The organism is Micromonospora sp. A3M-1-15 (assembly GCF_024213425.1).
GTDB lineage: Bacteria > Actinomycetota > Actinomycetes > Mycobacteriales > Micromonosporaceae > Micromonospora > Micromonospora chersina.
Genome location: NZ_JANAVK010000002.1, coordinates 794,893 through 904,945 on the forward strand (window position 1 = coordinate 794,893; position 110,053 = coordinate 904,945).

Here is a 110,053-nt window from a genome sequence, read left to right on the forward strand (position 1 = left end):
GGGGTGGAGCAGCTCGGTAGCTCGCTGGGCTCATAACCCAGAGGTCGCAGGTTCAAATCCTGTCCCCGCTACTCGTCGCGAAGGGCCCCGGAGTTCACTCCGGGGCCCTTCGTCATGCCGGGGCGCCGCGCACGGCGACGGTGACCCTCGCCACCCGGCCGGATCGGGGAACCCGGCTGATCTCCACGGCGGACATGAGATAGGCTGTAGAAGCCGACGCGGGGTGGAGCAGCTCGGTAGCTCGCTGGGCTCATAACCCAGAGGTCGCAGGTTCAAATCCTGTCCCCGCTACTCGTCACGAAAGGCCCCGGAGTTCGCTCCGGGGCCTTTCGCCGTTTTCCGGCTGCCGTGATCCGGCCCGTCCGTCCTGCCCCGGTTGCGCTCCTCGGCGAGGATGGGGGCATGTCTGGATGGAACAGATGGTGGGGCCGCCTCAGCGCGGTCCTCGGTGCGGTCGTGCTCTCGGTGTTCGTGCCGGTCGCGGCCTGGGCCTCCACGGGCACGGGGGAACTGGTGGTGGAGGCCGCCCGGCGGCGGTCCCGGGGAGGCGGTTTCGGCTTCCTCGGGCTGCTCTGCTGCCTGGCGGTGGTCGTGGTGATCGTGCTGCTGGTGCTGCGCCTCATGCGGGGCCGGCGCGGCGGTCCGCCGCGCTGACGGGAACCGGTCCGCCCGCCGCGCCCCCGGGGGCGCGGCGGGCGGCGGTCACTCGGCCAGGGCCGCGGTCGCCTGGGCCATGAACCGCGAGGTCGCCGTCCGGGCGCCCGAGCGCTTGGCGCGGATGCTCTCGGCCGCGTCGATGAGCAGGGTACGCACCTTGGCGTGCCCCTTCGGCGGCGGCGCGGGCGCCGGCCCGGTCAGCTCGTCCAGTTCGGTGCCGAGGGCCACCACCTGCTTCTCGGCCCGGTCCGTGACGCCGTCGACGACGAACCTGCGGACCGGGACGGCGGCGTTCAGGCCGCGCTCGATGCCGAGGATCCGGCCGGCCGCCACGTTGGTGGTCAGGAAGTTGATCACGTCGACCACCACGCTCGGGTGGCGGCTGCCGCGGAAGGCGGCCCAGTACATGGAGGCCCGGGGCCACTGCGCCGCGGGCGCGCCCGGGAAGGCGGTCAGGTCCAGCTCGTCGTCGGTGAGCCGTTGCAGCTCCGGCAACTGGTGCGACCAGGCGAACGACGCGGCCGCGTGGCCGGTGACCACGAGCTGGCGGGCCAGCTCGCCGCTGTCGGCCTGCTCCACCAGAGCGGCGCTCGGGGTGGCCTGGTCGTAGCGGGCGACCTCCCAGAACTCGAACCAGTCGAGCAGCTCGCCGGAGCTGAAGCCGAGCTGCCGCCCCTGGTACAGCTCGCTGCCCAGGCCGCGCAGCCAGAGCCAGAGCGCCCGGTAGTCGCCGGACGGGTCCATGGTGCCGGCCACCCGGTTGCCGGAGGCGCGGGTGACCCGGGAGGCCCAGTGCGCGTACTCCCGCCAGGACATCCCGGTGCGCGGCTCGGGCTGCCCGAGGCGGCGCAGCAGGTCCCGGTTGTAGACCAGCGCCGCGCTGGTCTGCGCCGCGGGCACCGCCACGGTCCGCTCGTCCACCCGGCCGTAGCGGGCCAGATGTTCGGGCAGGCCGCGCAGGTCGAGCCGGTTGTCGGCGACGTAGGCGCTGAGATCGAGGACGATCTCCCGGCGGGCGTACTCGGTGAGTAGGGTGTCGTCGATCTGGAACAGGTCGGGCACGTTGCCGCCGGTGGCCTGGGTGGCCAGCCGGTCGTAGTAGCCGGTGAGCCCCTGCCAGGTCACCCGGAAGCTGACCCGGGGATTCTGCTGGGAGTAGAGGCGCAGCGCCTTCTCGGTCGCCTCGGCCCGGCGGGCCCCACCCCACCAGAACACCGACAGCTCGATGGGCCCGTCGTCGACCGGGGCCTCCTCCTCCGGGCCGCAGCCGGACAGCCCGGCGGCGAGCAGCGGCAGCCCGGTCAGCGCGCCGAGCAGCCGCCGCCGGTCGACGCCGGGGCGAGGGACGGACTGCGGTGGGCGCACGAATTTCTCCCGTGTTGCGGGCCGCTGCTGCGGATGGACCATTTACACAGGCGTCGGGCGGGGGTGTCAACGCCGGTGCGGACGGGACGGCCGGTGGCCGCACCGGGCGGCGGCCCCACCCATGGTGTACTAGCGCCGTGGAACTTCTGCACTCGGGCAAGGTTCGGGACGTCTACGCCGACGGCGAGGACCTGATCCTGGTCGCCTCCGACCGCATCTCCATCTACGACGTGGCGCTGCCGACCCCGATTCCGGACAAGGGCCGCCTGCTCACCGCCCTGTCGCTGTGGTGGTTCGAGCAGCTGGCCGACCTGGTGCCGAATCACGTCATCTCCGCCACCGACGTGCCGGCCGAGTTCGCCGGGCGGGCGATCCGCTGCCAGCGGCTGGACATGGTCCAGGTCGAGTGCGTCGCCCGCGGCTACCTCACCGGCGGTGGCTTCGCCGAGTACCAGCGCACCGGCGCGGTCTCCGGTGTCGAGCTGCCCCGCGGCCTGGTGGAGGCGTCGATCCTGCCCGAGCCGATCTTCACCCCGTCGACCAAGGCGCCCAAGGGCGAGCACGACGAGCCGATCACGTACGCCGAGGTGGTCGACAAGGTGGGCGCGGAGACCGCCGAGCGGCTGCGGCAGATCACCATCGACGTCTACCGGCGGGGCGCGGAGATCGCCGCCGACCGGGGCATCCTGATCGCCGACACCAAGATCGAGCTGGGCTGGGCGCCGGACGGCACCCTGGTCCTCGCCGACGAGCTGCTCACCTCCGACTCGTCCCGGTTCTGGCCGGCCGAGTCCTACCAGCCGGGCCGCGCCCAGTTCTCCTTCGACAAGCAGTACGTGCGCGACTGGGCCACCGGCAGCGGCTGGGACCGGCAGCCGCCGGCCCCCGAGGTGCCGGCCGAGGTGGTCGAGGCGACCCGGGCCCGCTACGTCGAGGTCTACGAGAAGCTCACCGGCAACCGCTGGGACTGAGTCACTCCACCCAGTCGAGGGTGCGCTGCACGGCCTTGCGCCAGTTGCGCAGCTCCCGCTCGCGGTGCGCCGGGTCCATCTCCGGCGTCCACTGCGCGTCCGACCGCCACTGGGCGCGCAGCGTGCCCAGGTCCGGCCAGAAGCCGACCGCCAGGCCGGCCGCGTACGCGGCGCCGAGGCAGGTGGTCTCGGTGATCCGGGAGCGGACCACCGGCACGTCGAGGACGTCGGCGAGGAACTGCATGAGCAGGGTGTTGCCGGTCATCCCGCCGTCCACCCGGAGCCGGCGCAGCGCCACGTCGGAATCGGCGTTCATGGCGTCGACCACCTCACGGGTCTGCCAGGCCGAGGCCTCCAGCACCGCACGGGCCAGGTGCCCCTTGGTGATGTAGCCGGTCAGCCCGGCGATGACCCCGCGGGCGTCGCTGCGCCAGTGCGGGGCGAAGAGCCCGGAGAAGGCCGGCACCACGTAGCAGCCGCCGTTGTCGTCGACCGTGCGGGCCAGCTCCTCGACCTCGGGGGCGGTGGAGATCAGGCCGAGGTTGTCGCGCAGCCACTGCACCAGCGAGCCGGTGACCGCGATGGCGCCCTCCAGGGCGTACACGGCGGGGTGGCCGTCGATCCGGTAGGCCACCGTGGTGAGCAGGCCGTGCCGGGAGGGGACCGGGCTGGCCCCGGTGTTGAGCAGCAGGAAGCTGCCGGTGCCGTACGTGCACTTGGCCTCGCCGGGCTGGAAGCAGGTCTGCCCGAACAGGGCGGCCTGCTGGTCGCCGAGGGCGCTGGCCACCGGCACCCCGGCGAGCACCCCGTCGGCGGTGCCGTAGACCTCGGCGGAGCAGCGGATCTCGGGCAGCATCGCGGCGGGGATGCGCAGCGCGTCGAGCAGTTCGGGATCCCAGTCCAGGGTCTCCAGGTCCATGAGCATGGTGCGGCTGGCGTTGGTCACGTCGGTGACGTGCCGCCCGGTGAGCTTCCAGATCAGCCAGCTGTCCATGGTGCCGAAGAGCACCTCGCCCCGCTCGGCCCGGTCGCGCAGCCCGTCGACGTGGTCGAGCAGCCAGCGCAGCTTCGGGCCGGCGAAGTAGGTGGCCAGGGTCAGGCCGGTGCGGGCGCGCAGCCGCTCCTCGTCGTACGCCTCGGCCAGCTCGCGCAGGAGCGGCCCGGTGCGGGTGTCCTGCCAGACGATGGCGTTGGCCACCGGGCGGCCGGTGGCCCGGTCCCACACCACGGTGGTCTCGCGCTGGTTGGTGATGCCCACGGCGGCCAGCCCGTCCGGCCCGGTGCCGGCGGCGGCGAGCGCCTCCAGCACCACCTGCTGGACGTTGGCCCAGATCTCCTCGGCGTCGTGCTCCACCCAGCCCGGCCGCGGGAAGATCTGCCGGTGTTCGCGCTGTGCTGCGGAGACGATGTCCCCGGCCCGGTCGAAGACGATGCACCGCGAGGAGGTGGTGCCCTGATCGATGGCGACGACGAACTCTCCGGTCACGGCAGCACCGTACCCGCCGGGAGCGTCCACCGTCTCTCCCCGATCCACCCGTACGATCAACAGACGTGCGTGACATTGCCGTGTTCAGCGGGACCGCCCACCCGGAACTCGCCGCCGAGATCTGTGCCCACCTCGACGTCCCGCTGCACCCGGTGCGGGTGTCCCGGTTCGCCAACGACTGCCTCGAGGTGCAGTTGCAGGCGAACTGCCGGGAGCGGGACGTCTTCCTCATCCAGCCGCTGGTGCCGCCGGTGCAGGAGCACCTGGTCGAGCTGCTGCTCATGATCGACGCGGCCCGTGGCGCGTCCGCCGGCCGGATCACCGTGGTGCTGCCGCACTACGCGTACGCGCGGTCGGACAAGAAGGACGCCCCGCGCATCTCGATCGGCGGCCGGCTGGTCGCCGACCTGCTCACCTCGGCCGGCGCGCACCGGGTGCTCGCCATGACCCTGCACTCGCCGCAGGTGCACGGCTTCTTCAGCGTCCCGGTGGACCACCTGCACGCGCTGCGCGAGCTGGCCGCCCACTTCAAGGGCCGGGACCTGACCAACACCGTGGTGGTCTCGCCGGACCTGGGCAACGCCAAGGAGGCGGCGGCGTTCGCCCGGATGCTCGGCACCCCGGTCGCGGCCGGCGCCAAGCAGCGGTTCAGCGACGACCGGGTGCAGATCAGCGCGATCATCGGCGACGTGGCGGACCGGGACGTCATCGTGCTGGACGACGAGATCGCCAAGGGCAGCACGGTGATCGAGCTGATGAGCCACCTGCGGGAGCGGAAGGTCCGCTCGATCCGGCTGGCCTGCACCCACGGCCTCTTCTCCAGCGGCGCGCTGAAGCGGCTGAGCGAGCAGGACGGGGTGCTGGAGGTGGTCTGCACCAACACGGTGCCGATCCCGGAGGAGAAGCGGGTGCCGAAGCTGGAGGTGCTCTCGGTGGCGCCGGCCCTGGCCGAGGCGATGCGGCGGATCCACAACGGCGAGTCGGTGAGCGCCCTCTTCGGTTGAGGCCGCCCGTCGCGACCGGGTCAGCCGTCGGACGGGTGGGTGACGCGCCGGGCGGCCAGCGCCGTGGTGATCCGGACGACCGTGCCGGCCTCGCCGGTCTCCACCGCCATGGTGTCGCTGAGCTCCCGGGCCAGCCAGAGGCCCCAGCCGCCGGCGGTGTCCGGTGCGGGCCGCGCACGCTCGCTGAGCCGCCGCGCGCTGATCCCGTGACCGTGGTCGGCGACCTCGCAGACCAGCTCGCCGGCGCGGCGCCACAGCTGCAGCCGGCCCTGCCCGCCGCCGTGCCGGACCGCGTTGGTGATCAGCTCGTTGACGGCCAGCACGAAGTCGTCGAGCCGTTGCCCGGCCAGTCCCGCCGCGTGCGCGCACGAGGTGACCGAGTGTCGGAGCTCGGTCACCTGGGCCTGGGTGAAGGCCTCGGCGATGAGGAGGGAAGGTTCGATGGGCACAACCGTACGCGGTGCGGGGGATTCTGCGTTTGTCATGGCCCCGTCCCGGCGATGGATCTCGGTCATTTTCGCGGCATTTCCACCGTACGTCAGGGTTTCTCGCACCGCACCTTCCGGCCCGGCGGTGCGCGGCTGTGGCAGGGTGTCGCGCATGCCGTCGTCCCCGGAGGGCCTGGAGGTCCCGCTCTGGCGGTCCATCGCGGTGTTCCGCTTCGCCTCGCTGGCGTACGTGGGGGCGCTGGTCCTCCGCGACGCCCACCGCTACGCGCACCCGGTCGCCGCGGGCGGCGTACTCCTGGGGATGCTGGCCTGGACCGGGGTGACCACGGCGGGCTACGGGCGCCCGGCGGGACGGCGCTGGCCCCTGCTCCTGGCCGACCTCGGCGTGGTGCTGGCGATCATGCTGGCCACGCCGTGGGTGATCGGCCGCGCGGCGCTCTCCTCCGGCGTGCCCACCCTGACCGTCGCGTGGCTGGCCGGGCCGGTGCTGGCCTGGGCGGTCTCCGGCGGCCGCCGGCGCGGCGCGGTGGCCGCGCTGGTGCTCGGCGGGGCCGACCTGGCCACCCGGGAGCGGATCGGCCAGTCCTCGCTCACCGGGGTGATCCTCCTGCTGCTGGCCGGCGTGGTGGTGGGTCACGTGGCCCGGCTGGCCGTGGAGGCCGAGGCGCGGCTGCAACGCGCGGTGGAGCTGGAGGCGGCCACCCGGGAACGGGAGCGGCTGGCCCGGGACATCCACGACTCGGTGCTGCAGGTGCTGGCGCTGGTCCGGCGGCGCGGCGCCGACCTGGACGGCGAGGCCGCCGAACTGGCCCGGCTGGCCGGCGAGCAGGAGGCCGCGCTGCGCGCGCTGATCGGCCGGGCGCGCGCCGCGCCGGACGGGGCGGGCGACGCCCGGGACCTGCGCGACCTGCTCGACCGGTACGCCTCGACGAGCGTGCAGGTGGCCGCGCCGGCCACCCCGGTGCCGCTGCCCGGGCGGGTGGCCGGCGAACTGGCCGCGGCGGTCGGTGCGGCGCTGGACAATGTGACCCGGCACGCCGGCGGGCGGGCCTGGGTCCTGATCGAGGACGAGGGGGAGACGGTGACCGTCTCGGTACGCGACGAGGGCCCGGGGATCCCGGACGGGCGGCTGGCCGAGGCCGCCGCGCAGGGCCGGCTCGGGGTGGCCCAGTCCATCCGGGGCCGGGTGGCCGACCTGGGCGGCGAGGTGCGCATCCTCTCCGCCCCGGGCACCGGCACCGAGATCGAGCTGACCGTGCCGCGGAGCGGCCGGTGAGCATCCGGGTGATGGTGGTCGACGACCACCCGATGTGGCGGGAGGGCGTGGCCCGCGACCTCACCGAGGCCGGGCACGTGGTGGTGGCGACCAGCGGGGAGGGGCGCCAGGCGGTCCGGGTGGCCGCGGCGGCCCGCCCGGACGTGGTCGTGCTCGACCTGCAACTGCCGGACGTCTCCGGCGTCGAGGTGGTCCAGGGGCTGCGCGCGGCCCTCCCCGAGGTGCGGGTGCTGATGTTGTCGGCCAGCGGCGAGCCGCAGAGCGTGCTGGACGCGGTCAAGGCCGGCGCCACCGGCTACCTGCTGAAGTCGGCCGCGCCGGCCGAGTTCCTGGACGCGGTCCGCCGCACGGCGGCCGGCGAGCCGGTCTTCACCCCGGGCCTGGCCGGGCTGGTGCTGGGGGAGTACCGCCGGCTGGCCGCGACGCCGCCCGCCCCGCACGACGACGCACCCCGGCTCACCGAGCGGGAGACCGAGGTGCTGCGTCTGGTGGCGAAGGGGCTGTCGTACAAGCAGATCGCCGAGCGCCTCGGGCTCTCGCACCGGACGGTGCAGAACCACGTGCAGAACACGCTCGGCAAGCTCCAGCTGCACAACCGGGTCGAGCTGACCCGGTACGCGATCGAGCGGGGCCTGGACGGCTGAGGCTCAGCTCGCCTCGGGCGGCCGGGTCTCGTGGACGGCCAGCTCCTCCGCGGTCGCCCCGCCCCCGGCCGAGCCGGCGTCGTAGGCGACGTTGTCGGTCTCCTGGTCGGTGTGCGCCCCCTCGTCCGGCTCGACCAGCCGCCCCACCTGGTGGTCGGCGACCGTGCCGAGCTGGCCGTGGTCGTAGATGGAGACCGGGGAGTGCGGGTCGGAGGTCGGGCCCGGGTCGATCACGTCGGCGTCGAGCTGGGCCTGCGCGGCGGCCTCCTCGCTGTCCGCCTCGGCCGCGATGTCCGGGTCGACGGAACCGGCCAGCGGGTCGTCCGCCGGTCGCTCGTACTGCTCGCGCTGGAGCTTGTAGTCCAGCGACTCGCCGTCGAGCTGCTCCTCGGCGGTGGTGCCGAAGCGGTCCACGGCCACCGGGGTGCGGTCGCCGGGCAGCTGGGCCGGCTCCGGCCCGTCCGCCTCGCGTCCGGTCAGCACGTCGTCCTTGGCGGTCGAGTCGTCGTCGGCGGTGTCCGGCAGGCCCTCCGCCTCGGGGTCGGACACGGGGGTGGGGTACTCGTCGTCGCGCATGACCGGGAACTACCCACTGCGCTCGCCGGATTAACCGCAACCGGCGGGGTGGATCGGGAGGAACGGGGCTAAAAGGGGCCTCAGCCGCGGAGCGGGGCCTCGTCCTCCGCGTGCAGCACGCACCAGACGACCTTGCCGTCCGGAAGCGGCGTGCTGCCCCAGCGCCGGGCCACCGTGTCGATGAGCAGCAGCCCCCGGCCTCCGGTGGAGGTGAGCGGGGCCAGCCCGGCGTACGCCGGCCGCCGGTGGGAGTGGTCCCGGACGGCCAGGTGCAGGGCGCTGTCCCGGGGCGCCACCCGGACGGTCATCGGCGTCCCGGTGTGCGCCACCACGTTGTTGACCATCTCGGTGACCGCGATAGTGGCCGGCTCGGCCAACTCGGGCACGTTCCACCGGGCGCAGCCGTCGGTGACAAGTGCCCGCGCCTCCCGGGCCGCCGCCACGACCGGGGGCAGGTCGGCGCTGAGCACCGCGGCCAGCGGCGCGTCGCGCAGCGCGGCCTGCGCCGAGTCGAGGGACCGGTGGACCGGCGCGGCGCCGCCCGGCCGCCCGGCCGGGTCCAGCACCAGCAGGCCGGCGGCCGGCCAGTCGGCCGCCGCGAGATGCACCTCGTCGAGGACGCCCCGGGCCGCCGGATCGGCGATCCGCACACCGGACAGGTCGACGATCACCGCCCCCGGCCGCTGCCAGAGCCGGGCGAGCAGCGCGCCCCGGACGGCGTCGAGCCCGGCCAGGTCCAGCACGCCGGTCAGCCGGACGACGGCGGATGACTCGTCCGTCTCCACCAGGCAGCGCACGTCCGTCGGCATGATCGTCCCATTGTGCATGCCAGCCCCCCGACGCGCATCAGTCCGGTCGGCGGGACTCATGAGCGGTCCGTCCGGGAACGCCGGCTCATCGCCGCCACGGTGCCGACGGCCGTTCCGGCCGCCGCCAGGCCGAAGGCCGCCGTCAGCCGGATCAGCTGCGCCCGCCGGCCCTGCCACCCGTCGGTCCGCTCGGCCGTCGCGTCGGCGTGGAAGACGTTGCCGGTGGCGTCCAGGCGTACGCCGGGGCCGAACTGGGTGCGTGCGGTGTACCAGCCGAGCACCCGCTCGGCCAGCGCCGGGGCGAGCCGCCACTGGAGGCCCATGAGCCGGGCCGCGCCCCCGGCGTACGCCTCCCGCCGTGGCCGGCGCAGCAGCCGCACGATCGTCTCGGCCACCATCTCCGGCGGGTAGACCGGTGGGGGCGGCGTCAGCTCCCGGCCGGTGTGGTTGGCGGCGTGCCGGAAGAACGGGGTGTCGATGCTGGCCGGCAGCACCGTGCAGAGCGAGATGTGGCCCCGGCCGGTGACCCGCAGCTCCTGCCGGACCGTGTCGGCCAGCCCCCGGATCGCGTGCTTCGTGGCGTTGTACGCCGACTGGTAGGGCATGGCCACCTCGGCCAGCACCGAGGCGTTGTTGACCAGCACCCCGCCGCCGGCCGCCTCGAGCCAGGGCAGCGCGGCCCTGGTCCCGTACACGGTGCCGAGCAGGTTCACCTCGACCACCCGGCGGAACTCGGTCACCGGGATCTCGTCGAAGAGCCCCACGGTGCCCACCGCCGCGTTGTTGACCCAGGCGTCGATCCGGCCGAACTCGGCCGCCGTCCGCGCCGCGAGCCGCACCACCGCCTCCGGGTCGGTCACGTCGGTCGGCACGACCAGGGCCCGCCCGCCCAGCTCCCGGCAGCGGTCGGCGACCCGGCGCAGCGCCTCCTCGCTCCGGGCGGCCAGCGCCACGTCGGCGCCCCGGCGGGCCACCGCGTACGCGGTGGCCGCACCGATCCCGCTGGAGGCGCCGGTGATCACGACAGTGGAGTCGTCGAGGCTGCGGGTGAGAGGCATTCCTCGCCCGTACCCCCCGTCCGGGCCCGTCATGCCGCCCGAGTCGCCCGGATCACGGTTGGCGCGCGGTCCGTACGGGCAACCTGTCCCCAAGGCGACCGTGCCGCCCGCTGTCCCATCCGCGCGACGGCCCGCCGGTCCGCTCCCGATCTGCCAGGTTTCGGCGCACCGGGGCCGGGTTAATGGGACCCTCTGACCGGAGGACCCCACCGCTCGCGAGAACGCATGGAGGTGCACCATGCGCGTCGGCCTTGTGTGCGCGCACGCCGGCCCGTCCGTCGACGGTCCCACCGTCGGGACGCACCAGCACATCGCGCGGGTGGCGGCCGAACTCGCCGCACGGGGCCACGACGTCCGGGTGTACGAGCGCCGCGACGCGCCGGGCCAGGAGTCCGTCGACGTGGACGGCTATCACCTGGAGCGCGTCCCCGTCGGCCCGCCCGCCCCGCTGCCCACCGCCGAGCTGGTGCCGTACGTGACCGAGTTCGGCCGCTGGCTGGCGCAACGGTGGTCCGGCGACTGGGCCCCCGAGGTGGTGCACGGGCACTACTGGGTCGGTGGCCTGGCCGCGGCCCACGCCGTCCGCGAGACCGACATCCCGGTGGTGCAGACCTTCCACTCCCTCGGCGTCGAGCAGTTGCGTCACCTCGGCGGGCAGTACGACGGGCCGGGGGAGCGGATCCCGCTGGAACGGGCGCTGACCCGGGCCGTCGACATCGCGGTCGCCCAGTGCAACGACGAGGTCGACGAGCTGACCCGGATGGGACTCCAGCGCACCGCGGTGGCGATGGTGCCGACCGGCGTGGACACCACGCAGTTCCACCCCGACGGCGAGGCGGCGCCCCGCGACCAGCGGGCCCGCATCCTCTCCGTCGGCGGGCTCGCGCCCGGGCACGGCCAGGAGGACCTGATCCGGGCCATGCGGCTGGTCGGCGACGCCGAGCTGGTCATCGCCGGCGGCCCGCCGGCCGAGCAGCTCGCCAACCACGCCGAGGCGCGCCGGCTGCGCGAGCTGGCCGAGCGGACCGGGGTGGCCGAGCAGGTGAAGCTGGTCGGCGCGGTCCCGCACGACCAGATGGCCACCTGGTACCGCTCCGCCGACGTGGTCGCCTGCACCCCGCACTACTCGTCCGCCGGGCGGGTCTCGCTGGAGGCGATGGCCTGCGGCGTCCCGGTGGTCGGCTACGCCATGGGCGGCATCGCCGACGCGGTGGTCGACGAGGTGACCGGCAAGCTGGTGCCACCCGGGGACGTGCGCACGCTCGGGGTCACCCTGCGCCGCATCCTCGCCGACAACGCCGGGCGGTTCGCGTACGGGCACGCCGCGGTGGACCGGGTCCGGTGCAGCTACACCTGGGAACGGACGGCCGGCGCGCTGGAGCGGCTCTACGAGCGGGTGATCGGGCGCCGGAAGCCGGCCGAGGCCCCGGCCCCCGTCGAGGTCGAGGTGGCCGCCGAGCAGCGCGGACCCGTCGAGGCGGCCTGACTCAGCGCCGGGCGCGCACGGCCGAGCCGGCGCCGATCATCGCGGGCTCCCGGTCCCGTGCCACCGCGTGGTGGTGCTGCGGCTCGGCGTAGCGGGTCAGGCCGACCACTGCGGCCAGCGTGACCAGGAAGCCGAGCCCGGCCAGCCACTCCCGGCCCGGCCAGATCCGGTCGTTGAGCAGCAGCAGGCCGACGACGGCCGCGGGCACCGCCCCGGCGGCGTCCATCGCGGCCACCGCGGCCGTGGTCGAGCCGCGTTGCATGGCCAGGCCGAGCAGGAGCTGGCCCACCACCGAGTGGGCGATCAGCAGGTAGAGCAGCGGATCCCGGACGAACGCCTCCGCCGAGTCGGCCGAGGCGAGCGGCCGGGCCGCCACGGCGGCGGCGGAGAACGCCATCCCGGCCAGCGAGCCCAGCACCACCGAGCCGGGCGCGCCGTGCAGCCGGACGGCGAAGAAGCCGAGCACCGCGATCACCCCCAGCGCCACCGCCAGGCCGACCAGCCCGGCGGTGCCGAGCTGCCGGGACGGCGCCGGCTGGGCGGCCAGCACCAGCGCGGTGATCCCGCCGAACAGGAGCACCAGCAGCCCCACCTCGGCGGCCGGCAGCCGCCACTTGAGCACCAGCACGCCGAGCACGGCGGTGACGCCCAGCCCGGCCGCCACGCTCGCCTGGACCAGGAACAGCGGCAGGTCGCGGCGGGCCAGGAAGGCCAGCACGAAGCCGACGACCTGGCAGGAGAGCCCGACCAGGTAGGTCCGGTGACTGGCCAGCCGGAGCAGCAGCCCGGGATCGAAGGTGTGGTGCACGGTGGTGCGCGCCGCGGCCACCGACTGGAGGAGGTTGGCGAAGCCGTACGCGACGATCATCGCCGCCAGGAAGCACCAACCGGAGGAGACCACCTGGCGAGGATAGAGGTTACCGACGGGTCAGCGCTCGGCCGGCCGGCCGAGCCGGGCCAGGATGTCGCCGTGCAGCGGGCCGTTGCTGGCGATGGCGCTGAGGTCGCCCGCGCCGTCCCCGGCCAGGGTCGGCCGCCCGGCCAGGTCGGTGAACGTGCCCCCGGCCTCGGTGACGATCGGAACCAGCGCGGCGACGTCCCAGAGCGACAGTTCCGGCTCCACCATCACGTCCAGCGCCCCCTCGGCCAGCAGCATGTAGCCGTAGAAGTCGCCGTACGCCCGGCTGCGCCAGGAGTCCCGCATGATCTGGAGCACCGGCTCCAGCCGGCCGGCCTCCTCCCACCCGGTGAGCGAGGAGTAGCAGAAGCTGGCGTCGGCCAGGGTGGTCACCCCGGAGACCCGGATGGGCGCGCCGGAGGCCAGGTCGGGGCCCGCGAAGGCGCCCGCGCCGGTCGCCGCCCACCAGCGCCGGCCGAGCGCCGGGGCGGACACCAGGCCGAGCACGGCCCGGTCCCCCTCCAGCAGCGCGACGAGGGTGGCCCAGACGGGTACGCCGCGGACGAAGTTCTTGGTGCCGTCGATCGGGTCGACGACCCAGCGGCGCCCGTCCGGGCCGGTGGCCGGCTGCTCGCCGTACTCCTCGCCGATCAGTCCGTCGCCGGGGCGGTGGGTGGCCAGCAGAGCGCGGATCTCCCGCTCCACGGCGGTGTCCGCGTCGGAGACCGGGGTCAGGTCGGGCTTCGACTCCACCCGCAGGTCGAGGGCGCGGAACCGGGCCGTGGAGAGGGCGTCCGCGGCGTCCGCGAGCCGGTGGGCGAGGGCGAGGTCGTCGGCGTACCCGGTCATGGTCGACACGCTAGCGACGCCCGCGCGGCCGCGAGCGGCGGGTGGCCGGGGTTCCGCCGGTCAGGAACCGGCGAGCGGGTCGCCGGGGTTCCGCTCCGGCTCGCGCGGATCGCCCTCGCCGCTGCGGGAGGCCAGCAGCCGGCGGTACGAGGCCAGCCGGCGCGGATCGGCCTTGCCGCCGGCCACCCAGGCGTCCAGCGCGCAGTCCGCCTCCTCGGCGGTGTGCTGGCAGTTGGCCGGGCAGTCGACCGTCGCCTCCACCAGGTCGGGGAAGCCGTGCAGCAGGCTCTCCGCGGAGACGTGCGCCAGCCCGAAGCTGCGTACGCCCGGGGTGTCGATGATCCAGCCCGGATCACCGTCGGCATTCGGCTGCGGGGGCAGCCGGAGCGCCACGGCGCTGGTCGAGGTGTGCCGGCCCCGGCCGATCGCGCTGACCGTGCCGACCGCCCGGCCGGCCTCCGGGACGAGGCGGTTGACAAGCGTCGACTTGCCCACCCCGGAGTGCCCCACCATGACCGAGACCCGGCCGGCGAGCAGCGCGCGCAGCGCAGCCAGGTCCGAGTCCGGCCGGATCAGCACGTACGGCAGCTCCAGCTCGGTGTAGTAGCCGAGCACCGCCTCCGGGCCGGCCAGGTCGGCCTTGGTCAGGCAGAGCAGCGGCTCGATGTCGGCGTCGTACGCGGCCACCAGGCAGCGGTCGATGAACCCGGTGCGCGGCGGCGGGTCGGCCAGCGCGCTGACGATCACGAGCTGGTCGGCGTTCGCCACGACCACCCTTTCCAGCCGCCCCTCGGCCGTGGTGGCGTCGTCCTCGGCGGTGCGCCGCAGCACCGAGCGGCGCTCGGCGATCCGGACGATCCGGGCCAGCGCGCCGGAGGCGCCGGAGGTGTCGCCGACCAGGCTCACCCGGTCGCCCACCACGACCGACTTGCGGCCCAGCTCGCGGGCCCGCATCGCGGTGACGGTCGGGTCGTCCGGACCGGCGTCGGGGAACACGCAGGTGTAGCGCCCCCGGTCGACGGCGATCACGAACCCGTCGACGGCGTCCTCGTGCCGGGGCCGGGTGCGCGTACGCGGGCGCGACGACTTGCCGGGTCGGACCCGGACGTCGTCCTCGTCGTACTCCCGCCGCTTCGTCGCCAGGACGTCCCCCCGTCGTCAGCTCTTGCCGGTCACCATCCCCGACCATAGTGCCGGGAACTCCGGCATGGTCTTCGAGGTGCACGAGACGTCGTCGACCTCGATGCCGGGGACGGCCAGCCCGGCCACCGCCGCGGCGTGCGCCATCCGGTGGTCGGCGTACGTCCGGAACGTCCCGCCACGCAGCGGGCGGGGGCGGATCTCCAGCCCGTCGGTGGTCTCGGTGAGGTCCGCGCCCAGCGCGGTGAACTCCTTCGCCAGCGCGGCGACCCGGTCGGTCTCGTGCCCCCGGATGTGGCCGACGCCGGTCAGCCGGGACGGGGAGTCGGCGAGCATGGCCAGCGCGGTCAGCACCGGGGTCAGCTCGCCGACGTCGGAGAGGTCGGCGTCCACCCCGCGGACCGTGCCGGTGCCCCGCACGGTCAGCCCGGCGGTGCCCAGCGTCACCTCGCCGCCCATCCGGTGCAGCAGCCCGCGCAGCTGCTCGACCGGCTGGAGGCTGCTGCGCGGCCAGCCCTGGAGGGTCACCTCACCGCCGGTGACCAGGGCGGCGGCGAAGAACGGCGCCGCGCCGGAGAGGTCCGGTTCGATCTCCCAGCCCCGCCCGGTCAGCGGGCCCGGCTCGACCGTCCAGACGTCGGGGGTGGTGTCGTCGACCGCGGCTCCGGCGGCGCGCAGCATCTGCACGGTCATCCGCAGGTGCGGTGCGGACGGCACGGGCAGACCCTCGTGCCGGACCACCACGCCCCGGTCGAAGCGGGGCCCGGCCAGCAGCAGGCCGGAGACGAGCTGGCTGGAGGCGGAGGCGTCGATGACCACCTCGCCGCCGGTGACCCGGCCGGCGCCGAGGACGACCAGCGGGAGGCTGCCGGCCGGCGGGGCGTCAATGCGGACGCCGAGGGAACGCAGTGCGCCGATCAGCGGGCCGAGCGGGCGGGTCCGGGCGTGCGGGTCGCCGTCGAAGGTGACCCGGCCCTCGGCCAGGCCGGCCACCGGCGGCAGGAACCGCATCACCGTGCCGGCCAGGCCCACGTCGACGTGGGCGGGGCCGACCAGCGGATGCGGCCGGACCAGCCAGCGGTCGTCGTCGGAGACCGACATGTACGCGCCCAGCGCGCGCAGGCCGCCGGCCATCAGCTCGGTGTCCCGGGCCCGCAGGGGCCGGTCGAGCGTCGACGGGCCGCTGGCCAGCGCGCCGAGCACCAGGGCACGGGCGGTCATCGACTTGGAGCCGGGCAGGCGCAGCGTCGCGGCGACCGGGTCGCTCGCGGTCGGCGCGGTCCACGGCTGCGGCGGCCGGGTCGCGGTCAGATTCCCCACGCTCACATTCTGCCAACTCCACGGGTCGGTGGAACCGCGCGTCGCGCCTGCTCCCGGTTGGCGGGACAGCCGGAACGCCGGCGGCGGGTTAGCGTTGGCGCCATGTGCGGGAGGTACGCGACGACCCGGAGCGCGGGGGACCTGAGCGCGCTGTTCGAGTCGTCCGACTCCACCGGCGGTGTCGGGCCCGACTTCAACGTGGCGCCGACCGATCCCGTGCCGCTCGTCCGGCTGGCACCTGAGGGGCACCGGCTGCTCTCCGTCGGCCGCTGGGGTCTCGTCCCGCACTGGTCGCGCACCGCCGCGGGCGCCGCCCGCATGATCAACGCGCGGGTGGAGACGGTCGCCACCAGCCGGGCGTACGCCCCGTCCTTCGCCCGCCGCCGCTGCCTCGTCCCGGCCGACGGCTGGTACGAGTGGGTCCGGCAGGCCGACGGCCGGCGGCAGCCCTACTTCATGACCCCGCGCGACGGCTCGGTGCTGGCCTTCGCCGGCATCTGGTCGGTCTGGGACCCGGACGGCGAGGCCCGGCTCACGTTCAGCGTGCTGACCACCGCGGCGGTCGGCGACCTGGCCGAGGTGCACGACCGGATGCCGCTGCTGCTGCCCCGGGAGCGCTGGGGGTCCTGGCTCGGCCCGACCGGGGAGCCCGCCACGCTGCTCGCGCCGCCCGCTCCGGAGTGGCTCGCCGGGCTGGAGATCCGCCCGGTCTCCCCGGCGGTCGGCGACGTCCGCAACGACGGCCCGGCGCTGACCGCCCGGGTCCCGCTGGCGCGTGCGGAGGCTGACACGGAAATGACGCTGTTCTGATCACACTCAGCACATTGTCGTGTGCTGATTTGCCGGGGTTGCGCCTGAAACGTCGCCCGGCCGTTTAGCCATGTTTACCGAAGACCCTTGTCCCCGCCTGCGCAAGTGCGATAGAACACAGCGCCGGTGGTGGGCGTCTGTTCGCACGGGGCGGATGGCACCCATCGATCTTTTATGATCTTTGCCGGTCCCACGGGGGAGGTGGGTGTATTGACACGGGCACGTATGCCCCGCCCGCACGAGGTGGCCGCCGCGCGGCGAGATCCGCGACTGCTGCGGGCCCTGCGCGAGCGGCGCGAGGACGAGGCGTGGCGGACCAGAGGAACCTGCCAGAGCGTGGACCCGGAGACGTTCTTTCCGGCACCCAACGAACCGGCCGACGCGGCCGTGGCGCTCTGCCGCAGTTGTGACGTCCAGGGGTCCTGCCTGGCCTGGGCGCTGGAGGTGGGCGACTGCCACGGCGTCTGGGGCGGCACCACGCCCCGCGAACGGCGGGCCATGCTGGTCGCCTGGCGCAGCGAGGTGCAACCGGACCCGGACGCGGTCGACGAGGCCGGCCCGCCGGTCCGTGACCGCCTCCTCACCCTGGTGCCATCGGGCTGATTTCCGTTCGACCGTCGCCCGCGTTCCCGCCATCGGGGGCGCGGGCGACCGCATTTCTCCACCTGAGGGCCGGCACGGCCGGCGCCGCCCGCAGAATGGGCCGGTGCGGTACAGCGACGAGATCGGGACACCCCGCGGACCGGCCCGCGTCCACACCGACCTGCCGGCGGCCGGCGGTGCCACCGTGCTGGTGCTCGGCCACGGGGCGGGCGGCGACGTGGACGCCCCGGACCTGGTGGCCGTCCGGGACGCGCTGGTCGGCGCCGGGGCGGGCGTGATCCGGGTGACCCAGCCGTACCGGGTGGCCGGCCGGCGCGCCCCCGCCCCGGCGGGCCACCTCGACGAGGCGTGGACGGCGGTGCTGGCCGTACTCCGCTCCCGCCACCCGGAGGCGGCCCGCTGGCTGGTCGGCGGCCGGTCCAGCGGCGCCCGGGTCGCCTGCCGCACCGCGCACACCGTGGGCGCGGCCGGGATCGTCGCGCTGGCGTTCCCGCTGCACCCGCCCGGACGCCCGGAACGGTCGCGCGACGGGGAACTGCGCACCGGCCTGCCGACGCTGGTGGTCAACGGCGACCGGGACCCGTTCGGGGTGCCCGAGCCGGGGCCCGGCGTCGAGGTGGTGACCCGTCCGGGGGAGCGGCACGACCTCCGCGGCGACCCGGCGGCCACGGCCGCCGTCGTCCGCGACTGGCTCCGTGGCCGGGGCTGGCTCCCCACCTGACCGGGTCTCCCGGGCCCGCGACCGCCGGGCGCCGGGCGGGCGACACGCGGCGGCGGCGCCGGGCCGGCGTGACCGTCGGTGGCGGCGGGTCGTTGCTACGGGTGGTGTCGGGCGTCCGGTTCGGGCGTCCGGGGCCACCCTCCCAGGCCCTTCCTGGTCCCAGCGTCGGTCGCGGCCGAGGCCGGGACCAGGAACGGGTGGGGCGGTGACGGAATGTCCCGCCCCACGGCGCGCGTTACTACCTCCGGATGACATTTCCAGCCGAGGGGGGTGACCGGTGCCGACCGAGACACGGAGCCGGGAGCGGGACGAACGGGACGCGCGGCAGCTCAGGCAGCTGCTCGACGCGCCGGAATGGCCCGCGGGGGCGACGACCGTGAGCACCGGCACACAGTCCGGAAGTGAATCTGCCGACAGGCGGGTACGCGTATCCTCGGCGGGAAGGTATCCGACGCGAGGGGACGTGCGGTTGACGACCGAGAAGACGGACGAGCGCAGGGCCCGCTTCGAGCGGGACGCGATGCCCTTCGTCGATCAGCTCTACGCTGCCGGGCTGCGGATGACCCGCAACCCGGCGGATGCCGAGGACCTGGTCCAGGAGACGTACCTGAAGGCGTACGCCGCCTTCCACCAGTTCGAGCAGGGCACCAACCTGAAGGCCTGGTTGTACCGGATCCTGACGAACACCTACATCAACTCCTACCGGAAGCGGCAGCGCCAGCCGGTGCAGGCCCCCACCGACGAGATCACCGACTGGCAGCTCGCCGAGGCCGAGTCGCACACGTCCAGCGGGCTGCGCTCGGCGGAGACCGAGGCGCTGGACCGGCTGCCGGACAGCGACGTCAAGGAGGCCCTCCAGCAGTTGCCGGAGGAGTTCCGCATGGCGGTCTACCTGACCGACGTCGAGGGCTTCTCCTACAAGGAGGTCGCCGACGTGATGGGCACGCCTATCGGCACCGTGATGTCGCGGCTGCACCGCGGCCGTCGTAATCTGCGCAAGCTGCTCGAGCAGTACGCGGCGGAGCGGGGCTTCACCGCCGCGCCGTCGAAGGGCTCGACCGCCGCCGCCGGCCGGGAGGTGTGACCGTGAGCTGTGGGAAGCCGCACGAGACGGATTGCCGCGAGGTGCTCGCGGAGGTCTACCTCTACCTGGATCTGGAGTGTGGCGAGGAGCGCCGCGTCCTCATCCGGGAGCACCTGGAGGAGTGCGGGCCCTGCCTGCACGAGTACGGCATCGAGCAGGAGGTGAAGGCGCTGGTCGCCCGCTGCTGCGGCAACGAGACCGCGCCGGAGCAGCTGCGCGAGCGGCTGCGGGTCCGCCTGAGCGAGCTGGTGGTCTTCGAGACCACCGAGTCCCGCGAGCTGGCCGACTGACGGCAGCGGGCACGAGCTGAAGACACCGGTGGCCCGGGTCCGCGTGGACCCGGGCCACCGGTGTGTCCGGCCCGGGGGCCGGCACCGCTCCGATCCGGGGATCAGGAGTTGGGGCGCTTGCCGTGGTTGGCGCCGCTCTTCTTCCGGGCCTTCTTCTTGCGGGCCTTCTTCGCCATGCTCTGCCTCCTTGTGCTGGTCACGGTCCGGCCGCGGGCGAGCGCGGCGGAGGTCGCGTACCGGTTCCCGGGCGCCGGGAACCGACGGCGCTGATGCTAGTGCCGACGGCGGTGCCCGGGGACCGGTGGGGGCGGATCCGGCGTGCCGGGCGCGCGGTGCCGGACGTGAGCGGAGTCATGATTGGATACCGTTCGCAGGAACACCGGTCGAGAGGGAGGGCCCGAAGATGGCCGAGGAGATCCGCGCCGAGATGGTGGCGAACGTCTGGAAGGTCGTCGCGTCGGCCGGGGACACCGTGTCCGAGGGCGACACGCTGGTCATCCTGGAGTCGATGAAGATGGAGATCCCGGTGATCGCCGAGTCCGACGGTGTCGTGCAGCAGATCGCGGTCAACGAGGGCGACGTCGTGCAGGACGGTGACCTCATCGCGGTGATCGGTTGAGCGGGCTGCTGGTCCGCCGCGCCGAGCCGGCGGACTTCCCGGCGGTGGCCCGCCTGACGGTCGCCGCGTACGAGGCCGACGGGCAGCTCAAGGGCGAGACCGGCTACGCCCCGGTGCTCGCCGACGTGGCCACCCGGGCGGAGACCGGCGAGGTGCTGGTCGCCGCCGACAAGGTCACCGGCGAGGTGCTGGGCGCCGTGACGTTCGTGCTGCCCGGTACCCCGTACGCCGAGCTCGCCGGCCCGGGTGAGGCCGAGTTCCGGATGCTCGCCGTCGACCCCGCGGCGCAGGGCCGGGGGGCCGGGGCGGCCCTGGTCGACGCCTGCGTGGCCCGCGCCACCGGGCTGGGCTGCTCGGCCGTGGTGATCTGCGTACGCAGCGGGCTGGCCCCCGTGGCGCGGCGGCTCTACGCGCGGCTGGGCTTCGTGCGGGCGCCGGAGAAGGACTGGACCCCGGTGCCCGGCGTGGAACTGCTGGGCCTGCGCCTGGACCTCACGCCGCCCGCCTGACCGCACCGCCCGCCTGCCGCGGGCCGGCCCGGGTCAGGACTCGTCGGCGATCTTCGCGAGCAGCTCGTCGGCCACCTCGAGGGCGATCTTCCGGCGCTCGTCGCCGGTGATGCCCGGAGTGCGGACCGCGAACCAGCTGCTGTGCACGGCGAACAGGGTCAGCACGGCGCGTAGCTGGGCGGCGGGGGAGTCGTCGCCCCGACTCAGCTCGTGCGCCAGCGACATCATCCGCTCGCGCATCTGCTGCCCGGCGGCGAGGCTCTTGAGCACCGTCTGGTTCTGCTCGAAGAACCGCATGACCGTGGGCAGCTCGCCGGCGAACATCGCGTCCGCGTACCGGTTGATCAGCTCGCGCCGGGTCGCCAGTGTGGCCGGCTGGGTGCCGGCCCACTCGATCAGCTCGTCCATCCGGCGCAGCCGGTCGTCGACGAAGCTGCTGACGATCTCGTCCTTGCTCTTGAAGTGGTAGTAGAGGGCGGCCTTGGTCACGCCGAGCCGCTCGGCGATCTCCCGGAGCGAGGTCTTCTCGTAGCCCTGCTCGGTGAAGAGCTCCAGCGCGACGGCCTGAATGCGCTCCCGCGTGCCGCCTGTGCTCTCCCTCACCCGTACCACCCAATTCGCTTGACGGTTCCTACTGCCCAACTTACCGTCCGGCTAGTAAGGTAGCTAGCCGGACGGCAAGTAAGTTGGTCACAGATCTTCGGGGGAGCTTACCCATGAGTCAACCAGCACAGGTGACGGCGAGACCCAACGTCCGGGTCGTGCTGTTCGGCCTGATGATCGCGATGATGCTCGCGATGCTCGACAACATGATCGTCAGCACCGCGCTGCCGCGGATCGTCTTCGAGTTCGGCGGGGCCGACCACTTCACCTGGGTGGTCACCGCGTACGTGCTGGGCACCACGGTCTCCACCCCGATCTGGGGCAAGCTCGGTGACCTCTACGGCCGCAAGACGGTGTTCCTGACCGCGGTGGTCGTCTTCCTGATCGGCTCCGCGCTCTGCGGCATGTCCGGCTCCAGCGTCTTCGGCGGCGTCGACACCGGAATGATCGAGCTGATCGCGTTCCGCGCGGTCCAGGGCCTCGGCGCCGGCGGCCTGATGGTCGGCGTCATGGCGATCATCGGCGACCTGGTGCCGCCCCGCGAGCGGGGCCGCTACCAGGGCATGATCGCCGGCATCATGGCCATCGCCATGGTGGCCGGCCCGCTGGTCGGCGGCTTCATCACCGACAACCTCTCCTGGCGCTGGGCGTTCTACGTCAACCTGCCGCTCGGCGGCGTGGCTCTGCTGGTCCTCGCCACCACCATGCACCTGCCGAAGTACCGCACCGAGCACAAGATCGACTGGCTGGGCGCCGCGCTGCTCTCCGTCGGCATCACCGCGATCGTGCTGGTCACCACGTGGGGCGGAAACCAGTACGACTGGGCCTCCCCGCAGATCTTCGGCCTCGCGGCGCTCGCCCTGGTCGCCCTGGTGGCGTTCGGTCTCGTCGAGCGGCGGGCCCCCGAGCCGATCCTGCCGCTGGGCCTGTTCGCCAACCGGAACTTCGCCCTCATCTCGGTGATCGGCTTCCTGCTCGGCTTCGCCATGTTCGGCGCCATGAACTTCCTGCCGCTCTACCAGCAGACCGTGCAGGGCGCCTCGGCCACCAACAGCGGCCTGCTGCTGCTCCCGCTGATGTTCGGCATGCTGGTGGTCTCGCTGGTCGTCGGCCGGGCCATCACGAAGACCGGGCGCTACCGGGCCTTCCCGATCGCCGGCGGCGTGGTCATGACCGCCGGCATGGGCCTGCTGACCCAGCTCGACCTGGGCACCAGCAAGACGGCCTCCTCGCTCTACATGGTGGTGCTCGGCGTCGGCATGGGCTTCCTCATGCAGACCTCGATGCTCATCGCGCAGAACAGCGTGGAACAGAAGGACCTCGGCGCGGCGAGCGGCGCGGCCACCTTCTTCCGGTCGATCGGCGGCTCGTTCGGCGTCTCGCTCTTCGGCGCGATCTTCGCCAACCGGCTCGCCGACTCCGCGGCCGGTCCGGCCTTCGCGAGCGGGGGCGGTGGCGAGGGCGGCGCCATGAACCTCGACAAGCTCAAGGAGCTCTCCGGCCCGGTGCGGGAGGTCGTGCTCGGCGGGCTCTCCGACGCCATCTCGCACGTCTTCTTCTGGGCCGTCTTCTTCACCGTGGCGGTCCCGGTGCTCGCCTGGTTCATCAAGGAGGTCCCGCTGCGGTCGTCGAACGACGCCCCGCCGGCGGACGCCACCCCGGAGGACCAGGCCGAGGCCGCCCTCGGCAGGGCCCCCGTCGCCTGACCCCACCCGTCGCGGCCACGCCGACCCGTCACCGGGTACGGCGTGGCCGCGCCGTTTTCCCGTCAGTTACGGCGGAAGAGGGCACTCAGGCGGTGCCGGAGGCGGCGCAGGAAACCGGCCGGGGCGACCGGCGCCGGGCCGGCGACCAGGGTGTCGGCCAGTTCCCGGGTGGCCGGGTCGAGCTCCGGGGTGGCCAGCGCCAGGTGGGCCAGCGAGACGGCGATCGGCACCCGGCGCTCGCGGGCCACGGCCGCCACGTCGGCGAGCCGCTCGGCCACCGCCCGCGCCACGTCCGGGCGTACGGCGGGGTCCACCCAGGCGGCGGTGACCAGGGCGAACAACGCCGCCTCGGTGATCCAGTCCTCCACGCCCCAGACCAGTTCGAGCAGCGTCCGGCGCCGGGTGGACTCCGCCCACGGCTCGTCGGTGCGGTGGTGCAGCAGGCCGAGGCACGCCCAGACCTGCACGCAGCGCACCCACAGCGACGGGTCCTGGCCGGCGAGCACCCGCCCCAGCGCGGTGGCCGGCGCGGCCGGGGGGTGCACCAGCAGGGCGAGCAGGTCGGACAGGTCCAGCGTGGCCAGTGCCACGGCGGCGTCGTACGCGGCCGGGGGGTGCGGCCAGGCCGGGTGGGCGAGCTGCCGGATCCGTTCCGCCGCCTCGGCCGAGGGGGTGGGCAGGGTGGGCGCGGCCACCGTGCCGTCGTACCGCCAGAGCTGGCAGGTGGTGGCGCGGCGGGGTTCGCGCGGGTCCGGGTCGGCCACCGCGGCCACCTCGACGGCCAGTCCCGGTGCGGCCGCCGCCGCGGTCCGCATGGCGCTCGGCGGTTCCAGCCCGTCGAGGCGCACGGCGACCGGGCCGCCGGTCTCGGCGGCGAGCGCCTGGCGCAGCGCGTCCAGCACCGGCCCGCCGGCCGGGGTGACCTGGCCGAGCCAGGGGCGGCCACGGCAGGACTCGGCCAGGTCGCCGTGCTCGTGGGTGTCGTCGGGGTGGTCCCGGACGAAGTCGGCGAGGGCGACCAGGTGGGCCACGTTCCCGTCGCGCTGGAACCGCAGCCGGTGCGCGGTGTGCACGGCGCAGTCGAAGGCAGGGTCCCTGGTGAGGGCCCGGTCGGTCCAGGCCAGCGCCTCGTCGAGCCGGCCGTTGTCGGCGAGGGTGCCGGCGATGTCGGCGTAGACCGCCAGGTCGTCGGGGTCGAGGGCGACGGCCCGTTCGAGGGCGGCGAGCGCGTCCCGGGTCCGGCCGGCGCTGCGGTACGCGTAACCGAGCCACACCTCGCCGAGTTTGGTGGGCTGTGCGCGTACCCCCCGGGAGGCCCAGGTGACGGCGAGGGCGACCTCGCCGAGGCGCCGGGCCAGCGCGGACGCCGCGCCCAGCAGCAGCGGGTGGGCGGGGTGCACGGTGACCGCGTTGCGGGCCAGGGTGAGGTACGGGCGCAGCGGGTCGCGCAGCCGGCGCGGGACGGGGTCGGGCGCGGCCGCGCAGATCTGCATGAGGATCCGGGCGGTGCGCTCGGGGTCGAGCCGTTCGGGCAGGTCGGGCGCGGTCACCCAGGGCACGGCCGCCCACTCGGCGGCGGGGGCGTAGCCGGTGGCCGCGGCCAGCAGGTCGAGCCCCTCGGCGGGGCGGCCGGCGGCGGCGAGCAGGTGGGCGCGGGCCACCACCGCGCCGACGAAGGCGTGGTGGCCGAGCGGGAAGAGGTCCAGGTCGCCGCCGCCGGCCGCGGCGAGCCGGGCGAGCGTCTCGTGCACCTCGGGCAGCGTGGGCGCCTGGACGAGCGCGGCGGCGACGTGGTCGGCGGCGTGCCGGAGGTCACCCTCGGCCAGCGCCAGCCGGGCCAGCGCGAGTTCCTCCTCCGCGGAGAGCGCGGGGTCGTCCTCGGGCACGTCGTCCTCTCGGGTGGTCGGTCCGCCAGCCGGGCAAGCCTAGGGGATCATGCGACCGGATGGTGATCCACTGCGCACTACTGTTCGTTCCGTTGCTCGCTACGCCTGAAAGGTGCAAGACTGAGCACCGAACGCGCGGCAATCGCGCAGGAAGGGGTCTTCCGTGACGCGTCCAGGGGCCGGGATGGCCGCCGACATCGACGAGCAGCCGGCCGGCTACGAGCGCCTGCTCTCCGCCGAGCACGCCGGGGCGATCGCCCGGGTCGCGGCGGTGATCGCCGAGCGCCGGCCCCGCCACGTGGTCTTCACGGCCCGGGGCACCTCCGACCACGCGGCGCTGTACGCGGCCTACCTCGCCGAGATCCGGCTCGGCCTGCCCGCCGGCCTCGCCTCGCCCAGCGCCATCACCGTCTTCGGCGCCCGGCCGGACCTCTCCGACGCCCTGGTGGTCGGGGTCAGCCAGAGCGGCGGCTCGCCCGACCTGGCCGAGGTGCTGCGGGTGGCCCGGGAATCCGGCGCGCTCACCCTGGCCGTCACCAACAACCCCGACTCGCGGCTGGTGGCCACCGCCGAGCTGAGCGTGGACATCGCCGCCGGCCACGAGCGCGCCGTCGCCGCCACCAAGACCTACACGGCCGAGCTGCTCGCGCTGCTCATGCTCGTCGAGGGGGTACGCGCCGGCGACGGCGTCCTGCCCGCCGAGGAGCGGGCCGCCCTGGCCCGCCTGCCCGAACTGGCCGAACGCACCCTGTCCGACGCCACCCCGGCCCAGCTCGCCCCGCGCTACCGGTTCGCCGCCCAGCTCGTCACCACCGGCCGGGGCTACGCGTACCCGACGGCCCGGGAGGCGGCGCTGAAGCTCATGGAGACCTCCTACCTGCCGGCGCTCGCCTTCTCCGGCGCCGACCTGCTGCACGGCCCGCTCGCCATGACCGACCCCGACGTGCCGGTGCTCGCCGTGGTCGGCTCCGGCCCCGGCGGCCAGTCGATGCGCGAGGTGCTGCCCCGGCTCGGCGAGCGCCGCGCCGACGTCGTGGTGGTCGGTTCCGCCGACGTCGAGGCGACCGCCCGGATGGCCGTGCCCGAGGTCGACGAGCGGTACGCCCCGCTGCTCGACATCCTGCCGTTGCAGCGGCTCGCCCTGGCCCTGGCCCTGGCCCGGGGCGAGGACCCGGACGCCCCGCGCGGGTTGAAGAAGGTCACGGCGACGATGTGAGGCCTGGCGTGGCACGCTGTTCAGCGTGTCCACCCTCCGTGACCTCGCCGAGGAGCACACCTCGCTCCGGCCGGCCGACATCGACCACCTGCACCGGATCGCCGGCGACTGGCAGCTCCTCTCCGACCTGTCCTTCGCCGACCTGCTGCTCTGGGTGCCGGTCGACGGCGACGGCACGTTCCTCTGCGTGGCCCAGGTCCGTCCGACGACCGCGCCGACCGCGTACCTCGACGACCAGGTCGGCCGGATCGTCGGCGGCCCGGAGGTGGCGCACCTGGAAATCGCCCTCCGGCAGGGCCGGATCTGGCGGGAGGGCGACCCCGTCTGGTACGGCGACGTGCCCGCCCGGCACGAGGCCATCCCGGTGCGGCTGCGCACCGCCGACGGTGAGTCCGGCGAGGTGGTGGCCGTGGTGGGCCGGGACACCAACCTCTCCACCGCGCGCACGCCCAGCCAGCTCGAACTGAACTACCTGACCACCGCCGACGACCTGGCGCAGATGATCGCCGACGGCACCTTCCCGCCGCACCGGCACCCCGGGGAGACCACCTCGGCGCCCCGGGTCGGCGACGGCCTGGTCCGGCTCGACGCCAACGGCAAGGTCACCTACGCCAGCCCCAACGCGCAGTCCGCGTACCGCCGGTTGGGTTACGCCTCCCACCTGGTGGGGGAGGACCTGGCCAAGCTGCACCGCCGGCTCGCCACCGACCCCCTGGAGGGCACCGACGCCGGAAACGCGGTGCTGGCCGCGCTGCGCGGCGAGGCCCCGCCCCGGCGGGAGATCGACGCCCGGGGCGCCACCATGCTGACCCGGGCCCTGCCACTCATGCCCGCGGGCGTGCCGATCGGCGCGCTGGTCCTGGTCCGCGACATCACCGAGGTACGCCGCCGCGACCGCGCCCTGATCACCAAGGACGCCACCATCCGGGAGATCCACCACCGGGTGAAGAACAACCTCCAGACCGTCGCCGCGCTGCTCCGCCTCCAGGCGCGCCGGGTGGCCATGCCCGAGGCCCGGGTCGCCCTGGAGGAGTCGGTACGCCGGGTCGCCTCCATCGCGCTGGTCCACGAGACGCTCTCCATGTCCAGCGACGAGGCGGTCGAGTTCGACGGCATCGTCGACCGGGTCGCCAGCGCGGCCACCGAGGTGGCGGCCACCGAGGTGTCCGTCGGCATGCGCCGCCAGGGCAGTTTCGGCGTGCTCCCCGCCGAGATCGCCACCTCGCTGGTGATGGTCCTCAACGAGCTGCTGCTCAACGCCGTCGAGCACGGCTTCCCGCCGGCCGGCGAGGAGGGCGCGCCGGGCCCCGAGGGCGCGCCGGAGCCGGCCGTGGTGGTCTCCGCGCACCGGTTCCGCAAGCAGCTGCACGTCTCCGTCGCCGACAACGGCCGGGGCCTGCCCGAGCAGTTCGACGCCGAGAAGGGCGGCAACCTCGGCCTCCAGATCGTCCGGGCCCTGGTCACCGGCGAGCTGCGCGGCACCATCGAGCTGCGCAACGGCGCCGAGGGCGGCACCGAGGCCGTGCTTGTCGTCCCCCTGGCCCGCGGCACCGCCGACCGCCTCGCCGGCTGACCGCTCCCGGGGTCGTGGCGCCTCCCGCTCCGGGGCGGGTCGTCGTCGCGGTCCTGGGGTGGGGGGGGCGGCTCACCGGGTGAGGAGGGCGACCGTGAGGCCGGGGCGGGGCCAGACCTGGCGGACCGTGAAGGCGTCGCGCAGGGCGTCGCCCTTGGCGCCGGGCACCGCCGCCAGCGGGTCGGCGCGCCGACCCGTGACCACCAGCCAGACCCGGTCCACACCGGCCAGGCACTCCGCCGGGCGGTCGCACTCGGCGGCCCAGAGGTCCGCGCGCTGCCGCTGGTCGCGCACCACCAGCACGTCGCGCGGTCGCCGCGCCCCCAGGTGGTACGCCAGGCCGAGGTCCAGGAAGAGCCAGCTGTCCCGGGGCGAGTAGACGACCCCGTCGCCCGGCTGCTCGTGGTCGGCGACGATCCGGGCCACGCCCGCGTAGTCCACCGGGGCGGTCCGCGGCCACTCGTGGGTGCGCCGCAGCGCCGCCTGGTCGGGCAGCCCGAGCAGGCCGGCCAGGGTCACCACGGCCAGCGCCGGCGCCAGGCGTACGCCGGCGAGCGCCGCCCCGGCCAGCAGGCAGGCGAACGGCACCGTGAACACCAGGTACCGCGTCACCCAGAGCGGCACCGCGGTGCCGGCGGCGAAGAGCAGCAGCACCGGCAGCAGCACGGTGGCCCCCGGCAGCAGCGCCCGCCGGCCGAGCCGTCCCGCGCCGAGTGCGGCGAGACCGACGAGGAGGCCGCCCACCACCCCGCTCTGCGCCAGCGCGCCGGGCAGCGCGGCCAGGTCGTCGACGCGGACCAGGCGTACCCAGTCGAGCTGGCGGCCGCGCTGCCCGCCGGCCGCCAGCACCAGCGGGGCGACCAGGACGGCCGCCGGCAGCAGCGCCACCAGCCACCGCCAGATGACGCCCGGGCCACGCGCGCCGGCCGGCGGGCCGGCAGCCGGGGCGGCTCCGCCGGTCCCGGCTCGCGCCTCGTCGGCCTCGGGTGTCGGGCCGGCCGGCGGGTCGAGTCCGGCCGCCGCCGGGCCGCGCGCGGCGACCAGCAGCACCACGAGGGCGTGCGCGGCGAGCAGGGTGAGGGCGATCAGGTGGAGCAGCCCGAGCGCGGCCACGGCGGCGGCGTACCCGGTGAAGCGTCGCCAGGTGGGCCGACGCAACGCCTCGGCCAGCAGCAGCGTGGCGAGCACGGCGAGCAGGGTGGCCAGGGCGTACGGGCGGGCCTCCTGGCCGTATCGGGAGGTAGCGGGGAGGACCGCCAGGAGCAGGCCGGCGAGCAGCCCGGCCCGGCTACCGGCCAGCCGGGCGCCCAGCCGGGCGGTGAGCGCGGCCGCCCCGGCCATGGCCAGCGCCGACGGCAGCCGCAGCGCGGCCGGCGAGGTGCCGAACAGCGCGGCCCAGCCGTGCATGAGCAGGTAGTACGGCCCGGTCGCGGCGTCGATGGTGCCGGCCAGCCGGACCAGGTCGGGGACCGGGCGGGTGGCGGCGCTCCAGGTCGCCAGCTCGTCCCGCCACGGCTGCGCGTGCCCGATCCCGGCCAGCGTGACCACCAGGGTGAGCAGGCCGGGAGCCGCCCAGACCAGCCAACCCCGACGGTCGCGGGACAGTTCGGCATCGGCGGGCGGGTTCACATTCCGCAGCGTCACACGGCGGCGGCGCCCGCCGTGCCGGTCCGTTGATTTGTCCCCTCCCCGGTCGGGCCGGCGCGGCGGATCCGATCAACGAGGTCGATGCCCCGCCGCTGCCCGTGATGTGGGATCACACACTCGGTCATTGGCCGGTCCTCGCCGGCTGTGGGAGCATGAGCGCTATGACCGCCGCTGTCATCCGCCGCTTCGTGGCCCGCCGCCACGTCGATTACGGCCGCGTCCGCAGCGCGATCTGTCCGGCCGACTGACGACGCCCGACCCATCCGTCTCGGGCGCGTTCCGCGCCGGCCGTCATCGACATCGCCGTCCTCGGCCCTCACCCAGGGCCGGCCGCCGCGTCCGCGCTTCCAGGCACAGCAGACAACGGAGGACGCCGCGATGGCGGTCAGCAGCACCACCACGACCCGGCCCGACACCCCGGCGCCCGTCGCCCGGGCCCCGCGCCGGCCCCGTGGCGAGGGGCAGTGGGCGCTCGGGCACCGCGAGCCGCTCAACGCCAACGAGCGCATCAAGAAGGACGACGACCCGCTGAACGTGCGGGCCCGGATCGAGAACATCTACGCCCACCGGGGCTTCGCCTCGATCGACCCGCAGGACCTGCGCGGCCGGTTCCGCTGGTGGGGCCTCTACACGCAGCGCAAGGCGGGCATCGACGGCGGGCGCACGGCCGTGCTGGAGCCGCACGAGCTGGAGGACGAGTTCTTCATGCTCCGGGTGCGGGTGGACGGCGGCGAGCTCTCCCTGGCCCAGCTGCGGGTCGTCGCGGACATCTCGCGGGAGTTCGCCCGCGACACCGCCGACATCACCGACCGGCAGAACATCCAGTACCACTGGATCCGGGTCGAGGACGTGCCGGAGATCTGGCGGCGGCTGGAGTCGGTGGGCCTGCAGACCACCGAGGCGTGCGGCGACTGCCCCCGGGTCGTGCTGGGCAGCCCGGTCGCCGGGGTGGCCCGGGACGAGGTGCTCGACCCCACGCCGGCGGTCGACGAGATCGTCCGCCGGTACGTCGGCGACAAGGCGTACTCCAACCTGCCCCGCAAGTTCAAGACCTCGATCTCCTGGCTGGTCGACACCCCGTACGAGGCGAACGACATCGCCTTCCTCGGCGTCGAGCACCCGGAGCTCGGTCCCGGCTTCGACGTCTGGGTGGGCGGCGGCCTCTCCACCAACCCGATGCTGGCCAAGCGCCTCGGCGTCTGGGTGCCGCTGGCCGAGGTGCCGGACGTCTGGGCCGGGGTGGTCGGCATCTTCCGCGACTACGGCTACCGCCGGCTGCGCAACCGGGCGCGGCTGAAGTTCCTGGTGGCCGACTGGGGCGTGGCGAAGTTCCGCGAGGTGCTGGAGAAGGAGTACCTGGGCCGGGCGCTGCTCGACGGCCCGGCCGCGACGCTGCCGGCGAAGCCGGTCGACCACATCGGCGTGCACCCGCAGCGCGACGGCAACAACTACGTCGGGGCCGCCCCGGTCGTGGGCCGGGTCTCCGGCACCCAGCTCGCCCGGCTCGCCGACGTGGCCGAGGCGCACGGCAGCGGCCGGGTGCGGCTCACCCCGTACCAGAAGCTGCTGGTGCTGGACGTGGCGCCGGAGCGGACCGACGCGCTGGTGGCGGAGCTGCGCGGGATCGGCCTGGAGGCCCGGCCCTCGGCGTGGCGGCGCGGCACCATGGCCTGCACGGGCATCGAGTTCTGCAAGCTCGCCATCGTCGAGACCAAGCGGCGCGGCGAGGAGCTGGTGGCCCGGCTGGAGGAGCGGCTGCGCGACTTCGACGCGGACATCTCCATCCACCTCAACGGCTGCCCGAACGCCTGCGCCCGCACCCAGGTCGCCGACATCGGGCTCAAGGGCCAGCTCGTGGTGGGCCCGGACGGCCGGCAGGTGGAGGGCTTCCAGGTGCACCTCGGCGGCGGCCTGGGCATGGCCGCGGGGCAGACCGCCGGTTTCGGCCGCAAGCTGCGCGGCCTGAAGACCACCGCCGAGGAGCTTCCGGAGTACGTGGAACGCCTGGCCCGCCGCTACCTGGCCGGCCGGACCGGGGGCGAGAGCTTCGCCAACTGGGTGATCAGGGTCGACGAGGAGGAATTGCGATGAGCGATGCCCGATCTGCGCCTCTCTACTGCCCGTACTGCGGGGAGGAGGACCTGCGGCCGCACGAGGCCGGGCACGGCGCCTGGGAGTGCCACGCCTGCGCCCGGGTCTTCACCGTGAAGTTCACCGGCCTGCTGAGCCGGGCGGTGACCCGATGAGCGCGCTGCCCTCCGCCGCCGGCCTGGGCCTGGTCGGGATCGGCGGGCCGGCTCCGGCCGACCCGGCCCGGCGTGACCCGGAGGAGCTTCGCGCGCTGGCCGAGCGGGCCGGCCGGGAGCTGGAGGGCGCGCCCGCGCTGGAGATCGCCCGCTGGGCCGCCGAGACCTTCGGGGACCGGTTCTGCGTGACCAGCTCGATGGCGGACGGGGTGCTGGCCCACCTGGTCTCCCGGGTCGCCCCCGGGGTCGACGTGGTCTTCCTGGACACCGGCCTGCACTTCCCGGAGACGCTCAAGGTCCGCGACGAGGTGGCCCGGCGGCTGCCCGTGAACGTGCGCTCGATCCGCCCCCGGATGACGGTCGGCCAGCAGGACGGCCAGTACGGCCCCCGGCTGTTCAGCAAGTCCCCGGACGACTGCTGCCAGCTGCGCAAGGTCGAGCCGCTGGAGCGGGCGCTGACCGGGTACGACGCCTGGGCCGCCGGGCTGCGCCGGGACGAGTCGCCGACCCGGGCCAACACCCCGGTGGTGGCCTTCGACGCCCGGCGCGGCAAGGTCAAGGTCAACCCGATCGCGGCCTGGAGCCAGCGGGACGTGGACGCCTACATCGCCCGCTACGACATCCCGGTGAACGAGCTGTTCGCCCGGGGCTACGGCTCGATCGGCTGCTGGCCCTGCACGCGCCGCACCCGGGCGGGGGAGGATCCGCGGGCGGGTCGCTGGGCCATGTTCGAGAAGACCGAGTGCGGTCTGCACACCTGACCGCCGAGCCGCCGGTGGTGCTGGTCGCGCACGGCAGTCGGGATCCGCGAGCGGCCGCGGCGACCCGGGCGCTGGCCCGCGCCGTGGCGGCCGCCCGTCCCGGCGTTCCGGTGCTGCCGAGCTGGCTGGACCACACCGACCCCGGTCCCGCCGCGGTGCTGCGGGACCTGGCCGCCGCCGGTCACCCCCGGGCGGTGCTGGTGCCGTTGCTGCTGACGGCCGCGTACCACCGGAAGGTCGACGTCCCGGCGGCGGTGGCGGCGGCCCGCCAGGGTGGCGCGGACATCGAGGTACGGGTTACCGACGTGCTGGGGCCTGCCGACGGGACGGTGGACACCCGGCTGCTGGCCGGGCTGCGCCGCCGCTTGGCCGAGGCGGAGCCGGGCGGCGTCGATGCCGTGGTGCTGGCCGCGGCGGGCACCCGCGATCCCCGGGCGCGCGGCTCGGTGGGGCGGGTGGCCGCGGCGCTCGGCGCCGAGCTGGGTGTGCCCTGCCGGGTGTCGTACGCCTCGGCGGCGCCACCGGGCGCCGGTGTCGCGGTGTCCCGGCTGCGCGCGGCGGGTGCCCGTCGGGTGGCGGTGGCCGCCTACTTCCTGGCCCCGGGCCTGTTCCACGACGCGGTCCGGTCGACGGCGGAGCGGGCCGGCGCCGTGGCGGTCGCCGAACCGCTGACCGACCTTCCCGAACTGGCCGATCTGGTGCTGCGGCGGGTCGACGCCGTGCCGGTCGGCAGTCCGGTGTGACGCGCATCGCCAACATGATCAACCAGGGTGGCGCCGGGGTAGCCGGGGTGTCATGTGCTCCGGACAGCAGAACGCCCCGGCCGGTGTCCGGCCGGGGCGTGCAGCGTGTGAGTCAGGCCGAGTGAGCGCGCAGCACCCGGAGACCGCCGCGGCGCTTGACCGCGCGGCGCTCCTCCTCGCTCATCCCGCCCCAGACGCCGGCGTCCTGACCGGACTCCAGCGCCCACTGCAGGCAGTGGTCGGTCACCGGGCAGCGCCGGCAGACAGCCTTGGCCTGCTCCACCTGCAGGAGGGCCGGACCGGACGTCCCGATCGGGAAGAACAGCTCCGGGTCCTCGTCGCGGCAGACGGCATCGTGGCGCCAGTCCATGGCGGCAACACTCCTCATTCTTAAGTGGGTGGCCAGATAACGCTTCGTTGCTATTCCTATATGCGTCCGCATTGCCGATCGGTGACGGTCAGCATCCATCAATTCGGCACTGCGTGAGCAGGCTTGCGGGCCCGTGGACCTGCTGGAACAGCTCAACCTGCCGAGCATATCCAGGCAATGTCCCGGTAACACGACTTCGCTTGTGAATACTTTCACGAACTGTCGTGATGTCAAGGGTGACGCTCGGAAAAACTCCGAACAGTGAGCGGGCTCACCACCCTTTTGTCCGGGTTTCAGAGCGCTCTGGTTACCCGGCGTGCCACAGTCGAGGATCAATATAGTACGGTCTGCGTGACGTTGCTGACATTTCCGGCACCTTCCCTCGGTGTGGCGGACACCGCCGGAGGCGGTGAGGGGTCCGCGTCAACCGACGGCAGTACCCGAGACCTAGCAGATTACTCTCAGTGCCGCGGGCACGGATGCAAATCTGACTTTTTCCCGCTCGCCGAGGTAGTCGCCGTCCAGTTGGAAGGCCAGCGGACGGGCCGAGAGCAGCGTGAACTCCGCCACGTCGTGCAGCCGGAGCACCTGCCGGCCGTGCGGGTCGGGCTGCCGCGAGAAGAACTGGGTCACCGTGCGTGCCGTGCTGGCGACCTTCAGCCGCCGCATGGCGAGCACGTCCAGGCCGAGGTCGAACGAGGCCTCCGGGTTCGGGTTGATCTCCCGGTCACCCAGGTACGTCCACGGCGCGGTGTTCTGGATGATGACCGTGCCCAGATCGGTCTCGGCGACCTCCCCGGGGCGCTCCAGCGTGATGGCCGGATGCCGGCGGTCCGAGGCGAGGAAGTACTGGCTCACCGTGGAACGGAAGTAGAGCGCCGGGGTGGACACCCGGCCCCGCTTGCGGGCCTGCTCGACCCGCTGGATGACGGCCGCGTCGATGCCGAAGCCCGCGCAGAAGGTGAAGTAGCGGTCGTCCGCCCGGCCCAGCCCGATGGTGCGGGACCGGCCCAGCCGCAGCCCCTCCAGGATCATGCTCGTGCCGTCCGGCCACTCCCGGGGCAGGCCGAGCGCGCGGGCGAAGACGTTCGTCGAGCCGCCCGGGACGGTGGCCAGCGCGGGCAGCCGCTCCGCCGGGGTCTGCCCGGTGCGGAAGGTCGGCGGCTCGGCCCCCATCAGGCCGTTCACGACCTCGTTGACCGTGCCGTCGCCGCCCAGCGTGACCACCAGGTCGACGCCCTCCTGGGCGGCCTCCCGCGCCAGGTCCATGGCGTGGCCCCGCCGGCGGGTGTAGCGCACCGACAGGTCGACTTCGCTGCGCAGCGCCCGGACCAGCACGTCCCGGCTGCGCTCGCTGGTGGTGGTGGCCTTCGGATTGACCACCAGGACGGCCCGCATGGGCGGCACTGTACCGCGCCTACCCACGGGTATCGTGTCGCGCGTGACGATCGACTCCGGCCCGGTCCCCGGCACGCTCCGCTGGGCGGTGCTCCTGCTGCGCGCCGAGGCGGTGGCGCTCGGCCTTGTCGCGGCGTGGCTGATCTGGTCCGACCTGACGGCGCGCACCACCGACCTCACCTCGGCGCTGCTCGTCACCGCGTTCGCGGTCGCCGGGGCGGTCGCGCTCTGGGCGCTCGGCGGAGCGCTGGGCCGCCGCCGGTCCGGCGCCCGGGCGCCGGCCATCGTGCTCCAGCTCATGCTGCTGCCCATCGGCTGGTACATGATCCAGGGCGGGCTGGGCTGGCTCGGGGTGCCGCTGATGGCGCTCGGCCTCGGCGTCACCGGCCTGCTCGTGAGCACCCCGACCAATCGCGCGCTCGGCTTCGAGTGAGGCCGCGCCGGCGCGCCGGAACGGTCAGTAGCCGGAGGCGCGGCGGGTGAGCAGGGAGATGGTGGCCCGGCCGTCGGCGGCCCGGGCGCTCGCCGAGGTGGTCAGCGCGGTGAGCACCTTCCAGGCGAAGGACGACTCCGAGGGGAGTGTGGCGCCCCGCACGGTCGGCACGGTCACCTCGACGGTGAGGGCGTCCTCCGTGACCGCGAAGCGGCACTCCAGCTCGGCGTCGCGGGTGGCGATGGCGAGCAGCATGGCGCACGCCTCGTCGACCGCGATGCGCAGGTCCTCGATCTCGTCGAGGGCGAACTGGAGCCGGGCCGCGAGACCGGCGGTGGCGGTGCGCAGCACGCCCAGGTAGCCGCCGTCGGCGGGCACCGTGAGGTGCACGACGTCGTCGTCCGTCGTGGGCTGGCCGGTCAGTTGAGTCACGCCTCATCCCCCCGGTGCGGGACTCTACCCGGTCAGGCGTCCGGCCGCGTGGGGGCGGCCGGCACCTGCGCGGCGAGCTCGTGCAGCGCCGGCCCGGCCAGCCGGTACGGCACCCACTCGTCCATCGGGGTCGCCCCGATGGCGGCGTAGAAGCGGGCGGCCGGATTCCAGTTGATCATCCACCAGTCGAGCCGCCGGTAGCCGCGTTCGACGCAGATCGCGGCGAGGGTGGCGAGCAGCAGCCGACCCGCGCCGGTGCCGCGGGCGGCCGGCCGGACGTACAGGTCCTCCAGGTAGATGCCGTGCACGCCCTCCCAGGTGGAGAAGTTGAGGAACCAGAGGGCGAAGCCGATCGGCTGGTCGGCGCCATCCACCGCGACATGCCCGAACAGGGCGGGAGCAGTCGCGAAGAGGGCCGCCGTGAGCTGTTCCTCGGTGAGGTGGCACTGCTCGGGGGCGCGCTCGTAGTCGGCGAGTTCGTGCACCATAGCGACGACGGCCGGCACGTCCTCGGGACGCGCCGGCCGGATCGTCGGTGCCTGTGCGGGCAGGCTCACGCCTGCTTGGTCTCCCAGAAGATCTTCGAGATCTCGTCGATCTTCGAGAGCAGCTCGTCGGCCTTGGCGGGGTCGGTGGCGCCCTTGGCGCCGGCCGCGCCGGCCAGCTTGGTGGTCTCGTTGAACAGCTGGTGCAGGTGCGGGTACTTCTCGAAGTGCTGCGGCTTGAAGTAGTCGGTCCAGAGCACCCACAGGTGGTGCTTGACCAGCTCGGCCCGCTGCTCCTTGATGATGATCGCCCGGGTGCGGAACTCCGGGTCGGTGTTCGACTGGTACTTCTCGCAGATCATTTTGACCGACTCGGCCTCGATCCGGGCCTGGGCCGGGTCGTAAACGCCGCAGGGCAGGTCGCAGTGGGCGCTAGCGGTCACCCGGGGCGTGAGGATGCGAGGAAGGCGCATCAGGGTCCTCCATGGGATGTTTGCGATGATCCAAGACGACATTACTCCTGGAGATGCTCCCCGGCGGGCGGGAGGTGAAACCCCGATGTGTGCCGCTGGCGACCCCGCCGCGCCCGCGCTGCGCGGCCCGCTGTCGCCCGTCCTGGTCACCGGTCCGTCCATGGCCCCGACCCTGCGGCACGGCGACGCCGTGCTGGTGCGGACCGGGGGCCGCCCGGTCCGCCCCGGTGACGTGGTGGTGGCGGTCTTCCGCAGCCGCCCCGACCTGCTCGTGGTCAAGCGCGCGGTCCGTCCGCAGGACGGTGGCTGGTGGCTGCGCGGCGACAACGACCTGGTCACCGACGACTCCCGGGCGTACGGGGTGGCGGACGTGCGGGGCCGGGTGGTGGCCCGGTACTGGCCGCGTCCCGGGCGGGTCACCGGACGGCCACGGTGGATATGACCCCGATCACATCCCGGTGCGGCGTGCCTGACTATGCTCGGAAAGTGCCCGGGTGACCCCCCGCACCGCCGCCCCGCTGGCCGCTGACCACGCGCGCCGAGCCGGCCGGTCCGTCTGCTCGACAGATCCTGGAGTCACCGATGTCTACGTCCACCCCGGACCCTGCTGATCCCGTCTTCCGGTTGCACCTCGGCGGCAAGATGGCCGTCGCCTCGACCGTGCCGCTCACCAGCCGGGAAGACCTCTCCCTCGCGTACACCCCCGGTGTGGCCCGGGTCTGCGAGGCGATCGCCGCCGACCCCGACCTCGCCGACGACTACACCTGGGTGTCGCACACCGTCGCCGTGGTCACCGACGGTTCCGCCGTACTCGGCCTCGGGAACATCGGCCCGCGCGCGGCGCTGCCGGTGATGGAGGGCAAGGCGGTGCTGTTCAAGCAGTTCGCGGGCGTGGACGCGGTACCGGTCTGCCTGGACACCCAGGACGTGGACGAGATCGTGGCGATCGTGCGGGCCCTCGCCCCCTCGTTCGGCGGGATCAACCTGGAGGACATCAGCGCCCCGCGCTGCTTCGAGGTGGAGCGCCGGCTGGACGAGGCGCTGTCCATCCCGGTCTTCCACGACGACCAGCACGGCACCGCCATCGTGGTGCTGGCCGCGCTGCGCAACGCCGCCACCCTGCTCAACCGCAAGCTGGGCGACCTGCGCGTGGCGGTCAGCGGGGCCGGCGCGGCCGGCGTGGCCGTGACGAAGATGCTGGTGGCCGGGGGCGTCAACCCGGACCAGGTGGTGGTCTGCGACTCCAAGGGCATCATCGGCCGGCACCGCGAGCTGACCGGGACCAAGGCCGAGCTGGCCGAGACCACCAACGCCGACGGCCGGCAGGGCGACATCACCGAGGCGCTGCGCGGCGCGGACGTCCTGGTCGGCGTCTCCGGCGGGCAGATCCCCGAGGCGGCGGTGGCCGGCATGGCCCCGGGCGGCATCGTCTTCGCGCTGGCCAACCCCACCCCGGAGGTGCACCCCGAGGTGGCCGCCCGGCACGTGGCCGTGGTCGCCACCGGGCGCAGCGACTACCCCAACCAGATCAACAACGTGCTCGCGTTCCCCGGCGTGTTCCGGGGCGCGCTGGACGCCCGGGCCACCCGGATCACCGACGGGATGAAGGTGGCCGCCGCCGACGCCATCGCCAACGTGGTCGCCGAGTCGCTGACCCCGGAGGCGATCGTGCCCTCCCCGCTGGACCCGCGGGTCGCCCCCGCGGTGGCGGAGGCCGTCGCGGAGGCGGCCCGCCGCGACGGGGTCGCCCGCCGCTGACCGTCGAGGGGGCCCTTCTTATCGCGTTTTGCACAGGAAGGGCCCCTTCTTAACGGGCGCTCAGCTTGTTACGGTGCCGCTCATGCGTGCCGCCTATGCCTCGGCCTTCGACGCCGACAACCCGCTCGCCGCGCTCACCGTCGGCGACCGTCCCGAGCCGACCCACCCGCAGGAGGACTGGGTCACCGTGCAGGTGCGGGCCAGCTCGCTCAACCACCACGACCTCTGGTCGCTGCGCGGGGTGGGCCTCAGCGCCAACCAGCTCCCGATGATCCTCGGCTGCGACGCGGTCGGCACCGACCCGGACGGCAACGAGGTGGTCATCTACCCCGTGGTGCCCACCCCGGGCGACCCGCGCGGGGTCTCCATCCTCTCCGAGCACTTCGCGGGCACCTTCGCCGAGCGGGTGGCCGTACCCCGGATGAACCTGCTGCCGCTGCCCGACGGCCTCTCCGTGACCGACGCGGCGTGCCTGCCCACGGCCTGGCTCACCGCGTGGCGGATGCTCACCACCAAGGGCCGGGTCGGCGACGGCGAGTCGGTGCTGGTCCAGGGGGCCGGCGGGGGCGTGGCCACCGCGGCCGTCGCGCTCGGCGTCGCCCTCGGCAAGCGGGTGTACGCGACCAGCCGCGACGCCGCCAAGCGGGAGCGGATCACCGCGCTGGGCGCGACCGCGCTGGAGCCCGGCGCCCGGCTGCCCGAGCGGGCCGACGTGGTGATCGAGACGGTCGGCGCGGCCACCTTCGACCACTCGCTGAAGTCGGCCGCCCCGATGGCCCGGATCGTGGTCTCCGGCGCCACCGCCGGCCACGAGCCGAAGGTGAACCTGCGCCGGGTCTTCGCCATGCAGCTGGAGATCCTCGGCACCTCGATGGGCACCCCCGAGGAGCTGACCGAGCTGCTGGCGTTCTGCGCCGAGCACGAGGTGCGTCCGGTGGTCGACAGCGTCGTGCCGTTCAGCCGGATCGAGGACGCCTTCGCCCGCCTGCACTCCGGCGACGTCTTCGGCAAGGTGGTCGTCGACCACACCGCCTGACCGGCGCCGCCGCCCTGGGCGACCGGTCAGAGGTGGTCGTCCAGGGTGGCCACGCCGCCGCGGGTGGCGTCGGCCGGGAGCCGCTTCTTCGCGGCGGCGTCGCCGTAGAGGGTCCAGCGGAGGAACTCGACGGTGGTGTCGGCGACCACACGCAGCGCCTTGCCGTCGCCGAGCAGGGCCCGCCCGTGGTCGCCCTTCGGCAGGCTGAGCATCGCCTTCGGCCAGGGCACCGCGTCGTAGACCGCCTTGCCTGCGGCGTAGCCCACCACCTCGTCGGCCTCGCCGTGCACGAAGAGCTGCGGCGCGGCGGCACCGGCGAACGCGGTGCCGACGCCGAGCGCCGTGCCGGCGAAGACGATGCCGGCGTCCAGGCGCTCGTCCCGGCCCGCCGTGAACAGCCCGATCGTGGTCACCCCGCCCGCGCTGTGCCCGGTCGCGGCCACCCGCTCCGGGTCCAGCCGGCCGCGCAGCGGGTCGCCCGCCCGGCTGTCGAGGGCGAGCACCTGGGTCAGCACGTACGACACGTCGGCCGGCTGGTTGAGCACGTCGAGCGGGTTGCCGTCGCCGCCGGCGCCGGTGTGCGGGAACTTCGGCGCGGCCACCACGAACCCGGCGGCCGCCCAGCGGGTCAGCAGCACCTGGTAGTCCTCCGGCCGGGCGCCGAGCCCGTGGCTGAACAGCACCACCGGGAACCGCCCGGCCGCCGCCGGCGCGGACCGCTCCGGGGCGCCACCGGCCGCGCCCTCCGCCGGGTACCAGAGGGTCACCGGCAGCGGGCGGTCGCCGTCGCGGTTCAGCTTCAGCTGGCGTACGCCGACCGCGAAGCTCTCCGTCGGGGCGTGCCCGGCGGGCACCCGCGGGCCGGGGGTGGTGGCCTTCGGCGGGGCGTCGGGCGCGGGTCGCCCGGCCGGGGCGGTCCCGCCCGAGCAGCCGGCCAGGCCGGCGCTGAGCAGGGCGGCGGTGACGAGGGCGGCAGGGCGACGGCGCATGGACACGATTGTGCCTCGCACTCGCCGGTGATCCGCCGGCATCGCACCGAGCGTGACGCGATCGCCTCAACCGGTCGGCGGCCGGCCCCGGCGCAGCCGGGCCAGGTCGGCGGCGTCCTTGGGCCGGCGGGGCCGCTCGGGCATCCAGACCGGGTACATCTCCTTGAACTCGATCTGGGCGGCGACGCTGATCACCGGGGCGGTGTGCGGGTCGATCCGGCCCGGCGGGGCGTCGAGCATCCCCTCCGGCAGCGGGGTGCCGGCCCACGGCCCGGCCCCGACCACCACCCGGCCCGCCGGGTCCCGGTCCAGGTACGCGAAGCTCAGCTCGACGTCGCCCCGCACCAGGTCGAGCTGAAGCTCGACCGGCATCCGGGGGTCGACCCGCCAGCCCCGCCCGCCGAGCCGGGCCGCCAGCGGGCCCGCGTCGCGCCCCCAGCAGTACCAGTCGACGTCCACGTGCGGCCGGCTCACCGCGCCCAGGTGGAAGTCCATCGCCCACCCGCCGCGCAGCCACACCGCGGTCCCGGCCGCCCCGGTGAGCTCGACCACCTCGCGGATCGCGTCGAGTTGCCGCCCCGCCAGCCCGTCCACCCGGGCGACGCTACCGCCCGACCGGGAGAGCGCGGGTGGTGAGGGTGGTGACGCCGGGAAGGACGGCGTCGGCGGGCAGGCGGTCCCGGGCGCGGCGGTCGTCGTAGAGGGTCCACCGGAGGAAGTCGGTGGTGGCGGCGAGGACCTGCGCGAACCCGGGGCGGCCCGGGGTCAGGTACTCGCCGTGGCCCTGGCCGGGGAGCCCCAGGAAGGCGGCCGGCCCGAGGCTGCGGTGGTACGCGGCCCGGCCGACCGACTCCGGCACGATCGGGTCCGCGCCGCCGTGCACGAACAGCAGGGGCGCCACCGGACCGGCGAAGCTGCCCGCCAGCCCGCCGCCGGCGATCACGATGCCGGCGCGCAGGCGGCGCGAGTGCCCCGAGGTGAACATGCCGGCCGTGGTGAAGCCGCCCGCCGAGTGTCCGGCCGCGGCGAACCGGTCCACCGCGAGGTGCCCGGCGAGCGGGTCCCCGGGCCGGGCGTCGAGGCGGACCAGGTGCCGGATCAGCCGCCAGCCGTCGGCCGGCTGGTTCCGCACGTCGGCCCGGGTGAAGTCGCGCGCCCCCAGGTTCGTCCGCGGGTAGGTCGGCGCGGCCACCACGAACCCGGCCGCCGCCCACCGGGCGGTCAGCGGGGCGTGCAGGTCGGGGAGGCTGTGCAGCCCGTGGCTGTAGACGACCACCGGAAACCGCCCGGCGGCCACCGGCGCGTCCGGCCACGGCACCGGCCCGGCCGTTTCCCGGACGGTGGCGTGCGGCGGGGCGGCGGGCTCCGCCGGGTACCAGACGGTGACCGGCAGCGGCCGGGACCCGTCGGGGTCGACGACGAAGTGGCGCACGCCCACGGCGTACGGCCGGGGCGGCGCAGGGCGGCGGAAGGACGGGACGTCGTCCGTGGCGGCGACGGCCGGACCGCAGCCGGCCACCAGCGCCACCAGCAGCGCGGCGACCAGCCGCTGCACCCTCACGCCCTCACGGTAGGCGGCCGGCCGGCCGGTCCGGCCCCGCCGACCGGCCCGTCGCGCCTCCACCGGCCGGACCGCGCTGCGCCGCCATCGGCCCGGCGGGATCGTCCGCGTCGGCCGGCTTCGCTATGGTCACGCGCATGGCTGAGAACTACACCGACCCGAGTGGCAACACCGCGCAGTTCCGCGCCTTCGTCGATTCGCCGGACAGCGCGGCGACCGCGGCGGAGGCCCCCTCCCGCCTGCCCCTGATGGTCGGCATCGGCGTCGCCGCCGTCGTGGTCGTCGCCGTCATCGCCTGGCTCGCCCTGAGCTGACCCGCCGCCCACCCGCCCGCCCTTCCGTCGATCATGAGGTTGGCGGCGCGATCTGTCCCGATTCGCCGCCGCCAACTTCGTGATCGCCGCGGTGGGTGCGGTGCCCGGTGGGTGCGGGCGCGGCGGGCCCCGGGGTCAGAGGTTCAGGACTTCGCGGGTCTGGCGGGCGATCTCGCGTTCCTCGTCGGTGCCGATGACGCAGACCGTGACCTCGGCGCCGTCGGGGGAGATGACCCGGTCGCCGCTGCCGGCGTTGCGCGCGGGGTCCACGGCGATGCCGAGGCGCTCCAGGCCGGCCAGCGCCGCCGCGCGGACCGGGGCGGCGTGCTCGCCGACCCCGGCCGTGAAGGTGATCGCGTCGACCCGGCCCAGCAGGGCGTAGTACGCGCCGACATACCCGGTGAGCCGGCGGCGGTAGACGTCGAAGGCGAGCGCGGCGGCCGGGTCGCCGGCGTCGCGGCGGGCCAGCACCTCCCGCATGTCGTTGACCCCGGTCAGCCCGAGCAGGCCGCTGCGGTGGTTGAGCAGGTCGTCGATGTCGTCGACGCCCATCCCGGCCTCGCGGCGCAGGTGGAAGATGATCGTCGGGTCGAGGTCGCCGCTGCGGGTGCCCATGACCAGGCCCTCCAGCGGGGACATGCCCATCGAGGTGGCCACGCTCCGCCCGCCCTGCACCGCGCAGGCGCTCGCCCCGTTGCCGAGGTGCAGGGTGATGATGTTCAGCTCGCCGTACGGCCGGTCGAGCAGTTCCGCCGTGCGGCGCGAGACGTACGCGTGCGAGGTGCCGTGGAAGCCGTACCGGCGCACGCCGTACCGCTCGGCCAGGTCGCGGTCGATGGCGTACGTGGCGGCGGCCTCGGGCAGCGTGTGGTGGAACGCGGTGTCGAAGACGGCGACCTGCGGGGTGTCCGGCAGCGCCTCTCGGGCCACCCGGATGCCGGCCAGGTTCGCCGGGTTGTGCAGCGGGGCGAGCGGGACGAGGTCCTCGATGGCGGCGAGCACCTTGTCGTCGATCCGCACCGGGGCGCTGAACTTCCGCCCGCCGTGCACCACCCGGTGCCCCACCCCGGCCAGCCCCGTCAGGTCGAGCCCGTCGATGATCTGCCGCACGGCGCTCTCGTGGTCGCCCGGCCCGCCGCCCGGCTCGCCGATCCGCTCGACGGTGCCCTTGGCACGGATCTCGTCGCCGTCGTACAGCCGGTACTTGACCGACGAGGAACCGCAGTTGAGGACCAGGATCCGGCTCATTCCGACTCCCCGGCGGCGGCCTGGATGGCGGTGATCGCCACCGTGTTGACGATGTCCGGCACGGTGGCGCCCCGGGACAGGTCGTTGACGGGCCGGCGCAGGCCCTGCATGACCGGGCCGACCGCCACCGCGCCGGCCGAGCGCTGCACCGCCTTGTAGGTGTTGTTGCCGGTGTTCAGGTCCGGGAAGATGAACACCGTGGCCCGCCCCGCCACCGGGCTCTCCGGCAGCTTGGTGGCCGCGACCTGCGGGTCGATCGCCGCGTCGTACTGGATCGGGCCCTCGACCAGCAGCTCCGGTCGGCGCTCCCGGACCAGCTTGGTGGCCGCCGCGACCTTCTCCACGTCGGCGCCGAACCCGGAGTCGCCGGTCGAGTAGGACAGCATGGCCACCCGCGGCTCGATGCCGAACCGGGCGGCCGTGTCGGCCGAGGAGATGGCGATGTCGGCGAGCTGGGCGGCGTCCGGGTCGGGGTTGACGGCGCAGTCGCCGTAGACGAGCACCCGGTCGGCGAGCAGCATGAAGAACACGCTGGAGGCGACGGAGACCCCCGGCACCGTGCGGATGATCTCGAAGGCCGGCCGGATGGTGGCCGCCGTGGTGTGGGTCGCCCCGGAGACCATGCCGTCGGCGCGGCCGGTGCGCACCATCATGGTGCCGAAGTAGTTGGGCTGGGCCACGATGTCGTGCGCCAGCTCGACCGTGACGCCGCGGTGGGCGCGCAGCTTCGCGTACTCGGCGGCGAGCTCGTCGCGCCACTCGCTGGTGACCGGGTCGACCACCTGCGCGTCGCCCACGTCGATGCCCAGCTCGCGGGTGCGCCGGGCCACCTCGTCGGGGCGACCGAGCAGGGTCAGGTCGGCGACGCCCCGGCGCAGCAGCACCTCCGCGGCGCGCAGGATGCGCTCCTCGGTGCCCTCGGGCAGCACCAGCCGCCGGCGCTGCGCCCGGGCGCGGTCGATGAGGTCGTTCTCGAACATCAGCGGGGTGACCCGCTCCGACCGGCTGACCCGCAGCCGGCGGGCCAGGTCGACGGTGTCCACGCAGCGCTCGAAGGCGCCCAGCGCGGCCTCCACCTTGCGCGGGTTCGCCACGCTGGGCCGGCCCTCGATCCGGCTGGACGCCGCCACCGTGTCGTAGCTGTCGCTGGTCACCGACAGCACGGCCAGCCCGGTGTTCAGCGCCTCGAACAGGCGCATGGCCCGCGGGTCGGGCTGCTCGCCGAGGGTGAGGACCAGGCCGGCCAGGGAGACCTGACCGGCGACGTGCGCGGCGCCGGCCGCCACGAGCAGGTCGTCCCGGTCGCCGGGGGTGATCACCAGCGCCCCGTCGGTGAAGTGCTCCAGCAGGGTGGGCACGTGCGCCGCGCCGACCACGTAGTCGAGCACGTCCCGCTCCAGCGCGGCCTGGTCGCCGGCGAGCAGGGTGGCGCCGAGCGCCGCCGCCACCTCCGCCACCGTCGGCGCTGACACGGTCGGCACCTCCGGGATGGCGTACGCGGGGACGGGCAGCTCGGGCAGTGTCATGGGCTCGGGCACCCGGTTGGCGACCACCGCCACCACCGTCGCGCCCAGGTCCTCCAGATCGTGGTACGCCCCGCGCAGCGCCCCCGCGATCGCCTCGGGCGCCTGCCCGAACCCGTCCACCACGGGCACCACCACGCTGCTGAACTCGGTGGCCAGCCGGGCGTTGAAGGCCAGCTCGCGCGGGCCGGCGCCGTCACCGTCGGCGAAGTCGCTGCCCACCACGACCACCGCCGGGCACTGCCGCTCGACCGCCCGGTAGCGGGCCACGATGCGGGAGATCAGCTCCTCCCGGCGGCCGTCCGCGACCAGGGCGGCGGCCTCGGCGTACGTCGCGCCGTGCAGCTCGTCGACCGGCAGCTCCACCCGGTAGCGCTCGGTGAGCAGGGCGAGGATCGGATCGGTGCCCTGACCGGCGACCAGCGGCCGGAACGCGCCGATCCGCTCGACCTGCCGGGACAGCAGCTCGGCCAGCCCGAGTGCCACCGTCGATTTGCCCCCGCCCGACCCCACGCTGGTCAGGTACACGCTGCGCGCCACGACCTCACGCTACAAGATCGCGGGGTGCCTCGCTCGGGTCCTTGTGCCCAGGGCGGAGGACCCGTATTCGCTCAGGAGGGAGCGGGGGAGACGGTCCCGCGGTCGCGGTCCGCGTCCGGTTCGTCGCTGGGCTGTGCGGCCCGGAACAGCGCGTCGCTCTTCGCCACCCAGGCGGCGCCGAACGCGAACACGGCCACCGTCTCGCACCAGAGCACGGGCTTCAGCGTGTGCCGTACCTCGGCGGACAGAAGCGTGCTGGCCAGGGCGAGCGCGATCGCCACCAGGATGAGCCCGCCGCAGAGGCGGTAGAACCGGACCGCCGACGGGGACGGCGGCACCCCGGCCCGGTCCGGGCGGGTGAAGAGGAAGAGGCAGAAGACGGCGAGGAGCAGGAAGAGCGCCCCGGCGGCGACCTGGTGCACGAGGCCGACGATCCGATCGCCGTGGCTGATGGTGCCGGCCCGCGCGCCCATCGTGGTGGGGAAGAGGGCCACCGCGACCGCGAGGACGCCGGCGACCGTGCCGAGCGCGTCGTCCGGCCGGCGGTACCGGTAGGCGATCAGGAACACCCCGACGGCGCAGAGGGCGCCGACGAAGACGTCGCGCAGCTCGGTGTGGTAGTACCCGCTGAGCGAGTCGAGCAGGGTGAACCGGCGGGCGACGATCAGGTGGCCGACCACCAGCACCACCGGCAGCGCGATGCCGACGGATCCGACGCCGAGACGCAGGTGGCGGACGGTCACGGCGTCCTGCGGGGGCCTACGGGGCTCGGGGTTCATCGCCGCCTTCCCGTCGTCGGTGGATGCTCTCTCCAGTGGACGTTGCGCGTGCCGTCCCCGTCAACGGTCGGCGTCAGGCGCCGGCCGCTGCCAGCTCCCGTTCGTACACCTGCCCGGTCAGGTCCGTGCCGAAACTGTGGTGTGGTTCCTCCTCGACGAGGCGGAAGCCGCGGGAGAGGTAGATGCCGCGGGCGGCGACCAGAGGGTGGTTGGTCCAGAGGCGGATGCGGGCGTATCCCGCCCGCCGCGCGAAGGCGAGGCACTCGTCGACCAACCGGGCCCCGAGACGCCGTCCCCGGGCGGCGGGATCGACCAGCAGGATCCGCAGCTGGGCCGTCTGCTCATCGGCCGCGACGCAGAAGACGCAACCGACCCGCTCCCCGTCGAGCTCGGCGATCCAGGCGGCCTCCCGCGCCGGGTCGTGGCCGGCGGCGTAGTCGGCGACGATCCGCGCCACGAGCGCCTCGAAGCTGGTGTCCCAACCGAACTCGGCCGCGTACGTCTCGCCGTGGGCCAGCACCACCCAGCCGAGGTCACCGGGACGGCCCAGCGGACGAATGAGGACCTGTGCGCTCATCGAAACCCCTCCACTACTGAAACAGTCGTTTCAGTGGCAGAGTAGCGCTGTGAGCCAGCACGAGCGACCCCCCAGCGCCCGCCGCGACGAACTCCTGGAACGGGCGTACCAGTACGTCCTGGCGCACGGGCTGGCCGAGCTGTCGCTGCGCCCGCTCGCCGCCGCCATCGGGTCCAGCCCCCGGGTCCTGCTCTTCCTCTTCGGCTCCAAGGACCAGTTGATCCGCGCCCTGCTCGGCCGGGCCAGGGCCGACGAGCTGGCCGCGCTCCGGCGTGCCCGGGACGCGGGCGGCTCCGACGACTTCGTCGCAGCGGTGCGGACGACCTGGGACTGGCTCGTTGATCCGGCGCACCGCCCGATGCTGGTCCTCTGGGTCCAGGCGTACGCCCGCTCGCTCAGCGAGCCGGACGGACCGTGGGCGGGATTCGCCCGGCAGACGGTGGAGGACTGGCTCGGGCTGCTCGCCGAGGTGGGCGGCCGGGCCGACAGCGCGGGCGCTGACCCGGTCCTCGCCCTGGCGCTGCTGCGCGGCGCCCTGCTCGACCTGCTGGCCACCGGCGACGCCGAACGGACCACCGCGGTCGTCGAGCGCTGCCTGGTCCTGCTCGGAGCGGCGGCCCGCTGAGCCGGGCCGGCGCCGGCCTGCTCGTCGTCGACGAAGGCGTTCCGCCTCTCGGTGGACGCGGTCGCGGTACCCAGCGCCCGAGGGTCGCCGGGTTGCCGCTTGACCCGGCTAACACCGTTAGCTAACGTCTGAGCTAACAGCGTTAGCCAAGAGAGGGCGTGCCGTGATGACCGCAGCGACGACCGTGGAGACCCGACCGGCGACGACCGACGGCGGGGGCGTCCGGGACCGGATCGGCCGAGTGCTGCTCTGGCTGGCGGCGATCGGCGCGGTGGCGGCGGCACTGGGGGCGTACGGCGCGGTCGCCGACGCGGAGCCGGCCGTCAAGGTGGTCGAGACGTGGCGGGCGTACGGCTTCGTGGTCTTCGCCGGGCTCTTCGCCCTGCTGGCCGTGCGTCCACGGGGTCACCGGGCGGTGTGGGCGCTGGTGATCTTCCACAAGGTGGCCATGACGGTGACCGCGCTGGCCTACAGCCGGGACGCCGCGATCGAGGGGACCGGCACCGTCCTGGTCTTCGACGGCGCCCTGTCGATGCTGCTCGTCCTGGCGCTCGTGCTCTGCCGCGGCTGGGTGGCGGAGCCGCGCGGGTGACCCGCCGCGAGGAGATCGTCGACGTGGCCGAACGCCTGCTGGAGCGCGCCGGGCCAGGGGCCGTCACGATGCGCCGGCTCGCCGACGAACTGGGCATCCAGGCCCCGTCGTTGTACAAGCACGTCGCGGGTAAGCCCGAGATCGAGGCCGCCCTGCAGCAGCGGGCACTGCAGCGGCTCGCCGCGGCCCTGGAGGCGGCGCCCGACCTGCCGTCCCTCGCCGCCGCGTACCGTGCCTGGGCGCTCCGGCATCCCCGGCTGTACGAGATCGCCACCCGGCTGCCGCTGGCGCGCGAACGCCTGGCACCCGGCGTGGAGGCGGCCGCCGCCGCGCCGTTGCTCCGGGTGACCGGGGGTGACCTGACCGCGGCACGCGCGCTCTGGGGCCTGGCACACGGGCTGGTCGACCTGGAACTGGCCGGCCGGTTCCCGCCCGGGGCGGACCTCGACGCGGTGTGGGCACACGCGATGGCCGAGCGGGTCGCCGCCAGGCCCGGGCCGGGCGCGACGGGCTGACCATCCGGCCGGGTGGCGGACGAGCGTGGTCATCGCCCACCGGCGGGAGGGAAGGTCAGACCGTCACTCGTCGTCCTCGTCGTCGAGCCGGGCCAGCCAGGTGGCGAACCGCTCGATCGGGGTCTCGAACTCGGGGTTCAGGTCCACGAAGTCGCGCAGCCGCTCGCCCAGCCACTCCAGGCTGACCTGCTCGTCGCCCCGGCGCTCGACCAGTTCCTCGATGCCACGGTCGGTGAAGTACATCTGCGTCCTCTCGGCGGAGAAGGACCGCCACGCGGGAGGGGCAGCGGCCGTCGTACGGTCGCTGCCCCTCGTGCCGGCGGTGCGGTCAGGTCACGGGCGGGGGAGGGCCGCCTCGATCAGGGCGTTCTGCTCGACCTCGTGCATCTTCGCCGAGCCGACCGCCGGGGCGGCGGCGGCGGGGCGGGAGATGCGGCGCAGCCGGACCTCGGGCAGGTGCTCCAGCAGGTTGAGCGCGACGAACGACCAGGCGCCCTGGTTGGCCGGCTCCTCCTGGACCCAGGCGAAGTCCTCGGCGTTCGGGTACTGCGACAGGGCGGCCCGGACCTCCTCGACGGGCAGCGGGTAGAGCTGCTCCATGCGGAGGATCACGGTGTCGGTGACGCCCCGCTCCTGCCGGGCCTGGAACAGGTCGTAGTAGACCTTGCCCGAGCAGAGCAGCACCCGCTTCACCTGCTCCGGCGCCGGTGCGGCGGTGTCGGCCAGCACCGGCTGGAAGGTGCCCGTGGTGAAGTCCTCCACCTGCGAGATGCAGAGCTTGTGCCGCAGCAGCGACTTCGGGGTGAACACCACGAGCGGCTTGCGCTTGGGCGACAGGGCCTGGCGGCGCAGCAGGTGGAAGTAGCTCGCCGGGGTGGTCGGGATGGCCACCCGCATGTTGTCCTCGGCGCAGAGCTGGAGGAACCGCTCCGGGCGGCCGGAGGTGTGGTCCGGGCCCTGGCCCTCGTGGCCGTGCGGCAGCAGCAGGGTGACGGCGGAGCGCTGGCCCCACTTCACCTCGCCGGAGGAGATGAACTCGTCGATGACCGACTGGGCGCCGTTGACGAAGTCACCGAACTGGGCCTCCCAGGCGACCAGCGCGTTGACGTTCTCCACGGAGTAGCCGTACTCGAAGCCCATGGCCGCGTATTCCGACAGCAGCGAGTCGTGCACGAAGAAGCGGGACCGCTCGCCGTCGGCGGTGAGCGACTTCAGCGGCAGGTAGTCGTCGCCGGTCTTCGCGTCGACCACCGACGCGTGCCGCTGGACGAAGGTGCCGCGGCGGGAGTCCTGCCCGGCGAGCCGGACGGTGACCCCGTCGTGCAGCAGCGCCCCGAACGCGATGATCTCGCCGAAGCCCCAGTCGATGCCGCCCTCGACGGACATCTTGCGCCGCCGCTCCAGCAGCTGCTGGATCCGCTTGTGCGGGGTGAAGCCCTCCGGCAGGTTGACGTGCGCCTCGCCGATCGCCTTGACCACGGCGGTGTCGGTGGCGGTGTCGACCTGCGGCTCCGGCTCGTCCTCGCGGCGCGGCCGGCTGAGCTGGCGCGGCGTGGTGGCGGCGTCCCGGGTGGCCTTGAAGACCCGCTCCAGCTGCGACTGGTAGTCGCGCAGCAGCTCCTCCGCGTCCTCCACGGTGATGTCACCCCGCCCGATCAGCTCCTCGGTGTAGAGCTTCCGGACCGACCGCTTCGAGTCGATGATCTTGTACATCTGAGGGTTGGACATCGACGGGTCGTCGCCCTCGTTGTGGCCGCGCCGGCGGTAGCAGACCATGTCGATCACGACGTCCTTGTTGAACGCCTGCCGGTACTCGAAGGCGAGCCGGGCCACGCGGACGACGGCCTCGGGGTCGTCGCCGTTGACGTGGAAGATCGGCGCCTGGATCATCCGGGCCACGTCGGTGCTGTAGAGGCTGGACCGGCTGTATTCCGGGGCGGTGGTGAAGCCGACCTGGTTGTTGACCACCACGTGCACGGTGCCGCCGGTGCGGTAGCCGCGCAGCTGGGACAGGTTGAGGGTCTCGGCGACCACGCCCTGGCCGGCGAAGGCGGCGTCACCGTGCACCGCCAGCGGCAGCACGGTGTAGCCCTCCAGCTTGAGGTCGATGCGGTCCTGCTTGGCCCGGACGATGCCCTCCAGCACCGGGTCCACGGCCTCCAGGTGCGACGGGTTCGCCACCACCGACACCTTGACGGCGTGCGCGCCGTCCGGGGTGGTGAACTTGCCGTTCTGGCCGAGGTGGTACTTCACGTCGCCCGAGCCCTGCGTGGAGCGCGGGTCGAGGTGCCCCTCGAACTCGGAGAAGATCTTCTCGTACGGCTTGCCGACGATGTTGGCCAGCACGTTGAGCCGGCCGCGGTGGGCCATGCCGATGACGACCTCGTCGAGCCCGCCCTCGGCCGAGCACTCCAGGACCTCGCCGAGCAGCGGGATCAGCGACTCGCCGCCCTCCAGCGAGAAGCGCTTCTGGCCGACGTACTTGGTCTGCAGGAAGGTCTCGAAGGCCTCGGCGGCGTTGAGCCGGTTGAGCACGTGCTTCTGCTCGTCGGCGCCGGGCTTCTCGTAACGGCGCTCGATCCGCTCCTGGATCCAGCGCCGCTCCTCCGGGTCCTGGATGTGCATGTACTCGATGCCGACGCGGCGGCAGTAGGAGTCGCGCAGCACGCCGAGGATCTCGCGCAGCTTCATCCGCTGCTTGCCGGCGAAGCCGTTGACCGGGAAGACCCGGTCCAGGTCCCACAGGGTCAGCCCGTGCTGGAGGACGTCCAGGTCGGGGTGCTTGCGGATTTTGAACTCGAGCGGGTCGGTGTCGGCCATGAGGTGGCCGCGCACCCGGTACGCGTGGATCAGCTCGTGCACCCGGGCGGTCTTGTTGATCTGGCCCTCGGAGTCGACCGCCACGTCGCGCACCCAGCGCACCGGCTCGTAGGGGATGCGCAGCGAGGTGAAGATCTGGTCGTAGAAGCCGCGCTCGCCGAGCAGCAGCTCGTGCATCACCTTGAGGAACTCGCCGGACTGGGCGCCCTGGATGATCCGGTGGTCGTACGTGCTGGTCAGCGTGATGATCTTGCTGACCGCCAGCTCGGCCAGGGTCGCCTCGCTCATGCCCTGGTACGGCGCCGGGTACTCCATGGCGCCCACGCCGACGATGGCGCTCTGGCCCTGCATGAGGCGCGGGATCGAGTGGACCGTGCCGATGCCGCCCGGGTTGGTCAGCGAGATCGTGGTGCCGGCATAGTCGTCCATGGTCAGTTCGTTGCGGCGGGCGCGCCGGACCACGTCCTCGTACGCCTGCCAGAACTGCCGGAAGTCCATCTGCTCGCAGCCCTTGATGGAGGGCACCACCAGGTTGCGGGAGCCGTCCGGCTTGGCCAGGTCGATGGCGATGCCCAGGTTGACGTGCTCCGGGCGGACCATCGCCGGCTTGCCGTCGACCTCGGCGAAGGAGTTGTTCATCTCCGGGTGCTCGACCAGCGCCCGGACCATCGCGTAGCCGATCAGGTGGGTGAAGCTCACCTTGCCGCCGCGACCGCGGGCCAGGTGGTTGTTGATCACGATGCGGTTGTCCACCAGCAGCTTCGCCGGCACGGCGCGGACGCTGGTGGCGGTCGGCACGGCGAGCGAGGCGTCCATGTTCTGGACGATCTTGGCGGCGACCCCGCGCAGCGGGGTGGTGCCGGCGGCGCTCGCGGCCGGCGCCTTGGCGGCCGGCTTGGCCGGGGCGGCCTTCTTCGCGGGAGCCGGCTCCGGGGCCTTCGCCGCCGGCTTGGCGGCGGGCTTCGCCGGGGCGGGCGCGGGCTTGGCGGCGGGCTGCTGGCTGACCGTGGCGACGGCCTCCTGCTGCTCGGCCGGCTCGGGGCGGGCGTCAGCCGGGGCGGGCTTGGCCTCGGGGCGCGGGGTGGCGGCCCCCGGCGCCGGCCGGTAGTCGGCGAAGAAGTCGTGCCATGCCGAGTCGACGCTCGAGGGGTCGGCGAGGTAGCGCTGGTACATCTCCTCGACGATCCACTCGTTCGGGCCGAAACCCGCCAGTGGGTTCTCCTGCGAAGTCTGCTGGGTCGACACGGCCGCTAATCGCCTCTTTCACGCGGTTGTGAATGTCACGCGGTGGCTCCCGTGCCCGTTTCGAGACGCGCGGGAGACGGGTCCCAGGCTACGCCGTGCGATCGGCGCAGGCATTCTCGCCTCCGGCTGGTGGTCCGTTTCACAGAAGATGCCAGAAGTTCGGCAAACGCTGCGTGGTCCGTCGACTCCTGGTAGGCGACGACGGCCCCGGCCGGTGACGCGCGGTCACCGGCCGGGGCCTGGTCGGAATCGAACTCAGGAGATGTCGCGACGCCGGATGGTCAGCACGCCGATCACTCCGGCCACCACGGCGTACCCGATCAGCACCGCCGCTCCCGCCCAGCGCGGCGGGTTGCCGGGGATGTCGGCGCCGCTGACCATCAGCGACGACGCCAGCGACGGCACGAGGAGCTGGAGCTGGTTGATCCAGTCGCCGAACTTCGCGGCCAGCAGGCCGATCGCGATGGCCGCGCCGATGGCGCCGCCCAGGTAGAGCAGGATGCCGGTCACCGTGGCGCCGATCTGGCTGCGGATCAGCACGCCGAGCCCGACGCCCAGCACCGACCAGAGCAGGTAGGCCAGCCCGTTGAGGGCCACGGCCCGCCAGACCGCCCCGCTGCCGAGCTGGGCGCCGACGTCCGTGGCGCTCAGGATCAGCGGCGCGAAGACCAGGTTCAGCAGCGTGGTGCCCACCCAGAAGAGCAGTGCCAGCGTGCCGGCGGCGACCAGCTTGGCCACCATCACGGCGGTGCGGTGCGGCGCCGTGAGGAACGTGGTGGTCACCGTCTGGTGGAAGAACTCGCTCGTCACCACCACGATGCCGAGCAGCATGACGATGAGGAGCCCGAAGAACTGGCCGTTGGTGTAGAGGTTGGCGGCCAGGCTGTCGGCGCTGGAGACGGCCTGCACCTGGTCCGCCTGGTCGGCCGGCACCTCGCCCATGTTCCCGCTGGTCAGGGCCTCCGTCTGCAACCAGTTGAAGAGCAGCGCGAGGCCCCACAGCGGCACGGTGATGAGCGCGAAGACCCACCAGGTGTTGGTGGTACGGATCTTGAGTAGCTCGGATCGGACCAGGTTCATCGGATCTCCGCCTTTCCGGCCGTCAGCTCCAGGAAGACACCTTCCAGGTCGGGGCGTTCGGTGGTCAGCTCGTGCAGCTCCACCTTGGCGGCGAGCGCCACCCGGCCGACCGTCGGCGCGTCCACCCCGGCCACCAGCAGCGCGCCGTGCCCGTCCGCGTCCACCGTGGCCGACTGCTCGCGCAGCGCCGCCACCAGCTCGTCGGCCTGCGGCGTGCGCACCCGGACCCGGGCGCCGTGCGTCATCGAGCCCATCACCTGCTCGACCGGCCCCTGCCGGACCAGCTTGCCGGCCGCGATGATCACCACGTCGTCGGCGAGCAACTGCATCTCGGAGAGCAGGTGGCTGGAGACCAGCACCGTGCGCCCCTCGGCGGCCAGCCCCTTGAGGAAGCCGCGCATCCAGCGGATCCCCTCCGGGTCCAGGCCGTTCGCCGGCTCGTCGAGGATCAGCACCCGCGGGTCGCCGAGCATCGCGGCGGCGATCCCGAGCCGCTGCTTCATGCCCAGCGAGTAGCCCTTGAACTTGCGCTTCGCGGCCGGGGTGAGCCCGACCAGGGCGAGCGCCTCGTCGGCCCGCTGGCGGGGCAGGCCCGCCGCCGCGCAGATCACCCGCAGGTGGTTGATCCCGGTGCGGCCCTTGTGCGCGCTGGACGCCTCCAGCACCGCGCCCACCGTGCGCAGCGGGTCGGCCAGGTCGGCGTACCGGTGGCCGCCGATGGTGGCCTCGCCCGCGGTCGGGGTGACCAGGTTGAGCAGCATGCGCAGGGTGGTCGTCTTACCAGCGCCGTTCGGGCCGAGGAAACCGGTGACCCGCCCCGGCTGGACGGTGAAGGACAGGTTGTCCACCGCCCGGACGTTCTTGTATTCCTTCGTCAGTCCGGACACCACGATCTGGCCGGTCCCGGCGTTGGGGCTTGTCTGCCCGTCGGACATCGTTCTCCTCTCCTGCCACGGCGGGCTTCGGGGCACGCCGGTGGGGACGCCGTTGCGGGGCGCCGAGCACAGCCTTCCAACCCGGTGCAAGGGGGTCAATCAGGCGGGATGCGTACGCCCTCCTCCCCCGGGGGCAGGAGCGGATCATCCCCAGGGAGGAGAGGTCAGGCCGGCGGCAGCGCGATCCAGGTGGCCCGGGCCTGCCCGAGCAGCGCCCCGTCCGGCCCGTAGAGGCTGGAGTGCACCTCGGCCTTGCGTCCCGAGCCGCCCACCATGGCCCCGGTCACCACGCACTCGTCGCCGGGGCGCGGCAGCGCCGTGACCTGCGCGGCGATCCGGCCCAGCACGTACGGGCGACCGGGCGCGATCACCGCCCAGCCGCCGGGGCAGTCCAGCGCCGCCCAGACCGTCGCCGGTACCACCTCGGCCGGGGCGCGGAACGGCGCGGCGGTCCGCCCGTCGGGCAGCCGGCCCGGGAAAATCCGCAGCCCGGCCGGGTTCGCCGGCCCGCAGACGTAGCAGCCCGGGAAGGGATGGTCCACCAGACCCGGGTACGCCTTCGCGGCGGCCTCGGCCGTCGGCCGGTCCACCGGCGGCACCACGGCGTCGACCGGCTCGACCCGACGTACCTGGGCGATCACCTGGCCGTCCGGGTCGCGGATCTCGCCGTCGACGGCGGTCAGCGGGGTCTCCAGCGGGGGCGGCTTGCGCAGGGTGACCTCCACCGGGCCCCGATCGTCCACCGCGGCGGCGAAGATCCCGGCGCTCCAGCCGCCGTTGCCCGAGCCGTCCGGGCCGTGGAAGCGGGACTCGATGATCATGTGGCACCTCCGGGGCTCCGACCACCGGCCTCGTCGCCGGCGTCCGCCCGGGCAGCCTCGCACGCGGGCTCCGGCCCGCCACAGGTGAGGGGGTGTGCCGGCGCGCCGGCCGCCGTTCACCGGATCGACACCCCTCATCCCCGGGGCCGGCAACCCGGACCCCTTACACAGATACCCATGGCCGTTCTGCACGCCGCTGGCGCACCCCTCACGACCAGCGGATACACCCTGCTGATCGCCGACGACCCGATCCTGGTCGCGGCCGCGCAACGCCTGCGTCACGAGGTGTTCGCCAGCGAACTCGGCGCCACCCTGCACCCGGGGGCCGCCGGGCTCGACACCGACGAGTTCGACGCCCACTGCGACCACCTGGTCGTGCTGCGGGAGGGCACCGACGAGGTGGTCGGCACCTACCGGCTGCTGCCGCCCGGACGCACCGCCCGCCGGTACGCCGACGGCGAGTTCGACCTGGCCCCGCTGGCCCCGCTCCGCGACGACCTGGTCGAGGCGGGCCGGTCCTGCGTGCACCCGGACCACCGCTCCGGCGCCGTGATCAACCTGATGTGGGCCGGGATCACCCGGTACCTGCACCTGCGCGGCTCCCGCTGGCTGGGCGGCTGCGCCTCGGTGCCGGTGGCCGACGGCGGGGCCGCCGCCGCCGAGGTCTGGTCCCAGGTCACCGCCCGTCACCTGGCCCCGCCGCCGCTGCGGGTGACCCCCCGCCGCCCCTGGTTCGCCGAGGCCCCGGCCCCCGCCGGCCCGGAGTTGTCGCCCGACGGCTCCAGGTCGGGGCGCGGCGACAGACGCGCCGAGCTGGAGTTGTCGCCCGCCGGGCGCCGCGCGCTGGTCCCGCCGCTGCTCCGCGGCTACCTGCGGCTCGGTGCCTGGGTCTGCGGGGAGCCGGCGTACGACCCGGACTTCGACTGCGCCGACTTCTACGTGCTGTTCTCGCTGGACCGGATGAACCCGCGCTACCTGCGGCACTTCCTGGGTGAGGCGGCGGCGTGACCGGCGACGGGTTGTGGCGCCCCGCGTCGGGCTGCGGGCCGGGCTGCCTGCCGGCGGCCACCGCGCCGGACGTGTCGCTGCCGCGCCGGGCGGGGCGGCTGCTCGGCGTACTCGGAATGCTGCTGGCCGGGGTCGGCCTGGCCGCGCTGCTGCCGCTGCTGCGGTCAGGGCGCCGGCGGGCCGCGCTGCGTGGCTGGGCCCGGTGGACGCTGCGCGCCCTCGGCGTGCGGCTGGTGGTGCGGGGCCGGCTGCCGCGCGGGCGGGCGCTGCTGGTCGCCAACCACGTCTCCTGGCTGGACATCCTCGCGGTGCTCGCGGTCGCCCCGGCCCGGATGCTGGCCAAGCGGGAGGTCCGCGACTGGCCGGTGGTGGGCGCGCTGGCCGCCGCGGCCGGCACGGTCTTCGTGGACCGGTCGCGGCCGCGCGACCTGCCGGCCACCGTCGGCCGGGTGGCCGGTGCGTTGCGCGCCGGGCACTCCGTGGCGGTGTTCCCGGAGGGCACGACCTGGTGCGGCGAGGCGGCCGGCTGCCGGCCCGGCCGGGGCTTCCGGCCGGCCGTCTTCCAGGCCGCGGTGGACGCCGGCGCGCCGGTCGTCCCGCTCGGGCTCGGCTACCGGTACGCGGGCCACCCCAGCACGCTGCCGGCGTTCCTCGGCGAGGAGACGCTCTGGGAGTCGGTCCGCCGGGTGCTGGCCGCCCGGGACCTGACGGCGGCCGTGACGGTGGCCGCCGCGCTGCACCCGGCCGGCGGGGCGGACCGGCGGGCGCTGGCCCGGGCGGCCGAGTCGTCGATCCAGCCGGCGCCGGTCGGCGCGCCGGTCCGGCGCCGGGCGACGACCGGCGTGCGGATCGTCCGGCCGGTGGCGCCGCTGCCGGTGGGGGCGGAGGTGGGACTGGACCTGGTGGCCTGACGCGAACGCGACACAGTCGCGACAGTCTTGTTCAGTCGCGATGTATCGCGTTATGCTCCTCCCATCACTCGACGCGCCGCCGACCGGCGTGTCACCGAGGGGAGGACGCCATGACCCACTGGAAGGTCGACAGTCCGCAACGGATCACCCTGGACGAGCCGGTCACCCGGCTGGACGTGCGGCTCATCAGCGGCCGGCTCAACGTGGTCGCCTCCGACGGGCCGGCCCGGGTGGACGTCACCCGGGTCAGCAGCCAGCCGGTCATCGTCGAGCTGCGCGACGGCCGGCTCAGCGTCGCCCACGAGCGGCCGCCCCGCTGGCCGGGGGTGCTCTGGTGGCTCGGCCAGCTCGGCCGCCGCTACCGGGCCGAGGTCTCCATCGCCGTGCCCGCCCACGTGCTCGCCGACCTGCGACTGGTGGACGGCTCGCTGGTCGCCTCCGGCCTGCGCCGGGACACCCGGGTCGACGTCACCTCCGGCCAGGTCACCCTCATGGGCCTGCGCGGTCGCACCTCGGCAAAGGTCACCTCGGGTCCGGTCGAGGCGCTCGGCGTCGGCGGCGACCTCAACCTGGAGACCGTCTCCGGCGAGCTGATCCTCGCGGACAGCGCGCCCGAGCGGGTGCGCGCCCACGCGGTCTCCGGGTCGATCACCTGCGACCTGGACAACCCGCGCGGCAGCGAGATCCGGCTCAGCGCCATCTCCGGCAGCATCACCGTCCGGGTCCGCGAGGACAGCGACCTCACCGTCCACCTGCACACCACCTCCGGCCGGATCACCAGCGGCTTCCCGCAGGTCTGCGGTGGCCAGCACGGGTTCGGCGCGGTGAAGGACAGCCACGGGGTGCTCGGCGGGGGCGCGGGTAAGCTCTGGGCGTCCGCGACCTCCGGCAGCATCGCGCTGCTCGCCCGTCCCGTCGAGGACGCCGACGACGTGGAGGACCTGCCGTGACCGCCGTGTTCAGTCACGGGCGGCTCCGGCTCTACCTGCTCAAGCTGCTCGACGACGGGCCGAAGCACGGCTACGAGCTGATCCGCCTGCTGGAGGACCGCTTCCTCGGCCTCTACGCGCCCAGCGCCGGCACCATCTATCCCCGGCTGCAACGGCTGGAGGTGGAGGGGCTGGTCAGCCACACCGCCGCCGGCGGCCGCAAGGTCTACGAGATCACCGACGCGGGCCGCGCCGAGCTGCGGCAGCGCGCCGACGAGCTGGCCACCCTGGAATCGGACATCACCGCCTCCGTCGAGGACCTCTCGGCGCTGGCCGGCGAGATCCGCACCGAGGTGCGCGGCTCGGTGCGCGACCTGAAGCGGGAGCTGCGCGAGGCGGCCCGGCAGACCCGCCAGGCCCGCTGGGCGCCCCCGCCCCCGCCGACCACCCGGCCGCCGCGCAACGGCGCTCCCGGCCCGACCGCGGAGTCGCCCCTGCTCGCCGAGTTCGACCAGCGGCTGGCCGCGTTCACCGTCGAGGTCGGCGCTTTGGTGCGGGCCGGGCGGCTCACCGACAGCCAGCTCCGTACGGCCATCCGCCTGCTCGACGGGGCGCTGGACGGGCTGCGCCGGCTGCTCCGCTAGGCGCCCCGCGGCTCACAGGTTGTTTCCAGGATCCACCCAGCGCGGCCGCAGCGAAAGCGCGGATGATGGGTGCCATGGTGGCTACCCAGACCGAGGCCCGACTGCTCGTCGTCGAGGACGATCCCAACATCCTCGAACTGCTCTCCGCGAGCCTGCGCTTCGCCGGATTCGACGTCGCCACCGCGACCAGCGGCAGCGCGGCGCTCAACGCCGCCAAGGACCACCGGCCCGACCTGGTCGTGCTCGACGTGATGCTGCCCGACCTCGACGGCTTCGAGGTCATCCGGATGCTCCGCGAGGGCGGCACGCGCACCCCGGTGGTCTTCCTGACCGCCCGGGACGCCACCGACGACAAGATCCGCGGGCTCACCCTGGGCGGGGACGACTACGTCACCAAGCCGTTCAGCCTGGAGGAGCTGACCGCCCGGATCCGGGCCGTGCTGCGGCGCACCGCCACCGGTGAGCACGCCCCCTCCCGGCTCACCTTCGCCGACCTGGAGCTGGACGAGGAGACCCACGAGGTGCACCGCGCCGGCCAGCGGGTGCAGCTCTCGCCTACCGAGTTCAAGCTGCTGCGCTACCTGATGCTCAACGCCAACCGGGTGCTGTCCAAGGCGCAGATCCTCGACCACGTCTGGAACTACGACTTCCGCGGCGACGACAACATCGTCGAGTCCTACATCTCCTACCTGCGGCGCAAGGTCGACAACACCCAGCCCCGGCTGATCCACACCCTGCGCGGGGTCGGGTACGTGCTGCGCAAGCCGGCGGCGTGAACGCCGTCCACGACGCGAAGGGCTGGCTGCGCAGCGTCCCGCTGCGCGTGAAGCTGGTCGCCTCGGTGCTCGCGCTGGTCGCCGTGGCGCTCGTGGTGATCAGCTCCCTCACCGCGTTCTTCCTGCACAGCTACCTGGTCGGCCGGGTCGACGACGAGCTGAACTCCTACCTGAGCCGGGTCGAGCAGACCTCGCCGACCGACACGAGCGCGGGCAACAGCCTGCCCAGCGACTACATGGCGGTCATCGCGACCCCCAGTGGCGGCAAGCTCTACTACGACAAGTCGCTGGCCGACGACGACCTGCCCGGCTCCCTGGACCAGCTCACCTGGTACCAGCAGCACGCCGACCGGGGGGCCTTCACCACCGACGCGGCCGACAAGCACCTGCGCTGGCGGGTGGTGATCAAGCAGGTCGGGGACGGCCAGTTCATCGCCGTCGGGCAGAACATGACCGACATCGACGTGGCCGTCCGGCAGCTGGTCTGGATAGACCTGCTGGTCGGTGGGGCGGTGCTGATCATCCTGGCCTCGGTCGGTGCGGGCATCGTGCGTACCAGTCTCAAGCCCCTCGTGGAGATCGAGCGGACCGCGGCGGCCATCGCCGGCGGTGACCTGACCCAGCGGGTGCCCGACCCCGAGGAGGGGCGGGCCTGCCCGACCTCCGAGCTGGGCCGGCTCTCCCGGGCCCTCAACGCCATGCTCGCCCAGATCGAGGCGGCGTTCACCGCGCGGGCCGCCTCCGAGGCGGCGGCGCGCAGCGCCGAGGTGAGCGCCCGGGACGCCGCCGCGTCGGCCCAGGCGTCCGAGGCGCGGGCCCGCCGCTCCGAGGAGCGGATGCGGCAGTTCATCGCCGACGCCTCGCACGAGCTGCGCACCCCGCTGACCACCATCCGGGGCTTCGCCGAGCTGTACCGGCAGGGCGCGGCCCGGGCGCCGGAGCAGACCGCCGGCCTGCTGCGCCGGATCGAGGACGAGGCGTCCCGGATGGGGCTGCTGGTCGAGGACCTGCTGCTGCTGGCGCGGATGGACCGGGAGCGGCCGATCGCGCTGGCCCCGGTCGAGCTGCCGGTGCTCGCCTCGGACGCGGTCCAGGCGGCCCGGGCCGTGGAGCCGGACCGGCCCATCACGCTGGAGATCGAGCCGGGCGCCGGTCCGCTGGTGGTGCTCGGCGACGACGCCCGGCTGCGCCAGGTGATCGGCAACCTGATGACCAACGCGCTCACCCACACCCCGCCAGACGCCGCGGTGACCCTGCGGCTGCGGGCGGAGCCGGGCAACCTGGCCGTGGCGGAGGTGGCGGACACCGGTCCCGGCCTCACCCCGGAGCAGGCCGAGCGGGTGTTCGAGCGGTTCTACCGGGTGGACGCGGCGCGTACCCGGCGGGCGGGCGGACCGACCAGCACCGGGCTGGGGCTGGCCATCGTCGCCGCGCTGGTGGCGGCGCACCACGGCACCGTCGAGGTGGTCGAGACGCCGGGCGGCGGGGCCACCTTCCGGGTGAAGCTGCCGCTGCTGCCGGAGGCGCCCGAGCCCGGCGAGTGACTTTCAGAAAACATTCAGGCCGGTTCCAGGCTGGTCGCAGTGCCAGGGGAGAAGGTGGAGTCATGACCGACCACGAGACCGATCCGCAGCGGTCGCCGGCCCCCGCCGACGCCGAGCCGTCGCACCCGACCGCCGAGCTGCCCCGCGCCGAGAGCGGGCAGTCGGACCCCACCGTCACCCCGGCCGTGGCGCCGGTTCCGGCCGACTCCCCGGCAGCCGGAACCTCCACCCCGGCTCCCACCGCCCCGGCGGAGGCGCCGGCCGCGCCCGCCGGCCCGTACGCGCCGCCGGCGGCAGCGCCGTACCCGGTCTCCGGGCAGCCGCAGCAGCCGCACCACTGGTACGGGGGACAGCAGCAGAACCCCTGGGCGCAGCAGCACGGCGGCTACCCGTCGCAGGCCGGCGGCCAGATGCCGCCGTACCAGGCGCAGCAGCCGTACCCGCAGCACCAGCCGCACCAGGTCCACCAGGCCGGGCAGCCGGTCCCGCCGTGGGGCACCCAGCAGCCGGCGCGGCCCAGCCGGGCCGGGAAGTTCATCGGCGCTGGCGCGCTGGCGCTGGCCCTGATGCTCGGCTCCGGCGTGGCCGGCGGCGCGCTCGCCCTCGCCCTCGACGGCGACCGGACCGTCACCCGCACCTACTCGGCCGCGCCCGTGCTGAACAGCGCCGACCTGCCGAAGATCGCGGCCGCCGTCCAGGACAGCATCGTCACGATCATGACGGACAGCGGTGAGGGCTCCGGGGTGATCCTCAGCGCCGACGGGTACGTGCTGACCAACAACCACGTGGTCGCCTCCGCCAGCGGCGACACCGTGAAGGTCGTCTTCGCCGACGGCAAGACCGCCCAGGCGAAGATCGTCGGCACCGACCCGAAGACCGACCTGGGCGTGGTCAAGGCCAGCGGGGTGAGCAACCTCAAGGCGGCCAAGTTCGGCGACAGCGACGCCATGCAGGTCGGCGACCAGGTGCTCGCCCTGGGCAGCCCGCTCGGCCTCCAGGGCTCGGTCACCGCCGGCATCCTCAGCGCCCGCGACCGCACCATCCAGGCCGGCGAGGGCGGTCAGCAGCAGAACCCGCAGCAGGGCGCCAGCTCGATCTCCGGCCTGCTCCAGACCGACGCCCCGATCAACCCGGGCAACTCCGGCGGCGCGCTGGTCAACACCCGGGGCGAGGTGATCGGCATCAACACGGCCATCGCCACCGCCGGGCAGGGCAGCAACGGCAACATCGGGGTCGGCTTCGCCATCCCGAGCAACAAGGCCAAGGACGTCGCCGAGAAGCTCCAGCGCGGCGAGAAGATCAGCCACCCGTCCCTCGGGGTCAGCGTGGCCGGCGCGGAGGACGGCGGCGCGCTGGTCTCCGACGTGGTCGCGGGCAGCGCCGCCGAGAAGGCCGGGCTCCAGCGGGGCGACGTCATCACCAAGTTCGGCGACAAGGTGATCAACGACTCCAACGACCTGGTCGGCGCCGTGCAGGCCGGCAAGGTCGGGGACCGCGTCGAGGTCCAGTTCAAGCGGAACGGTTCGACCCAGACGGCAACCGTGACGCTCGCCGAGACGTCATAACGCCAGACCTGCCTCCTCCACGGGCGGCGGGTGACGGAGCCAAGGGGGTTGGCTCCGTCACCCGCCGCCCTTTTTCGCGTCCTCACCCGCTCCGGGTGAGTCCGTCTCACCCCGTCCGGCGGCACCCTCGGTGCATGACGACCACCTCCGCCGTCCGTACCGACCAGGACATCCAGCGGGACGTGCTCGCCGAGCTGGACTGGGACGCGCAGACCCGGCCGACCGAGATCGGGGTGACCGTCGCCGACGGCGTGGTCTCGCTCACCGGCCAGGTGGACAGCTACGCCCGGCGCTGGGCCGCCGAGCGCTGCGCGCACCGGGTCCGCGGCGTCCGTGCCGTCGCCAGCGACCTGGAGGTCGAGCTGCCCGCCACCGAGGCGCGCACCGACGCCGACATCGCGATCGCGGCCAGCCGGGCGCTGGAGTGGGACAGCTTCGTCCCCGCGGAGCGCCTCGACGTCACCGTCGCCGACGGCTGGGTGATGCTCCGCGGCGAGGTGGAGTTCGGCTTCCAGCGCCGCACCGCCGAACGGGAGCTGCGCCGGCTGCGCGGCGTACGCGGGGTGACGAACCTTGTCGAGGTGCACCCGCCCACCCCGCCCAGCGACGAGCAGAACCGCCGCGACCTGCAACGCGTGCTGTTCCGGCGGACCGGCACCGAACGCATCGAGGTGCGGGTCAGCGGGGACACGGTGGTGCTCGACGGGGTGGTCCGCTCGTGGTGGCAGCGGGAGGAGGCGGAACGGGCGGCCTGGGCCACGCCCGGCGTACGGGAGGTGCACGACCGCATCGTGGTGGCCGGCTGAGCCGCCGTTTACCGCCGGACGCGTCGGGAAACCGCCGCCGACTGGGTACGCCGGGGACCATCGGGGAGGACTCGTGGCCGTGAACCAGCCGCCGTCGGACCGCTCACGGGCCGGGCCCCTGCGGATCGCGATGGTGGTTCCGCCCTGGCTGTCCGTCCCACCGCCCGGCTACGGCGGCCTGGAGCAGGTGGTGGCCGGGCTGGTGGACGGGCTGGTCGACCGCGGTGACGCGGTGACCCTGTTCGGCGCCGGCCGGGAGAACGGCACCGCCGCCGACTTCGTCTCCACCTGCGCCGACCTCCAGTACGAGCGGCTGGGCGAGTCCCTGCCGGAGCTGGCCCACCTGGCCCATGTCAACCGGCTGGTGGACCCGGCCGACTTCGACCTCGTGCACGACCACACCACCATCGGCCCGATGGTCGCCGGCCAGCGCCGGGTGCCCACCGTGGCCACCGTGCACGGCAACCCCGTGGGGGAGTACGGCACCGTGCTGAGCAACGCCGACCACGGGGTGGGCCTCGTGGCGATCTCGCACGCCCAGCGCGCCGCCAACCCGGACCTGCCCTGGGTGGGCACCGTGCACAACGCGATGCCGCTGCGCGACTTCCCGCACAAGCGGGCGCCGGGACCCGGGCCGGTGCTCTGGCTCGCCCGGTTCAGCCCCGACAAGGGACCGGACGTGGCGATCCGCGCCTGCCGGGCGGCCGGCCTGCCGCTCACCCTGGCCGGCAAGTGCAACGAGCCGGCCGAGCGCCGTTACTTCGAGCAGGTGGTCGAGCCGATGCTGGACGACGACGTCACCCTGGTGCTCAACGCCGACCGGGCGGCCACCCTGCGGCTGCTTGTCGACGCCCGCTGCCTCATCATGCCGATCCAGTGGGCCGAGCCGTTCGGCATGGTGATGGTGGAGGCCATGGCCACCGGCACTCCCGTGGTGGCGCTGCGCCGGGGCGCCGTGCCGGAGCTGGTCCGGGACGGGGTCACCGGGCTGGTCTGCGACCGCGCGGAGGAACTGCCGGCGGCGCTGCGGGCGGCGGCCCGCCTCGACCCGGCCGACAGCGTCGCCCACGTGGCGGAGCACTTCTCGGTCGAGCGGATGGCCGCCGGCTACGAGGCGGTCTACCGGAGCTTCCTGGCCGGCCGGGCCGGGTTCGCCGGGCGGCGCGAGGCCACGCCCGTCGTCGCCCGTTGACCCTCAGGTGCGCCCCGTCGCCAGTTCCGCGGCGGCGGCGTCGAGCTGGCGGGCGTACTCCGGGCTGATGCTGCCCTCGCGCCGACGGTCGGCGATCTTCCCGCGGAGCCGGTCCACGGCGGCGGTCAGCGCGCCGTCACCGGTCGCGGCGGTGGCGTTGCGCAGCAGGTTGCGCAGGTCCACGCCGACGTCGCCGCGGATCTGCCCGGCGGCCAGCCCGGCCTCGATCAGCCCCTCCACCCGGTGGGCCGCCTCGTCCAGGCTGCCGCCGGCCGGCGTCGGCGCGGCGCCGGTCGCGGCCGGCCGGCGGGTCGGGCCGGGCGGCGCGGTGGTGGTCGGGGTGTCCTGGCTGGGTGGCGCGGTGGACGGCACCACCGCCGGCCCGGCGGTCGGCGACACCCGCGGCGGCGCCTGCTCGTCCGGCACCAGGGCGGGCACCAGCAGGGCGGCGCCGGCGACCACCACCACGCCGACCGCCACCAGGGGCAGCGCCCGGCGGCGCCGGGACGCCCCGGCCGGGACGGGCGCGGGGGCCCCGGGCCCGGCCGGCGGTCGCTCCGGGCCGGGCAGCGCCGGCAGGGTCACGGTCGGGGCCAGCATGGTGGCGGCCTGCGGGTCGGCGGGCAGCAGCTGGTCGCGGAGCACGGCCGCCACCTGGTGCGCGGTGGGCCGCCGCCGCGGGTCGCGGGCCAGACAGCGCAGGCAGATCTCCGCGACCGGCGCGGGCAGCCCGGGTACGCCGTCCAGGGTGGGCGCGGCGTCCTCGGCCAGCGCCGCGCTGAGCTGCTCCCAGGTGTCCGCCGGGTACGGCGGCTGCCCGGTGAGCGTCTCGTAGAGCAGCACGCCCAGCGAGTAGACGTCGGTGGCCGGCTGGGCCTGCGCCCCGTCCAGCCGCTCCGGCGCCACGTACGCCGGGGTGCCGAAGGTGCCGCCGTCCTCGTCCTCGTCGGGCGCGCCGACGCGGGTGGCGATGCCGAAGTCGAGCACCTTGGCGCCGACCCGGGTCATCATCACGTTCGACGGGGTGATGTCGCGGTGCACGATGCCCAGCCGGTGCGCGGCGGCCACCGCCTCGGCCACCTGCGCGCCCGTCTCCACGGCGGCCGGCCAGGGCAGCGGCCCCTCGGTGAGCCGGTGTTCCAGCTCCTCGCCGCTGAGCAGCTCCATCACCACGAACGAGGTGATCGAGCCGTCCGGCGCCACCGTCTCGCCGTAGTCGTGCACGGCGGTGACGTGCGGGTGGACGAGCTGGGCGGCGGAGCGGGCCTCCTCGCGCACCATGTCGCGGAACCGGGCGTCGGCGGCGAGCGAGGGGGCGAGCACCTTCACGGCCACCACCCGGTCGAGCACCTCGTCGCGGGCCCGCCAGATCACCGACATGCCGCCGGCCCCGATCTGGTCGATGAGCCGGTACCTGCGGGCCAGCAGCCGGCCGGCGTGCAGCGTCGCCTTCACATCGCACCTGCCTGGGCTTGGGAGCGGTATCAGGTTGCGGGAATGTGTCCGGCCTGTCAACGGCTGTCCGTTCCCGGTCGCGGCCCGCGCCGCACCGGTCGCGCCCGGTGACGGCGGTGACCGGCCGGACCGGCGGCGGCGGGCCGGTTGCGCGGCGCGTGCCAGGATGAACGGCATGGCAGGCGGTCCGGTGGCGTTCGTGCTCGGCGGCGGGGGAGTGCTCGGCGCGGTCGAGGTGGGCATGCTCCGTGCCCTGTTCCGGGTGGGGATCCGACCCGACCTGGTGATCGGCACCTCGATCGGCGCGGTCAACGGCGCCCTGGTCGCCGCCGACCCGAGCGAGGCCGTCACCGACCGGCTGGTCCGGCTCTGGGCCTCGCCCGAGGCGAGCGAGGTGTACGGCGACTCGGTCGCCCGGCAGCTGCGCCGCTTCGCCGCGCGCACCCACCTGCACTCGCCCCGGCCGCTGCGCCGGCTGCTGGAGAGCGAACTCGGCGAGGACACCACCTTCGCCGACCTGGCCGTCCCGTTCCGCTGCTGTGCGGCGAACATCGAGCGCGCCGCCGAGCACTGGTTCCACAGCGGACCGGTGGTGCCGGCGGTGCTCGCCTCCGCCTCGGTGCCCGGGCTGCTGCCCCCGACCCAGATCGACGGCCAGCACTACATCGACGGCGGGGTGGTCAACTCGATCCCGGTCGGCGAGGCCGTCGCGGCCGGGGCCACCCAGATCTTCGTGCTCCAGGTGGGCCGGATCGAGCGCGAGCTGAGCCCGCCCCGGCGGCCCTGGGAGATCGCCCAGGTGGCGTTCGAGATCGCCCGCCGGCACCGGTTCGCCCGGGAGATGGCGGCGCTGCCGGAGGGGGTGGACGTGCACGTGCTGCCGACCGGCGGCCTGGAGCCGCGCGAGGACAGCCCGTGGGCGTACCGGGACATCGCGGCGGTGGGGCGGCGGATCAGCCGGGCGTACACCGCCTCCCGCCGCTACCTGGACACCGCCCTGGAGCGCTGATGCCGCTGCCGCCCCGGTGGTTACGCCGGATGCTGCTCGCGCCCGGCGTGGTGCTGCTCGCCGTCGCCGTGGTGACCACCCTGCCGGCCTGGGCGCTGCTGGCCCTGGCCGCGTCGCCACTGGTGCCGGGGCGGCTGCGCCCGCTGCGGCTGCTCTGGATCGGCACGGTCTACCTGGTCTGGGACGCGGCCGCGCTGCTCGCCCTCTTCGTGCTCTGGCTCGCCTCCGGCTTCGGCGCGCGCAAGCGGTCGCCGGCCTTCCAACGGGCGCACTACGTGCTCGCCGGCCACTTCCTGCGGGTGCTGTTCTGGCAGGCCCGCTGGACGCTGCGGCTGAGCATCGACGTGGTCGGCACCGACCCGGACACCGCCCTGCCCGGCCGCCCCGAGCTGGTGCTCTGCCGGCACGCCGGCCCGGGCGACTCGTTCATCCTGATCCACGCGCTGGTGAACTGGTTCCACCGGGAGCCCCGGATCGTGCTGAAGGAGACCCTCCAGTGGGATCCGGCCATCGACATCCTGCTCAACCGGCTGCCCAACCGGTTCATCGCGCCCGGGCCGGACGGCCGGGACTCGGCGATCCGGCAGATCGGCCACCTCGCCACCGGCCTGGACGACGACGACGCGTTCGTGATCTTCCCGGAGGGCGGCAACTTCACCCCGAAGCGCCGGCTGCGGGCCATCGCCCGGCTGCGCGCCCTCGGCCTGGAGCGGATGGCGCTGCGCGCCGAACGGATGCAGCACGTGCTCGCCCCGCAACCGGGTGGGCTGCTCGCCGCCCTCGACGCCGCCCCGGACGCCGGGGTGATCTTCGTGGCGCACACCGGGCTCGACCAGATGGTCACCGTCGCCGACGTGTGGCGCGAGCTGCCGATGGACAAGCGCATCGTCATGCGGTTCTGGTCGGTGCCGCCCGAGGAGGTGCCGGTCGGGAAGCAGGAGCGCATCGACTGGCTCTTCGACTGGTGGGCCCGGATCGACCGGTGGATCGCCGCCAACCGGGACGGGACGGCCGCCGACTAACGGCCGGTTCGGTGCGCGTGCAGCGGACCGGCCGGAACGCCACGTAGGGTGCGCTGGTGGAGCAGATCTGCGTGGTGACGACCGTGGTGGACGCCCGATCGGTCGCGGACGTGCTGGCGGCCGCGGCCGTCGCCGGCCGGCTGGCGGCGTGCGCCCAGGTCGGCGGGCAGGTGGACAGCACCTACTGGTGGCAGTCGGCGATCCAGACCACGGCCGAGTGGTCGGTCCAGTTCAAGACCGCGCCGGACCGGGTGGACGCGCTCGTCGACCAGCTCCGCGCCAACCACCCGTACGAGGTGCCGGAGATCCTGGTCACCCGGGTGGAGAGCGGCAACCCGGACTACGCGGCCTGGGTGCACGACCACACCCGCCCCTAGGTACGCCTACTCTGTCCGCCCGCCCCGCCGGTCACGATGCTGGCGGGGTGGAGAACACCGGCTACCCCTGCCCCGGCTGCGGCGCCCCCGCCGACCTCGCCTCCGGCTGTCCCGGCTGCGGCCGTCCGCCGTACCCGCCGGCCGCCGAGGTCGTCACGCTGGACCGGGAGATCGCCGGGCTGGCGCCGCGGGTCGAGGCGGCCCGGGTCGCGTACCAGGAACTGGCGGGCCGGCTGTCCACGGCCCGGGAGCGGCGGGCCGACCTGGCCGCCCGGATCCGCCTGGAGATCCCGGCGCCGCGCCCGGTCGCGCCCGCGCCGCCGGTGCCGGTGCGCCCGCGGCCGGCCCCCGTCCCGGTACGCCCCGGCGGGGCGGAGACCTCCACCCGCGCGGTGCAGAGCCTGCTCTTCGTCCTCGGTGGACTGCTGCTCGGCACCGCGGCGGTGGTCTTCACGGCGGTCGCCTGGGCCGCGTTCGGGGTCGCCGGGCGGGCGCTGATCCTGCTCGCCTTCACCGCCCTCGCCCTCGCCGCGCCGCTGGTGGCCCGGGCGCGCGGGCTGCGCGGCACCGCCGAGACGTTCGCCGCCGTGGGCCTGCTCCTGGTGCTCCTCGACGGGTACGCCGCCTGGTCGGTGGACCTGTTCGGGGTGGGCGGCTGGCCGGGCAGCCGGTACGCCGCGCTGGTCGGGGGGATCGGCGCGGCGGTCGCGGCAGGGTACGCGCGGCTGAGCCGGCTGACCGTTCCCTGGTTCGCGGCGCTGCTGACCGCCCAGCCGGTGCTGCCCCTGGCCGCGGTGGCCGCCGAGCCGTCCGCGGCCGGCTGGGCGCTGGTCCTGGCCGCGCTGGCGCTGGGCGACCTCGTGGTGGTGGTCGCCCTGCGGGGCCGGGTCACCCCGACCGGCGCGGGTGCGCCCGGGTCGGCCGGCCCGGTGGGGGCTGGCGCCGGTGGGGCCGGGTCGGCCGGCCCGGCCGGTGCTGCGGCCGGTGGGATCGGGTTGGCCGGCGGGGGGCCGGTCCAGCCCGACGCCGGGGTGCGGGCCGGGGGAGCGGCGGCCGGCGGGGGGCCGGCCGCCGCGCCGCCCCCCGGCCGGCCCGCCGCCACCGCGACGGCCCGGAACGCGCCGTCGGCGGTGTTCGCCGGCTGGGTGCTCGGCTGGGTCGGGCACGGCGTCGCGCTGGCCCTGGCGGCCGGCTTCGCGCTGGTGCCGCTGGTCCTCGGGCGGGCGGCCGGCACCCCGCTGCTGGCCGGCGGCCCGCTGCTGGTGGTGGCGCTCGCCCTGTTCGCCGGCGCGCTGGCGGCGGGCGGCCGGACCCACCGGCTGGTCAGCGCCGGGCTGCTGGTGCCGGTGCTGGCCACCGCGCTGATCCGGCCGGTCGCCGCGCTGCGCCCCGGGTTGCTGCTGCTGGCCGCGGGCATCGTGGTGCTCGCGATGGCCGGCGCGGTCCGGGCGCTTCCGGCGGGACCGCGGACCGGTCCGCGGCTCGGCGCCTTCCTGGTGGCCGCCGGCCTGGGCCAGGTCGCCACCGTCCTCACCGGGCTGGTCGCCACGGCCACCGCGGCCGCCGCCTTCCCGGCGTGGCAGGGCGGGCGGACCGCCGCGGTCCCGTCCTGGGGATGGCAGCTTCCGGTGGCCGTGCTGCTCACCGCCGGGGCCGTCGCCCTGCTGGCGCCCCGGGTCGCCCGGCCGCTGGTCGGGGTGGTCGGTGGCGCCCTGGCCGTGCTGGCCGCGCCGGCCGTGACGGCCACCCCGTGGCCGCTGGTGCTGGTCGCCGACCTGGCGGCGGCCACCGGGCTGCTGCTGGTGGTGGTCGCCCGGCCGCGCCGGCGCAATCCGACCGTGGTGGTCACCGCGCTCACCGCGGCCGTCCTGCTCGGACACGGCCTGCTGGTCGGCTGCGCCGCGCCGGCCGGCGCGGTCGCGGTGCTCGCCGTCCTGGCCGTGCTCGGCACGGTCGTGGCGGCGCGGGGCCGCCGGGGCCGGGGCGCGCAGCCGCTCATCGCCGGGGTGGCGCTGGCCGTGGCGCTGCTCGCCGTGCCGGCCGGGGTGGCCGTCGCGCTGCTCGGCGTCGGCGCGCCGGCCTGGTGGCAGCTCCGCGGCGGGACGGCCGCCGTCGCGGTGCCGGTGGTCGCCGTCCTCGCCGTCCGTCGCCACTGGCCCGACCTGCACGAGTACGCCTCGGTCGGCCTCGCCGTGGCGCTCGCGGCGGTCGGCCTCGGGCCGCTGGTCGTAGCGGGTGGGGAGCCCGTGGCGCTCTACGCCGCCGTCGGCGCGCTGCTGGCGCTGGCCGCCGGGGGCGGCGCCCGGCCCGGTCCCGCCCCGCAGGCGGTCGGCGCCGCGCTGGCCGGCCTGGCGTTGCTGGCCGCCGCCCCGACGGCCCTCGCGGTGCTGCTGGACCTGCCCGTCCGACCCTGGTCCGGGGTGCCCGCCGTCGAGCCCGTGCCGGCGGCGGCCCGCCCCGCGCTGGTGCTGGTGCTGCTCGGGGCGGTCGCGGCGGCATACGCCCGGATCGTGACGTCGGAGCGGCGTGCGGCGGCGGACGCGCCGAGCTGGTGGCTGCCCGCGCTGGCCGCGCTGCCGTTCGGCGCGGTGGCCCTGCCGGTGCTGCTGGCGGCGGCCGGCGCGCCCTGGCCGGTGGTGCCCGCCCTGGTCTTCGGGACCGGGGTGGCCGCGCTGCTGCTGGCCGCGCTGGCCGGCCCGCGCCCGGCGGCGCTTCCGGTCCTGCTGCCGCTGGGGCTCGCCCTCACCGCCCCCGGGCTCGGTGGCCTCCTCGCCACCCGGGCCGGGACCCTGGCCGGGCTGGGCGTGCTGGTCGTCGCGGCCGCCGTGGCGGGGGCGGCCGGCCGGCCGGCCGAGGTCCGGCTCGCCGGCTGGCTGGGCGCCGTGGCGGCGGCCACCGGCTTCGCGGTCACGGCGGCGCTGGCCGGCGGGCTGCCGCTGCGTACCGCCGGGTTCGCGGTGCTGGCCGTCGCGGCGGTGACCCTGCACGCCACGCCGACCCTGCGCGCCCGAACCGTCGGCGCGGGCGGCCCGGTCGGGGCGGTGGCGCTGGAGGCGGCGGCGCAGGCGGTGGCTCTGCTGGCGCTGCTGCTCACCGGTGGCGCGCTGCGGCACGCGGCGGCGGTCTGCGTGCTGTGGGGCGTGGCCGTGGCGGTCCGGGTGCTGCGCCGGGGCGAGACGCCGGCCCGGCGGTGGACCCTCGCCGCGGTCGCGGGCGGCAGCGAACTGCTCGGCGGGTGGCTGCTGCTGGCCGCCGGCGGGGTGACGGTGCTGGAGGCGTACACCCTTCCGGCGGCGGCGCTCGCCCTCGGCGCGGGCCTGCTGGCGCTGCGGTCCCGGCTCGGGCTGAACAGCTGGCTGGCGCTCGGCCCGGGGCTCGGCGCGGCGCTGCTGCCCAGCCTCGTCTCGGTGCTGGCCGCGCCGGACCCGCAGCCGGCCCGCCGGCTCGCGCTCGGCCTCGTGGCGCTCGGCGCGGTGCTCGGTGGCGCGGCCCGGCGCTGGCAGGCGCCGGTCCTGCTGGGCGCGGCGACCCTGGTCCCGCTGGCCCTGCACGAGCTGGCCCGGGGCTGGGACCTGCTGCCCCGCTGGATCTTCCTGGGCCTGGGTGGCCTGGCGCTGATCGCCCTCGCCGCCACCTACGAGCGGCGCCGGCGGGACGTGGCCCGGCTCCGGGCCGCCGTGGGCGGGATGAGGTAGGGCTAGCACCACCCCGAGCTGGGGGGTTGCCAGGATTACCCAGAGCGATCGATTCGCGCAGAATTGGTTACGCAGAGTCGCGCCGCCGGCGTGGCACACCGACCGAGGAGCGGGGATCGGATGACCTCATCGACGTTGACGGCGCCGGCGGCACGGCGGGGCAGCGACTACGCGCGGCTGTCCCGCCGGGTCGCCGCCGCGGGCCTGTTCGACCGGCGACCCGGCCGGTACGCGGCCCGGATCGGGATCACCCTGGGCGCCTTCCTGGCCGGCTGGGCCGTGGTGGTGGCGGTGGGCGACTCCTGGTGGCAGCTGCCGCTGGCGGCGCTCATGGCGGTGGCCACCACCCAGGTGGCGTTCCTCGGGCACGACGCCGGCCACCGGCAGATGTTCCGCCGGCGCGGCCCGAGCGAGGTGGCCGGCCTCGTCGCGGGGAACCTCGCGGTCGGGCTGAGCTACGGCTGGTGGGTGGACAAGCACAACCGGCACCACGCCAACCCCAACCACGCCGACGAGGATCCCGACGTGGGGGCGGGCGCGCTGGTCTGGACGTACGAGCAGGCGACGGCGACCCGGGGCGTGAGCCGGTGGATGGCCCGGCGGCAGGCGTGGCTGTTCTTCCCGCTGCTGCTGCTGGAGGGGCTGGCGCTGCACGTGGCCAGCGTTCGGGCGCTCGTCGGCCGGGAGCCGGACGGCCGGTGGCGCACCCCGGTCCGGCACCGCGCCGTGGAGGGGCTGCTGCTCGTGGCGCACGCGGTCGGCTACCTCGGTCTGCTGTTCGCCGTGATGTCGCCCGGCCGCGCGCTGCTCTTCGCGGCCGTTCACCAGGGGCTGTGGGGCCTCTACATGGGCTGCGCCTTCGCCCCGAACCACAAGGGGATGCCGATGCCCACCGCCGAGGACGACCTCGACTTCCTGCGCAAGCAGGTGCTCACCTCGCGCAACGTGCGCGGCGGGCGGTTCGTCGACGTGGCGCTGGGGGCGCTCAACTACCAGATCGAGCACCACCTCTTCCCGAACATGCCCCGGGCCAACCTGCGGCGGGCCCGGCCGATCGTCCGCGCCTACTGCGCCGAGCAGGGCATCCCGTACACGGAGACCGGCCTCTTCGCGTCGTACCGGCAGGCGTTGGCGCACCTGCACGAGGTGGGACGCCCGCTGCGGCGGGGCTGAACCGGCCGGCGGCGGCCCTCCCGGCGAGCGGCGAGGGTCGATGTCCGGCGTGCGTCGAGCTGCGCCGGTCGGCCCTGCCGGTAGGGTCGTCGCATGGCAGACCTGCTCACCGCGACGGCGGTGCGAGCCGAGGCGGGGCGGCCGGCCCCGACCCGGCGGACCGACGACACCGTCCGGAGCGCGGCATGAGATTCGAGATCAGCAAGGTGCTGGACGCCATCGAGGGTCGGGTGTGCACCGATCCCTCGCTGGCCCGGGCGGTGGTCGACCTGGCCGAGGTGATCCGCTGGCAGGACCTGGACGGCGGGCGGCCGGCCAGCCTGCTGCGGCTCGGCATGGTGATCGACGCGCTGTCCCGGCAGTTGGAGGAGGACAGCGTCCCGGTCTACGCGATCGTGCACCGGGCCCTGCTCTCCGACGCGGACCTGACCTCCAACGAGCGGATGGTGGTCCGGCGCTGGGCCGACGACGGGCTGGTCGAGGTGCTCGACCAGCCCGGGGACCGGATGCTGGAGGTGGCCGACCTGCTCGGCCTGCCGGTGCTCAGCCGGGTCCGGTTCGACGGGCTGGGCGGCCGCTGGCCGTGGCTCGGCCAGGCCGGCCGGGTGCTCGCCCCGGTGCCCGGCGCCGGCGGCCCGGTCTTCATCGCGCACGTCGGCGGCGGGCAGACCCCGGCCACCGGCAGCCGCTCGCCGGCCGGCGCGAAGCTGCTCGCCCGGCAGTGGCGCTGCCCCGAGCCGGGCTGCGCGCTGTTCGGCGGCGGTGGCGGCGGGGGCGCCTTCGCCGACCTGGCCCGGGTGGACCGCGCCCCGGCCGGGCAGCCGCCGCCCACGCTGCGCAACGGCGTGCCCACCTGCCCCCGGCACGGCGCCCGGCTCGGCGACGCCGGGCCGCGGCCGCGCACCGCGGTGCTGGCCGTGCGGATCGGCGGGCTGGTCCGGCGGCGGTTCGTGCTCACCGAGACCCAGCCGGTGCTGGTCGGGCGGGCGCCGGACGCCACCGGCGGCGTCGTGCTCGGCCAGTGGCTCAACGACGAGGCGCGGCGCTGGATCAGCCGCAACCACGTCCGGTTCGAGCTGCGTGTGGGCGAGGTGATCGTGACGGACACCAGCACCAACGGCTCGGGCGTGCGGCCGGGCGGCTCGATGGCCGAGCCGGACCGGGTCGCGCTGGCCCCGCAGCAGTCCCGGGTGCTGGGCGAGGGCGACCTCGTCGAGCTCTACCCGGGTGTGCAGATCGGCCGCGCCGACGAGGTGGCCAGCGACGCGAAGTTCAGCCCGACCTCGGTGATGGCCGAGGCGCCGACCATGGCCATGCGGCTGCCGCGCGTCTGAGGCGACGCGGAAAAGGGCGCCGGGACCGTCGTGGTCCCGGCGCCCTTTCCTCAGGTACGCGGATCAGCCGGCCAGCACGGCGGCGAGCTGCGCCACCGCGTGGTCGATCTCCTCCTCGGTGATCACCAGCGGCGGGGCGAGCCGGATGGTCGAGCCGTGGGTGTCCTTGGCCAGGACGCCCCGCTCCATCAGCCGCTCGCAGGCCTCCCGGCCGGTCATGAGCGCCGGGTCGATGTCCAGCCCGGCCCAGAGGCCCCGGCCCCGGACCGCGACCAGGCCCTTGCCGACCAGCCCGCGCAGGCCGGCGTGCAGCCGCTCGCCCAGCTCGGTCGAGCGGCGCTGGAACTCGCCGGTGGCCAGCAGCCGGACCACCTCGGTGGCGACCGCGCAGGCCAGCGGGTTGCCGCCGAAGGTCGAGCCGTGCTGGCCCGGCTTGAGCACCCCGAGCACGTCGGCGTTCGCGGCGACCGCCGAGACCGGCACGATGCCGCCGCCGAGCGCCTTGCCCAGCAGGTACATGTCCGGGACGACGCCCTCGTGCTCGCAGGCGAAGGTGGCGCCGGTGCGGCCCAGGCCCGACTGGATCTCGTCGGCGATGAAGAGCACGTTCCGGTCGGTGCAGACCTGGCGGACGCCCGGCAGGTAGCCCTCCGGCGGCACCACGACGCCCTGCTCGCCCTGGATCGGCTCCAGCAGCACGGCCACGGTGTTCTCGTCGATCGCCGCGGTCAGCGCGGCCAGGTCGCCGTAGGGGACCACGGTGAAGCCCGGCGTGTACGGCCCGAAGTCGGCGCGCGCGTCCTCGTCGGTGGAGAAGCTGACGATGGTGGTGGTCCGGCCGTGGAAGTTCCCCTCGGCGACCACGATGTTGGCCTGGCCCGGGGTGACGCCCTTGACCTGGTAGCCCCACTTGCGGGCGACCTTGATGCCGGTCTCCACCGCCTCGGCGCCGGTGTTCATCGGCAGCACCAGGTCCTTGCCGCAGAGCGCGGCAAGCTCGCGGCAGAAGTCGGCGAACTGGTCGTGGATGAACGCGCGGCTGGTCAGGGTGAGCCGGTCGAGCTGCGCGTGCGCGGCCTCGATCAGCTTCGGGTGCCGGTGGCCGAAGTTCAGCGCCGAGTAGCCGGCCAGGCAGTCCAGGTAGCGCCGGCCGTCCACGTCGGTCAGCCAGGAGCCCTCGGCCGACGAGATCACCACGGGCAGCGGGTGGTAGTTGTGCGCCGTGTGACGCTCCGCGTCCCGTACCGCGGAGGGCGTCCGCAGCATGTCGTCGATGATCACTTGATTGCCTTTCCCTGACGGAGTCGCAACGTGCAGCACTTCGGTCCGCCGCCGGCCTTGCGCAGCTCGGACAGGTCGACACCGATGGTCTCGTAGCCCCGGTCGCGCAGCTTCGCGGCCAGGTCGGTGGCCTGCGCGGGCAGCACCACGTGCCGCCCGTCGCTGACCGCGTTCAGCCCCAGCACCTCGGCGTCGGCCATGGTGGCGTGGACCGCGTCCGGGAAGAGCCGGCGCAGCACCGCCCGGCTGCCCGGGGAGAACGCCTCCGGCAGGTACGCCACGGTCCGCTCGTCGAGCACGGTGAGCGCGGTGTCCAGGTGGTAGAAGCGCGCGTCCACCAGCTGCATGGTGATCACCGGGTAGCCGAAGACCTCCTGGAGCTGCGCGTGCGAGGCGTGCGCGGTGCGGAACCCGGTGCCGGCGAGCAGGTGGTCGCCGACCAGCAGGACGTCGCCCTCACCCTCGTTGACGTGCTTCGGGTCGTACATCTCGAAGCCGGCGGCCTCGAACCAGGCCCGGTAGGCGGGCGCCTCGTCGGCGCGCTGCGGGTCGCGGAACTGCACCGCCATGGCCTTGCCGTCGATCACCGTGCCGCCGTTGGCCGCGAAGACCATGTCCGGCAGGCCGGCGACCGGGTCGATCAACTCGACCTCGTGGCCCAGGTCGAGGTAGGTCTGGCGCAGCTGCTCCCACTGCCGGATCGCCAGGTCGGCGTCGACCGGGGCGGTGGGGTCCATCCACGGGTTGATCGCGTAGTCGACGGCGAAGTACGTCGGCCGGCACATCAAGAAGCGCTGGCGGATGGCGTCCATCGTCATGTCGTGCTCCCAGGGGTCGGGCGCGCCCGGCCACCGTCGGCCCACGGGCTGGCGCCGTGGTCCAACGGTATGCGGCCCGGGCCGACGACATCCACCGCGAGAAGTTGCGTACGGCGACGGATCGTTGCGTCTGGCCTACTTCTCGCGGTGGATCGTTGCGTCCACGTGCTCAGCCGCGCTCCAGCCCCAGGTGGACCCGCCGGTGCCCCGGCCGCTCGATCTCGTCGAGCAGGGCCAGCGCCAGGTCGGCGTACGTGATCCGGCTCGCGGCCCGGGCCGGGGCGAACCGGTACCGGCCCGTGGGCGTCCCGCCGTGGTCGAAGTCGCCGGCCGGGCTGAGCACCAGCCAGTCGACGTCCGCGCCCGCCTCGCGCAGCACGTCGACGCCGGCCGCGTGCCCCAGGTAGAAGCCCCGGTACTCCTGCGGGTAGCCCGGCGTGTCCATCAGCGGCACGCCGTCGGCCGTCGGCAGCACCGAGGCGAGCCCGACCACCATGAGCCGGCTCACCCCGGCCCGGCGCGACCCGGCCAGCGTGGCCCGGGCCGCCGCCGGGAAGAAGACGTCCGGCGGCGCGGCCAGGTCGGCGGCGGCGTGTACCGCCGCGTCGTGCCCGGCCATCAGGTCGGCGACCCGGTCGGCGTCGGTGACGTCGCCGGCGGTCACCCGCACCCCGCTGTCGGCCGTCAGGTCCGGGTGGCGGGCCGGGTCGCGGACCACGGCGGTCACCTCGTGGCCCCGGTCGCGTGCCGCCTCCACCGTTGCCCGGCCGGCCCGGCCGCCGGCCCCGAGAACGATGATCCTGCCCATCGACGTACCTCTTCTCGTCGTCCGGGCCGGCGGGGTCGCCGGCCGTCCGCGCGGACGCTATCCGGCGGCCCGGTTTCCACCCGGATACCGACTACGGTGGGCGGATGGCCGCGCCGCTGGACCCGGAGATGTTCGACGAGCTCTGCCCCTCGGACCTGTCACCGATCCGGTTCGGGGACAAGTGGGCCGGGATGGTGGTGCGCTGCCTGGAGGACGGGCCCCGGCGGTTCTCCGAGCTGCGGGTGCCGCTGCGCGGCGTCACCGCCAAGGTGCTGACCCGGTCGCTGCGCCGGCTCGAAGCCGACGGGCTGGTCCGGCGGGCCGTGCTGGCCGGGCGGGTCGAGTACGCGCTCACCCCGCTGGGGCGCAGCCTGCTCGGCCCGATGGACGTCGCCTGCGCCTGGGCCCGGGAGCACTGGGAGGAACTGCTCGACGCCCGCGAGGGCGTGCCCGCGGCCGACTGACCCCGGACACACTTCGGGGGCGGCGAACCGCCGCCCCCGAAAGAGGTGTGCCCGGCTGGTGAACCACCAGAGCTGATCGGGCGTGCCGGCGCTGCGCCGGCGACCGGGAAACTGCCCGTCAGAAGAGCTCCGCAAACTGTGAGTCGAGCCACTCCCGGAACCGACCCACCCACTCGCCGTCGGTGGTGGGCCAGTCGAACTGGCCGGTCATGGCCACGACGCCGAGCACCACGGCGGCGAGGCCGACGATCACGCCGATCAGCGCGTCGGTCTTGCCGGCCACGTGCCGGCGGCGGGTGGCGATCAGGCCGAGGACGGCCAGCACCGCGCCGACCGCGCCGAGGCCGATGCCGTAGCCGGCGAGTGGGCCGGAGAGCACGAAGAGCGCGCCGACCACCGAGACGATCAGGCCGAGGGTGGCGAGCAGGCTGGCCCGGGGCCGCTTCGTGGTGACCGGCTCGACCCGCTCCACCGCCGGGTCCCGGTCGACGGGCCGGTCCGGCCGGCCGTCGTGGTCCAGGTCGACGGTGCGCTCCAGGTCCGGGTCGACCGTCGCCCGGGTGGGCCGGTCGTCCGGGCCGGTCGAGCGGGCGGTGGCGGCCCGCGCCGCCGCGGCCCGGTCCGCCGCGCGCCGCTCCGCGTCGGTGGAGCGCTCGTCATCGGTCGCCGTGGCGGCGCTCCGGTACGTGGTGCGCTCCTCGTCGCGGTCGGTGACCACCGGCCGGTCGTCCACCCGGTCGGCGGTGCGGTCGCGCGCGTCGACCACCCCGTCGCCGTTCACGTCTTCGGTTCGCGCCGGACCGTTCCGGCGGGACAGAATCTTCACTTCGACACCTCCTGAACTCCGGCGCGGAGACCGCGCATGACAGTCAGGAGGTACCCCGTCGCGGACAGGTCGACACCCGTCGACGCCCGCCCCTGCCTGATCGGCGTCGTACGGGCCGGCCGGCTACCGTTGCCGTCGTGCCAGAGGGACACACCATCCACCGCCTGGCGGCCCGGCACGCCGAGCTCTTCGCCGGCGACAAGGTGCACGCCGCCAGCCCGCAGGGCCGCTTCGCCGAGGGCGCGGCCCGGCTCACCGGCACCGTCCTGGACGGCACCGAGGCGTACGGCAAGCACCTCCTGCACCACTACGCCGGCGAGCTGACCCTGCACGTCCACCTCGGGCTCTACGGCAAGGTCACCGACGGCCCGGGCGAGCCGCCACCGCCGGTCGGGCAGATCCGGCTGCGGCTCAACAGCGACCGGCACTGGCTGGAGCTGCGCGGGCCGACCGCGTGCGAACTGCTCACCCCGCCCGAGGTGGCCGCGCTGCGCGACCGGCTCGGTCCCGACCCGCTGCGGGCCGACGCCGACCCCGACCGGGCGTACGCCCGGATCCGGCGCAGCGCCACCCCGCTGGCCGCGCTGCTGCTGGACCAGTCGGTGGTGGCCGGCACCGGCCTGATCTTCGTGGTGGAGGCGCTGTTCCGGGCCGGGCTGCCGCCGCTGCTGCCCGGGCGGGAGCTCACCCCGGCCGGCTGGGCGGAACTCTGGGCCGACCTGGTGGCGTTGATGACCGTCGCCGTCGAGCGGGGCCGGATCGACACCGTGCGCGACGACCACCTGCCGGAGGCCATGGGGCGGGCGCCGCGGGTCGACCGGCACGGCGGCGAGGTGTACGTCTACCGCCGCCCCGGCGCGCCCTGCCACGTCTGCGGCACCGAGATCAGCCGCGGCGGGCTGGCCGGCCGCAACCTCTACTGGTGCGCCACCTGCCAGGCCCCCTGACCGGCGCCGCCCTCGGCTGACCGGACCGGCGGCCGAGCGCGGCCCGGTCAGCCGACGGCGCGGAGGGCGCCGTGGCGGCGGTGCCGGAGCCGCTCGACGGCTTGGGCGGTGGCCTCGTCGGCGGGCAGCAGGACGACCAGTTCCTGGGCGTCGGTGCTCGGCAGTTCGAGCTTCTCCCGGTGCCAGCGCAGCCCGCCCGCGACCGGATGGTCGAGCCGCATCGGCACCTGGGGCGGCGGCAGGTGCCGTTGGAGCCGCCGGGTGAACTCCGGCCCGGCGACGGGGGCGAGCTGGACCCTGAACCACTCGGAGGCCTCCGCGGACGGCCCGAGCCACAGGTCGAAGGCCTGCTCGTCGGCCACCTGGTCCCAGTCGGGGAAGTGGGTCCGGGCACGCGGGTCGGTGAAGACGTAGCGGGTCAGGTTCGGCACGTCGGCGTCGAGCAGCCCGACCCCGCTCATGACCAGCTCGAACCCGCCCGTGTAAGCGAGCACGTCGCCGAGCCGGTTGGTGACGAACGCCACCCCGGGTTCGAGCAGCCGGAGGGTCTCCCGCACGGTGGGCCGTACCTCGCGGTTGGGCGGCGCCGGCGGCCGGTGCCCCGGGCAGCCCCCGCCGGTGATCTTGGCGAGGTAGCGCAGGTGGTGCCGCTCCCCGGCGTCGAGGCTCAGGCCGTCCGCGAGGGCGTGCAGCACCGAGTGCGACGGGTTGCGGTCCCGGCCCTGCTCGATGCGGGTCAGGTATTCCACGCTGATCCCCGAGCGGGTGGCCACCTCGGCGCGGGTCAGGCCGGGGGAGCGGCGCCGGCCCCGGTCGGGCAGGCCGAAGGACTCCGGCTGGAGGCTGTCGCGCTTGGCGCGGACGAAGTCACCCAGTGGCGTACCCATGGGTGGAAGTCTAGGGCGGGCTCCGGCCGCCCCGGCCGGCGTAGCGTGGCCCTGCGGGGGCCAGCCTGCGCCCGGTCTGGTTGCCGCCGTCCCGGCGGCGGACCGTGGAGCCCATGAACGAGAAGCACAGGTTGGTCATCGTCATCGGAAGCGTCCGCGAGGGCCGGTTCGGGCCGGTCGTCGCGTCCTGGGTCGCCGAGCGGGCGCGCGAGCACGGCGGGTTCGACGTCGACGTCGTCGACCTCGCCGAGGTGGAGATCCCGCTCGCGCTGCCGGCGGAGTCACCGAAGTTCGCGGGCGACGCGTACCCGCGCCCGGAGGCCATGGCGCCGCTGACCGCCGCGCTGGGCGACGCGGACGCCTTCATCCTGGTCACGCCGGAGTACAACCACAGCTATCCGGCCGCGCTGAAGGCCGCCATCGACTGGCACTTCACCCAGTGGACGGCCAAGCCGGTCGCCTTCGTGAGCTACGGCGGCGCGGCCGGCGGCCGGCACGCTGTGCTGCACCTGGAGAACGTCCTCACCGAACTGCACGCGGTGACCATCCGGGACGGGCTGGCGTTCCCGAACTACTACCTGGGCTGGCAGGACGGCCAGCCGCTCGACGCGGCGGCGTCCGGGTACGCCAAGACCCTGCTGGACCAGCTCGCCTGGTGGTCCGGAGCCCTGCGGACGGCACGCGAGGCCACCCCCTACCCGGCCTGACCGCCGCGTTCCGTGGCGTGACCGGTCCCCCGGACCGGTCACGCCAGGCCGGCCGGCCCACGGACCTGGCGTGGACCCGTCACGCCATGTCGAGCAGCCGGCGGACCGTCTCGACCTGGTGCGGGAAGACCTCGTCCTCGCCGATGCTCCACGCCAGCGTGTGCACGACCGCCCAGCCGCGCACCCGCTCCCGGTCCAGGCCCAGCTCGGCGCTGAGCCGGTCCAGCCGGAGCCGCAGCGCGGCGGGGGAGTCGCCCAGCTCGGGGCCGCGCACCAGCGGCACCACCCCGAACTCCCGCTCGCCGACCAGCGGCTTCGGGTCGATGACCAGCCACGGCTCGCGGCCGGCCGCCAGCACGTTGCCGGCGTGCAGGTCCTGGTTGACCAGCACCTGCTCGCCCTGGTTGGGCACCAGCTCGGCGAGCAGCCCGAGCGCGGCGTCCAGCAGCCGCCGCTCGAACGGCCGGTCCAGCCGCTCCCACTTGGCCGGCAGCCGCTCGGCCCAGCCGGCCGCCTCCTCGGCCAGCGGGGTGAACGGCGGGCCGGCCGGCACCCAGACCCGGGGCAGCAGCCCGACCGCCACGTCGAGCGCCGCCTCGGGCGGCAGCCCGTGCAGCGGGGTGCCGGGGACGCAACGCTCGACCAGCAGGGCCCGGCGCTCGGCGTCGTGGGCGAGCAGCCGGATCGCGCCCCGACCGGCCCAGTGCGCCAGCGCGGTCGCCTCGTGCACGCTGTCGTCGTCCGGATACTGGAGCTTCAGCACCGCCGGGGTGCCGTCCGGCAGCTCCGCGGGCATGGCCAGCGACGCGAAGGCGTACGCGAAGGGCGGGCCGACCCGCAGCTCCCAGCGCTCGACGCAGTCGGCCAGCCGGTCCGGCAGGGTGGCGAGCCATTCCCGGCCGTCCGGATACCGCTCGGTCCAGCGCAGCCCCTCGGGGATCTCCATCCGGCCATCCTGGGTTCCGGTGGCGGTCGCGTACAACCCTTTCCGGCGCGATGCCGTCTGGAACAGCGAACCCCACGGAGGTGGCCGGATGCCGGACGCGTCGGACCAGGAATACATCGAGTACGTCACCGCCCGCCTGCCGGCGCTGCGCCGGCTCGCGTACGGACTCTGCGGCGACCGCGACCAGGCCGACGACCTGGTGCAGGAGACCGCCACCCGGCTCTACCTGCGCTGGGCGCGGATCGCCGAGGTCGAGCAGCTCGACGCGTACGTCCGCACGGTGCTGGTCCGGCACTTCCTGGACACCCGGCGGCGCGGCGACGACGGCCGGGTCCTCGGCGGGAAGCTCGAGTCCGACGACCAGGTCCGGCCGGTGCGCTGGACCTGCCGGTGACCGGTCCGGGGGCGGTCCCGCACCGCCCCCGGACCGGAGTCGTTCAGCGCAGCCGGCGGACGTCGCCGTACGCCCGGTAGAAGCCGCCCCGGCCCGCCTCCCGGACCTCGGTGACCAGGTAGCGCGCGCCCGGCTCCCGGATGCCCTTGGGGAACTGCACCGACCAGTCCCGGCGGTAGCCGTCGGAGAGCACGTGGACGCGCAGCCGGCCGCCCTGGTCGACGCACTGCACGACCACGCCGGACCGGTCGTCCGTGGTCACCTCCACGCTGGTCCAGGCGGCCGGCTCGGGCAGCCGGGCCGGGGCCTTCACGTCGACCACCTCCGGCACGCTGCCCGCCTCGGCGGCCCGGATGGCCGGCTCGCTGGCGTCGATGCAGGCCAGGTAGCCGCCGGTGGTCACCACGTAGAGCCGCTCGTCGTGGTACTGCATCGAGTACGCCGAGCCGCAGCCGGTGCCGAGCTTCCACAGCCGGTTGCCGGCCTCGTCGAAGCAGTAGATGGAGGAGGCGCTGTCGCCGGCGAAGACGTACCGGCCGCCCTCGGCCGTGGCGCAGGAGAAGACCGGGGCGTCGCACCGGTAGGTCCGCTCGGCCCGGCCGTCCTTGCGCAGCCGCACCACCTCGCGGGTGCCCGTGCCGGCGAAGACGGCGTCGCGCTCCTGCCAGCCGAACAGCACCGCGCCGGTGCGGGTGTGCCACAGCTCCCGCCCGGTCCGCCAGTCGTAGCCGGTGACCCCCTGCGAGTGGCCGTGGTAGAGGGCGTCGGTGTCGCACCGCACCATCCAGGCGGAACGGCCCCGGCCCGGCCGGCGCCACAGGAACTCGTCCTCGTGGTCGACCGCGGCGATGCCGCCCTCGCGGTCGGAGACGCCCAGCACGCCGTCGTGGATGTCCAGCCAGTAGATGTCGATGTCGGGGGCGATCGTGTACGCCACCCGGGGCACCTTGCCGGACAGGTCGTAGACGTTGCCGTCGTCGCAGCCCGCGTAGATCCAGGCGTCGTCGGCGACGATGCACTTCACCCCGTCGGGGAGCCGGACCTGGTGGAGCACCCGGGCGTCGTGGTCGAGCGTGGTGATCACACCGTGTTCGTTGCCCACCATGCAGGTCCGCCCGTCGATGAAGATGCCGAACGCGGGCGCGCCGGAGGCGTAGCGCCAGAGGACCGGGGCGGTGCGGGCGGTGGAGCGGGTGCTGACGATCTGCCGGCGGGAGACCGCCCGCTTCTGGCGTACGCCGGGCACCGCGGGGGCGTACCCCTTGCGGACCTTCTCGCCGATCTTCTTGGCGGCGGCGGCCCGGGCGCGGGCGTTGTCCGGGAAGCTGCTGCACTTCACCTGGCCCTGGTCGCCGATCCGGCCGTAGCGCACGCTCATCGTGGTGCCGTCGACCACAACCTCGTAGAACTTGTGCGCTCCTCCGTCCACTTCGGACAGTTCGAGGTAGGTCGTCTCCTGCGACATGGGATGCCTCCGAGGGGAAGTGCCGGACCCGGCAACGCGACAGCGCGCACAAGGTAACCGCGCCCCCCGACAAGCTCGGGACGTTCGGTCAGCGGCCGGCGTGGGACAGGGCGTCGACGGCCTTGCGGGCGGCGATCAGCACCGGGTCCCAGACCGGGGCGTACGGCGGCGCGTAGCCCAGGTCGAGCGCCGTCATCTCGTCCACGGTCATGTTGTTCCACAGTGCCACGGCCAGCGTGTCGATCCGCTTGGCCGCCTCGGACCAGCCGACGATCTGCGCGCCCAGCAGCCGGCCGCTGGGCCGCTCGGCGATCAGCTTCACGGTCATCGGTCGGGCGCCCGGGTAGTAGCCGGCCCGGTTGGTCGACTCGGCCAGCACGGTGATGAACTCGAAGCCGGCCGCGGTGGCGTCCCGCTCGCGCAGGCCGGTCCGCCCCACCTCCAGGTCGCAGACCTTGGTCACCGCCGTGCCGATCACGCCGGGGAAGGTCGCGTACCCGCCGCCGATGTTGATGCCGGCGACCCGGCCCTGCTTGTTGGCGTACGTGCCGAGCGGGATGTGCACCGGCATGCCGCTGACCCGGTGCAGCGACTCCACGCAGTCGCCGGCCGCCCAGACACCGGACACCCCGGGGACCCGCATCCGCCGGTCGACGCGGATCGCCCCGGACGGGCCGACCGGCAGGCCGGCCGCCTCGCCGAGGGCGGTGTTCGGGCGTACGCCCAGGCCCAGCACCACGACGTCGGCCGGCATCGGCCCCTCGTTGGTGACCACGGCGGCGATCCGGCCGTCCCGCTCGTCGAGGCCGGTGACCGTGAGGCCGGTGCGGATGCCGATGCCGGTGCCGCGCATCGCCTCGGCCACCAGCTCGCCCATGTCCGGGTCCACCGTCGCCATCGGCTGGTCGGCCTGCTCGACCAGATCGACCGAGAGCCCGTGGTGCAGCAGCGCCTCGGCCATCTCCACGCCGATGTAGCCGCCGCCGACCACCACCGCGCGGCGGGGCTTCGGCTCGCGGTCCAGCCAGTCGAGCAGGGCGGTGCCGTCGTCGAGGGTCTGCATGCCGAACACCCCGGCCACCCCGCCGCGCGCCCAGTCGGGCTGGATCGGGCGCGCGCCGGTGGCGTACATCAGCGTGTCGAAGCCTTCGCGGACCTCGCCGCCACCCTCCAGGTCCCGGGCGACCACCTCGCGGCGGTCGAGGTCGATGGCGGTGACCTCGTGCCGCAGCCGGACCTCGATGTCGAACTGGTTCCGGAAGGTGGCGGGATCCCGGGCGATGAGCTGGTCGCGCTCCGGCACGAGCCCGCTGACCCAGAACGGGATGCCGCAGGCGGAGTAGGAGGTGAAGTGGCCGCGCTCGAAGGCGACGATCTGCAGGTCGCTCCGGTCGCGGAGGCGCCGGGCCTGGGACGCCGCCGACATTCCGGCGGCGTCCCCGCCGACGACGACCATCCGCTCCGTCACGACGCCATCCTGTCACGGCCGCCCGGCCGGCGGGGGCGCTCAGCCCCGGGTCTGCCGTGCCACGTCCGCGACCACGTCCACCAGCTTGCCGGTACGCGCGAACACCGCCCGCTGCCGGGCCGCGCCGCTGCCGTGCCGGCGCAGTCCGCCCAGCAGGTCGGTCACCTGGTCGAGGTCGCCGTGCCGCGCGAGTTCCGGGCGGACCCGCTCGACCAGCCGGTCCAGCAGTTCCCACACCGGGCGCAGCTCGCCGTCGGTGAAGTCGACGCCCTCGCCCTCCAGCCCGTCGTGGGCCGCCCGCCAGTGCGCGGCGACCAGCAGGTGGTGGTCGGTGTTGACGGCCGGCCGCCCCTCGGCGATCTCCGTCATGGCGGTCGCCACCAGGGCCCGGACCAGGGCGGCGACCAGCACCGCGTCGTCCACCGACGGGCAGACGTCACCGATCCGGATCTCCACGGTCGGGTACTTGGCGGAGAGCCGGGCGTACCAGTAGAGCATTCCCTCGTCGAGCATCACGCCGCTGGCGATGAGCTGCCGGATCAGCCGTTCGTAGTGCTCGTGGGACTCCAGCCAGGGGGTGGGCGCCACCGAGGGCCAGCGCTCCCACTCGACCGAGCGCCAGCTCGCGTAGCCGGTGTCCTCGCCCTTGGCGAACGGGGAGTTGGCGGTGACCGCCTGCAGGACGGGCAGCCAGGGCCGGACGTGGTTGAGCACCTGCACCCCGATCTCGGCGTCCGGGATGCCGACGTGCACGTGCATGCCGTTGTTGCCGGGCCCGGGCACCAGCAGCCGGAACCGCTCGATCATTTGGTCGAAGCGGGGCTTGTCCACCACGGGCGGCACGGGTCCGTCCACCGGCCCGGTGCCGATGGCCAGCAGCCGGACGCCGGCCCGCTCGGCGGCGGCGGCCAGTTCGCCGCGGAGCATCGCCAGCGAGTGCCGGATGGAGGTCAGCTCCAGCCCTGGCGGGCTGCCGATCTCGATCTGGCTGGTCTGGAACTCCCGTTCCACCTGGCCCCGCAGTTCGGCCGGCACCTGTTCCATGACGAGGTCGACGGCGGGCACGGCGGCCCCGGTGTGCGGGTCGACGAGCAGGAACTCCTCCTCCACGCCGACCGTCAGCAGGTCCGTCCCGCCGGGTGCGGCGTTCCGTTCCCGCTCCGCCACTGACCCGCTCATCGACACCACCGTCCGCTCCCGTACCGGCCGCGGCACCGTGCCGCCCGGTCGACGCCCTGTTACCCACCGTGTCGGCGTGGGGAAACGCTCCGGACGGCGTGTCGACGGGTACGCGCCGCGATCGGGTCCGGGGGCGTGACACCGGGTTCTAGGGTGGTCGTGTGGCAGGGATGCTGTTGACCGGGACGTGGGCGTACGCCCTCGCCCTGCTCGCGGACCGCCCGGCCGGTCTGCTGGCCGGCGCGGCGGTGGCCGCCGCGCTGCTGCTCGCCACGCTGCTCGCGCTGCGGGTGCGGGCGCTGCCCGCGCCGCGCGGCGGACCGCGTGCCGTCGCCCTGCGGGCCCGGGCCCGGCACCGCCGGGTGCCCCGGCAGGTCGACCCGGACGCCCCGGGGCGGCCGCGTCCCCGTGCACCCGGGCTGCGCCCCTCGGCCGCGTAGCAGCCCCGCGTCGGGTCCTCCCTCCGGCGCGCCGCCGCCGCGGCTGGTTCCGTCGTCATCCGTCCCGCCGGGACGCGTCGTCCCGTCAGGGCATCCGGAATCGGACCGAGGGGTTTCCCCATGCTCGCCTTCGCACCACTGCACGCCGCGGCCTCCGCCGCCGCCACCGTCGTCACCTGGCTCGCCGACACGCTCGCCCCGCTGACCGGCGGCGCCGCGACGGCCGCCGCGATCGTCCTGTTCACCGTCGGGGTCCGGCTGCTGATCTCGCCGCTCACCCTGGCCCAGGTCCGCGGGGAGCGGCGCCGCGCGGCGCTCGCCCCCGAGGTCCGCGACCTCCAGCGCCGGTACGCCGACGATCCCGGCCGCATGCAGAGCGAGTTGTTCGCGCTCTACCGTCGGGCCGGGGCCAGCCCGGTCGCGGGCTGCCTGCCGGCGCTGTTGCAGGCGCCGTTCTTCCTGGTCATGTACCGCCTCTTCGCCACCGGCGACGGCCACCCGCACCTGCTGGACGAGAAGCTCGCCGGCGTACCGCTGGGGTGGCATCTGGGCGACGGCCTCACCGGTCCGGTGGTGGCGGTCTTCGGGGTGCTGCTGGCGGCGCTGCTCGTGCTGGCCTGGTGGTCCGCGCGGCGGGCACGCCGGGCCGCCGCGGCCACGGGCACCATCGCCGGCGCGCCGACCGAGGGCCCGGGCGCCGCCGTGCTGGGTTGGCTGGTGCCGTTGCTCCCCTTCACCACGGTGCTGGTGGGGTTGGTGGTGCCGCTCGCGGCGGTGCTCTACCTGGTCACCACGACGGCGTGGACCGCGCTGGAGCAGGCCGTGCTGCGCCGACCCCAGCCGGAAGGCATCGACGCACGTTGACAAATGCGGGGGCGGGCGCGTAGAAAACGCCTCAGAGAGCGCTCTCTCCTGCCCGTCCCCGCAGAGAGGCACCCCGATGAACCCTGTCCCGGCGGCCACGGCCGCCCCCTCCGCCGTGCGCCGGTCACGCCGGCGGCTCTCCCTGGCGGCCGCCGTGCTCGCCACCACCACCGCCCTCGCCACCGTCACGATGACCGCCCACGCCGCCGTGCCGCCGCCGCCCAGCGGCTGGAGTCTGGTGTGGAGCGACGACTTCACGGGTGCGGCCGGCACCCTGCCCTCCTCGGCCAACTGGATCATCGACACCGGCACGAGCTACCCGGGCGGCCCGGCCAACTGGGGCACCGGCGAGATCCAGACCTACACCTCCAGCACCGCCAACCTGTCCCAGGACGGCGCCGGCAACCTGCGGATCACGCCGCTCAGGGACGGCGCCGGCCGGTGGACCTCGGCCCGGATCGAGACCGTCCGCGCCAACTTCAAGCCACCCGCGGGAGGCGTCCTGGCCCTGGAGGGGCGGATCCAGATGCCGAACGTGACCGGCGCCCAGGCCGCCGGCTACTGGCCGGCCTTCTGGGCGCTGGGCTCGCCGTACCGGGGCAACTACCAGAATTGGCCGGGCATCGGCGAGTTCGACGTGATGGAGAACGTCAACGGGATCAACTCGGTCTGGGGCGTGCTGCACTGCGGCGTCGCCCCGGGCGGGCCGTGCAACGAGTTCAACGGCATCGGCAACTCCCGGGCCTGCCCGGGCAGCACCTGCCAGTCGGCGTTCCACACCTACCGCTTCGAGTGGGACGCCTCGATCAGTCCCCAGCAGCTGCGCTGGTACGTCGACGGCCAGCTCTTCCACACCGTCAGCCAGAGTCAGGTGGGCGAGCCGTACTGGGGTCAGATGACCAACCACAACGGCTACTTCATGCTGCTCAACGTGGCGATGGGCGGCGGCTTCCCGGACGGGGTGGCCGGCTCCGCCACGCCCACCGCGTCGACCGTCTCCGGCCGGCCCATGCTCGTCGACTACGTGGCCGCGTACACCCGCGGTGGTGGTGGCACCCCGTCGCCCACCCCGACCACGCCGCCGCCGGGCGGGGTGGTGGACGCCTACGCGACAATCCAGGCCGAGGCGTTCAACGGCCAGAACGGGGTGCAGGTCGAGTCGTGCAGTGAGGGCGGCCAGGACATCGGCTGGCTGGCCAACGGCGACTGGGCCCGCTACGACAACGTGGAGTTCGGCGCCACCCCGCCGAAGGACTTCGTGGCCCGGGTCGCCTCCGGCGCGCCGGCCGGGGTGAGCGGCCTGGTCGAGGTCCGGGTGGACAGCCCGTCGAACCCGCCGATCGGCAGCTTCGCGGTCGCCAACACCGGCGGCTGGCAGAGCTGGCGCTCGGTGCCGGGCAACGTCGCCGCGGTCACCGGCCGGCACACCGTCTACCTGACCTTCACCAGTGGCCAGCCGGCCGACTTCGTCAACGTCAACTGGTTCACCTTCCGGCGCTGAGCCGGCCGCACCGGGGGTCCCCGCGGGGGACCCCCGGTTGCCTCTGGACAGAAACAGTTAACAGTCTTAATAATGGGCGCACGTCGACGGTCGTAAATGCCCACCCTCCACCACAACGGTCCCTGGAGGACGCCGTGAGACTCCGCTCCACCCGTATGGCGACGTTCGCCGCCGCGCTCGCCGCCGCCCTGGTCGCCGGCACCCTGCTGGCCGCGCCCCCCGCCTCCGCCGCCACCGCCGCCTTCGTCCGCACCACCACCTGGGACACCGGGTACGAGGGCAAGTTCACCGTCACCAACAACACCTCGGCCAGCATCTCCTCCTGGAACGTCCAGTTCGACCTGCCCGCCGGCAGCACCCTCGGCTCGTTCTGGGACGCCCGGCTGACCACCTCCGGCCAGCACGTCACCGCGGTGAACCAGTCCTGGAACGGCACCCTCGCCCCGGGCGCCAGCACCACCTTCGGATTCAACGTCAACGGCACCGGCAACCCGACCAACTGCACGGTCAACGGCGGCTCCTGCTCGGGCGGGGGCGGCAACCCCGGCGCGCCGGCCACCCCCGGCGGTCTCCGGGTCACCGGCACCACCAACACCTCGGTCTCGCTGGCCTGGAACGCCGTCTCCGGCACGGTCACCGGCTACCGGGTCTACGAGGGCGGCACCGTGAAGGCCACCGTCACCGGCACCTCGGCCACCGTCTCCGGGCTGAGCGCCTGCACCGGGCACAGCTACACGGTGGCCGCGTACAACGCGAGCGGCGAGTCCGCGAAGTCCGGGGCCGTCTCGGCCACCACGACCGGCTGCACGGGCGGGGGCGGCGGCGCGATGGCCGCGGCGCCCTACCTCTACCCGGGCTGGGGCGACCCGCCCGCCCCGTCGACGGTGATGGGCGTGACCGGGATCAAGTGGTTCACCATCGCGTTCGTGCTCTCCGGCGGCGGCTGCACCCCGGCCTGGGACGGCAGCGGCCCGCTCACCGGCGGCACGCACGCCAGCACCATCGCCGCGATCAAGGCGGCCGGCGGCGACATCATCCCGTCCTTCGGCGGCTGGAGCGGCAACAAGCTCGGCCCCAACTGCTCCTCGGCCAGCGCGCTGGCCGGCGCCTACCAGCAGGTCATCAACGCCTACGGTCTCAAGGCGATCGACATCGACATCGAGAACAGCGACGAGTTCGAGAACGAGGTGGTGCAGGACCGGATCCTGGACGCCCTGAAGATCGTCAAGCAGAACAACCCGGGGATCAGGACGATCGTCACCTTCGGCACCTCGACCACCGGGCCGAACTACTACGGCACCCGCCTGATCAACCAGGCCGCCGCGAAGGGCGCCAACATCGACGTCTTCACGATCATGCCGTTCGACTTCGGCGGCGGCACGAACATGTACCAGAGCACGGTCAACGCGGCCGAGGGGCTGAAGAACGCGCTGAAGACCGCGTTCGGCTGGTCCGACGCCACCGCCTACGCCCACATGGGCATCTCCGGCATGAACGGCCTCTCCGACCAGCAGGAGCTGACCTCCCCGGCCACCTGGACGCAGATCCGGGACTGGGCCAAGGCCCGCGGCCTCGCCCGGTTCACCTTCTGGTCGGTCAACCGGGACCGGCCCTGCCCGGGCGGCGGGGTGGTCTCCAACTGCTCCGGCATCTCCCAGAACACGTGGGAGTTCACCACCATCACCGCGGGATTCTGATCCCGCGCCGCGGTCAGCGCCCGGCGGTCACCGACTGCCGGGCGCGCCGCCGGCGCACCTTCTTGACCACCCAGCTGACGATCATCACGGCGAAGACCGCGAAGATCGCGTAGTTGAACCAGTCGCTGTACTGGTTGACCTGCTCCCAGCGCGAGCCGAGGGCGAAACCGGCCCCGACGATCAGGGCGTTCCACACCCCGCTGCCCAGCGTGGTGAGCAGGACGAACTCGCCCAGCGGCATGCGGTTCGCGCCGGCCGGCACGGAGACCAGGCTGCGCACCACCGGCACGACCCGGCCGATCAGCACCGCCCACCGGCCGTGCCGCTCGAACCAGCGGTCGGCCTTCTCCAGGTCGTCCCGGTCCACCAGCGGGATGTGGTCCAGCCAGCGCTTCAGCCGTTCCTCGCCGAGCGCCGCGCCGAGCCAGTAGAGCACCAGCGCGCCGAGCAGCGAACCGGCCGTCGCGGCAAGCACGATGAGCACCACGTTGAACCGGCCCTCGGCGGCCAGGTAACCCGCCATGGCCAGCACGACCTCGCTGGGGATCGGCGGGATGATGCTCTCCAGGGCGACCAGCAGGGCCACCCCGACCGCGCCGAACGAGTCGATGACGCTCGCCACCCAGCCGGTCAGCCCGGTGAACTGGTTCGGGTCGACGTTCTGGGCGAGTGCCATGGGCGTCCTTCCGCGTGGTCCCGGGGATCCGTAAGCGGTACCCCGGCCAGCGCCCGTCACACCTGCCGGTGACCAGGCCCACGGCCGCCGGGTCAGCCCTCCGGGTGCAGCGCGGCGTCCGCCGGCCCCCGCCGCCAGCCGGTGAAGCGGACCACCAGGCCGCCCCGGCTGGGTGAGCAGCAGTACGGCCCGGCCGCCGCCTCGGCCCCCGGGTCCAGCGGGGCCACCCGGACCAGCCGCCACGGCTCGGCGCCGGCCCGCGCGCGGACGGTCAGCGCGTCCCCGGCCCGGCTGACCCGGACCGTCACGTCCTGCCCCGACCACTCCGGGACCGGCGCCACCGACCAGTCGGACCGCTCGTCGGTGACGACCGCGCCGACCTGCGGCTGCCCGTCGCTGACCTCCACCCCCGCCTTCGTCCACCGCCGCTCGTCCACCCGCACCAGCACCCCGGCCTGGTCGAACTGGGCGCCGTAGTCGAGGCGGAAGCTCACCTCCACGGCACTGTCCACGGGGAACGGGGCGAGCAGCGCCGAGCCGTCGTCGTGCACGAAGCCGTAGCTGGTCCGCCGCCAGAAGTCGCTGCCCCCGCGCGGCTCGACCAGCAGCGCGTCGCCGGCGGAGTCGGCCCGCTCCGGCGGGTTGAGCCAGGTGCCGGCGGACCAGTCGAGGGCGTGGGTGTCGGCGCTCATCCCGGCACCGTACCGGCCGCATGGGCCGGCGGTGGGTTTGCCGCGGTCGGCAACCGGAGAAGTAGACCGGGCATGGGTGACAGGTGGTATCAGGAGGCGGTCGTCTACTGCCTCGACGTCGACACGTTCGCGGACTCCGACGGCGACGGGGTGGGTGACTTCCGGGGCCTGATCGGCCGGCTCGACTATCTCGCCCGGCTCGGGGTGACCTGCCTCTGGCTGCACCCGATCCACCCGTCGCCCAACCGGGACGACGGCTACGACGCCACGGACTTCTACAACGTCAGCCCGAAGCTGGGCACCCTCGGCGACTTCGCCGAACTGCTGCACCAGGCGCGGAACCGGGGCATCCGGGTGATCATCGACCTGGTGGTCAACCACACCTCGGACGAGCACCCCTGGTACCAGTCCGCGCGCTCCTCGCCCGACTCGCCGTACCGCAACTGGTACGTGTGGAGCGACGAGGCGCCGCCGGACCGGCACCAGGGCATGGTCTTCCCCGGCGAGCAGAACGAGACGTGGAGCTACGACCGCACCGCGAAGTCCTGGTACTACCACCGCTTCTACAAGTTCCAGCCGGACCTGAACGTCGCCAACCCCGAGGTCCGCGCCGAGATCAAGAAGATCATGTCGTTCTGGCTCCAGCTCGGCGTCTCCGGATTCCGGATGGACGCGGTGCCGTTCATCATCGAGCTGACCGAGCCGGGCAACCCGGACTCGCCGAAGGACCTGGAGTTCCTCACCGAGCTGCGCCAGCACGTGCAGTGGCGGCGGGGCGACGCGGTCCTGCTGGCCGAGGCGAACGTCGAGCCGGACCAGCTTCCGGTCTACTTCGGTGACAGCGGCGGCTCGGCCAACCGCATCCACATGCTCTTCGACTTCATGATGAACGGCCGGCTCATGCTGGCCCTGGCCCGGCAGGACCCGGAGCCGGTGATCGAGGCGCTGCGGGACACCCCGGCCCTGCCCGAGGGCGGGCAGTGGGCCACCTTCCTGCGCAACCACGACGAGATCGACCTGTCGCGGCTCACCGCCGAACAGCGCAACCAGGTGTACGAGCAGTTCGGCCCCGACGAGGACATGCGCCTCTACGGCCGGGGCATCCGCCGCCGGCTGGCCTCGATGCTCGGCAACGACCGCCGCCGCATCGAACTGGCGTACGCGCTCCAGTTCTCGCTGCGCGGCACGCCGGTGCTGCGCTACGGCGAGGAGATCGGGATGGGCGAGGACCTGTCGCTGCCCGGCCGGGAGGCGATCCGCACGCCGATGCAGTGGTCGTACAAGGAGAACGGCGGGTTCTCCACCGCCGACCCGGAGAAGCTGGTCCGCCCGGTGATCGACAAGGGCGAGTACGGCTACCAGAAGGTCAACGTGACCGCCCAGCGCAAGGACCCGAGGTCGCTGCTGGGCTGGTTCGAGCGGATGATCCGAACCCTGCGGGAGGCCCCGGAGATCGGCTCGGGAAACACGAGCCACATCGACGTGCCGATGCCCCCCGGTGTGCTGGCGCACCGGGCCGACGGTCCGACCGGGACGATGGTCTTCCTGCACAACCTCGGCACCGAGGACGTGGAGGTCGACCTGAGCATCCTCGCCCCCGAGGCCGACCTGCCGATCGACGTGCTCACCGACCGCAACTACGAGGAGGTCGGCAAGCTCGACCGGTTGAAGCTGGCCGGCTACGGCTACCGGTGGATCCGGATCTGCCGGGGCACCCGGCTCTGACGGCCGACCCGGCGTTAAGCTCCTTCGATCGAGCCCAAGTTACCGGGAGGTAATCATGTCGGAGGAGCCCCGCGTCGCCATCGTGACCGGAGCCGCGCGCGGCATCGGCGCGGCCACCGCCCGACGGCTGGCCGCCGACGGCATGGCCGTCGCCGTGGTCGACATCGAGGAGTCGGCGACCAAGGAGACCGTGGACGCCATCGCCGCCGTCGGCGGCCGGGCGCTCGGCGTCGGCGCCGACGTGTCCGACCGGGCCCAGGTGGAGGCCGCCGTGGAGCGGGTCGCCGCCGAGCTGGGCGCGCCGACCGTGCTTGTCAACAACGCCGGCGTGCTCCGCGACAACCTGCTGTTCAAGATGACCGACGCCGACTGGGACACGGTCATGGGGGTGCACCTGCGCGGCGCGTTCCTGTTCAGCCAGGCCACCCAGAAGCACATGGTCGAGCGGAAGTGGGGCCGGATCGTCAACCTCTCCAGCACCTCGGCGCTGGGCAACCGGGGCCAGGCGAACTACTCGGCCGCCAAGGCCGGGATGCAGGGCTTCACGAAGACCCTCGCCATCGAGCTGGGCCCGTTCGGGGTGACCGTCAACGCGGTCGCGCCGGGCTTCATCGTCACCGACATGACGGCCGCCACGGCGGCCCGCATGAAGGTCGACTTCTCCGCGCTCCAGCAGCACGCCGCCGCGGAGATCCCGGTGCGCCGCACCGGCCGGCCGGAGGACGTCGCGCACACCATCTCGTTCCTGGCCAGCGAGGGCGCGTCCTTCGTCTCCGGGCAGGTCATCTACGTCGCCGGGGGCCCCAAGGACTGACCCGGACGCGTGCGCCCGGCGCGGCCCCCCTCAGGCGGGGTCGTGTCGGGTGCGCCAGAGCCAGAACAGGCCGAGCACCGGCAGCACCAGCGGGATGTAGCCGTAGCCGCTGCCGAAGCCCGACCAGACCGTCTCGTCCGGGAACAGCTCCCTGTCGGCCAGGCTCAGGATGCCGACGCCGACCACCCCGACCAGCTCCACCGAGCAGCAGGCCAGCGCCACCCGGCGGCCGGTGTGCCCGGCGCGGGCCAGCCCGACCGCCGCCACGATGTAGATCAGCGCGGCCAGCGCGGAGAGCAGGTAGGCCACCGGCGCCTCGTCGAACTTCGTGGCGATCTGGAGCCCGGCCCGCGAGGTCGCCGCGATGGCGAAGAGGATGTAGACCGCGATCAGCAACCGGCCCGGACCCCGGTTCGTCGCCCGCTGCTCAGCCACCGACGACCTCCCAGGTCTGCTGCAACCGGACCACCACCACCGGGGTGACCAGGCAGACCGCGCAGACGATCGCCGAGCCCCACCGGGTCGGCTCCATCCGGGCCAGCACCCAGGCCAGCGGCGGCAGGCAGACCAGCGTCACCAGGTAGCCGAAGAACGCCCCCGGTTCGCCCGGCCGGTCGCCGCCGCCGAGCGCGACGAGCGCCACCACGGTGAGCGCCAGCAGGGCCACCTCCAGCACGGCCAGGCCGACGAACTGGAGCCGGTCCGGCGCCTGGTGGCGTACCGCCGCCACCAGGGCCCAGACCGCGATCAGCAGCGACAGCACGATCGAGGCCGTCGCAAGGATGCCGTCCACCGGCGAGCCGGCCGCCGCGGCGGTGGTCATCGACGCCGTCCCGGCGCAGTCGAATTCACCGGCACAGCCTACTAACCGCCGTAGTAGCCACCCTCGCCCGGCTCTCCCGCGGGGTCGTGGCGCGCCGGCCGGGCCGGACGACTAGCGTGGATCACGGCCACCGGCGTACGCCGTGGCGGAGGACGACAGCAGGGGGTCCCTGGTGCGGTTCGGCTTGTTCGGCACGGGTCACTGGGCGGCGGAGACGCACGCCGCCGCCATCGACGCGCACCCGCGGGCCGAGCTGGCCGGCGTCTGGGGGCGTGACCCGGCGAAGGCGGCCACGCTGGCCACCCGGCACGGCGTACCCGTCTTCGAGGACGTGGACGAGCTGCTGGCCGCCTGCGACGCGATCGCCGTGGCGCTGCCGCCGGACGTGCAGGCCGAGATCGCCGTCCGGGCCGCCACCGCCGGGCGGCACCTGCTGCTGGACAAGCCGCTGGCGCTGAGCCTCGCCGACGCCGACCGGGTGGTCGCCGCCGCGCAGGCGTCCGGGGTGGCCTCGGTGGTCTTCTTCACCCAGCGGTTCCACCCGAACGTCACCGGCTTCCTCGCCTCGACGGCGGCGGCCGGCGGCTGGCAGCACGCCCGGGCGACCATGTTCGCCTCGATCTACCAGCCCGGGAACCCGTACGGGAACTCGCAGTGGCGGCGCGACCGGGGCGCCCTCTGGGACATCGGCCCCCACGCGCTGTCGCTGATCCTGCCGGTGCTCGGCCGGGTCACCCGGGTCGCCGCCATGGACGGCCCGAGCGGCCTGGTGCACCTGCTGCTCACCCACGACGGCGGCGCCACCAGCACGCTCTCGCTCACCCTCGACGCGCCGCCCGAGGCGGTCACCCGGGACTTCGTCTTCTTCGGCGAGAACGGCACCGAGACCGTCCCGCCCGGCGACGGCAGCGTGCTCCAGGCGTTCGGCACGGCCATCGACCAGCTGCTGGAGGAGGTCGAGGCGGGCACCCGCGACCACCGCTGCGACGTGCGGTTCGGCCGGGAGGTGGTGGCGGTGCTCGACGCCGCCGAGACCGCCCGCAGCCAGGGTCGCACCGTCGACCTCTGAGTAATTCCGTCGCGGGCCGGCCCGGGCCGCCGCTAGCCTCGCCGGCATGTGCGCGCACGCCCTGATCGACGTGGCCGTCACGCCGGCCGCGCGGGGGCTCCTCCTGGTCGCCCGCCCGCGGGTCCGGCGTCCGGCCCTGGCCGGCCGGCACGCCCACCGCGCCTGACCTGACCGTCCGCACCGCCGGCCCCTGACCGGGCCGGCCGCTGCCGGCTGTCCACGCGCCGCCGCGTGCCCGCCGATCTCCAGGGTCGTCCGAGTCCCGATCCGCTCGGACAGGCCCCGGGTTCCTCGTGCGCCTGTCCGTTCCCGTCGCCGTCCGGCGACAGACAGGACGATCCCGTGGCGCCCCGCCGACCCCGTACCACCGCACGCGACCGGTCCCGTCGCGTACTGTCCCAGAACTTCCTCGCCGACCCGGCCGCCGTCGCGCGGATGGTCCGGGCGGCCCGCCCCGGCCCGGACGACCTGCTGCTGGAGGTGGGCGCCGGGCGCGGGCGGCTCACCCGGCCGCTCGCCAGCGGGTGCGGCCGGCTGGTCGCGTACGAGGTCGACCCGGCCGTGCTGCCGGAGCTGACGGCGGCCTGCGCGGACCTGCCGCACGTCGAGGTCCGGGCGGCCGACTTCCTGGCCGCCGTCCCGCCCGACGAGCCGTTCGCGGTGGTCGGCAACATCCCCTGGTCGCTGACCGCCGCCGTGGTGCGCTGGTGCCTCGCGGCGCCCGGGCTGCGCGCCGCGACCCTGCTCACCCAGCTCGACTACGCCCGCAAGCGCACCGGCGACCACGGCCGGTGGAGCCGGCTCACCGTGCTCACCTGGCCCGAGCACCACTGGCGGCTGGCCGGGCGGGTGCCCCGGGGCGCGTTCCGGCCGGTGCCGGCGGTCGACGGCGGCATCCTCCGGCTGGACCGCCGCCCCGAGCCGCTGCTGCCCCGGACGGCGCTGCCCGCGTACCGGCGGATGGTGGAGCTGGGCTTCGGCGGGGTCGGCGGCTCGCTGGCCGCCTCGCTGCGCACCGGGTACCCGCGCCGGCGTCTCGACGGCGCGTTGCGGGCCGCCCGGCTCGCCCCGGACACCCCGGTCGGGCTGGTCTGGCCGGAGCAGTGGCTGGTGCTGTTCCGGCTGCTGCACGCCGTCGACCCCGGGGCCGCCGGACGGTGGTAGCCGGGCTCAGACCAGGGTGTTGAGCGCCTCGCCCAGCTCGGCGGGGGTGTTGAACTCCTCCGCCGGCAGGGCCTTGAGCATCTGCAGCATCTCGGTGCTGGCACCGTTCTCCTGGCCCCAGCGGACCAGGTCCGCACGGGAGACCGGGTAGTCGAGCCCGGCCAGGAACTCCTGCAACTGCACCCCGGTGACCGTCATGCCGGCGGGCTACCCGCTGTGCCGGGCGCCATGCCCGCCGGCATGACCGTTTGCCCGGACGGGTCCCGGGTAGCCGCTGGCATGCTGGTACAGCGGCTCGGCGCGCCGAGCGACTTCGACCCGCTGCTGGAACGCGTCCGGGACGCGCGGATCGTCATGATCGGCGAAGCGACGCACGGCAGCTACGACTACTACCGGCTGCGCGAGCAACTGACCCGGCGGCTCATCGCCGAACAGGGCTTCGACTTCGTCGCGGTGGAGGGGGACTGGCCGGACTGCGACCGGGTGAACTGCTCGGTGGTGGGCGCACCGGGCGGGCTCGCCGATCCGCAGACTGCCCTGGAACGCTTCGAGCGCTGGCCGACCTGGATGTGGGCCAACGCCGAGGTGGCCCGGTTCTGCCGCTGGCTGCGGGCGTGGAACCTGGAACGCCCCGAGGGGGAGCGGGCCGGCTTCCACGGGCTGGACGTCTACAGCCTCTGGGAGTCGATGCAGGCCATCTTCGACTACCTGGGCGAGGAGGACCCCGCCTCGCTGGAGGCGGCGCAGGAGGCCTACCGCTGCTTCGAGCCGTACGGCAAGCGGGTCGAGGACTACGGGACGGCCAGCCGCTTCGTCTCGGCCCGCTGTGAGGAGGAGGTGGTCCGGCTGCTGGCGCGGACCCGGGAACAGGCCGCCGCGGACGGCTCGGACCGCTTCTCGGCGTGGCAGAACGCGGAGGTGGTGGCCGGCGCGGAGCGCTACTACCGGGCCATGGTGGGTGGCGGCCCGGAGTCCTGGAACATCCGCGACATCCACATGGCCGACACGCTGGACCGGCTGCTCGACCGCTACGGCCCCCGGGCGCGCGGCATCGTCTGGGCGCACAACACCCACGTGGGCGACGCCCGCGCCACCGACATGGCGGCCGACGGGCTGGTGAACATCGGCCAACTGGGCCGGGAACGGCACGGCCGGGACGCCGTGGTGCTGGTCGGCTTCGGCAGCTACCGCGGCACGGTGGTCGCCGCGCCGCGCTGGGGCTCGCCGGCCGAGGCCATGGTGGTGCCGCCGGCCCGGGAGGGCTCGGTCGAGCGGCGGCTGCACGAGCTGATGCCGGAACGTGCGGTGCTGGTCTTCGGCGGCGAGGACCAGCCGGAGTGGGTGACCGAGGCGACCGACCACCGGGCCATCGGGGTGGTCTACGACCCGAGCTTCGAGTCCTGGGGCAACTACGTGCCGACCCGGCTGGGCGAACGCTACGACGCGTTCGTCTGGTGCGACGAGGCGACGGCGCTGCACCCGCTGCCGGCGCTGCCCACCCCGGGCGAGATGGAGACCTACCCGGCCGGCGTCTGACCGGCCGGGCAGGCCCCCGGGTCACACCTGGGCGGTCTCGCGCTCGGCGAGGTGGGCGCGCAGGCCCTCACCCTCCACGTCCACGTTGGGCAGGACCCTGTCGAGCCAGCGCGGGAGCCACCAGGCGGCGTTGTTCAGCAGCGACATCACGGCCGGGACGATGGTCATCCGGACCACGAACGCGTCGATGGCGACGCCGATCGCGAGCGCGAAGCCCATCGACTTGATGACGGGGTCGTCCAGGAAGACGAAGCCACCGAACACCGACATCATGATCAGCGCGGCGGCGGTGACCACACGGGCGCCGTGGCCCATGCCGTTGATGGTCGCCTGCCGGGCCGTGTCGCCGTGCACGAAGTCCTCGCGCATCCGGGAGACCAGGAAGACCTCGTAGTCCATGGCCAGGCCGAACAGGATGCCGATGAGCAGGATCGGCAGGAAGCTGACCAGCGGGCCCGGGGTGTCCAGCCCGACCAGGTCGGCCAGGTGGCCCTGCTGGAAGACGGCGACCGTGATGCCGAAGGTGGCCGCCACGGTCAGCAGGAAGCCGAGCGCCGCCTTCACCGGCACCAGGATCGACCGGAACACCAGCATCAGCAGCAGCACCGACAGGCCCACCACCAGCAGCAGGTAGACCGGGAGCGCGTCGGAGAGCTTCTCCGACACGTCGATGCCGATCGCGGTGACGCCGGTGAGCATCACCTCGGCGCCCTGGATGCCGCCGACCTGCCGGCGGATGTCGTGCACCAGCTCCTCGGTCTTCTCGTCGGTCGGCCCCTTCTCCGGGATCACGCCGAGCAGCGCGGTGCGGCCGGACGGGTCGAGCTGCGGCGGGGCCACCGCCACGACGCCGTCGGTCTTCTGGATCAGCGAGGCGACCTGCGGCACGGCGGCCTGGGTGGCCTGCGGCGAGTCGGCGGTGACCACGACCGCGAGCCGGCCGGTGAAGCCGGGACCGAAGCCCTCCCGGATCAGGTCGTTGCTGGCCCGGGCCGGGGTCCCCTCGGCGGCGGTGGCGGCGTCCGGCAGCGCCAGCCGCATGTCCTGGGCCGGGATCGCGAGCAGGCCGAGGCCGAGCAGGCCGACCAGGATCACCGGGATGCGGAACCTGGTCACCCAGTGCGCCCAGCGGAAACCGAAGCCGGAGCGGTCCTCCGAGCCGGTGCCCGGGTCCTCGACCGCCTTGCGGTCGCGCAGCTTGCGCGGAAGCACCTTCCGGCCGGCGAAGCCGAGCAGCGCCGGGGCCAGGGTGATCGCCACCAGCACGGCCACGCTGACGGTGCCGGCGGCGGCCAGGCCCATCACGGTGAGGAACGGGATGCCCACCACGGCCAGGCCCGCGAGCGCGACCACCACGGTGGCGCCGGCGAAGACCACGGCGGAGCCGGCGGTGCCGACCGCGCGGCCGACCGCCTCCTCGGGGGAGAGACCGTCGAGCAGGTTCTGCCGGTGCCGGGAGGTGATGAAGAGCGAGTAGTCGATGCCGACCGCGAGGCCGAGCATCAGGGCCAGGATGGGCGCCGTGCTGGTCAGCTCGACCGCGCCGCTGAGGGCGTACAGGCCGGCCATGCCGACGCCGACACCGATCAGCGCGTTCAGCATGGTCATGCCGGCCGCCACCAGCGAGCCGAAGGTGACGATCAGGACGATCGCCGCGACCAGCACGCCGAGCGCCTCGGTGGAGCCGACCTCCGGCTCGGCGTTCAGCACCTCACCGCCGGGGGCGATCTGCCAGCCCCGCGCCTCGGCCTGCGCGCCGACCTTCTCGTACGCCTCGCGCTGCGCGTCCGTCACGTCGTCGGCCCGGCCCTGGAACTGCACCTGGATGAGCGCGTACCGGCCGTCGGGGGTGAGCGCCTGCGCCTGGTAGGGGTCGACCGCGCCGACCACCCCGGGCAGCGTGGCCGCCTCCTGGGTGACCTGCTTGACGATCGCCTGCCCCTCGGGCGTGGTGAGCTGGCCGGCCTGGGGCGCCTTGACGGCGATGGTGCCGGTGGCGCCGCTGGCCGCCGGGAACCGGTCGGCGAGCAGGTCGATCGCCTTCTGCGACTCGGTGCCCGGCATGGTGAAGTTGCTCGCCGTCGGCCCCTTCAGGGTGGCCGCGGCGAGGCCGAGGCCGACGAGTACGACGAGCCACACGACGGCGACGAGCCGTCGGCGGCGCAACGATGCCCGGCCGAGCCGGTACAGCAGGGTCGCCATGAGGATTCCTTGTTCTCGGGGTCGGAACGGGGATCAGGTGACGGGTTCGAGGGCCCGCCGGACCACGGCCAGCAGGGCGGGCCGCAGTTCGTCGTCGGGGATGTCGATGAACTCGGCGCACGTCTCGGCGATGCCGGCGAGCACCACGAGCGCGGCGATCCGCGCGGAGGGCCGGTCGGAGTGGCCGGCGAACGCCGCGATGAGCCGTTCGGAGATCTGCTGGACGTGCGCGAACGCGGGCTGCTGGAGCAGGTCGGGGAACTCGCCCCGGAGCAGCGCGATCTCACGCCGGAAGCGCACCGCCAGGTCGACGAAGCCCGCGCCGGCGATCTCCTGCGCGGCCGCGCCGGTGGCGCCGGCGATCCGGGCGTCGAGCGCCTCCAGCACCGCGATGGCGGGCGCCATCAGCTCGCAGAGCAGGGCTTCCTTGTTGGCGAAGTGGTAGAGCACGGTGGCCTTCGAGCAGCCCACGGCGCGGGCGATGTCCTGGAGCGAGGTGCCCTTGTAGCCGGTGACGGCGAATCGTCGCGCCGCCGCGGCGAGGATCTCGCCGTGGGTCTCGGGTACCGCTCGGGCCATGCCCTCCAGCATGCCTGACCGATCGGTCAGCACCTGACCGATCGGTCAGACGGCTTGCGTGGCCTTCGCCACAGCGGGGTCAGCCGACCGGCGCCCCGTGCTCCCGGTCGTACGCGGCCCGCGCCGCGCTGATCCCCTCGCGGTGCCGTTCCGCCCAGCGGGTGAGCGCCACCAGCGACTCGTAGAGCTCCTGGGCCATCGGGGTGGCGGTGTACTCGACCCGCGGCGGCACGGTGGGGTGGACCTGCCGGTGCAGGAGGCCGTCCCGCTCCAGGTTGCGCAGGGTCAGCGTGAGCATCCGGCGGCTGATCCCCTCCACCTGGCGCTCCAGTTCGGTGAAGCGGATCGGGCCCTGGGACGCGGCGATCAGGATGCCGATGCTCCACTTCCCGCCGACCCGGTCCAGAGCCTCCCGCACGGTGCAGGCCCGCGCCTGGTCGGCCTGGATGGACACACACCTGTTCCCCTGGGACATCAAAGTGCCTCCTTCCGCTCCGCCTCATGGTCACAGACGATGGCCTCAGTAACAAACCGTGCACCAAGGAGGCACTCCGATGACGGGGACCAACCGCTGGCCCGCGCTGCTCGTGCTCTGCGCCGGCAGCCTGATGATCATCCTGGACGGCAGCATCGTCGCCGTGGCGCTGCCCGCCGTCCAGGCCGACCTCGGCTTCCCGGCGGCCGGACTGGCCTGGGTGGTGAACGCCTACCTGGTCGCCTTCGGCGGGCTGCTCCTGCTGGCCGGGCGGCTCGGCGACCTGCTCGGCCGGCGGCAGGTCTTCCTGGCCGGGGTCGCCCTGTTCACCCTCGCCTCGCTGCTCTGTGCGGTGGCCGCCGGGCCGGGAACCCTGGTCGCCGCCCGGTTCGCGCAGGGCGTCGGAGGTGCCCTCACCACCGCGGTGAGCCTCGGCATGATCGTCCGGATCTTCCCCGAGCCGGCCGAGCGGGCCCGCGCCATCGCCGTTTTCAGCTTCACCGGCGCGGCCGGCGCCTCGCTCGGGCTGCTGGTCGGGGGAGTCCTCACCGACCTGGCCGGCTGGCGGTCGATCTTCCTCATCAACCTGCCGATCGGGGTGGCCATCGTGGCCGGCGCCGTACGCCTCATCGCGCCGGACCGGGGCGCCGGGCTCCGGGCCGGGCTGGACCTGCTCGGCGCGGTGCTGGCCACGGCCGGGCTGATGGCCGCCGTGCTGGCCATCGTGGGCGCCGGCGAGCACGGGTGGACCTCGCCGCGCACCCTCGGCGCGGGCGCGCTCGCCGCGGCGCTGCTCGCCGGTTTCGCCGCCCGCCAGCGGCGCGCCGCCACGCCGCTGCTGCCGCCGCGGGTGCTGCGCGCGCCCGGCCTGGTCGCCGCCAACGCCACCCAGTTCCTCATGGTGGCCGCCTACTTCGGCTTCCAGTTCCTGCTCGCCCTGCACCTGCAACTCGTCCTCGGGCTGGACCCGGCGGCCACCGGCTTCGCGTTCCTGCCCACCCCGCTGGTGATCGCGGCCGTCTCGCTGGGGCTGGCCGGGCGGCTGGTGGGCCGGTTCGGGGCCCGGGCCGTGCTGGTCGGCGGGCTGGCGCTCGCCGTGGCCGGGTTCCTGCTGCTGGCCCGCCTCCCGGTGGACGCCCGCTACGCCGCCGACGTGCTGCCGGCGTTGCTGGTCTTCGGCGCCGCGGGCGGGCTCACCCTGCCGGCGGTCACCACCCTGGCCATGGCCGGCGCCGAGCCCGCCGACGCCGGACTCGCCTCGGGGCTGGCGAACACCACCCAGCAGGTCGGTGGGGCGCTCGGGCTGGCCGTGCTGGCCACCCTGGCGGCGAGCCGCACCGACGCGCTGCGCGCCGCCGGCACCGACCAGGTGGCCGCACTCGCCCTCGGCTACCGGTCCGCCTTCGCGGTCGCCGCCGGGCTGGTGACCGCCGCCCTGCTGGTCGCCCTCCTCACCGCCCGCTCCGCCCGCCGTCCCGCCCCCGCCGCCGCGACCGGTCAGGCGCCGAGGTCCTCCAGCACTCCGGCCAGCAGGTCCACGGCGGCCGGGTAGGCGTGCGCCGGTGGGTGGGCGTAGCCGACCACCAGGCCGGGAGGCCCGCTCTCCGGGTGGTGCCGGTGCGGGGCCAGGCCGCCGACGGCGAGCCCGCGCGCGGCGGCCGCGGCCAGCACCTCGGCCTCGGTCGGGCCACCGGGTCGCAGGTGGACGGTGGCGTGCAGGCCGGCCGCCACCCCGGCCACGGGCGACCGGCCTCGCAGCCGGTCCAGCAGCAGGTCCCGCCGCTGCCGGTAGCGGCGCCGGACGGTGCGGATCTGCCGGTCGTAGCCGTGCCCGTCGATCAGTTCGGCGAGGGCGAGCTGGCCGATCGTCTCGGTGTGCAGGTCAAGGTGGCGCTTGGCCTCCACCACCGGCTCCACCAGCCGGGCCGGCAGCACCAGCCAGGCCAGGCGGAGCGCAGGCCCCAGCGTCTTCGCCGCCGTGCCCACGTACGCGACCTGCTCCGGGGCGGTGCCCTGGACCGCGCCGACGGGCTGCCGGTCGTAGCGGAACTCGCCGTCGTAGTCGTCCTCGACCACCAGGCCGCCGGTTGCCCGGGCCCATTCCGCCAGCGCATGCCGGCGGGCCGGGTGCAGGGTCACCCCGGTGGGGAACTGGTGCGCCGGGGTCACCACGGCCGCCCCCATCCGGGCCAGCGGCCCGGCGCCGAGCAGGTCGGTGCGCGCGCCGAACCCGTCGACCGGCAGCGGCAGCACCGTGCCGCCGTGCCGGCGGACCACCTCCCGGTGGAAGGCCAGCCCGGGGTCCTCCATGGCCACCGCCGGGGTGCCGGCGTCCCGGAGCACGCCGGTGAGCAGCACGAGGGCCTGGACGTACCCGGTGGTGACCACGATCCGTTCCGGGTCGGCCAGCACGCCCCGGGTCCGGCCCAGGTAGCCGGCGAGCGCCCGGCGCAGCTCGGGGCGGCCGCGCGGGTCGCCGTAGCCGTACGCCTCGGCGGGGGCCACGGCCAGCGCCCGCCGGGTGGCCCGCAGCCAGGCGGTGACCGGGAAGAGCCCGACGTCAGGGCTGCCCGGGCGCAGGTCGTACGGGAAGGTTGGCGGTCCGGGCGGCGGCGCGGCCGGCGGCGGCGCGGCCCGGAGCAGACCGCTGACCTCCGTGCCCGCGCCGATCCGGGCGACCAGCCAGCCCTCGGCGACCAGTTGGTCGTAGGCGGCGCTCACGGTGCCCCGGGACAGGCCCAGCTCGGCGGCGAGGGCGCGGGTGGCCGGCAGCCGGGTGGCCGGCGGGAGCCGCCCGTCGCGGATGGCGTCGCGCAGCGCCCGCTCCAGCCCGGCCCGCCGGCCGCCGGTGGCGTCCAGCTCCAGGTGCAGGTCGACGCCGAAATCGGCCCAGTCCATCAGCACGGAATTGGAGCTTACGGACGGGCCGCCGGCGCGGCGAGACTGGCCGCATGACCGAGCTGAGCCGGCGGGCCGCCGCGCTGCGCGCGCTGCACCGCCCCGGGGACCCGCTGACCCTGCCGAACGCCTGGGACCCGGGATCCGCCCGGGCGGTGGTCGCGGCGGGCTTCCCGGCCGTCGCCACCAGCAGCGCCGCGGTCGCCGAGGCGCTCGGACACACCGACGGCGAGGCCACGCCGGTGGCCGAGATGTTCGCGGCGGTCGGCCGGATCGCCGCGGCCGTGCCGGTCCCGGTCACCGCCGACCTGGAACGGGGGTACGGGCTGCGCCCGGCCGAGCTGGTCGAGCGGCTGCTGGCGGCCGGGGCGGTGGGCTGCAACATCGAGGACTCCGACCCGCGGACCGGGCGGCTGTACGACGTCGAGGAGCAGGCCGACCTGCTCGCCGGGATCCGGGCGGCGGCCCGCGCGGCCGGCGTGGACCTGGTGCTCAACGCCCGGGTCGACGTGCACCTGCGGGCGGACGGCCCGGCCGAGGAGCGGCTCCCCGAGGCGGTGCGCCGGGCCCGCCGCTACCGGGCGGCCGGTGCGGACAGCGTCTACCCGATCCTGCTGGCCGACCCGGAGCAGATCCGCGGCTTCGTCTCCGAGGTGGACGCCCCGGTCAACGTGCTGGCCCGGCCCGGCGCCCCGGCCCCCGCCGAGCTGGCCGCCCTCGGCGTGGCCCGGATCAGCTTCGGCTCGGGCGTCTACGCGGCCGCCCGCGCCCGCGCCGCCGAGCTGCTCGCCACCGTCCGCGCCGGCGGCGACCCGTTCGCATCCTGAGCCGCGCCGCCGGGTCGGGTCGCCGGATGCCCGCCGGGACGGCAGGATGGGCGGATGGGCGCCGCTGACGAGACCCGGGACGGGGTGTCGCTGACCAACCTGGACCAGCCGCTGTTCGACGGGGCCGGGGCCACCAAACGCGACCTGGTCGACTACCTCGACGCGGTCCACCAGCGGATCCTGCCCGGGCTGCGGGACCGGCCGCTGTCGGTGGTCCGGGTGCGGCCCGGCCAGGACTCGTTCATGCAGAAGAACCTGCCGAAGTACACGCCGGACTGGGTGCGCCGCACCTCGGTCTGGGCGGAGGCCTCGCACCGCAGCATCTCGTACGCCCTCTGCGACGACCGGCGCACGCTGCTCTGGTTCGCGAACCAGCGGGCGGTGGAATACCACCCGACGCTGGGCCGTGCCGGGGACCCGGAGCACCCCACCCACCTGGTGCTCGACCTGGACCCGCCGGTGGGCGACTCGTTCGGCGCGGCGGTCCGCACCGCGTTGCTGGTCCGGCAGGCGCTCACCGACGCCGGGCTGGCCGGTGCGGTGAAGACCAGCGGGGCGAAGGGGCTGCACGTCATCGTTCCGGTGGACCCGGCGACCACCGCCGAGGAGGCCGCCGCGGCGACCCGGGCCCTGGCCGCCCGCGCCGAGCGGCTCGACCCGGCGCTGGCCACCACGGCCTTCATCGTCGAGGACCGGGGCGGCCGGGTCTTCGTCGACTCCACCAGGGCGTACGGGGCGACCGTGGTGGCCGCGTACAGCCCGCGGATCCGGCCCGGCACGCCGGTGTCGTACCCGGTCGGCTGGGCCGACGTCGAGGCCGCGACACCGGCCGACTTCACCGTGAAGACGGTGCCGGCGCTGCTCGGGGACCGGGACCCGTGGGCGGAGGCGCTGCCCGCGCCGCAGCGGCTGCCGGAGGAGCTGGTGGCCGAGGGGCGGAGCATCCCGGTGGCCCGGGTGCAGGCCATGCACGAGGGCAAGCGCCGTGCGAGGGCCCGCCGCGAGGCCGGCTGACATGCGGAAAAGCCCGGGCCAGCGGCCCGGGCTTTCTCGTGTCTGTGCCCCCGGCAGGATTCGAACCTGCGCCCCCGCCTCCGGAGGGCGGTGCTCTATCCCCTGAGCTACGGGGGCTCAGCGACCCGAGAAGAGTAGCAAACGCCTTCCCGGATCACCGAATCGGCACCCGGCGCGCCGATCGTCCGCGGATCAGGCGGCGGCCAGGGGGCGACCGCAGCTGGGCAGCGGGTGGAGGACGATGCGGCGCGGCAGGCGGCGGGGCCACTCGTTGCGTGGCCAGGAGCCGTCGACGATGAGGTGCACGGTGCGCTCCTCGGCGCCGCTGAGCCGCAGCACGAAGTCGCGGGGGAGCGGCGGGTCGACCGTGGGGGTCGTGATCATGAAGCGCACCCGGCCCCGGGACGAGACCGCCGAGATCACGTCGGCCGCCGGCATGGTGCCGCGCAGGCGTACCCGGCCGATCCAGTAGACGTCCGCGGCGTGCTCCTGGGCGGCACGGGTGATCGACGGGTACTCGCTGCGCACCCAGCGTTCGACCGCGCCGACGCAGAGCCCGCAGGCCCGCTCGCGGGGCTCCCGCGGACCCAACCCCCAGGCCCGCAGGTACGCCCCGACCGTGCCGGCGTCCATGGTCAGCTCGAACTGGCGCTCGATGAGGGTGGTCAGGCTCTGTCGCGTCCAGAGCTCCTCGTCCAGGCCGAACTCGTCGGGGTGGACGCCCCGGAGCACGTCGATCAGTTCGAGTTCCTGTTCGCGGCTGAGCGTTCCCGGCTCGCCCTGCCGCAGTCCGCGACGGACGGCTGCCACCGCCCCGTCACCGCCGATGGTGTGGCGTCGGCACCAGCTGGTCACCGACCGCCCTGCGTCTCTGAGTGCAACCCCCACGTCCTGCGCAACGAGCCCGAATCGCAACTGGTCACGATATGTGCGGAGAAAAGTCTCCAAGCAGCGCAATGGGTTGTACCGCTCAAACCGTTATAAAGCGGCATAACGGACGCGAGCGCGGTCCGGGTACGCGAAGGGCCCGCGTCGCACACGACGCGGGCCCTCCCGTCCGAGCAGGTGTTAGAGGGTGCCGCCCAGGCGCTTGAGCGCCGCCGTGAGGTTGGCCAGGTCCTTCTGCTGGGTGTTCTTCATGACCTGGGCGACCGCCAGCACGTCGTCGTCGTGCCCCTGGTCGAGGATCCCGTCGATCATGTGCACCCCGCCGACGTGGTGCCGGATCATCATCTGCAGGAACAGCACGTCGAACTCGCGGCCGGTGGCCGCCTTGAGCTTCGCCATCTCCTCCGGCGTGGCCATGCCCGGCATCAGCCCGTTCTTCACCGCCGCCCCGTCCGACATCCAGGCCATCGGCGGCTGGTCCCCGGTCGGGTCGAGCTTCCAGGAGCGCAGCCAGGTCTGCATGGTGCCGATCTCGCCCTGCTGCCCGGTGGCGATGTCACCGCCGATCTGGCGTACCTCCGGGTCCTGGCCCTGCTTGAACGCCAGCAGCCCCATGGCCACCGCCTGCGCGTGGTGGCTGGTCATGTCCCGGGCGAAGCCGGCCTCGGCCGAGTTCTCGCCGGGGCGGGTGAGCGTCGGGGTGAGCAGGCCGCCCGCGTAGCCGAGGACGAGACCGACCACGACGGCGGCGGCCAGGGCCAGGGCGCCGAAGCGCCGCGCGGCCCCCCGGCCACCGTCACCGGTGTCCGGGGCCTCGTCGTGCTCGGTGTCCGTCGTCACGGCGGCGGTCATCGCGGCGTCCTCACTGGGTGGGCTGCTCGGGCATGTTGTTGGGGAGGTTGTCCCGCGGGGTGGTGCCGGTGGCGGTGACGCCCTGGTCGCAGAGGGCGGTCGGGCCCTCGATGGAGGCGTTCACCCGGAGGGT

General features: G+C 74.6%; 110 protein-coding genes, 2 tRNA genes and 2 pseudogenes (1 of these 114 cut by a window edge). 60 read left to right on the forward strand and 54 right to left on the reverse strand.

Annotated features, from left to right (window positions below; translation table 11 throughout):
* Positions 1–217: 217 nt before the first annotated feature.
* Together NLX85_RS13490 and NLX85_RS13495 are read left to right on the forward strand one after the other, a co-directional pair.
* A tRNA-Met gene (locus NLX85_RS13490) sits at positions 218–291 on the forward strand.
* 111 nt (positions 292–402) lie between these two features.
* The gene (locus tag NLX85_RS13495; RefSeq protein WP_091318445.1) at positions 403–654 is read left to right on the forward strand and encodes a hypothetical protein; all 252 of its coding nucleotides are present in this window, start codon (positions 403–405) and stop codon (positions 652–654) included.
* A gap of 48 nt (positions 655–702) precedes the next feature.
* Here the strand turns inward: NLX85_RS13495 and NLX85_RS13500 are convergent, their stop codons facing one another.
* The gene (locus tag NLX85_RS13500) at positions 703–2,022 is read right to left on the reverse strand and encodes an extracellular solute-binding protein (protein WP_254334970.1); all 1,320 of its coding nucleotides are present in this window, start codon (positions 2,020–2,022) and stop codon (positions 703–705) included.
* A gap of 137 nt (positions 2,023–2,159) precedes the next feature.
* Between NLX85_RS13500 and NLX85_RS13505 the strand changes: the two genes are divergently transcribed.
* Complete coding sequence (locus tag NLX85_RS13505; protein WP_254334973.1) at positions 2,160–2,993, forward strand: phosphoribosylaminoimidazolesuccinocarboxamide synthase; 834 nt, start codon at positions 2,160–2,162, stop codon at positions 2,991–2,993.
* A 1-nt stretch (position 2,994) separates the two neighbouring features.
* Here NLX85_RS13505 and glpK read toward each other — a convergent pair whose 3' ends face one another.
* Positions 2,995–4,479 (reverse strand): glycerol kinase GlpK, encoded by a 1,485-nt coding sequence (gene glpK / locus NLX85_RS13510; protein ID WP_254334975.1) that lies wholly within the window; start codon positions 4,477–4,479, stop codon positions 2,995–2,997.
* 65 nt (positions 4,480–4,544) lie between these two features.
* Here glpK and NLX85_RS13515 point away from each other — a divergent pair, with 65 nt between their 5' ends.
* Entirely contained in the window at positions 4,545–5,483 is a 939-nt protein-coding gene (locus NLX85_RS13515; protein WP_254334976.1) for a ribose-phosphate pyrophosphokinase, read from the forward strand.
* 20 nt (positions 5,484–5,503) lie between these two features.
* Here the strand turns inward: NLX85_RS13515 and NLX85_RS13520 are convergent, their stop codons facing one another.
* Positions 5,504–5,968: an ATP-binding protein gene (locus NLX85_RS13520; RefSeq protein WP_254334977.1), complete on the reverse strand. Its 465-nt coding sequence runs from the start codon at positions 5,966–5,968 to the stop codon at positions 5,504–5,506.
* A 115-nt stretch (positions 5,969–6,083) separates the two neighbouring features.
* Between NLX85_RS13520 and macS the strand changes: the two genes are divergently transcribed.
* Positions 6,084–7,208: a MacS family sensor histidine kinase gene (gene macS, locus NLX85_RS13525; RefSeq protein WP_254334978.1), complete on the forward strand. Its 1,125-nt coding sequence runs from the start codon at positions 6,084–6,086 to the stop codon at positions 7,206–7,208.
* 11 nt (positions 7,209–7,219) lie between these two features.
* Positions 7,220–7,852 (forward strand): response regulator transcription factor, encoded by a 633-nt coding sequence (locus NLX85_RS13530; protein ID WP_254335556.1) that lies wholly within the window; start codon positions 7,220–7,222, stop codon positions 7,850–7,852.
* 3 nt (positions 7,853–7,855) lie between these two features.
* Here the strand turns inward: NLX85_RS13530 and NLX85_RS13535 are convergent, their stop codons facing one another.
* From NLX85_RS13535 to NLX85_RS13545, 3 genes are all read right to left on the reverse strand, one after another.
* Positions 7,856–8,428 (reverse strand): DUF5709 domain-containing protein, encoded by a 573-nt coding sequence (locus NLX85_RS13535; RefSeq protein WP_254334979.1) that lies wholly within the window; start codon positions 8,426–8,428, stop codon positions 7,856–7,858.
* An 80-nt stretch (positions 8,429–8,508) separates the two neighbouring features.
* Positions 8,509–9,237, reverse strand: a complete 729-nt coding sequence (locus NLX85_RS13540) for an ATP-binding protein (protein ID WP_254334980.1) — start codon at positions 9,235–9,237, stop codon at positions 8,509–8,511.
* A gap of 56 nt (positions 9,238–9,293) precedes the next feature.
* Positions 9,294–10,295, reverse strand: a complete 1,002-nt coding sequence (locus tag NLX85_RS13545) for an SDR family oxidoreductase (protein WP_254334981.1) — start codon at positions 10,293–10,295, stop codon at positions 9,294–9,296.
* 238 nt (positions 10,296–10,533) lie between these two features.
* Here NLX85_RS13545 and NLX85_RS13550 point away from each other — a divergent pair, with 238 nt between their 5' ends.
* Positions 10,534–11,781, forward strand: a complete 1,248-nt coding sequence (locus NLX85_RS13550; RefSeq protein WP_254334982.1) for a glycosyltransferase — start codon at positions 10,534–10,536, stop codon at positions 11,779–11,781.
* On the opposite strand, the pseudogene NLX85_RS13555 reads toward NLX85_RS13550, so the two are convergent.
* From NLX85_RS13555 to aroA, 4 genes and pseudogenes are all read right to left on the reverse strand, one after another.
* Positions 11,682–12,649, reverse strand: a pseudogene (locus NLX85_RS13555) (hypothetical protein). The gene NLX85_RS13550 and the pseudogene NLX85_RS13555 sit on opposite strands and share 100 nt — an antisense overlap.
* Before the next feature lie 60 nt (positions 12,650–12,709).
* Positions 12,710–13,528, reverse strand: coding sequence for a histidinol-phosphatase (gene hisN, locus NLX85_RS13560; RefSeq protein WP_254334984.1), 819 nt, complete (start codon positions 13,526–13,528; stop codon positions 12,710–12,712).
* Positions 13,529–13,588: 60 nt separating this feature from the next.
* Positions 13,589–14,524 carry a ribosome small subunit-dependent GTPase A gene (gene rsgA, locus NLX85_RS13565; RefSeq protein WP_254335558.1) on the reverse strand — a complete coding sequence of 312 codons (936 nt, stop codon included), beginning with the start codon at positions 14,522–14,524 and terminating at the stop codon, positions 13,589–13,591.
* A 162-nt stretch (positions 14,525–14,686) separates the two neighbouring features.
* Entirely contained in the window at positions 14,687–15,988 is a 1,302-nt protein-coding gene (gene aroA / locus NLX85_RS13570) for a 3-phosphoshikimate 1-carboxyvinyltransferase (protein WP_254334986.1), read from the reverse strand.
* A gap of 102 nt (positions 15,989–16,090) precedes the next feature.
* On the opposite strand from aroA, the gene NLX85_RS13575 reads away from it, so the two are divergent.
* The 5 genes from NLX85_RS13575 to rsrA all read left to right on the forward strand — a co-directional run bounded on the left by NLX85_RS13575 (position 16,091) and on the right by rsrA (position 19,496).
* Positions 16,091–16,798 carry an SOS response-associated peptidase gene (locus NLX85_RS13575; RefSeq protein ID WP_254334988.1) on the forward strand — a complete coding sequence of 236 codons (708 nt, stop codon included), beginning with the start codon at positions 16,091–16,093 and terminating at the stop codon, positions 16,796–16,798.
* 210 nt (positions 16,799–17,008) lie between these two features.
* Positions 17,009–17,401 carry a WhiB family transcriptional regulator gene (locus tag NLX85_RS13580; RefSeq protein WP_254334990.1) on the forward strand — a complete coding sequence of 131 codons (393 nt, stop codon included), beginning with the start codon at positions 17,009–17,011 and terminating at the stop codon, positions 17,399–17,401.
* 103 nt (positions 17,402–17,504) lie between these two features.
* Complete coding sequence (locus NLX85_RS13585) at positions 17,505–18,122, forward strand: alpha/beta family hydrolase (protein ID WP_254334991.1); 618 nt, start codon at positions 17,505–17,507, stop codon at positions 18,120–18,122.
* A 277-nt stretch (positions 18,123–18,399) separates the two neighbouring features.
* Positions 18,400–19,206 carry a sigma-70 family RNA polymerase sigma factor gene (locus tag NLX85_RS13590; RefSeq protein WP_308210721.1) on the forward strand — a complete coding sequence of 269 codons (807 nt, stop codon included), beginning with the start codon at positions 18,400–18,402 and terminating at the stop codon, positions 19,204–19,206.
* 2 nt (positions 19,207–19,208) lie between these two features.
* Entirely contained in the window at positions 19,209–19,496 is a 288-nt protein-coding gene (rsrA, locus tag NLX85_RS13595; RefSeq protein WP_154228517.1) for a mycothiol system anti-sigma-R factor, read from the forward strand.
* 101 nt (positions 19,497–19,597) lie between these two features.
* Here the strand turns inward: rsrA and NLX85_RS33660 are convergent, their stop codons facing one another.
* Positions 19,598–19,672, reverse strand: a complete 75-nt coding sequence (locus tag NLX85_RS33660; protein WP_369700219.1) for a 50S ribosomal protein bL37 — start codon at positions 19,670–19,672, stop codon at positions 19,598–19,600.
* A gap of 227 nt (positions 19,673–19,899) precedes the next feature.
* Here NLX85_RS33660 and NLX85_RS13600 point away from each other — a divergent pair, with 227 nt between their 5' ends.
* Positions 19,900–20,115 (forward strand): biotin/lipoyl-binding carrier protein, encoded by a 216-nt coding sequence (locus tag NLX85_RS13600; RefSeq protein WP_089012714.1) that lies wholly within the window; start codon positions 19,900–19,902, stop codon positions 20,113–20,115.
* On the forward strand, positions 20,112–20,624 hold the full coding sequence (locus NLX85_RS13605; RefSeq protein ID WP_254334995.1) for a GNAT family N-acetyltransferase: 513 nt from the start codon (positions 20,112–20,114) through the stop codon (positions 20,622–20,624). The genes NLX85_RS13600 and NLX85_RS13605 overlap by 4 nt, the downstream gene beginning before the upstream one ends.
* A gap of 33 nt (positions 20,625–20,657) precedes the next feature.
* Here NLX85_RS13605 and NLX85_RS13610 read toward each other — a convergent pair whose 3' ends face one another.
* A complete protein-coding gene (locus NLX85_RS13610) occupies positions 20,658–21,227 on the reverse strand; it encodes a TetR/AcrR family transcriptional regulator (protein ID WP_254334997.1) in 570 nt (189 codons plus the stop codon).
* Positions 21,228–21,340: 113 nt separating this feature from the next.
* On the opposite strand from NLX85_RS13610, the gene NLX85_RS13615 reads away from it, so the two are divergent.
* Complete coding sequence (locus NLX85_RS13615; protein WP_254335001.1) at positions 21,341–22,933, forward strand: MDR family MFS transporter; 1,593 nt, start codon at positions 21,341–21,343, stop codon at positions 22,931–22,933.
* Between the two features lie 62 nt (positions 22,934–22,995).
* Here the strand turns inward: NLX85_RS13615 and NLX85_RS13620 are convergent, their stop codons facing one another.
* Positions 22,996–24,819 (reverse strand): tetratricopeptide repeat protein, encoded by a 1,824-nt coding sequence (locus NLX85_RS13620; RefSeq protein WP_254335002.1) that lies wholly within the window; start codon positions 24,817–24,819, stop codon positions 22,996–22,998.
* 184 nt (positions 24,820–25,003) lie between these two features.
* Here NLX85_RS13620 and NLX85_RS13625 point away from each other — a divergent pair, with 184 nt between their 5' ends.
* Together NLX85_RS13625 and NLX85_RS13630 are read left to right on the forward strand one after the other, a co-directional pair.
* Positions 25,004–26,035: an SIS domain-containing protein gene (locus tag NLX85_RS13625; protein ID WP_254335559.1), complete on the forward strand. Its 1,032-nt coding sequence runs from the start codon at positions 25,004–25,006 to the stop codon at positions 26,033–26,035.
* 25 nt (positions 26,036–26,060) lie between these two features.
* Complete coding sequence (locus NLX85_RS13630) at positions 26,061–27,608, forward strand: PAS domain-containing sensor histidine kinase (RefSeq protein ID WP_254335003.1); 1,548 nt, start codon at positions 26,061–26,063, stop codon at positions 27,606–27,608.
* Between the two features lie 72 nt (positions 27,609–27,680).
* Here the strand turns inward: NLX85_RS13630 and NLX85_RS13635 are convergent, their stop codons facing one another.
* The gene (locus tag NLX85_RS13635) at positions 27,681–29,213 is read right to left on the reverse strand and encodes a glycosyltransferase family 39 protein (RefSeq protein WP_256566876.1); all 1,533 of its coding nucleotides are present in this window, start codon (positions 29,211–29,213) and stop codon (positions 27,681–27,683) included.
* Between the two features lie 420 nt (positions 29,214–29,633).
* Between NLX85_RS13635 and NLX85_RS13640 the strand changes: the two genes are divergently transcribed.
* Genes NLX85_RS13640 through NLX85_RS13655 form a run of 4 tightly spaced genes read left to right on the forward strand, consistent with a single transcriptional unit; the run spans position 29,634 to position 33,005 of the window.
* A complete protein-coding gene (locus tag NLX85_RS13640) occupies positions 29,634–31,346 on the forward strand; it encodes a nitrite/sulfite reductase (RefSeq protein WP_254335007.1) in 1,713 nt (570 codons plus the stop codon).
* Positions 31,343–31,501, forward strand: a complete 159-nt coding sequence (locus NLX85_RS13645) for an IS1 family transposase (RefSeq protein ID WP_139131928.1) — start codon at positions 31,343–31,345, stop codon at positions 31,499–31,501. The genes NLX85_RS13640 and NLX85_RS13645 overlap by 4 nt, the downstream gene beginning before the upstream one ends.
* Positions 31,498–32,262: a phosphoadenylyl-sulfate reductase gene (locus NLX85_RS13650; RefSeq protein WP_254335009.1), complete on the forward strand. Its 765-nt coding sequence runs from the start codon at positions 31,498–31,500 to the stop codon at positions 32,260–32,262. The genes NLX85_RS13645 and NLX85_RS13650 overlap by 4 nt, the downstream gene beginning before the upstream one ends.
* A complete protein-coding gene (locus tag NLX85_RS13655; RefSeq protein WP_374628081.1) occupies positions 32,244–33,005 on the forward strand; it encodes a sirohydrochlorin chelatase in 762 nt (253 codons plus the stop codon). The genes NLX85_RS13650 and NLX85_RS13655 overlap by 19 nt, the downstream gene beginning before the upstream one ends.
* A 112-nt stretch (positions 33,006–33,117) precedes the next feature.
* Here NLX85_RS13655 and NLX85_RS13660 read toward each other — a convergent pair whose 3' ends face one another.
* Positions 33,118–33,375, reverse strand: a complete 258-nt coding sequence (locus NLX85_RS13660; protein WP_088975879.1) for a WhiB family transcriptional regulator — start codon at positions 33,373–33,375, stop codon at positions 33,118–33,120.
* A 447-nt stretch (positions 33,376–33,822) separates the two neighbouring features.
* Complete coding sequence (locus NLX85_RS13665; protein WP_254335011.1) at positions 33,823–34,773, reverse strand: diacylglycerol kinase family protein; 951 nt, start codon at positions 34,771–34,773, stop codon at positions 33,823–33,825.
* A gap of 43 nt (positions 34,774–34,816) precedes the next feature.
* On the opposite strand from NLX85_RS13665, the gene NLX85_RS13670 reads away from it, so the two are divergent.
* Positions 34,817–35,206, forward strand: coding sequence for a hypothetical protein (locus NLX85_RS13670; RefSeq protein ID WP_254335013.1), 390 nt, complete (start codon positions 34,817–34,819; stop codon positions 35,204–35,206).
* 24 nt (positions 35,207–35,230) lie between these two features.
* On the opposite strand, the gene NLX85_RS13675 is transcribed toward NLX85_RS13670, so the two are convergent.
* From NLX85_RS13675 to sodN, 3 genes are all read right to left on the reverse strand, one after another.
* The gene (locus tag NLX85_RS13675; protein WP_107076638.1) at positions 35,231–35,638 is read right to left on the reverse strand and encodes an ATP-binding protein; all 408 of its coding nucleotides are present in this window, start codon (positions 35,636–35,638) and stop codon (positions 35,231–35,233) included.
* A 32-nt stretch (positions 35,639–35,670) separates the two neighbouring features.
* Positions 35,671–36,126, reverse strand: coding sequence for a GNAT family N-acetyltransferase (locus tag NLX85_RS13680; RefSeq protein WP_254335563.1), 456 nt, complete (start codon positions 36,124–36,126; stop codon positions 35,671–35,673).
* 65 nt (positions 36,127–36,191) lie between these two features.
* Complete coding sequence (gene sodN / locus NLX85_RS13685; protein WP_091318510.1) at positions 36,192–36,596, reverse strand: superoxide dismutase, Ni; 405 nt, start codon at positions 36,594–36,596, stop codon at positions 36,192–36,194.
* A gap of 85 nt (positions 36,597–36,681) precedes the next feature.
* Here sodN and NLX85_RS13690 point away from each other — a divergent pair, with 85 nt between their 5' ends.
* From NLX85_RS13690 to NLX85_RS13700, 3 genes are all read left to right on the forward strand, one after another.
* Entirely contained in the window at positions 36,682–37,038 is a 357-nt protein-coding gene (locus tag NLX85_RS13690) for a S24/S26 family peptidase (RefSeq protein WP_254335015.1), read from the forward strand.
* Positions 37,039–37,178: 140 nt separating this feature from the next.
* A complete protein-coding gene (locus NLX85_RS13695) occupies positions 37,179–38,354 on the forward strand; it encodes an NADP-dependent malic enzyme (protein WP_148430275.1) in 1,176 nt (391 codons plus the stop codon).
* A gap of 73 nt (positions 38,355–38,427) precedes the next feature.
* Entirely contained in the window at positions 38,428–39,390 is a 963-nt protein-coding gene (locus NLX85_RS13700) for a zinc-binding dehydrogenase (protein ID WP_254335017.1), read from the forward strand.
* 26 nt (positions 39,391–39,416) lie between these two features.
* Here NLX85_RS13700 and NLX85_RS13705 read toward each other — a convergent pair whose 3' ends face one another.
* From NLX85_RS13705 to NLX85_RS13715, 3 genes are all read right to left on the reverse strand, one after another.
* Positions 39,417–40,379, reverse strand: a complete 963-nt coding sequence (locus NLX85_RS13705) for a chlorophyllase (protein ID WP_254335019.1) — start codon at positions 40,377–40,379, stop codon at positions 39,417–39,419.
* 66 nt (positions 40,380–40,445) lie between these two features.
* Positions 40,446–40,973, reverse strand: a complete 528-nt coding sequence (locus NLX85_RS13710) for a nucleotidyltransferase domain-containing protein (RefSeq protein ID WP_254335020.1) — start codon at positions 40,971–40,973, stop codon at positions 40,446–40,448.
* A gap of 10 nt (positions 40,974–40,983) precedes the next feature.
* Complete coding sequence (locus tag NLX85_RS13715) at positions 40,984–41,940, reverse strand: alpha/beta hydrolase (protein WP_254335023.1); 957 nt, start codon at positions 41,938–41,940, stop codon at positions 40,984–40,986.
* 137 nt (positions 41,941–42,077) lie between these two features.
* On the opposite strand from NLX85_RS13715, the gene NLX85_RS13720 reads away from it, so the two are divergent.
* On the forward strand, positions 42,078–42,254 hold the full coding sequence (locus tag NLX85_RS13720; protein ID WP_167544589.1) for a hypothetical protein: 177 nt from the start codon (positions 42,078–42,080) through the stop codon (positions 42,252–42,254).
* Positions 42,255–42,389: 135 nt separating this feature from the next.
* Here the strand turns inward: NLX85_RS13720 and NLX85_RS13725 are convergent, their stop codons facing one another.
* From NLX85_RS13725 to NLX85_RS13740, 4 genes are all read right to left on the reverse strand, one after another.
* Positions 42,390–43,502: an acetate/propionate family kinase gene (locus tag NLX85_RS13725; RefSeq protein ID WP_254335025.1), complete on the reverse strand. Its 1,113-nt coding sequence runs from the start codon at positions 43,500–43,502 to the stop codon at positions 42,390–42,392.
* Positions 43,499–45,565 (reverse strand): phosphate acetyltransferase, encoded by a 2,067-nt coding sequence (pta, locus tag NLX85_RS13730; protein WP_254335027.1) that lies wholly within the window; start codon positions 45,563–45,565, stop codon positions 43,499–43,501. The genes NLX85_RS13725 and pta overlap by 4 nt, the downstream gene beginning before the upstream one ends.
* 71 nt (positions 45,566–45,636) lie before the next feature.
* Entirely contained in the window at positions 45,637–46,344 is a 708-nt protein-coding gene (locus tag NLX85_RS13735) for a hypothetical protein (RefSeq protein WP_254335028.1), read from the reverse strand.
* A gap of 73 nt (positions 46,345–46,417) precedes the next feature.
* A complete protein-coding gene (locus NLX85_RS13740) occupies positions 46,418–46,921 on the reverse strand; it encodes a GNAT family N-acetyltransferase (RefSeq protein WP_254335030.1) in 504 nt (167 codons plus the stop codon).
* A 49-nt stretch (positions 46,922–46,970) separates the two neighbouring features.
* Here NLX85_RS13740 and NLX85_RS13745 point away from each other — a divergent pair, with 49 nt between their 5' ends.
* From NLX85_RS13745 to NLX85_RS13755, 3 genes are all read left to right on the forward strand, one after another.
* Positions 46,971–47,546 (forward strand): TetR/AcrR family transcriptional regulator, encoded by a 576-nt coding sequence (locus NLX85_RS13745; protein ID WP_254335032.1) that lies wholly within the window; start codon positions 46,971–46,973, stop codon positions 47,544–47,546.
* Positions 47,547–47,712: 166 nt separating this feature from the next.
* Positions 47,713–48,138: a hypothetical protein gene (locus tag NLX85_RS13750; protein WP_254335045.1), complete on the forward strand. Its 426-nt coding sequence runs from the start codon at positions 47,713–47,715 to the stop codon at positions 48,136–48,138.
* Entirely contained in the window at positions 48,135–48,653 is a 519-nt protein-coding gene (locus NLX85_RS13755; protein ID WP_254335047.1) for a TetR/AcrR family transcriptional regulator, read from the forward strand. The genes NLX85_RS13750 and NLX85_RS13755 overlap by 4 nt, the downstream gene beginning before the upstream one ends.
* 63 nt (positions 48,654–48,716) lie before the next feature.
* Here NLX85_RS13755 and NLX85_RS13760 read toward each other — a convergent pair whose 3' ends face one another.
* The 5 genes from NLX85_RS13760 to NLX85_RS13780 all read right to left on the reverse strand — a co-directional run bounded on the left by NLX85_RS13760 (position 48,717) and on the right by NLX85_RS13780 (position 55,554).
* Complete coding sequence (locus NLX85_RS13760) at positions 48,717–48,896, reverse strand: DUF6104 family protein (protein WP_089009804.1); 180 nt, start codon at positions 48,894–48,896, stop codon at positions 48,717–48,719.
* Between the two features lie 90 nt (positions 48,897–48,986).
* Positions 48,987–52,718 carry a multifunctional oxoglutarate decarboxylase/oxoglutarate dehydrogenase thiamine pyrophosphate-binding subunit/dihydrolipoyllysine-residue succinyltransferase subunit gene (locus NLX85_RS13765; protein WP_254335049.1) on the reverse strand — a complete coding sequence of 1,244 codons (3,732 nt, stop codon included), beginning with the start codon at positions 52,716–52,718 and terminating at the stop codon, positions 48,987–48,989.
* A 255-nt stretch (positions 52,719–52,973) separates the two neighbouring features.
* Entirely contained in the window at positions 52,974–53,798 is an 825-nt protein-coding gene (locus NLX85_RS13770; protein WP_148430295.1) for an ABC transporter permease, read from the reverse strand.
* Positions 53,795–54,733 carry an ABC transporter ATP-binding protein gene (locus tag NLX85_RS13775; protein ID WP_254335051.1) on the reverse strand — a complete coding sequence of 313 codons (939 nt, stop codon included), beginning with the start codon at positions 54,731–54,733 and terminating at the stop codon, positions 53,795–53,797. The genes NLX85_RS13770 and NLX85_RS13775 overlap by 4 nt, the downstream gene beginning before the upstream one ends.
* A gap of 164 nt (positions 54,734–54,897) precedes the next feature.
* Complete coding sequence (locus NLX85_RS13780; RefSeq protein ID WP_254335053.1) at positions 54,898–55,554, reverse strand: hypothetical protein; 657 nt, start codon at positions 55,552–55,554, stop codon at positions 54,898–54,900.
* Between the two features lie 177 nt (positions 55,555–55,731).
* Here NLX85_RS13780 and NLX85_RS13785 point away from each other — a divergent pair, with 177 nt between their 5' ends.
* From NLX85_RS13785 to NLX85_RS13825, 9 genes are all read left to right on the forward strand, one after another.
* The gene (locus NLX85_RS13785) at positions 55,732–56,562 is read left to right on the forward strand and encodes a GNAT family N-acetyltransferase (protein ID WP_254335055.1); all 831 of its coding nucleotides are present in this window, start codon (positions 55,732–55,734) and stop codon (positions 56,560–56,562) included.
* Positions 56,559–57,473 carry a 1-acyl-sn-glycerol-3-phosphate acyltransferase gene (locus NLX85_RS13790; protein ID WP_254335057.1) on the forward strand — a complete coding sequence of 305 codons (915 nt, stop codon included), beginning with the start codon at positions 56,559–56,561 and terminating at the stop codon, positions 57,471–57,473. Before NLX85_RS13785 ends, NLX85_RS13790 begins: the two co-directional genes overlap by 4 nt.
* A 110-nt stretch (positions 57,474–57,583) precedes the next feature.
* Entirely contained in the window at positions 57,584–58,423 is an 840-nt protein-coding gene (locus tag NLX85_RS13795) for a DUF4097 family beta strand repeat-containing protein (protein WP_254335058.1), read from the forward strand.
* Complete coding sequence (locus tag NLX85_RS13800) at positions 58,420–59,046, forward strand: PadR family transcriptional regulator (RefSeq protein ID WP_254335060.1); 627 nt, start codon at positions 58,420–58,422, stop codon at positions 59,044–59,046. Before NLX85_RS13795 ends, NLX85_RS13800 begins: the two co-directional genes overlap by 4 nt.
* 74 nt (positions 59,047–59,120) lie before the next feature.
* Positions 59,121–59,822 (forward strand): response regulator transcription factor, encoded by a 702-nt coding sequence (locus NLX85_RS13805; RefSeq protein ID WP_046571468.1) that lies wholly within the window; start codon positions 59,121–59,123, stop codon positions 59,820–59,822.
* Positions 59,819–61,366, forward strand: a complete 1,548-nt coding sequence (locus tag NLX85_RS13810; protein WP_254335061.1) for a cell wall metabolism sensor histidine kinase WalK — start codon at positions 59,819–59,821, stop codon at positions 61,364–61,366. Before NLX85_RS13805 ends, NLX85_RS13810 begins: the two co-directional genes overlap by 4 nt.
* Positions 61,367–61,428: 62 nt before the next feature.
* Positions 61,429–62,931, forward strand: coding sequence for a trypsin-like peptidase domain-containing protein (locus NLX85_RS13815; protein WP_254335063.1), 1,503 nt, complete (start codon positions 61,429–61,431; stop codon positions 62,929–62,931).
* Between the two features lie 134 nt (positions 62,932–63,065).
* Positions 63,066–63,737 (forward strand): BON domain-containing protein, encoded by a 672-nt coding sequence (locus NLX85_RS13820; protein ID WP_254335065.1) that lies wholly within the window; start codon positions 63,066–63,068, stop codon positions 63,735–63,737.
* Positions 63,738–63,867: 130 nt separating this feature from the next.
* Entirely contained in the window at positions 63,868–64,929 is a 1,062-nt protein-coding gene (locus tag NLX85_RS13825; RefSeq protein ID WP_256566691.1) for a glycosyltransferase family 4 protein, read from the forward strand.
* Between the two features lie 3 nt (positions 64,930–64,932).
* On the opposite strand, the gene NLX85_RS13830 is transcribed toward NLX85_RS13825, so the two are convergent.
* Positions 64,933–66,384, reverse strand: a complete 1,452-nt coding sequence (locus NLX85_RS13830) for a serine/threonine-protein kinase (protein ID WP_254335069.1) — start codon at positions 66,382–66,384, stop codon at positions 64,933–64,935.
* A 175-nt stretch (positions 66,385–66,559) separates the two neighbouring features.
* On the opposite strand from NLX85_RS13830, the gene NLX85_RS13835 reads away from it, so the two are divergent.
* The 6 genes from NLX85_RS13835 to NLX85_RS13860 all read left to right on the forward strand — a co-directional run bounded on the left by NLX85_RS13835 (position 66,560) and on the right by NLX85_RS13860 (position 74,994).
* Complete coding sequence (locus tag NLX85_RS13835) at positions 66,560–67,393, forward strand: patatin-like phospholipase family protein (RefSeq protein ID WP_254335071.1); 834 nt, start codon at positions 66,560–66,562, stop codon at positions 67,391–67,393.
* Positions 67,393–68,415 (forward strand): 1-acyl-sn-glycerol-3-phosphate acyltransferase, encoded by a 1,023-nt coding sequence (locus NLX85_RS13840; protein WP_254335072.1) that lies wholly within the window; start codon positions 67,393–67,395, stop codon positions 68,413–68,415. Before NLX85_RS13835 ends, NLX85_RS13840 begins: the two co-directional genes overlap by 1 nt.
* Positions 68,416–68,471: 56 nt before the next feature.
* Complete coding sequence (gene cutA / locus NLX85_RS13845) at positions 68,472–68,792, forward strand: divalent-cation tolerance protein CutA (RefSeq protein ID WP_254335073.1); 321 nt, start codon at positions 68,472–68,474, stop codon at positions 68,790–68,792.
* Positions 68,793–68,839: 47 nt separating this feature from the next.
* Positions 68,840–72,487: an SCO7613 C-terminal domain-containing membrane protein gene (locus NLX85_RS13850; protein WP_254335075.1), complete on the forward strand. Its 3,648-nt coding sequence runs from the start codon at positions 68,840–68,842 to the stop codon at positions 72,485–72,487.
* Positions 72,488–72,607: 120 nt separating this feature from the next.
* On the forward strand, positions 72,608–73,660 hold the full coding sequence (locus NLX85_RS13855) for an acyl-CoA desaturase (protein WP_254335077.1): 1,053 nt from the start codon (positions 72,608–72,610) through the stop codon (positions 73,658–73,660).
* Between the two features lie 185 nt (positions 73,661–73,845).
* On the forward strand, positions 73,846–74,994 hold the full coding sequence (locus NLX85_RS13860) for an FHA domain-containing protein (protein ID WP_254335079.1): 1,149 nt from the start codon (positions 73,846–73,848) through the stop codon (positions 74,992–74,994).
* A 63-nt stretch (positions 74,995–75,057) separates the two neighbouring features.
* On the opposite strand, the gene rocD is transcribed toward NLX85_RS13860, so the two are convergent.
* From rocD to NLX85_RS13875, 3 genes are all read right to left on the reverse strand, one after another.
* Complete coding sequence (gene rocD / locus NLX85_RS13865; protein WP_254335565.1) at positions 75,058–76,272, reverse strand: ornithine--oxo-acid transaminase; 1,215 nt, start codon at positions 76,270–76,272, stop codon at positions 75,058–75,060.
* Positions 76,272–77,087, reverse strand: a complete 816-nt coding sequence (gene ddaH / locus NLX85_RS13870) for a dimethylargininase (RefSeq protein ID WP_254335567.1) — start codon at positions 77,085–77,087, stop codon at positions 76,272–76,274. The genes rocD and ddaH overlap by 1 nt, the downstream gene beginning before the upstream one ends.
* 175 nt (positions 77,088–77,262) lie before the next feature.
* A complete protein-coding gene (locus NLX85_RS13875) occupies positions 77,263–77,901 on the reverse strand; it encodes an NAD(P)-dependent oxidoreductase (RefSeq protein WP_254335081.1) in 639 nt (212 codons plus the stop codon).
* 104 nt (positions 77,902–78,005) lie between these two features.
* Between NLX85_RS13875 and NLX85_RS13880 the strand changes: the two genes are divergently transcribed.
* A complete protein-coding gene (locus tag NLX85_RS13880) occupies positions 78,006–78,365 on the forward strand; it encodes a helix-turn-helix domain-containing protein (RefSeq protein ID WP_254335083.1) in 360 nt (119 codons plus the stop codon).
* A 118-nt stretch (positions 78,366–78,483) separates the two neighbouring features.
* Here the strand turns inward: NLX85_RS13880 and NLX85_RS13885 are convergent, their stop codons facing one another.
* A complete protein-coding gene (locus NLX85_RS13885; RefSeq protein WP_254335085.1) occupies positions 78,484–79,191 on the reverse strand; it encodes a DUF4190 domain-containing protein in 708 nt (235 codons plus the stop codon).
* A 137-nt stretch (positions 79,192–79,328) separates the two neighbouring features.
* On the opposite strand from NLX85_RS13885, the gene NLX85_RS13890 reads away from it, so the two are divergent.
* Complete coding sequence (locus tag NLX85_RS13890; RefSeq protein ID WP_254335087.1) at positions 79,329–80,138, forward strand: DNA-formamidopyrimidine glycosylase family protein; 810 nt, start codon at positions 79,329–79,331, stop codon at positions 80,136–80,138.
* Positions 80,139–80,185: 47 nt separating this feature from the next.
* Here NLX85_RS13890 and NLX85_RS13895 read toward each other — a convergent pair whose 3' ends face one another.
* Positions 80,186–81,025, reverse strand: a complete 840-nt coding sequence (locus NLX85_RS13895; RefSeq protein ID WP_254335089.1) for a helix-turn-helix domain-containing protein — start codon at positions 81,023–81,025, stop codon at positions 80,186–80,188.
* Between the two features lie 113 nt (positions 81,026–81,138).
* Between NLX85_RS13895 and NLX85_RS13900 the strand changes: the two genes are divergently transcribed.
* Positions 81,139–81,732: an NADPH-dependent FMN reductase gene (locus NLX85_RS13900; RefSeq protein ID WP_254335091.1), complete on the forward strand. Its 594-nt coding sequence runs from the start codon at positions 81,139–81,141 to the stop codon at positions 81,730–81,732.
* A 79-nt stretch (positions 81,733–81,811) separates the two neighbouring features.
* Here the strand turns inward: NLX85_RS13900 and NLX85_RS13905 are convergent, their stop codons facing one another.
* Positions 81,812–82,678 (reverse strand): aminoglycoside phosphotransferase family protein, encoded by an 867-nt coding sequence (locus NLX85_RS13905; protein WP_254335093.1) that lies wholly within the window; start codon positions 82,676–82,678, stop codon positions 81,812–81,814.
* A gap of 88 nt (positions 82,679–82,766) precedes the next feature.
* On the opposite strand from NLX85_RS13905, the gene NLX85_RS13910 reads away from it, so the two are divergent.
* A complete protein-coding gene (locus NLX85_RS13910; protein ID WP_254335100.1) occupies positions 82,767–83,072 on the forward strand; it encodes a sigma factor in 306 nt (101 codons plus the stop codon).
* A gap of 43 nt (positions 83,073–83,115) precedes the next feature.
* Here NLX85_RS13910 and NLX85_RS13915 read toward each other — a convergent pair whose 3' ends face one another.
* The 3 genes from NLX85_RS13915 to NLX85_RS13925 all read right to left on the reverse strand — a co-directional run bounded on the left by NLX85_RS13915 (position 83,116) and on the right by NLX85_RS13925 (position 87,193).
* Positions 83,116–84,537: a WGR domain-containing protein gene (locus NLX85_RS13915; RefSeq protein ID WP_254335102.1), complete on the reverse strand. Its 1,422-nt coding sequence runs from the start codon at positions 84,535–84,537 to the stop codon at positions 83,116–83,118.
* Between the two features lie 88 nt (positions 84,538–84,625).
* A complete protein-coding gene (locus NLX85_RS13920) occupies positions 84,626–86,005 on the reverse strand; it encodes an FAD-dependent oxidoreductase (RefSeq protein WP_254335104.1) in 1,380 nt (459 codons plus the stop codon).
* Positions 86,006–86,044: 39 nt separating this feature from the next.
* Positions 86,045–87,193 carry a glutamate--cysteine ligase gene (locus NLX85_RS13925; protein WP_254335106.1) on the reverse strand — a complete coding sequence of 383 codons (1,149 nt, stop codon included), beginning with the start codon at positions 87,191–87,193 and terminating at the stop codon, positions 86,045–86,047.
* A 161-nt stretch (positions 87,194–87,354) separates the two neighbouring features.
* On the opposite strand from NLX85_RS13925, the gene NLX85_RS13930 reads away from it, so the two are divergent.
* The 4 genes from NLX85_RS13930 to NLX85_RS13945 all read left to right on the forward strand — a co-directional run bounded on the left by NLX85_RS13930 (position 87,355) and on the right by NLX85_RS13945 (position 91,686).
* Entirely contained in the window at positions 87,355–87,624 is a 270-nt protein-coding gene (locus NLX85_RS13930; protein ID WP_154230603.1) for a DUF6412 domain-containing protein, read from the forward strand.
* Positions 87,625–87,744: 120 nt separating this feature from the next.
* Entirely contained in the window at positions 87,745–88,488 is a 744-nt protein-coding gene (locus tag NLX85_RS13935) for a membrane protein insertase YidC (protein ID WP_254335112.1), read from the forward strand.
* Positions 88,489–88,564: 76 nt separating this feature from the next.
* The gene (locus NLX85_RS13940) at positions 88,565–89,989 is read left to right on the forward strand and encodes a carbohydrate-binding protein (protein ID WP_254335113.1); all 1,425 of its coding nucleotides are present in this window, start codon (positions 88,565–88,567) and stop codon (positions 89,987–89,989) included.
* 134 nt (positions 89,990–90,123) lie between these two features.
* Positions 90,124–91,686, forward strand: a complete 1,563-nt coding sequence (locus NLX85_RS13945; protein WP_254335114.1) for a cellulose binding domain-containing protein — start codon at positions 90,124–90,126, stop codon at positions 91,684–91,686.
* 13 nt (positions 91,687–91,699) lie between these two features.
* Here the strand turns inward: NLX85_RS13945 and NLX85_RS13950 are convergent, their stop codons facing one another.
* Positions 91,700–92,362: a DedA family protein gene (locus NLX85_RS13950; RefSeq protein ID WP_254335115.1), complete on the reverse strand. Its 663-nt coding sequence runs from the start codon at positions 92,360–92,362 to the stop codon at positions 91,700–91,702.
* 92 nt (positions 92,363–92,454) lie between these two features.
* A complete protein-coding gene (locus NLX85_RS13955; RefSeq protein WP_254335117.1) occupies positions 92,455–93,054 on the reverse strand; it encodes a DUF1349 domain-containing protein in 600 nt (199 codons plus the stop codon).
* Positions 93,055–93,126: 72 nt separating this feature from the next.
* On the opposite strand from NLX85_RS13955, the gene NLX85_RS13960 reads away from it, so the two are divergent.
* Both NLX85_RS13960 and fabG read left to right on the forward strand, forming a co-directional pair.
* Complete coding sequence (locus NLX85_RS13960; RefSeq protein WP_254335118.1) at positions 93,127–94,779, forward strand: alpha-amylase family protein; 1,653 nt, start codon at positions 93,127–93,129, stop codon at positions 94,777–94,779.
* Between the two features lie 55 nt (positions 94,780–94,834).
* On the forward strand, positions 94,835–95,593 hold the full coding sequence (fabG, locus tag NLX85_RS13965; RefSeq protein WP_254335122.1) for a 3-oxoacyl-ACP reductase FabG: 759 nt from the start codon (positions 94,835–94,837) through the stop codon (positions 95,591–95,593).
* Here fabG and NLX85_RS13970 read toward each other — a convergent pair.
* A pseudogene (locus NLX85_RS13970) lies at positions 95,566–96,028 on the reverse strand (hypothetical protein). The gene fabG and the pseudogene NLX85_RS13970 sit on opposite strands and share 28 nt — an antisense overlap.
* Complete coding sequence (locus NLX85_RS13975; RefSeq protein ID WP_254335129.1) at positions 96,021–96,416, reverse strand: hypothetical protein; 396 nt, start codon at positions 96,414–96,416, stop codon at positions 96,021–96,023. Before NLX85_RS13975 ends, NLX85_RS13970 begins: the two are co-directional and overlap by 8 nt.
* Positions 96,417–96,585: 169 nt before the next feature.
* On the opposite strand from NLX85_RS13975, the gene NLX85_RS13980 reads away from it, so the two are divergent.
* Together NLX85_RS13980 and erm are read left to right on the forward strand one after the other, a co-directional pair.
* Positions 96,586–97,485, forward strand: coding sequence for a Gfo/Idh/MocA family protein (locus tag NLX85_RS13980; protein WP_254335568.1), 900 nt, complete (start codon positions 96,586–96,588; stop codon positions 97,483–97,485).
* 342 nt (positions 97,486–97,827) lie between these two features.
* Positions 97,828–98,649, forward strand: coding sequence for an ErmE/ErmH/ErmO/ErmR family 23S rRNA (adenine(2058)-N(6))-methyltransferase (gene erm / locus NLX85_RS13985; protein WP_254335131.1), 822 nt, complete (start codon positions 97,828–97,830; stop codon positions 98,647–98,649).
* A gap of 6 nt (positions 98,650–98,655) precedes the next feature.
* On the opposite strand, the gene NLX85_RS13990 is transcribed toward erm, so the two are convergent.
* On the reverse strand, positions 98,656–98,847 hold the full coding sequence (locus NLX85_RS13990) for a DUF2795 domain-containing protein (RefSeq protein ID WP_107079291.1): 192 nt from the start codon (positions 98,845–98,847) through the stop codon (positions 98,656–98,658).
* Between the two features lie 81 nt (positions 98,848–98,928).
* Here NLX85_RS13990 and NLX85_RS13995 point away from each other — a divergent pair, with 81 nt between their 5' ends.
* On the forward strand, positions 98,929–100,185 hold the full coding sequence (locus NLX85_RS13995; protein ID WP_091318653.1) for an erythromycin esterase family protein: 1,257 nt from the start codon (positions 98,929–98,931) through the stop codon (positions 100,183–100,185).
* Between the two features lie 21 nt (positions 100,186–100,206).
* Here the strand turns inward: NLX85_RS13995 and NLX85_RS14000 are convergent, their stop codons facing one another.
* From NLX85_RS14000 to NLX85_RS14010, 3 genes are all read right to left on the reverse strand, one after another.
* Positions 100,207–102,387: an MMPL family transporter gene (locus NLX85_RS14000; protein WP_254335133.1), complete on the reverse strand. Its 2,181-nt coding sequence runs from the start codon at positions 102,385–102,387 to the stop codon at positions 100,207–100,209.
* Between the two features lie 33 nt (positions 102,388–102,420).
* Positions 102,421–102,966: a TetR/AcrR family transcriptional regulator gene (locus tag NLX85_RS14005; protein ID WP_254335135.1), complete on the reverse strand. Its 546-nt coding sequence runs from the start codon at positions 102,964–102,966 to the stop codon at positions 102,421–102,423.
* Positions 102,967–103,045: 79 nt separating this feature from the next.
* Positions 103,046–103,441 (reverse strand): helix-turn-helix domain-containing protein, encoded by a 396-nt coding sequence (locus NLX85_RS14010; RefSeq protein WP_091318658.1) that lies wholly within the window; start codon positions 103,439–103,441, stop codon positions 103,046–103,048.
* 79 nt (positions 103,442–103,520) lie between these two features.
* Here NLX85_RS14010 and NLX85_RS14015 point away from each other — a divergent pair, with 79 nt between their 5' ends.
* The gene (locus tag NLX85_RS14015) at positions 103,521–104,993 is read left to right on the forward strand and encodes an MFS transporter (RefSeq protein ID WP_254335137.1); all 1,473 of its coding nucleotides are present in this window, start codon (positions 103,521–103,523) and stop codon (positions 104,991–104,993) included.
* On the opposite strand, the gene NLX85_RS14020 is transcribed toward NLX85_RS14015, so the two are convergent.
* Positions 104,939–106,339: a PLP-dependent aminotransferase family protein gene (locus tag NLX85_RS14020; RefSeq protein WP_305885043.1), complete on the reverse strand. Its 1,401-nt coding sequence runs from the start codon at positions 106,337–106,339 to the stop codon at positions 104,939–104,941. The genes NLX85_RS14015 and NLX85_RS14020 overlap by 55 nt on opposite strands.
* Before the next feature lie 53 nt (positions 106,340–106,392).
* On the opposite strand from NLX85_RS14020, the gene NLX85_RS14030 reads away from it, so the two are divergent.
* On the forward strand, positions 106,393–107,166 hold the full coding sequence (locus NLX85_RS14030; protein WP_254335139.1) for an isocitrate lyase/phosphoenolpyruvate mutase family protein: 774 nt from the start codon (positions 106,393–106,395) through the stop codon (positions 107,164–107,166).
* Between the two features lie 54 nt (positions 107,167–107,220).
* The gene (ligD, locus tag NLX85_RS14035) at positions 107,221–108,180 is read left to right on the forward strand and encodes a non-homologous end-joining DNA ligase (RefSeq protein ID WP_254335141.1); all 960 of its coding nucleotides are present in this window, start codon (positions 107,221–107,223) and stop codon (positions 108,178–108,180) included.
* Between the two features lie 45 nt (positions 108,181–108,225).
* On the opposite strand, the gene NLX85_RS14040 is transcribed toward ligD, so the two are convergent.
* The 4 genes from NLX85_RS14040 to NLX85_RS14055 form a co-directional block, all read right to left on the reverse strand.
* Positions 108,226–108,297, reverse strand: a tRNA-Arg gene (locus NLX85_RS14040).
* Positions 108,298–108,372: 75 nt separating this feature from the next.
* A complete protein-coding gene (locus NLX85_RS14045) occupies positions 108,373–109,068 on the reverse strand; it encodes a winged helix-turn-helix domain-containing protein (RefSeq protein ID WP_091318678.1) in 696 nt (231 codons plus the stop codon).
* Positions 109,069–109,248: 180 nt separating this feature from the next.
* Positions 109,249–109,920 carry a DUF305 domain-containing protein gene (locus NLX85_RS14050; protein ID WP_254335143.1) on the reverse strand — a complete coding sequence of 224 codons (672 nt, stop codon included), beginning with the start codon at positions 109,918–109,920 and terminating at the stop codon, positions 109,249–109,251.
* A gap of 10 nt (positions 109,921–109,930) precedes the next feature.
* Positions 109,931–110,053, reverse strand: partial view of a DUF3105 domain-containing protein gene (locus NLX85_RS14055; RefSeq protein ID WP_254335145.1) — the end only. The gene runs 699 nt beyond the window's last position; the window shows 123 of its 822 coding nt (coding positions 700–822); its start codon lies beyond the right edge, outside the window; its stop codon occupies positions 109,931–109,933.

Excerpts from the sequence above, each read along its gene's own strand:
- NLX85_RS13495 (WP_091318445.1), top strand. The coding sequence starts at position 403 with ATGTCTGGATGGAACAGATGGTGGGGCCGCCTCAGCGCGGTCCTCGGT.
- NLX85_RS13520 (WP_254334977.1), bottom strand. The coding sequence starts at position 5,968 with ATGACAAACGCAGAATCCCCCGCACCGCGTACGGTTGTGCCCATCGAA.
- macS (WP_254334978.1), top strand. The coding sequence starts at position 6,084 with ATGCCGTCGTCCCCGGAGGGCCTGGAGGTCCCGCTCTGGCGGTCCATC.
- NLX85_RS13530 (WP_254335556.1), top strand. The coding sequence starts at position 7,220 with ATGGTGGTCGACGACCACCCGATGTGGCGGGAGGGCGTGGCCCGCGAC.
- NLX85_RS13535 (WP_254334979.1), bottom strand. The coding sequence starts at position 8,428 with ATGCGCGACGACGAGTACCCCACCCCCGTGTCCGACCCCGAGGCGGAG.
- NLX85_RS13540 (WP_254334980.1), bottom strand. The coding sequence starts at position 9,237 with ATGCCGACGGACGTGCGCTGCCTGGTGGAGACGGACGAGTCATCCGCC.
- NLX85_RS13545 (WP_254334981.1), bottom strand. The coding sequence starts at position 10,295 with ATGCCTCTCACCCGCAGCCTCGACGACTCCACTGTCGTGATCACCGGC.
- NLX85_RS13550 (WP_254334982.1), top strand. The coding sequence starts at position 10,534 with ATGCGCGTCGGCCTTGTGTGCGCGCACGCCGGCCCGTCCGTCGACGGT.
- hisN (WP_254334984.1), bottom strand. The coding sequence starts at position 13,528 with ATGACCGGGTACGCCGACGACCTCGCCCTCGCCCACCGGCTCGCGGAC.
- NLX85_RS13575 (WP_254334988.1), top strand. The coding sequence starts at position 16,091 with ATGTGCGGGAGGTACGCGACGACCCGGAGCGCGGGGGACCTGAGCGCG.
- NLX85_RS13600 (WP_089012714.1), top strand. The coding sequence starts at position 19,900 with ATGGCCGAGGAGATCCGCGCCGAGATGGTGGCGAACGTCTGGAAGGTC.
- NLX85_RS13615 (WP_254335001.1), top strand. The coding sequence starts at position 21,341 with ATGAGTCAACCAGCACAGGTGACGGCGAGACCCAACGTCCGGGTCGTG.
- NLX85_RS13625 (WP_254335559.1), top strand. The coding sequence starts at position 25,004 with ATGGCCGCCGACATCGACGAGCAGCCGGCCGGCTACGAGCGCCTGCTC.
- NLX85_RS13640 (WP_254335007.1), top strand. The coding sequence starts at position 29,634 with ATGGCGGTCAGCAGCACCACCACGACCCGGCCCGACACCCCGGCGCCC.
- NLX85_RS13645 (WP_139131928.1), top strand. The coding sequence starts at position 31,343 with ATGAGCGATGCCCGATCTGCGCCTCTCTACTGCCCGTACTGCGGGGAG.
- NLX85_RS13650 (WP_254335009.1), top strand. The coding sequence starts at position 31,498 with ATGAGCGCGCTGCCCTCCGCCGCCGGCCTGGGCCTGGTCGGGATCGGC.
- NLX85_RS13660 (WP_088975879.1), bottom strand. The coding sequence starts at position 33,375 with ATGGACTGGCGCCACGATGCCGTCTGCCGCGACGAGGACCCGGAGCTG.
- NLX85_RS13665 (WP_254335011.1), bottom strand. The coding sequence starts at position 34,773 with ATGCGGGCCGTCCTGGTGGTCAATCCGAAGGCCACCACCACCAGCGAG.
- NLX85_RS13680 (WP_254335563.1), bottom strand. The coding sequence starts at position 36,126 with ATGGTGCACGAACTCGCCGACTACGAGCGCGCCCCCGAGCAGTGCCAC.
- sodN (WP_091318510.1), bottom strand. The coding sequence starts at position 36,596 with ATGCGCCTTCCTCGCATCCTCACGCCCCGGGTGACCGCTAGCGCCCAC.
- NLX85_RS13690 (WP_254335015.1), top strand. The coding sequence starts at position 36,682 with ATGTGTGCCGCTGGCGACCCCGCCGCGCCCGCGCTGCGCGGCCCGCTG.
- NLX85_RS13695 (WP_148430275.1), top strand. The coding sequence starts at position 37,179 with ATGTCTACGTCCACCCCGGACCCTGCTGATCCCGTCTTCCGGTTGCAC.
- NLX85_RS13705 (WP_254335019.1), bottom strand. The coding sequence starts at position 40,379 with ATGCGCCGTCGCCCTGCCGCCCTCGTCACCGCCGCCCTGCTCAGCGCC.
- NLX85_RS13720 (WP_167544589.1), top strand. The coding sequence starts at position 42,078 with ATGGCTGAGAACTACACCGACCCGAGTGGCAACACCGCGCAGTTCCGC.
- NLX85_RS13725 (WP_254335025.1), bottom strand. The coding sequence starts at position 43,502 with ATGAGCCGGATCCTGGTCCTCAACTGCGGTTCCTCGTCGGTCAAGTAC.
- NLX85_RS13735 (WP_254335028.1), bottom strand. The coding sequence starts at position 46,344 with ATGAACCCCGAGCCCCGTAGGCCCCCGCAGGACGCCGTGACCGTCCGC.
- NLX85_RS13740 (WP_254335030.1), bottom strand. The coding sequence starts at position 46,921 with ATGAGCGCACAGGTCCTCATTCGTCCGCTGGGCCGTCCCGGTGACCTC.
- NLX85_RS13750 (WP_254335045.1), top strand. The coding sequence starts at position 47,713 with ATGACCGCAGCGACGACCGTGGAGACCCGACCGGCGACGACCGACGGC.
- NLX85_RS13760 (WP_089009804.1), bottom strand. The coding sequence starts at position 48,896 with ATGTACTTCACCGACCGTGGCATCGAGGAACTGGTCGAGCGCCGGGGC.
- NLX85_RS13770 (WP_148430295.1), bottom strand. The coding sequence starts at position 53,798 with ATGAACCTGGTCCGATCCGAGCTACTCAAGATCCGTACCACCAACACC.
- NLX85_RS13775 (WP_254335051.1), bottom strand. The coding sequence starts at position 54,733 with ATGTCCGACGGGCAGACAAGCCCCAACGCCGGGACCGGCCAGATCGTG.
- NLX85_RS13780 (WP_254335053.1), bottom strand. The coding sequence starts at position 55,554 with ATGATCATCGAGTCCCGCTTCCACGGCCCGGACGGCTCGGGCAACGGC.
- NLX85_RS13785 (WP_254335055.1), top strand. The coding sequence starts at position 55,732 with ATGGCCGTTCTGCACGCCGCTGGCGCACCCCTCACGACCAGCGGATAC.
- NLX85_RS13795 (WP_254335058.1), top strand. The coding sequence starts at position 57,584 with ATGACCCACTGGAAGGTCGACAGTCCGCAACGGATCACCCTGGACGAG.
- NLX85_RS13805 (WP_046571468.1), top strand. The coding sequence starts at position 59,121 with ATGGTGGCTACCCAGACCGAGGCCCGACTGCTCGTCGTCGAGGACGAT.
- NLX85_RS13815 (WP_254335063.1), top strand. The coding sequence starts at position 61,429 with ATGACCGACCACGAGACCGATCCGCAGCGGTCGCCGGCCCCCGCCGAC.
- NLX85_RS13820 (WP_254335065.1), top strand. The coding sequence starts at position 63,066 with ATGACGACCACCTCCGCCGTCCGTACCGACCAGGACATCCAGCGGGAC.
- NLX85_RS13825 (WP_256566691.1), top strand. The coding sequence starts at position 63,868 with ATGGTGGTTCCGCCCTGGCTGTCCGTCCCACCGCCCGGCTACGGCGGC.
- NLX85_RS13835 (WP_254335071.1), top strand. The coding sequence starts at position 66,560 with ATGGCAGGCGGTCCGGTGGCGTTCGTGCTCGGCGGCGGGGGAGTGCTC.
- NLX85_RS13840 (WP_254335072.1), top strand. The coding sequence starts at position 67,393 with ATGCCGCTGCCGCCCCGGTGGTTACGCCGGATGCTGCTCGCGCCCGGC.
- NLX85_RS13855 (WP_254335077.1), top strand. The coding sequence starts at position 72,608 with ATGACCTCATCGACGTTGACGGCGCCGGCGGCACGGCGGGGCAGCGAC.
- NLX85_RS13860 (WP_254335079.1), top strand. The coding sequence starts at position 73,846 with ATGAGATTCGAGATCAGCAAGGTGCTGGACGCCATCGAGGGTCGGGTG.
- ddaH (WP_254335567.1), bottom strand. The coding sequence starts at position 77,087 with ATGGACGCCATCCGCCAGCGCTTCTTGATGTGCCGGCCGACGTACTTC.
- NLX85_RS13875 (WP_254335081.1), bottom strand. The coding sequence starts at position 77,901 with ATGGGCAGGATCATCGTTCTCGGGGCCGGCGGCCGGGCCGGCCGGGCA.
- NLX85_RS13880 (WP_254335083.1), top strand. The coding sequence starts at position 78,006 with ATGGCCGCGCCGCTGGACCCGGAGATGTTCGACGAGCTCTGCCCCTCG.
- NLX85_RS13895 (WP_254335089.1), bottom strand. The coding sequence starts at position 81,025 with ATGGGTACGCCACTGGGTGACTTCGTCCGCGCCAAGCGCGACAGCCTC.
- NLX85_RS13900 (WP_254335091.1), top strand. The coding sequence starts at position 81,139 with ATGAACGAGAAGCACAGGTTGGTCATCGTCATCGGAAGCGTCCGCGAG.
- NLX85_RS13905 (WP_254335093.1), bottom strand. The coding sequence starts at position 82,678 with ATGGAGATCCCCGAGGGGCTGCGCTGGACCGAGCGGTATCCGGACGGC.
- NLX85_RS13910 (WP_254335100.1), top strand. The coding sequence starts at position 82,767 with ATGCCGGACGCGTCGGACCAGGAATACATCGAGTACGTCACCGCCCGC.
- NLX85_RS13915 (WP_254335102.1), bottom strand. The coding sequence starts at position 84,537 with ATGTCGCAGGAGACGACCTACCTCGAACTGTCCGAAGTGGACGGAGGA.
- NLX85_RS13930 (WP_154230603.1), top strand. The coding sequence starts at position 87,355 with ATGCTGTTGACCGGGACGTGGGCGTACGCCCTCGCCCTGCTCGCGGAC.
- NLX85_RS13935 (WP_254335112.1), top strand. The coding sequence starts at position 87,745 with ATGCTCGCCTTCGCACCACTGCACGCCGCGGCCTCCGCCGCCGCCACC.
- NLX85_RS13940 (WP_254335113.1), top strand. The coding sequence starts at position 88,565 with ATGAACCCTGTCCCGGCGGCCACGGCCGCCCCCTCCGCCGTGCGCCGG.
- NLX85_RS13950 (WP_254335115.1), bottom strand. The coding sequence starts at position 92,362 with ATGGCACTCGCCCAGAACGTCGACCCGAACCAGTTCACCGGGCTGACC.
- NLX85_RS13955 (WP_254335117.1), bottom strand. The coding sequence starts at position 93,054 with ATGAGCGCCGACACCCACGCCCTCGACTGGTCCGCCGGCACCTGGCTC.
- NLX85_RS13960 (WP_254335118.1), top strand. The coding sequence starts at position 93,127 with ATGGGTGACAGGTGGTATCAGGAGGCGGTCGTCTACTGCCTCGACGTC.
- fabG (WP_254335122.1), top strand. The coding sequence starts at position 94,835 with ATGTCGGAGGAGCCCCGCGTCGCCATCGTGACCGGAGCCGCGCGCGGC.
- NLX85_RS13975 (WP_254335129.1), bottom strand. The coding sequence starts at position 96,416 with ATGACCACCGCCGCGGCGGCCGGCTCGCCGGTGGACGGCATCCTTGCG.
- NLX85_RS13990 (WP_107079291.1), bottom strand. The coding sequence starts at position 98,847 with ATGACGGTCACCGGGGTGCAGTTGCAGGAGTTCCTGGCCGGGCTCGAC.
- NLX85_RS13995 (WP_091318653.1), top strand. The coding sequence starts at position 98,929 with ATGCTGGTACAGCGGCTCGGCGCGCCGAGCGACTTCGACCCGCTGCTG.
- NLX85_RS14000 (WP_254335133.1), bottom strand. The coding sequence starts at position 102,387 with ATGGCGACCCTGCTGTACCGGCTCGGCCGGGCATCGTTGCGCCGCCGA.
- NLX85_RS14005 (WP_254335135.1), bottom strand. The coding sequence starts at position 102,966 with ATGGCCCGAGCGGTACCCGAGACCCACGGCGAGATCCTCGCCGCGGCG.
- NLX85_RS14010 (WP_091318658.1), bottom strand. The coding sequence starts at position 103,441 with ATGTCCCAGGGGAACAGGTGTGTGTCCATCCAGGCCGACCAGGCGCGG.
- NLX85_RS14015 (WP_254335137.1), top strand. The coding sequence starts at position 103,521 with ATGACGGGGACCAACCGCTGGCCCGCGCTGCTCGTGCTCTGCGCCGGC.
- NLX85_RS14020 (WP_305885043.1), bottom strand. The coding sequence starts at position 106,339 with ATGGACTGGGCCGATTTCGGCGTCGACCTGCACCTGGAGCTGGACGCC.
- NLX85_RS14030 (WP_254335139.1), top strand. The coding sequence starts at position 106,393 with ATGACCGAGCTGAGCCGGCGGGCCGCCGCGCTGCGCGCGCTGCACCGC.
- ligD (WP_254335141.1), top strand. The coding sequence starts at position 107,221 with ATGGGCGCCGCTGACGAGACCCGGGACGGGGTGTCGCTGACCAACCTG.
- NLX85_RS14050 (WP_254335143.1), bottom strand. The coding sequence starts at position 109,920 with ATGACCGCCGCCGTGACGACGGACACCGAGCACGACGAGGCCCCGGAC.